Origin of the sequence: Paraburkholderia sp. MM6662-R1 (genome assembly GCF_050436245.1) — a bacterium.
In the GTDB taxonomy this organism is placed as follows: Bacteria; Pseudomonadota; Gammaproteobacteria; order Burkholderiales; family Burkholderiaceae; genus Paraburkholderia; species Paraburkholderia tuberum.
The window spans coordinates 1,827,588-1,941,547 of sequence record NZ_JBNDLV010000001.1; the positions used below are offsets into that span (position 1 = coordinate 1,827,588).

At 64.9% G+C, this 113,960-nt stretch carries 104 protein-coding genes, 1 tRNA gene, 3 pseudogenes and 1 riboswitch (1 of these 109 only partly in view); of the genes and pseudogenes, 67 read left to right on the forward strand and 41 right to left on the reverse strand.

From position 1 onward, the window contains the following. Positions 1–257: 257 nt before the first annotated feature. Entirely contained in the window at positions 258–1,091 is an 834-nt protein-coding gene (locus tag OKW39_RS08630) for an EAL domain-containing protein (protein WP_090803193.1), read from the forward strand. Between the two features lie 41 nt (positions 1,092–1,132). On the opposite strand, the gene OKW39_RS08635 is transcribed toward OKW39_RS08630, so the two are convergent. Continuing rightward, positions 1,133–1,918, reverse strand: a complete 786-nt coding sequence (locus OKW39_RS08635) for an IclR family transcriptional regulator (protein WP_184062238.1) — start codon at positions 1,916–1,918, stop codon at positions 1,133–1,135. Between the two features lie 94 nt (positions 1,919–2,012). Here OKW39_RS08635 and OKW39_RS08640 point away from each other — a divergent pair, with 94 nt between their 5' ends. After that, on the forward strand, positions 2,013–3,203 hold the full coding sequence (locus tag OKW39_RS08640; RefSeq protein WP_429335797.1) for an acyl-CoA dehydrogenase: 1,191 nt from the start codon (positions 2,013–2,015) through the stop codon (positions 3,201–3,203). Positions 3,204–3,277: 74 nt separating this feature from the next. On the opposite strand, the gene OKW39_RS08645 is transcribed toward OKW39_RS08640, so the two are convergent. Further along, entirely contained in the window at positions 3,278–3,916 is a 639-nt protein-coding gene (locus OKW39_RS08645) for a peroxiredoxin (RefSeq protein WP_184055435.1), read from the reverse strand. 348 nt (positions 3,917–4,264) lie between these two features. Here OKW39_RS08645 and OKW39_RS08650 point away from each other — a divergent pair, with 348 nt between their 5' ends. From OKW39_RS08650 to OKW39_RS08660, 3 genes and pseudogenes are all read left to right on the forward strand, one after another. Beyond that, complete coding sequence (locus OKW39_RS08650) at positions 4,265–4,567, forward strand: DUF883 family protein (protein WP_026225611.1); 303 nt, start codon at positions 4,265–4,267, stop codon at positions 4,565–4,567. 131 nt (positions 4,568–4,698) lie between these two features. Next, positions 4,699–5,088 carry a phage holin family protein gene (locus OKW39_RS08655; RefSeq protein WP_090803186.1) on the forward strand — a complete coding sequence of 130 codons (390 nt, stop codon included), beginning with the start codon at positions 4,699–4,701 and terminating at the stop codon, positions 5,086–5,088. Positions 5,089–5,145: 57 nt separating this feature from the next. Then, a pseudogene (locus OKW39_RS08660) lies at positions 5,146–5,662 on the forward strand (DUF3318 domain-containing protein). 79 nt (positions 5,663–5,741) lie between these two features. On the opposite strand, the gene OKW39_RS08665 reads toward OKW39_RS08660, so the two are convergent. The 7 genes from OKW39_RS08665 to glyA all read right to left on the reverse strand — a co-directional run bounded on the left by OKW39_RS08665 (position 5,742) and on the right by glyA (position 10,557). Next, positions 5,742–6,173, reverse strand: a complete 432-nt coding sequence (locus OKW39_RS08665; RefSeq protein ID WP_090803183.1) for a type IV pilin protein — start codon at positions 6,171–6,173, stop codon at positions 5,742–5,744. Between the two features lie 22 nt (positions 6,174–6,195). Then, positions 6,196–6,795: a pilus assembly PilX family protein gene (locus tag OKW39_RS08670; RefSeq protein ID WP_429562437.1), complete on the reverse strand. Its 600-nt coding sequence runs from the start codon at positions 6,793–6,795 to the stop codon at positions 6,196–6,198. Then, a complete protein-coding gene (locus OKW39_RS08675) occupies positions 6,795–7,601 on the reverse strand; it encodes a PilW family protein (protein ID WP_429335794.1) in 807 nt (268 codons plus the stop codon). The genes OKW39_RS08670 and OKW39_RS08675 overlap by 1 nt, the downstream gene beginning before the upstream one ends. After that, entirely contained in the window at positions 7,598–8,047 is a 450-nt protein-coding gene (locus tag OKW39_RS08680; protein ID WP_429562438.1) for a type IV pilus modification PilV family protein, read from the reverse strand. The genes OKW39_RS08675 and OKW39_RS08680 overlap by 4 nt, the downstream gene beginning before the upstream one ends. After that, on the reverse strand, positions 8,044–8,610 hold the full coding sequence (locus OKW39_RS08685; RefSeq protein WP_429562439.1) for a GspH/FimT family pseudopilin: 567 nt from the start codon (positions 8,608–8,610) through the stop codon (positions 8,044–8,046). The genes OKW39_RS08680 and OKW39_RS08685 overlap by 4 nt, the downstream gene beginning before the upstream one ends. 213 nt (positions 8,611–8,823) lie before the next feature. Further along, positions 8,824–9,306, reverse strand: a complete 483-nt coding sequence (gene nrdR / locus OKW39_RS08690) for a transcriptional regulator NrdR (RefSeq protein ID WP_008919734.1) — start codon at positions 9,304–9,306, stop codon at positions 8,824–8,826. A 3-nt stretch (positions 9,307–9,309) separates the two neighbouring features. Next, on the reverse strand, positions 9,310–10,557 hold the full coding sequence (glyA, locus tag OKW39_RS08695; protein WP_429562440.1) for a serine hydroxymethyltransferase: 1,248 nt from the start codon (positions 10,555–10,557) through the stop codon (positions 9,310–9,312). Positions 10,558–10,735: 178 nt separating this feature from the next. Then, a riboswitch (ZMP/ZTP riboswitch) is annotated at positions 10,736–10,862 on the reverse strand. Between the two features lie 247 nt (positions 10,863–11,109). Here glyA and ydfG point away from each other — a divergent pair. The 10 genes from ydfG (at position 11,110) to OKW39_RS08745 (ending at position 19,859) form a co-directional block, all read left to right on the forward strand. Further along, complete coding sequence (gene ydfG / locus OKW39_RS08700; protein WP_090803174.1) at positions 11,110–11,856, forward strand: bifunctional NADP-dependent 3-hydroxy acid dehydrogenase/3-hydroxypropionate dehydrogenase YdfG; 747 nt, start codon at positions 11,110–11,112, stop codon at positions 11,854–11,856. 103 nt (positions 11,857–11,959) lie between these two features. Further along, the gene (gene ybgC / locus OKW39_RS08705; RefSeq protein WP_429562441.1) at positions 11,960–12,424 is read left to right on the forward strand and encodes a tol-pal system-associated acyl-CoA thioesterase; all 465 of its coding nucleotides are present in this window, start codon (positions 11,960–11,962) and stop codon (positions 12,422–12,424) included. Positions 12,425–12,611: 187 nt separating this feature from the next. After that, positions 12,612–13,289 (forward strand): protein TolQ, encoded by a 678-nt coding sequence (gene tolQ, locus OKW39_RS08710; protein WP_090803171.1) that lies wholly within the window; start codon positions 12,612–12,614, stop codon positions 13,287–13,289. 10 nt (positions 13,290–13,299) lie between these two features. Next, entirely contained in the window at positions 13,300–13,746 is a 447-nt protein-coding gene (gene tolR / locus OKW39_RS08715; RefSeq protein ID WP_090803169.1) for a protein TolR, read from the forward strand. Further along, positions 13,743–14,789 (forward strand): cell envelope integrity protein TolA, encoded by a 1,047-nt coding sequence (gene tolA / locus OKW39_RS08720; RefSeq protein ID WP_429562442.1) that lies wholly within the window; start codon positions 13,743–13,745, stop codon positions 14,787–14,789. The genes tolR and tolA overlap by 4 nt, the downstream gene beginning before the upstream one ends. Before the next feature lie 138 nt (positions 14,790–14,927). Next, positions 14,928–16,220: a Tol-Pal system beta propeller repeat protein TolB gene (tolB, locus tag OKW39_RS08725; protein ID WP_429562443.1), complete on the forward strand. Its 1,293-nt coding sequence runs from the start codon at positions 14,928–14,930 to the stop codon at positions 16,218–16,220. A 32-nt stretch (positions 16,221–16,252) separates the two neighbouring features. Then, positions 16,253–16,759: a peptidoglycan-associated lipoprotein Pal gene (pal, locus tag OKW39_RS08730; RefSeq protein WP_018419502.1), complete on the forward strand. Its 507-nt coding sequence runs from the start codon at positions 16,253–16,255 to the stop codon at positions 16,757–16,759. A 20-nt stretch (positions 16,760–16,779) separates the two neighbouring features. Then, entirely contained in the window at positions 16,780–17,529 is a 750-nt protein-coding gene (ybgF, locus tag OKW39_RS08735; RefSeq protein ID WP_429562444.1) for a tol-pal system protein YbgF, read from the forward strand. A gap of 183 nt (positions 17,530–17,712) precedes the next feature. Then, positions 17,713–17,788 (forward strand) — tRNA-Lys (locus OKW39_RS08740). A gap of 328 nt (positions 17,789–18,116) precedes the next feature. Next, entirely contained in the window at positions 18,117–19,859 is a 1,743-nt protein-coding gene (locus OKW39_RS08745; protein WP_429562445.1) for a hypothetical protein, read from the forward strand. A gap of 100 nt (positions 19,860–19,959) precedes the next feature. Here the strand turns inward: OKW39_RS08745 and OKW39_RS08750 are convergent, their stop codons facing one another. From OKW39_RS08750 to OKW39_RS08760, 3 genes are all read right to left on the reverse strand, one after another. Further along, positions 19,960–21,342: a sensor histidine kinase gene (locus OKW39_RS08750; protein WP_187611098.1), complete on the reverse strand. Its 1,383-nt coding sequence runs from the start codon at positions 21,340–21,342 to the stop codon at positions 19,960–19,962. Next, on the reverse strand, positions 21,320–22,042 hold the full coding sequence (locus OKW39_RS08755; protein ID WP_187611099.1) for a response regulator transcription factor: 723 nt from the start codon (positions 22,040–22,042) through the stop codon (positions 21,320–21,322). Before OKW39_RS08755 ends, OKW39_RS08750 begins: the two co-directional genes overlap by 23 nt. A 148-nt stretch (positions 22,043–22,190) precedes the next feature. Beyond that, positions 22,191–22,658 (reverse strand): acid phosphatase, encoded by a 468-nt coding sequence (locus OKW39_RS08760; protein WP_187611100.1) that lies wholly within the window; start codon positions 22,656–22,658, stop codon positions 22,191–22,193. 287 nt (positions 22,659–22,945) lie between these two features. On the opposite strand from OKW39_RS08760, the gene OKW39_RS08765 reads away from it, so the two are divergent. The 5 genes from OKW39_RS08765 (at position 22,946) to OKW39_RS08785 (ending at position 28,117) form a co-directional block, all read left to right on the forward strand. Further along, positions 22,946–25,117, forward strand: coding sequence for a TonB-dependent receptor (locus OKW39_RS08765; RefSeq protein ID WP_429562446.1), 2,172 nt, complete (start codon positions 22,946–22,948; stop codon positions 25,115–25,117). Between the two features lie 14 nt (positions 25,118–25,131). Further along, on the forward strand, positions 25,132–25,821 hold the full coding sequence (locus OKW39_RS08770; protein WP_429335783.1) for a MotA/TolQ/ExbB proton channel family protein: 690 nt from the start codon (positions 25,132–25,134) through the stop codon (positions 25,819–25,821). Positions 25,822–25,823: 2 nt separating this feature from the next. After that, positions 25,824–26,222 carry an ExbD/TolR family protein gene (locus tag OKW39_RS08775; RefSeq protein ID WP_090803146.1) on the forward strand — a complete coding sequence of 133 codons (399 nt, stop codon included), beginning with the start codon at positions 25,824–25,826 and terminating at the stop codon, positions 26,220–26,222. A 1-nt stretch (position 26,223) separates the two neighbouring features. Beyond that, positions 26,224–26,952, forward strand: a complete 729-nt coding sequence (locus tag OKW39_RS08780) for a TonB family protein (RefSeq protein WP_429562447.1) — start codon at positions 26,224–26,226, stop codon at positions 26,950–26,952. Between the two features lie 100 nt (positions 26,953–27,052). Then, on the forward strand, positions 27,053–28,117 hold the full coding sequence (locus OKW39_RS08785; protein WP_167368621.1) for a YncE family protein: 1,065 nt from the start codon (positions 27,053–27,055) through the stop codon (positions 28,115–28,117). Positions 28,118–28,177: 60 nt separating this feature from the next. On the opposite strand, the gene OKW39_RS08790 is transcribed toward OKW39_RS08785, so the two are convergent. Further along, on the reverse strand, positions 28,178–28,501 hold the full coding sequence (locus OKW39_RS08790; RefSeq protein WP_184055405.1) for a hypothetical protein: 324 nt from the start codon (positions 28,499–28,501) through the stop codon (positions 28,178–28,180). A 732-nt stretch (positions 28,502–29,233) separates the two neighbouring features. On the opposite strand from OKW39_RS08790, the gene OKW39_RS08795 reads away from it, so the two are divergent. The 3 genes from OKW39_RS08795 (at position 29,234) to OKW39_RS08805 (ending at position 31,521) form a co-directional block, all read left to right on the forward strand. Further along, positions 29,234–29,893 (forward strand): hypothetical protein, encoded by a 660-nt coding sequence (locus tag OKW39_RS08795; protein ID WP_429362330.1) that lies wholly within the window; start codon positions 29,234–29,236, stop codon positions 29,891–29,893. A 235-nt stretch (positions 29,894–30,128) separates the two neighbouring features. Beyond that, positions 30,129–30,503 carry a hypothetical protein gene (locus OKW39_RS08800; protein ID WP_429362332.1) on the forward strand — a complete coding sequence of 125 codons (375 nt, stop codon included), beginning with the start codon at positions 30,129–30,131 and terminating at the stop codon, positions 30,501–30,503. Positions 30,504–30,696: 193 nt separating this feature from the next. Next, positions 30,697–31,521 (forward strand): mechanosensitive ion channel family protein, encoded by an 825-nt coding sequence (locus OKW39_RS08805; RefSeq protein ID WP_090803136.1) that lies wholly within the window; start codon positions 30,697–30,699, stop codon positions 31,519–31,521. Between the two features lie 118 nt (positions 31,522–31,639). Here OKW39_RS08805 and OKW39_RS08810 read toward each other — a convergent pair whose 3' ends face one another. Continuing rightward, entirely contained in the window at positions 31,640–32,311 is a 672-nt protein-coding gene (locus OKW39_RS08810) for a VTT domain-containing protein (RefSeq protein ID WP_176078921.1), read from the reverse strand. A gap of 194 nt (positions 32,312–32,505) precedes the next feature. Here OKW39_RS08810 and mutL point away from each other — a divergent pair, with 194 nt between their 5' ends. Beyond that, positions 32,506–34,611, forward strand: coding sequence for a DNA mismatch repair endonuclease MutL (mutL, locus tag OKW39_RS08815; protein WP_429562448.1), 2,106 nt, complete (start codon positions 32,506–32,508; stop codon positions 34,609–34,611). 47 nt (positions 34,612–34,658) lie between these two features. Then, entirely contained in the window at positions 34,659–35,600 is a 942-nt protein-coding gene (gene miaA, locus OKW39_RS08820; RefSeq protein WP_090803133.1) for a tRNA (adenosine(37)-N6)-dimethylallyltransferase MiaA, read from the forward strand. A 127-nt stretch (positions 35,601–35,727) separates the two neighbouring features. Here miaA and purM read toward each other — a convergent pair whose 3' ends face one another. Beyond that, entirely contained in the window at positions 35,728–36,795 is a 1,068-nt protein-coding gene (gene purM / locus OKW39_RS08825; protein ID WP_429562449.1) for a phosphoribosylformylglycinamidine cyclo-ligase, read from the reverse strand. 40 nt (positions 36,796–36,835) lie between these two features. On the opposite strand from purM, the gene OKW39_RS08830 reads away from it, so the two are divergent. From OKW39_RS08830 to panB, 7 genes and pseudogenes are all read left to right on the forward strand, one after another. Continuing rightward, positions 36,836–36,997: a hypothetical protein gene (locus OKW39_RS08830; RefSeq protein ID WP_187627320.1), complete on the forward strand. Its 162-nt coding sequence runs from the start codon at positions 36,836–36,838 to the stop codon at positions 36,995–36,997. A 74-nt stretch (positions 36,998–37,071) separates the two neighbouring features. Further along, positions 37,072–37,824 (forward strand): DnaA regulatory inactivator Hda, encoded by a 753-nt coding sequence (gene hda / locus OKW39_RS08835; RefSeq protein WP_090803130.1) that lies wholly within the window; start codon positions 37,072–37,074, stop codon positions 37,822–37,824. Next, positions 37,817–38,504, forward strand: a pseudogene (locus OKW39_RS08840) (HAD family hydrolase). Before hda ends, OKW39_RS08840 begins: the two are co-directional and overlap by 8 nt. Further along, the gene (gene pcnB, locus OKW39_RS08845; RefSeq protein WP_429407369.1) at positions 38,501–40,132 is read left to right on the forward strand and encodes a polynucleotide adenylyltransferase PcnB; all 1,632 of its coding nucleotides are present in this window, start codon (positions 38,501–38,503) and stop codon (positions 40,130–40,132) included. The pseudogene OKW39_RS08840 and the gene pcnB overlap by 4 nt, the downstream one beginning before the upstream one ends. A gap of 51 nt (positions 40,133–40,183) precedes the next feature. Continuing rightward, positions 40,184–40,726: a 2-amino-4-hydroxy-6-hydroxymethyldihydropteridine diphosphokinase gene (gene folK, locus OKW39_RS08850; RefSeq protein WP_090803125.1), complete on the forward strand. Its 543-nt coding sequence runs from the start codon at positions 40,184–40,186 to the stop codon at positions 40,724–40,726. After that, positions 40,723–41,400, forward strand: a complete 678-nt coding sequence (locus OKW39_RS08855) for a deoxynucleoside kinase (protein ID WP_429562450.1) — start codon at positions 40,723–40,725, stop codon at positions 41,398–41,400. Before folK ends, OKW39_RS08855 begins: the two co-directional genes overlap by 4 nt. A gap of 37 nt (positions 41,401–41,437) precedes the next feature. Beyond that, complete coding sequence (gene panB, locus OKW39_RS08860) at positions 41,438–42,253, forward strand: 3-methyl-2-oxobutanoate hydroxymethyltransferase (RefSeq protein WP_184034424.1); 816 nt, start codon at positions 41,438–41,440, stop codon at positions 42,251–42,253. 48 nt (positions 42,254–42,301) lie between these two features. Here panB and pabB read toward each other — a convergent pair whose 3' ends face one another. The 4 genes from pabB to grpE all read right to left on the reverse strand — a co-directional run bounded on the left by pabB (position 42,302) and on the right by grpE (position 48,488). Beyond that, positions 42,302–44,188, reverse strand: a complete 1,887-nt coding sequence (pabB, locus tag OKW39_RS08865) for an aminodeoxychorismate synthase component I (RefSeq protein ID WP_429562451.1) — start codon at positions 44,186–44,188, stop codon at positions 42,302–42,304. Positions 44,189–44,206: 18 nt separating this feature from the next. Further along, on the reverse strand, positions 44,207–45,346 hold the full coding sequence (gene dnaJ, locus OKW39_RS08870) for a molecular chaperone DnaJ (protein WP_018419484.1): 1,140 nt from the start codon (positions 45,344–45,346) through the stop codon (positions 44,207–44,209). Positions 45,347–45,615: 269 nt separating this feature from the next. Beyond that, positions 45,616–47,568 carry a molecular chaperone DnaK gene (gene dnaK, locus OKW39_RS08875; protein WP_090803118.1) on the reverse strand — a complete coding sequence of 651 codons (1,953 nt, stop codon included), beginning with the start codon at positions 47,566–47,568 and terminating at the stop codon, positions 45,616–45,618. A 332-nt stretch (positions 47,569–47,900) separates the two neighbouring features. Next, positions 47,901–48,488: a nucleotide exchange factor GrpE gene (gene grpE, locus OKW39_RS08880; RefSeq protein WP_429335774.1), complete on the reverse strand. Its 588-nt coding sequence runs from the start codon at positions 48,486–48,488 to the stop codon at positions 47,901–47,903. Positions 48,489–48,850: 362 nt separating this feature from the next. On the opposite strand from grpE, the gene OKW39_RS08885 reads away from it, so the two are divergent. Beyond that, positions 48,851–49,012 carry a hypothetical protein gene (locus tag OKW39_RS08885; protein WP_167368620.1) on the forward strand — a complete coding sequence of 54 codons (162 nt, stop codon included), beginning with the start codon at positions 48,851–48,853 and terminating at the stop codon, positions 49,010–49,012. On the opposite strand, the gene OKW39_RS08890 is transcribed toward OKW39_RS08885, so the two are convergent. The 3 genes and pseudogenes from OKW39_RS08890 to hrcA form a co-directional block, all read right to left on the reverse strand. Further along, a complete protein-coding gene (locus OKW39_RS08890; RefSeq protein ID WP_018419480.1) occupies positions 48,984–49,391 on the reverse strand; it encodes an RNA-binding S4 domain-containing protein in 408 nt (135 codons plus the stop codon). The genes OKW39_RS08885 and OKW39_RS08890 overlap by 29 nt on opposite strands. Before the next feature lie 8 nt (positions 49,392–49,399). Beyond that, a pseudogene (gene hemH, locus OKW39_RS08895) lies at positions 49,400–50,471 on the reverse strand (ferrochelatase). A 181-nt stretch (positions 50,472–50,652) separates the two neighbouring features. Next, positions 50,653–51,672 (reverse strand): heat-inducible transcriptional repressor HrcA, encoded by a 1,020-nt coding sequence (gene hrcA / locus OKW39_RS08900; protein WP_090803113.1) that lies wholly within the window; start codon positions 51,670–51,672, stop codon positions 50,653–50,655. Positions 51,673–51,882: 210 nt separating this feature from the next. Here hrcA and OKW39_RS08905 point away from each other — a divergent pair, with 210 nt between their 5' ends. Both OKW39_RS08905 and recN read left to right on the forward strand, forming a co-directional pair. Further along, complete coding sequence (locus OKW39_RS08905; protein ID WP_090803112.1) at positions 51,883–52,785, forward strand: NAD kinase; 903 nt, start codon at positions 51,883–51,885, stop codon at positions 52,783–52,785. Positions 52,786–52,851: 66 nt separating this feature from the next. After that, on the forward strand, positions 52,852–54,519 hold the full coding sequence (recN, locus tag OKW39_RS08910) for a DNA repair protein RecN (RefSeq protein WP_429562452.1): 1,668 nt from the start codon (positions 52,852–52,854) through the stop codon (positions 54,517–54,519). 105 nt (positions 54,520–54,624) lie between these two features. Here recN and glnE read toward each other — a convergent pair whose 3' ends face one another. After that, positions 54,625–57,420: a bifunctional [glutamate--ammonia ligase]-adenylyl-L-tyrosine phosphorylase/[glutamate--ammonia-ligase] adenylyltransferase gene (gene glnE / locus OKW39_RS08915; protein ID WP_429562453.1), complete on the reverse strand. Its 2,796-nt coding sequence runs from the start codon at positions 57,418–57,420 to the stop codon at positions 54,625–54,627. A 264-nt stretch (positions 57,421–57,684) separates the two neighbouring features. Here glnE and OKW39_RS08920 point away from each other — a divergent pair, with 264 nt between their 5' ends. From OKW39_RS08920 to tldD, 3 genes are all read left to right on the forward strand, one after another. Then, positions 57,685–61,935: a YhdP family protein gene (locus OKW39_RS08920; RefSeq protein ID WP_429562454.1), complete on the forward strand. Its 4,251-nt coding sequence runs from the start codon at positions 57,685–57,687 to the stop codon at positions 61,933–61,935. A gap of 153 nt (positions 61,936–62,088) precedes the next feature. Next, entirely contained in the window at positions 62,089–62,952 is an 864-nt protein-coding gene (locus tag OKW39_RS08925) for a carbon-nitrogen hydrolase family protein (RefSeq protein WP_184062298.1), read from the forward strand. A gap of 87 nt (positions 62,953–63,039) precedes the next feature. After that, complete coding sequence (tldD, locus tag OKW39_RS08930; protein WP_090803105.1) at positions 63,040–64,506, forward strand: metalloprotease TldD; 1,467 nt, start codon at positions 63,040–63,042, stop codon at positions 64,504–64,506. 106 nt (positions 64,507–64,612) lie between these two features. On the opposite strand, the gene OKW39_RS08935 is transcribed toward tldD, so the two are convergent. Continuing rightward, positions 64,613–64,864, reverse strand: coding sequence for a hypothetical protein (locus OKW39_RS08935; protein ID WP_221311849.1), 252 nt, complete (start codon positions 64,862–64,864; stop codon positions 64,613–64,615). Positions 64,865–64,922: 58 nt separating this feature from the next. Between OKW39_RS08935 and aroG the strand changes: the two genes are divergently transcribed. The 3 genes from aroG (at position 64,923) to OKW39_RS08950 (ending at position 66,873) form a co-directional block, all read left to right on the forward strand. Beyond that, entirely contained in the window at positions 64,923–65,996 is a 1,074-nt protein-coding gene (gene aroG / locus OKW39_RS08940) for a 3-deoxy-7-phosphoheptulonate synthase AroG (protein WP_090805593.1), read from the forward strand. A gap of 203 nt (positions 65,997–66,199) precedes the next feature. Beyond that, entirely contained in the window at positions 66,200–66,544 is a 345-nt protein-coding gene (locus OKW39_RS08945; protein ID WP_429562455.1) for a type II toxin-antitoxin system RelE/ParE family toxin, read from the forward strand. Next, the gene (locus OKW39_RS08950) at positions 66,541–66,873 is read left to right on the forward strand and encodes a helix-turn-helix domain-containing protein (protein WP_090803102.1); all 333 of its coding nucleotides are present in this window, start codon (positions 66,541–66,543) and stop codon (positions 66,871–66,873) included. The genes OKW39_RS08945 and OKW39_RS08950 overlap by 4 nt, the downstream gene beginning before the upstream one ends. Before the next feature lie 54 nt (positions 66,874–66,927). On the opposite strand, the gene OKW39_RS08955 is transcribed toward OKW39_RS08950, so the two are convergent. After that, positions 66,928–67,482: a cob(I)yrinic acid a,c-diamide adenosyltransferase gene (locus tag OKW39_RS08955; protein WP_090803100.1), complete on the reverse strand. Its 555-nt coding sequence runs from the start codon at positions 67,480–67,482 to the stop codon at positions 66,928–66,930. A 271-nt stretch (positions 67,483–67,753) separates the two neighbouring features. On the opposite strand from OKW39_RS08955, the gene OKW39_RS08960 reads away from it, so the two are divergent. The 6 genes from OKW39_RS08960 (at position 67,754) to proC (ending at position 74,966) form a co-directional block, all read left to right on the forward strand. Next, positions 67,754–69,172 carry an FAD-linked oxidase C-terminal domain-containing protein gene (locus tag OKW39_RS08960; protein ID WP_429562456.1) on the forward strand — a complete coding sequence of 473 codons (1,419 nt, stop codon included), beginning with the start codon at positions 67,754–67,756 and terminating at the stop codon, positions 69,170–69,172. Between the two features lie 167 nt (positions 69,173–69,339). Continuing rightward, entirely contained in the window at positions 69,340–70,833 is a 1,494-nt protein-coding gene (locus tag OKW39_RS08965) for an FAD-linked oxidase C-terminal domain-containing protein (protein WP_090803097.1), read from the forward strand. Between the two features lie 182 nt (positions 70,834–71,015). Then, positions 71,016–72,104 carry a glycolate oxidase subunit GlcE gene (gene glcE / locus OKW39_RS08970; protein ID WP_429562457.1) on the forward strand — a complete coding sequence of 363 codons (1,089 nt, stop codon included), beginning with the start codon at positions 71,016–71,018 and terminating at the stop codon, positions 72,102–72,104. Positions 72,105–72,112: 8 nt separating this feature from the next. Further along, positions 72,113–73,339, forward strand: a complete 1,227-nt coding sequence (glcF, locus tag OKW39_RS08975) for a glycolate oxidase subunit GlcF (protein WP_429562458.1) — start codon at positions 72,113–72,115, stop codon at positions 73,337–73,339. A 36-nt stretch (positions 73,340–73,375) separates the two neighbouring features. Then, positions 73,376–74,074, forward strand: coding sequence for a YggS family pyridoxal phosphate-dependent enzyme (locus tag OKW39_RS08980; protein ID WP_184055563.1), 699 nt, complete (start codon positions 73,376–73,378; stop codon positions 74,072–74,074). A 76-nt stretch (positions 74,075–74,150) separates the two neighbouring features. Then, complete coding sequence (proC, locus tag OKW39_RS08985) at positions 74,151–74,966, forward strand: pyrroline-5-carboxylate reductase (RefSeq protein ID WP_429562459.1); 816 nt, start codon at positions 74,151–74,153, stop codon at positions 74,964–74,966. Positions 74,967–75,097: 131 nt separating this feature from the next. On the opposite strand, the gene ubiA is transcribed toward proC, so the two are convergent. The 6 genes from ubiA to recG all read right to left on the reverse strand — a co-directional run bounded on the left by ubiA (position 75,098) and on the right by recG (position 82,393). Beyond that, complete coding sequence (gene ubiA, locus OKW39_RS08990) at positions 75,098–75,961, reverse strand: 4-hydroxybenzoate octaprenyltransferase (protein WP_184062310.1); 864 nt, start codon at positions 75,959–75,961, stop codon at positions 75,098–75,100. A gap of 233 nt (positions 75,962–76,194) precedes the next feature. Continuing rightward, the gene (locus OKW39_RS08995; RefSeq protein WP_184034504.1) at positions 76,195–76,692 is read right to left on the reverse strand and encodes a Dps family protein; all 498 of its coding nucleotides are present in this window, start codon (positions 76,690–76,692) and stop codon (positions 76,195–76,197) included. A gap of 152 nt (positions 76,693–76,844) precedes the next feature. After that, positions 76,845–77,021 (reverse strand): hypothetical protein, encoded by a 177-nt coding sequence (locus OKW39_RS09000; protein ID WP_167368619.1) that lies wholly within the window; start codon positions 77,019–77,021, stop codon positions 76,845–76,847. Positions 77,022–77,128: 107 nt separating this feature from the next. After that, positions 77,129–78,583, reverse strand: a complete 1,455-nt coding sequence (locus tag OKW39_RS09005; protein WP_429562460.1) for a catalase — start codon at positions 78,581–78,583, stop codon at positions 77,129–77,131. Positions 78,584–78,994: 411 nt separating this feature from the next. Then, a complete protein-coding gene (locus tag OKW39_RS09010; protein ID WP_090803085.1) occupies positions 78,995–79,954 on the reverse strand; it encodes a LysR substrate-binding domain-containing protein in 960 nt (319 codons plus the stop codon). A 102-nt stretch (positions 79,955–80,056) separates the two neighbouring features. After that, a complete protein-coding gene (recG, locus tag OKW39_RS09015) occupies positions 80,057–82,393 on the reverse strand; it encodes an ATP-dependent DNA helicase RecG (RefSeq protein WP_429562461.1) in 2,337 nt (778 codons plus the stop codon). A 189-nt stretch (positions 82,394–82,582) separates the two neighbouring features. Between recG and queA the strand changes: the two genes are divergently transcribed. The 5 genes from queA (at position 82,583) to secF (ending at position 88,656) form a co-directional block, all read left to right on the forward strand. Further along, complete coding sequence (gene queA / locus OKW39_RS09020) at positions 82,583–83,641, forward strand: tRNA preQ1(34) S-adenosylmethionine ribosyltransferase-isomerase QueA (protein ID WP_429562462.1); 1,059 nt, start codon at positions 82,583–82,585, stop codon at positions 83,639–83,641. A gap of 114 nt (positions 83,642–83,755) precedes the next feature. Further along, positions 83,756–84,946, forward strand: a complete 1,191-nt coding sequence (gene tgt / locus OKW39_RS09025; RefSeq protein ID WP_429562463.1) for a tRNA guanosine(34) transglycosylase Tgt — start codon at positions 83,756–83,758, stop codon at positions 84,944–84,946. A gap of 195 nt (positions 84,947–85,141) precedes the next feature. Further along, on the forward strand, positions 85,142–85,471 hold the full coding sequence (gene yajC / locus OKW39_RS09030) for a preprotein translocase subunit YajC (RefSeq protein WP_184034524.1): 330 nt from the start codon (positions 85,142–85,144) through the stop codon (positions 85,469–85,471). Positions 85,472–85,587: 116 nt separating this feature from the next. Beyond that, entirely contained in the window at positions 85,588–87,687 is a 2,100-nt protein-coding gene (secD, locus tag OKW39_RS09035) for a protein translocase subunit SecD (RefSeq protein WP_090803076.1), read from the forward strand. An 18-nt stretch (positions 87,688–87,705) separates the two neighbouring features. Next, positions 87,706–88,656 (forward strand): protein translocase subunit SecF, encoded by a 951-nt coding sequence (gene secF, locus OKW39_RS09040; protein ID WP_090803074.1) that lies wholly within the window; start codon positions 87,706–87,708, stop codon positions 88,654–88,656. Positions 88,657–88,752: 96 nt separating this feature from the next. Here the strand turns inward: secF and OKW39_RS09045 are convergent, their stop codons facing one another. From OKW39_RS09045 to OKW39_RS09060, 4 genes are all read right to left on the reverse strand, one after another. After that, positions 88,753–90,030, reverse strand: coding sequence for an MFS transporter (locus OKW39_RS09045; RefSeq protein WP_090803073.1), 1,278 nt, complete (start codon positions 90,028–90,030; stop codon positions 88,753–88,755). Positions 90,031–90,295: 265 nt separating this feature from the next. Further along, positions 90,296–90,865 (reverse strand): YceI family protein, encoded by a 570-nt coding sequence (locus tag OKW39_RS09050; protein WP_090805592.1) that lies wholly within the window; start codon positions 90,863–90,865, stop codon positions 90,296–90,298. 111 nt (positions 90,866–90,976) lie between these two features. Further along, positions 90,977–91,540, reverse strand: a complete 564-nt coding sequence (locus tag OKW39_RS09055) for a YceI family protein (protein WP_429356607.1) — start codon at positions 91,538–91,540, stop codon at positions 90,977–90,979. 8 nt (positions 91,541–91,548) lie between these two features. Beyond that, on the reverse strand, positions 91,549–92,109 hold the full coding sequence (locus OKW39_RS09060) for a cytochrome b (protein WP_184034542.1): 561 nt from the start codon (positions 92,107–92,109) through the stop codon (positions 91,549–91,551). 450 nt (positions 92,110–92,559) lie between these two features. On the opposite strand from OKW39_RS09060, the gene OKW39_RS09065 reads away from it, so the two are divergent. The 7 genes from OKW39_RS09065 to OKW39_RS09095 all read left to right on the forward strand — a co-directional run bounded on the left by OKW39_RS09065 (position 92,560) and on the right by OKW39_RS09095 (position 99,283). Continuing rightward, positions 92,560–93,351 (forward strand): paraquat-inducible protein A, encoded by a 792-nt coding sequence (locus OKW39_RS09065; protein WP_429562464.1) that lies wholly within the window; start codon positions 92,560–92,562, stop codon positions 93,349–93,351. Positions 93,352–93,358: 7 nt separating this feature from the next. Then, entirely contained in the window at positions 93,359–94,009 is a 651-nt protein-coding gene (locus tag OKW39_RS09070; RefSeq protein WP_429562465.1) for a paraquat-inducible protein A, read from the forward strand. Next, on the forward strand, positions 94,002–95,663 hold the full coding sequence (locus OKW39_RS09075) for an intermembrane transport protein PqiB (RefSeq protein ID WP_429562466.1): 1,662 nt from the start codon (positions 94,002–94,004) through the stop codon (positions 95,661–95,663). The genes OKW39_RS09070 and OKW39_RS09075 overlap by 8 nt, the downstream gene beginning before the upstream one ends. Continuing rightward, complete coding sequence (locus OKW39_RS09080) at positions 95,660–96,421, forward strand: PqiC family protein (protein WP_429562467.1); 762 nt, start codon at positions 95,660–95,662, stop codon at positions 96,419–96,421. Before OKW39_RS09075 ends, OKW39_RS09080 begins: the two co-directional genes overlap by 4 nt. A gap of 180 nt (positions 96,422–96,601) precedes the next feature. Beyond that, positions 96,602–97,888: a THUMP domain-containing class I SAM-dependent RNA methyltransferase gene (locus OKW39_RS09085; RefSeq protein WP_429562468.1), complete on the forward strand. Its 1,287-nt coding sequence runs from the start codon at positions 96,602–96,604 to the stop codon at positions 97,886–97,888. 227 nt (positions 97,889–98,115) lie between these two features. Further along, the gene (locus tag OKW39_RS09090) at positions 98,116–98,499 is read left to right on the forward strand and encodes a VOC family protein (RefSeq protein ID WP_184034560.1); all 384 of its coding nucleotides are present in this window, start codon (positions 98,116–98,118) and stop codon (positions 98,497–98,499) included. Between the two features lie 40 nt (positions 98,500–98,539). Next, positions 98,540–99,283: a helix-turn-helix transcriptional regulator gene (locus tag OKW39_RS09095; RefSeq protein WP_429294501.1), complete on the forward strand. Its 744-nt coding sequence runs from the start codon at positions 98,540–98,542 to the stop codon at positions 99,281–99,283. Between the two features lie 445 nt (positions 99,284–99,728). Here the strand turns inward: OKW39_RS09095 and OKW39_RS09100 are convergent, their stop codons facing one another. Genes OKW39_RS09100 through OKW39_RS09110 form a run of 3 tightly spaced genes read right to left on the reverse strand, consistent with a single transcriptional unit; the run spans position 99,729 to position 102,663 of the window. Continuing rightward, the gene (locus tag OKW39_RS09100) at positions 99,729–101,180 is read right to left on the reverse strand and encodes an NAD(P)(+) transhydrogenase (Re/Si-specific) subunit beta (RefSeq protein ID WP_090803056.1); all 1,452 of its coding nucleotides are present in this window, start codon (positions 101,178–101,180) and stop codon (positions 99,729–99,731) included. Next, positions 101,181–101,507 (reverse strand): NAD(P) transhydrogenase subunit alpha, encoded by a 327-nt coding sequence (locus tag OKW39_RS09105; protein ID WP_018419437.1) that lies wholly within the window; start codon positions 101,505–101,507, stop codon positions 101,181–101,183. Positions 101,508–101,520: 13 nt separating this feature from the next. Continuing rightward, positions 101,521–102,663, reverse strand: coding sequence for a Re/Si-specific NAD(P)(+) transhydrogenase subunit alpha (locus OKW39_RS09110; RefSeq protein WP_429562469.1), 1,143 nt, complete (start codon positions 102,661–102,663; stop codon positions 101,521–101,523). A gap of 251 nt (positions 102,664–102,914) precedes the next feature. On the opposite strand from OKW39_RS09110, the gene OKW39_RS09115 reads away from it, so the two are divergent. The 8 genes from OKW39_RS09115 (at position 102,915) to OKW39_RS09150 (ending at position 112,192) form a co-directional block, all read left to right on the forward strand. After that, positions 102,915–103,394, forward strand: a complete 480-nt coding sequence (locus OKW39_RS09115) for an NUDIX hydrolase (protein WP_429562470.1) — start codon at positions 102,915–102,917, stop codon at positions 103,392–103,394. A 60-nt stretch (positions 103,395–103,454) separates the two neighbouring features. After that, positions 103,455–104,708, forward strand: coding sequence for a tRNA 2-thiouridine(34) synthase MnmA (gene mnmA / locus OKW39_RS09120; RefSeq protein WP_429562471.1), 1,254 nt, complete (start codon positions 103,455–103,457; stop codon positions 104,706–104,708). Positions 104,709–104,972: 264 nt separating this feature from the next. Then, positions 104,973–106,583: an FMN-binding glutamate synthase family protein gene (locus OKW39_RS09125; protein ID WP_187611142.1), complete on the forward strand. Its 1,611-nt coding sequence runs from the start codon at positions 104,973–104,975 to the stop codon at positions 106,581–106,583. Positions 106,584–106,764: 181 nt separating this feature from the next. Then, positions 106,765–107,772, forward strand: a complete 1,008-nt coding sequence (gene glyQ, locus OKW39_RS09130; protein ID WP_013088411.1) for a glycine--tRNA ligase subunit alpha — start codon at positions 106,765–106,767, stop codon at positions 107,770–107,772. 15 nt (positions 107,773–107,787) lie between these two features. Continuing rightward, positions 107,788–109,887 (forward strand): glycine--tRNA ligase subunit beta, encoded by a 2,100-nt coding sequence (glyS, locus tag OKW39_RS09135; protein ID WP_429362369.1) that lies wholly within the window; start codon positions 107,788–107,790, stop codon positions 109,885–109,887. A gap of 10 nt (positions 109,888–109,897) precedes the next feature. Further along, positions 109,898–110,452: a D-glycero-beta-D-manno-heptose 1,7-bisphosphate 7-phosphatase gene (gene gmhB / locus OKW39_RS09140; protein ID WP_090803046.1), complete on the forward strand. Its 555-nt coding sequence runs from the start codon at positions 109,898–109,900 to the stop codon at positions 110,450–110,452. Between the two features lie 39 nt (positions 110,453–110,491). Next, positions 110,492–111,250: a lysophospholipid acyltransferase family protein gene (locus tag OKW39_RS09145; protein WP_090803045.1), complete on the forward strand. Its 759-nt coding sequence runs from the start codon at positions 110,492–110,494 to the stop codon at positions 111,248–111,250. Positions 111,251–111,298: 48 nt separating this feature from the next. After that, on the forward strand, positions 111,299–112,192 hold the full coding sequence (locus tag OKW39_RS09150) for a M48 family metallopeptidase (RefSeq protein WP_429562472.1): 894 nt from the start codon (positions 111,299–111,301) through the stop codon (positions 112,190–112,192). Between the two features lie 9 nt (positions 112,193–112,201). Here the strand turns inward: OKW39_RS09150 and OKW39_RS09155 are convergent, their stop codons facing one another. The 3 genes from OKW39_RS09155 to OKW39_RS09165 form a co-directional block, all read right to left on the reverse strand. Next, positions 112,202–112,951 (reverse strand): IclR family transcriptional regulator, encoded by a 750-nt coding sequence (locus tag OKW39_RS09155; protein ID WP_184067183.1) that lies wholly within the window; start codon positions 112,949–112,951, stop codon positions 112,202–112,204. 100 nt (positions 112,952–113,051) lie between these two features. Beyond that, on the reverse strand, positions 113,052–113,804 hold the full coding sequence (locus OKW39_RS09160) for an amino acid ABC transporter ATP-binding protein (RefSeq protein ID WP_429362371.1): 753 nt from the start codon (positions 113,802–113,804) through the stop codon (positions 113,052–113,054). Further along, on the reverse strand, positions 113,801–113,960 hold the 3' end of the coding sequence (locus OKW39_RS09165; protein ID WP_090803040.1) for an amino acid ABC transporter permease. The gene runs 485 nt beyond the window's last position; the window shows 160 of its 645 coding nt (coding positions 486–645); its start codon lies off the right edge, out of view; it ends in the stop codon at positions 113,801–113,803. Before OKW39_RS09165 ends, OKW39_RS09160 begins: the two co-directional genes overlap by 4 nt.

The following is a 113,960-nucleotide window of genomic DNA, read 5'->3' on the forward strand; positions in this document are numbered from 1 at the left end:
CCTCTGGCTGGCTAAAATTGTATTTTACGAATAGTAAAACGAATTACGAATAGTGAAACTAACGTATACCCTTGGAAATACGCCCGCGAACCTCGTCATTCCGCGCTCAGCCCCGGCCGATAAGCGTGAGGCCAATAACGATATGAGCATTTTGTTAATCTGCGCAGGGCGCGTACTGCTACCATCAATGAATGCGGCCATCGCGTCGCGCTGCCACGCGCCCGGTGCGCGTTCATCGTCGCCTTTCATTTGCCTTCATGATTTCGCCGACCATCCCCGATCTGATCGCCCGCGCCGCTCATCACCCGTTTCTCGGCGAGCATCTGGCAATGGGACAAGGCGGGCGCGCCGGCATCGCGCTCGCGCATTTCGATGGCATCGAGCTCACGAGTGCCTACGAGCCGATCTTCGACATCAGCGTGCACGGGCTTGCGCAGTCGCTGTCATGCGGCGCGGAAGGGGTCGACCGCTTCGGTGATGAACTCGGCTTTCAGGCGGTCACGCACCGGCTCGACGCGCCGCCATTCGAGGTGTTCGATCCGTTCGACAACATCGCCGACGATCAGCAGCTGGTCGCGCTAGACCGCATGTCGCGCGCGCTGCACGCAATCAACTTCTTCGGCCCGCAGCGGCATGGGTTGCTGTTTCTGCGGGTGCACGAGAGGCTGTTGAAGAGCGTGAAGTACGACCACGGCCGGCACTTTTCGAGCGTGCTGACCTCGTTCAATTTGAGTCCGACGCGCATCGTGATCGAGTTGCCGGCGGCGGCGGTCGCACACAAGACGTTCCTGGGCTATCTGACGCGCAGCTATCAGCACTACGGGTTCAAGGTGGCGGGCAATCTGTCGAACGCGGGGCAGATCCTGTCGGTATCCGAAACCGCGCGGCTCGACTTCATCAAGATGGATGCGGCGGCCGCATTGCGCGACGCGACCGTGAAGCCGCTCGTCGGCTACGCGGGCCGGCTGCGGGTGCCGCTGATTTTCAATCGCGTGATGGATGAGGCGCAATTCTCCGCGCTACAGCAGTACGACGTGCGGTTCGTGCAAGGGCCATTATTCAACGCGCATTATCACGACCGGGCGGCGTGACACGGTGTGGGCCCGGTTAGCCGGGGCGCCCCGGCATTACCTCAGCCCGGCTCCCCCAGCCGCGCCGCGAGCGCCTTCAGGCGCGGCGCGACATTCTCGCGAAACACTTCCTCCCCCATCGACGACGCCGGCCCGCTGCAGCTGAGCACGAGCCAGCGGTTTTCGCGCGGCTCGCGAAACGGCACCGCGACTGCGTTCACGTCGTCATGCCACGCACGAAACGAGTAGCAGCATCGCTCGGTCGCGAACGCGGCGATCTCCTGTTCGGCTTCGGCGACGAGCATCGCCCCCACTCTGCCAGCCGCTTTTTTCAGTTCCGCGAGTAACGCGGTACGCGCGTCGGGCGGCTGCACGGCGAGATAGGCGCGGCCCATCGAGCTCGTCAGCATCGACAGTTTCGAGCCGGATGCCAGGCCGAGCGTCAATGCGGTTTCGCTGCGAATCGTCTCCAGATACACCATGTCGAGCCCGTCCCGGCACCCGAGCGAGACCGCCGCGCCGACCTCGCGCGCCAGGCTGCGCAGGTGCGGGCGTGCCAGTTCGAGCATGTCGGTGCCCGACAGCAGCGCGAAACCGAGCGACAGCACGCCCGCGTCGAGCGCATATTTGCCGTGTCTTTCGTCCAGCCGCAGATAGCCAAGCACGGTCAACGTGTAGGCGAGCCGGTTCACGGTTGCCTTCGGCAGACCCGTGCGTTCGACGAAATCTCGATTGCCGAGCATCGTCTCGCCTGGCCGGAACGCGCGCAACAGGTCCAGCCCGCGAGCAAGGGCGACGACGAATTTGCGTTCGTCGAGCGAAGCGGAGAAAGTGGATGGCGGCGTCATAGGGTGATACACTCGGGCGTCATTTGCAAAACATTGTTTCGCAAAGCGGAACTCTAGTCAAGCGGGTTCTGAGCGAGAAATCAGGAGATACGTCATGGCCGTAGCCGCGCAGTTTCACTGGGAAGACCCGTTGCTGCTGGATCAGCAGCTCACCGAAGACGAACGTATGGTGCGCGATGCCGCTGCGGCTTACTCGCAGGACAAGCTGCTGCCGCGCGTGCTGGAGGCGTTCCGCCACGAAAAGACCGATATCGGGATCTTTCGCGAAATGGGCGAGCTTGGCCTGCTCGGTCCGACGATTCCCGAACAGTACGGCGGCCCCGGTCTGAACTATGTCGCGTACGGGCTGATCGCGCGTGAAGTGGAACGCGTCGACTCCGGCTATCGCTCGATGATGTCGGTGCAGTCATCACTGGTGATGGTGCCGATCTACGAATTCGGCTCGGACGCGCAGAAGGAAAAATATCTGCCGAAGCTCGCGCGCGGCGAGTGGATCGGCTGCTTCGGCCTGACCGAGCCGAACCACGGCTCCGATCCAGGCGGCATGGTCACGCGCGCGAAGAAGGTCGATGGCGGCTACTCGTTGTCGGGCTCGAAGATGTGGATCACCAATTCGCCGATCGCGGACGTGTTCGTCGTATGGGCGAAGCTCGAGGAAGACGGCCAGGACAACATCCGCGGCTTCATTCTCGAGAAGGGCTGGAAGGGTCTGTCGGCACCGGCGATCCACGGCAAGGTGGGTCTGCGCGCGTCGATCACCGGCGAAATCGTGCTCGACGAAGCGTTCGTGCCGGAAGAGAACATCATGCCGGGTGTCAGCGGCCTGCGCGGTCCGTTCACCTGTCTGAACTCGGCGCGCTACGGCATCGCCTGGGGCGCGCTCGGCGCGGCTGAAGCGTGCTGGCACATCGCGCGTCAGTACGTGCTCGATCGCAAGCAATTTGGCCGGCCGCTCGCCGCGAACCAGCTGATCCAGAAGAAGCTCGCCGACATGCAGACCGAGATCACGCTCGGGCTGCAAGGCGTACTGCGCCTCGGCCGCATGAAGGACGAAGGCACGGCCGCGGTCGAAATCACCTCGATCATGAAGCGCAATTCGTGCGGCAAAGCGCTCGACATCGCCCGCCTCGCGCGCGACATGCTCGGCGGCAACGGCATTTCGGACGAGTTCGGCGTCGCGCGTCATCTGGTGAACCTCGAGGTCGTCAACACCTACGAAGGCACCCACGACGTCCACGCACTGATCCTCGGCCGTGCGCAGACCGGTATTCAGGCGTTCTTCTGATTCCGATGCTGGTGTATCGATAATGCAAAAAAGCCGGTTCCTTCGAACCGGCTTTTTGGTTCATGCCGCGCCGCTTACCGGTTCGGCTGGGGCGTCAGGCGCAGGTACGGACGCAACGCCTTGTAGCCCTTCGGGAATTTCTGCTTGATGACTTCCTCGTCCTTCAGCGACGGCACGATCACGACGTCATCGCCCTGCTTCCAGTTGCCCGGCGTCGCGACCGAGTGACTGTCGGTCAGTTGCAGCGAATCGATCACGCGCAGCACTTCGTCGAAGTTGCGGCCGGTGCTCGCCGGGTACGTGATGATCAGACGCACCTTCCGGTTCGGATCGATGACGAACAGCGAGCGCACCGTGAACGTTTCGTTCGCGTTCGGGTGAATCATGTCGTACAGCCCGGAGACCTTGCGATCGCCGTCCGCGAGAATCGGAAAACCGACGTTGGCGGCCTGCGTCTCGTTGATGTCCTTGATCCACTCCTTGTGCGACTCCGCGCTGTCGACCGACAACGCGATCGTCTTCACGTTGCGCTTTTCGAACTCGCCCGCGAGCTTCGCGGTCAGGCCCAGCTCGGTCGTGCAGACCGGCGTGAAGTCGGCCGGATGCGAGAACAGCACGCCCCAGCTATTGCCGAGCCACTCGTGAAACCTGATGCGGCCAATGCTCGACTCCTGTTCGAAATCCGGCGCAATGTCGCCAAGACGTAGACTCATAGTGCATCTCCTGTAGGTATTGGGAAGGTATCCGGATAAGGTCGCGGGCGTGTGCCCGCCGCAGCCAGTCACGATAAAGCATAAGGCCGCGGTGGTACATGGCGAACCAACATCGCGTCAGTACTTTATGTGTTTTTGTAATTTTCTCCCGTTTGACGGAAACTTTGCGGGACAGATCAACTCAATCCAGATACCGCCTTGGAGCAGAGTGCCCTCAAACGGGTGTCTTGACGCCACGCGCTGGCGGGAACGAATCGTGCAGCGGCGGCATGCAACCGGCACTATGCTCGCCAGCGACCGTTTCTTTGGTTACGATTTACGCGTAGCGTGAGACAAAGGGAGCTGTCAATGTCGGAAGTCAACAAGGAGAGATTGATGTCGGATATCAAAACCGTCCTCGCGGACGCTGAAGACCTGCTGAAACAGGCCGCGAGCGCTACCGGCGAACGCGCGTCGGAACTGCGCGAAACCGCGCTGACGCGCCTGAAGCAGGCGAAAGAAAAGGCAGCCGACGTTCAGGTCGTGGTCGTCGAAAAAGGCAAGAAGGCCGCCCGCGCCACCGACGACTACGTGCACGAGCATCCGTGGGCGTCGATCGGCATCGCCGCGGGCATCGGCGTGGTGGTCGGTCTGCTGATCAATCGCAAGTAAAGGCCGGTGAGGCCGCCGGAGCAGGCATGTCCGGCGCACCGGCGACACGGGCGGACCGGCGCGAGCCTCGCCGGTCCCCTTCTGCTGGCGCGCACGCGCCGGCCAGGCCCTCACGCGCAACGCCCACAGCCATGACGACCGAAACACACTCGCAGCGCGCAGAACGCAGCCCGTTGCGCCGTATTCTCAGTTCCGTGTTTGCGATCCTGCAGACGCGGCTCGAACTGGTGGGCATCGAACTCGCCGAGGAAAAAGACCGCCTGCTCGGCGTGCTGTTTCTCGGTCTTGCCGCGACGATGCTCGCCACGATGGCCTTGATCGCGTTGACCGCACTCGTCGCCATTGCCTTCTGGGACACCTACCGATGGCAGGCGCTTGCCGGCATCACCGCGGTCTACGCGATTGCCGGGCTCGCCTGTGCGCTGAAGGCGCGCAGCGGTTTGCGCAACGCGCCGATGGTATTCGAAACGACCATCGCGGAGTTCGAAAAGGATCGCGAAGCGTTTCGCAGCCGCGACTGATGGGAAAGTTCGTCTGCATCCGATCCGTCGCCTCACCCTCACTGCCGCCGACACGCCATGAGCCCCTCCCGTCCTGATACCGCCTTTCGTAACAAGCGCCATCCGTCGAAGGATCTGAGCGCGCCGCATCTGCGGGCGCTGCGCAAGGAATTGCTGCTCGTGCGCGCGGACGTCGAGCGCGTCGAGCTTGCACGGGCCAGCTTCGAACTGCGCCAGGCCGTCACGCATTTCAGCTGGCTCAGGTTCGTGATCCCCGGCTTTGGCGGCGTGCGCGTCGGTAAAGGGCCAAAGGCGAGCGTGCTCAACGCGGGCACGATCGGCGCGTTGCTCAAGCAGTACCCCGTTCATCAGCTCGATCGCTTCGCTGTTGCTCGCCAAACCGCTGCGCGCGAGGGTCGTCGCGAGCGCGAAGCCCGCGCTGAAGTGGGGCAGCCTTGCGCTCGGCGCGTGGGAAGCGTTCCGGATCTGGCAACAGATGAAGAACGAGTCGGCGGCGGCGCGGGCGGCCGCGGCGGCTTCCGCTACGGCGCAGTCGCCGGCGGCGCAGGACGATTCGTTGCGAAGCGGCTATTGAGGTCGTGGCCGCTGCGAGTGGCAGCGATCTATCGGCCCTCCCGCTCGCAAGGTTGCGTGTGTCGGACTTCAATCACCCGCTAACTGGTATTCCAGCATTCGCTGCTCGTGGGCGTCGCGCCGCTCGCATCGTTTCTATTGCCTCGCTGACCCGTCGCATCTAGCGTGAACGTGCCGCACGAGTCGTCGCGCATCGGGCCCGCTTCCGCGGGCGCCGCTTCGATCGAATAGCCGCCGTTCGTGTCGTCCGCGGGCAGCACGCGCACTCGATACACCGGAGCGCCGAACTGCGGCGCCTGATCGATACCCGGTGGCAAGGCCGGCACGCCATCGCTCGCCGCGGCCTCGACGAATTGCGCAGCCCGATATAACGCCGACGCCGCATCGATGCGATGCGTGCGCGCAATGTGGCTGCGATACGAAGGGATCGCAAACGCGGCGAGCGTGGCGGCAATCGCGAGCGCGATCACGAGTTCGAGCAGCGTGAATGCGGATGTGTTCGGCCTTTTCATACGTGTCCAGTCGGTGCGTTCCTCAGAATGGTCTTGCTGCAACGCGCCGCCAATGACGTTCGATCGCGCCATCTTCGGTCACGACCTCCATCTGCAACCAGACCTGCGACTCGCTGCTTCGCCCGAAGCCGCGCGCGGTCAGCAGATAAGCGCTGGCGTTGGGTCGACTCGCGAGACGCCAAGGCTCGATCAGGCATTGCGGCGCGCGCGATGATCCCGGCCATTGCGCCACGGGCGTGATGGCGCCTGCGTCGAACGCGGTTTCAAGCCTCCATTGAGTCGGCTCGCCGGATGTGAGCGGTGCATCGCGCGCGTCGCCACTTGCCGACAGCACGTTGCGCTCGCACCAGCTCAGCGCCGAATCCGCCGCGTGGAAAGCCTGCAGATAGTCGCGCACATTGGTCGCCGCGCGAGCGGCCGCGAGCGATGTTTCGAACCATATCGCGGACGTGGCGAGCATCATGGCCGAGATCAACAGCACGATGGCTAGCACGACGCCGCGTTGATGTGCCCGTCGGGGACCGCCCTGACAATTTCGCCTACCTAAGTGTTTCCCTCTTCCACCTGGGCCGCCGCATATGTCGTACGCGCGGCCGCGTTGCGTTGCTGTGCCGCGATCCATCACGACGACGCCTCCGCGCGATTACGCAGCGCAACGCGGCGGGAAAACACCTGTCGAGGCCGCAGGTCGGTACCGAGTGTACTCACGCCATCGCAGTCGATGTACTTCGAACGCTGTCCTTGCGGCGCGCCGCGCACCAGCACGCAGACATCGACCGCAACGACGTTCGCCCATTGATCCGCCGCCACGGCCGACGCATTCACCGCATCCGCCGCGCCGTCCAGCCAGTAGCGCAACCGCACGCGCTCGACGCCTTCGATCAGCGGCTGAGCGGACCCCGCGTTGCCGCTGCCCACGCAGTAAAGCTCCGGCTCGCCGGTCGAGCCGCTGACGTTGGCGAAGTAGCGATTCACCACCGGCGCGCCCTCATCGCCAAGGACCGCGTCGCTGCTTTTGACGGCCTGTCCGACACAGTCGGTGACCTGACCGCTCGACGATGGCCATGTCGATACGACGTCTGCGACGTAACGGATCGCGACGCCATCCGAGCCGGTGCTCAAGGCGGTGCAAGCGAGGCTGTCGTCGGCGCCGGTCGGACGACCGCCCGAGCAGCCGAATAGCGCAGGCGCCGCGTTGTAGCCAATTACATCGGCAGGGACGAAGCCGGCCATCTGCAATTGCTGGCCGATCAGCATCAGCGCGGTCAAGCCCGCTTCGCGGATTCGGGTCGCGTTGCTCGCCTGCACGAACGCGTTGCGCTGCGCCGTGTAAAGGGACACGGCGCCCGCGATCACGAGCAACCCGAGCGCCATCGCGATCAGGAATTCGATTAGCGTATGACCGAGTGGGCAATGCGGCCGCTTCATTTCGCGAACGCCAACGCGACACACGACGATCCAGCCGGTGCATCGACGTCGCCGCAAGGCTCCGCCGGCTGGGCGCTCGCATCGCCCAAAGCGGGCCGGTCCCGCACGGACGCCCACGTCACGCGCGCCGCCGCGACCGCGCCGCTCTCGCCAATCGATGCGTCGCCGTGCGGCAGCAGAACGCTCGCCCAGGTGCGCCATTGATTGAGCGCGACATCGCCCGTGGAAGGCGTGCGCGTCGCTTCGGCAATCGAGTCGGCTATCCACGCGGCGCTCTCGCGCAGCGTCATCGCGCGCGCTTCGCGTGCGATCCACACCTGAACCGCGATCAAACCCAGCGCGCTCACCGCGACCAACGCGACCGCCAGCATCACCTCGATCAACAAGCTGCCATTACATGTCGATGCGTGCACACGCAAACCGGTCTTGAATGCGTGCTGTCTCATGACGTCGCTCCGCACGCGCCCTCCGAGATCCGTGCGCGACCTCCTGCCGCGACGCTGATGCAGCGCCGCCACGGGTTCCCCTGCATCGATTTCGATGGGCTTCGCGGCGCAACATCAAAACTTCGAAACGCGCCGATCAGTTGCCCAGCCGGCGGCGTGAACATCATATCCGTCTGCACGCCGGCGATGCTCACCGCCGCGAGCGCCGGCTGCGCGCGCAACAACGACGGCTTGCCGCCACGTTCGGCGAATACGGCCCAGCCGCAGGCCCAGTCGGCGATGCCGCCGGCGCAGGTTTGGCCCGACGCGAGACAGACGCGCGCTGCATCGACGCGGCACACCGTGATGCGCGCACCGCGCCGCAGCGCCTCGCTGCGCGCGTAGGCGAACGTGGACAGCAGCGCCTTCGAGCGCGCGTCGACCTGATCGCGCATATGCCATGCGGCGAACGACGGCACCGCCATCACGGCCATCAGCATCACGAGCGCTATCACCGCCAGCGTTTCGACGAGTGTGAAACCGGCGCGCGATGGCCGGTAAATCCCCTTGAATTTCATCTGCATCCCTGAGCGTTACGAACGGATGCAGCCAATCTAGCGATTTGCGAGCGCGCCGACCATCGTCCGAATGGCCAGGTGGCATTCAGACGTTAGCGCGCGCAACAATGCACGTGACGATCGATCACGGAGGCGGGAGAAGCGATGCGTGAAAAAAAGCGCGAAATGCGCGAGGCGATGGACGCGAATGACCGCAGTTCAGCTGCGACACGCGTGCGCTCAGCGCTTGCGGGAAGGCTTGGGCGGGGAAGAGGCGCGGCGGAATTCCTCGATCACGTCCTCGAATTCGGAGACGTCTTCGAAGCGCCGGTACACGGAAGCGAAACGGACGTAAGCGATCGTGTCGAGCGCGCGCAACTCGTTCATCACGAGTTCGCCGAGGCGCTCGCTACGCACCTCGCGCTCGCCGCTGCCGAGCAGCTGATACTCGATACGGGCGACAGCCGCTTCGATCGCGTCCACCGCAACCGGGCGCTTGCGCAGCGCCAGTTGCATGCTCGCGACGATCTTGCGGCGATCGAATTCCGTGCGCGTGCCGTCCTTCTTGACGACCGACGGCAACGCCAGCTCGACCCGCTCATACGTCGTGAAACGCTTGTCGCAGGCCGGGCAGCGGCGGCGCCGGCGGATCGTCGCGCCGTCTTCGGATACGCGCGAGTCGACGACTTGCGTATCGGCATGGCGGCAGAAGGGGCAATGCATGGTTTAGCCGTAAACCGGAAAGCGCTTGGTCAGATCGGCGACCTGAACCTTCACGCGCTCGATCGTCGCGGCATCTTCCGGGTTGTCCAGCACGTCGGCGATCAGGTTGCCGACCTGCTCGGCTTCCTTCACGCCGAAGCCGCGCGTCGTCATGGCCGGAGAACCGAGGCGGATACCCGAGGTCACGAACGGCTTTTCCGGATCGTTCGGGATCGCGTTCTTGTTGACCGTGATGTGTGCCGCGCCGAGTGCCGCTTCCGCAGCCTTGCCGGTGATCTTCTTCGCGCGCAGGTCGACCAGCATCACGTGGCTTTCGGTGCGACCCGACACGATGCGCAGACCGCGCTTGACCAGCGTTTCAGCAAGCACACGCGCGTTGTCGACGACCTGCTGCTGATACGCCTTGAATTCCGGCGAAAGCGCTTCCTTGAACGCGACGGCCTTCGCGGCGATCACGTGCATCAACGGACCGCCCTGGATGCCCGGGAAAATCGCCGAGTTGATCGGCTTCTCGAACTCGGCCTTCATCAGGATCACGCCGCCGCGCGGGCCGCGCAGGCTCTTGTGCGTGGTGGTGGTGACGAAATCGGCGTGCGGCACCGGGTTCGGATAAACGCCCGCGGCGACGAGACCGGCGTAGTGCGCCATGTCGACCATGAAGTACGCGCCGACCGACTTCGCGATCTTCGACATGCGTTCGAAATCGATGCGCAGCGCGAACGCGGACGCGCCCGCTACGATCAGCTTCGGCTTGTGTTCTTGCGCGAGCTTCTCGGCGGCGTCGTAGTCGATGTCTTCGGCTTCGTTCAAGCCGTAGCTGACCACATTGAACCACTTGCCCGACATGTTGACCGGCGAGCCGTGCGTGAGGTGGCCGCCGTGCGCGAGGCTCATGCCCATGATCGTGTCGCCCGGCTTGAGCATCGCGAAGAACACGCCCTGGTTCGCCTGCGAGCCCGAGTTCGGCTGCACGTTCGCGGCTTCGGCGCCGAACAGTTGCTTCACGCGGTCGATAGCCAGCTGCTCGGCAACGTCGACGTATTCACAGCCGCCGTAATAGCGCTTGCCCGGATACCCTTCGGCGTACTTGTTCGTGAGTTGCGAGCCTTGCGCGGCCATCACGGCCGGGCTCGTGTAGTTTTCCGACGCGATCAGTTCGATGTGCTCTTCCTGACGGCGGTTTTCCTGCTCGATGACCTTCCAGAGTTCAGGATCGACGTTGGCGATGGTGCTTTGGGCTCTGTCAAACATACGGGTTCCGTTGAGTGTTTTCAGGTTGACCGGATTGTGCGCCGAATCCTGCGTAGAGGGTACACAGCGGGGTACGCAGCGCTTTGGGCGGCGAGGCTTGCCCTGACGTGGCGAGTGGAGAGTCGCCGCACACGCGAGGCGAGCCAGCCACCGTCAGCGCAGATTAATGCGCGCGGTTCACGGCTGCCCAGGCGAACGGCAAAACGGCACCCTGCGCTTCACGGTGGGTTGTTCCACCTTGAACCCGATTGGTTGAATCGGCTGAGTCGGACGACTCGGTTCTATCGCCAGTCACGCAGGGTCGAGCGCGTTAGTGTATTGGAAGAGGCCCGAATAGGCAACCGACTTGCGGGTGCTCCGGCGGCCGCTGGCGGGGCCTCCGGACGGTTTGGCGGCCCCGCTGCGCAACCATCCGAGGAAAGCGCGCCGGTCGCGCCGCGCACCCGTTGCGCGCCGCCGCGGCAGCCGCCGATCCGGCTCGTGCATCCTTGCCGCAGCGTGCCATTGGAAGTAGGCTTTGGGCCTTTGTCTCTTACCGACCAGGGAACTGCAATGATCGTGTTTGTCACAGGAGCGTCGGCCGGATTCGGCGCCGCCATCGCCCGCTCGTTCGTCAAGGGCGGCCATCGTGTCGTCGCCACTGCACGCCGCAAGGACCGTCTGCAAGCACTCGCCGACGAGCTCGGCGACGCGCTGCTGCCGTACGAGCTCGACGTGCGCGATCGCGCCGCCGTCGAAGCCGTGCCCGCCTCGCTGCCGGCGGACTTCGCCGCGATCGACGTGCTCGTCAACAACGCCGGCCTCGCGCTCGGCACCGAGCCGGCTCACAAGGCAAGTCTCGATGAATGGAACACCATGATCGAGACCAATTGCACGGGCCTCGCGCAGGTCACGCATGCGCTGTTGCCCGGCATGGTCGAGCGCAACCGCGGGCATATCTTCAATCTGGGTTCGGTGGCGGGCCGCTGGCCGTACGCGGGCGGCAACGTGTACGGCGCGACCAAGGCGTTCGTGCGCCAGTTCAGCCTGAACCTGCGCGCCGACCTCGCCGGCACCGCGCTGCGCGTGACCGACATCGAGCCGGGTCTGTGCGGCGGCACCGAATTCTCGAACGTGCGTTATCGCGGCGACGACGACAAGGCCGCCAAGGTCTACGAAAATGTGCAGCCGCTGACGGCCGAAGACATCGCCGATTCCATCTACTGGATCGCCACGCGCCCAGCCCACGTCAACATCAACACGATCGAGCTGATGCCGGTCGCGCAGTCGTTCGCCGGTCTGTCCGTGCATCGCGGCTGAGTTTGAAGGCGGGCGGCCGGCAAAGCCGGCTCCCATCGCCGCCGACGCCCGCCACAAGCAACTCACACTTCGAAACAGACCCCGGGTTGTGCGTTCCGGTAGAATGCGCCGCATGAATATGTCGACCAGCCAGCCAGGCACGGAAAGCGGCTATACGTGGCCCATCCGCGTGTACTACGAAGATACCGACGCCGGCGGCATCGTGTTTTACGCCAATTACCTGAAGTTTTTCGAACGCGCTCGCACCGAATGGCTGCGCGCGTGCGGCGTCGACCAGCACCGGCTTGCGGACGAAAACGACACGATTTTCATCGTGCGCAGTACCGCGGTCGATTACCGGGCTCCGGCCCGACTCGACGACATCGTGAAAATTATCAGCCGGATCGAGCGTCTTGGCCGAGCTTCGGTAGACTTCGTGCAGGAAGCATGGCGCGAAGGCACGCTGCTTGCTACCGGTTCGGTCCGGATTGGCTGTGTGGACCGCGCGACGCTGCGGCCAGCCGCGATCCCGCCGTCGGTTCTCGCCGCGCTGCGGCACGGGCCGGGCACTAGCGAAAGCGCTGACTGAACGACGGCGGCATGTCAACGGACGATCCCTGAGCCTCGTTGTTACGGGGCCAGTGAACTCATACCGGTCAGGTAACACAAAGCATGGTTCGGCTTCGATACCGCCGAAGCTTCCGTTTTGCCCACGGCAAGCTTGAAGCGGCCTTGCAGCCGGACGCCCCCTTCCCGGGACGTTAAAACGAACCTTTATGAACACTACACAAGATCTGTCGATCGTTTCACTCGTACTCAACGCGAGCCTGCTGGCCCAGGCCGTCATGGCTCTGCTGCTGTTGCTGTCGCTACTCTCCTGGACTTTCATCTTCCGCAAGTGGTTTGCGATTCGCCGGGCGCGCGCGCAAACTGAACGCTTCGAGCGTGATTTCTGGTCGGGCGGCGACCTGCAGGCGCTGTATCAGAGCGCCGCGAACAACCGTCACAGGATCGGCGCGCTCGAGCGGATTTTCGAGTCCGGCATGCGGGAATTTCTGAAGGGCAAAGAGAAGCGCCTGAACGATTCGGGCGCGATTCTCGACGGCGCCCGGCGCGCGATGCGCGCGGCGTTCCAACGCGAAATGGACGTGCTCGAAGCGAATCTGGCGTTCCTCGCGTCGGTCGGTTCGGTCAGCCCGTATATCGGTCTGTTCGGCACGGTGTGGGGGATCATGAATGCGTTCCGCGGCCTCGCCAACGTGCAGCAGGCCACGCTCGCGAACGTCGCGCCGGGCATCGCCGAGGCCCTGACCGCCACCGCGATCGGCCTGTTCGCCGCAATTCCGGCCGTGGTCGCCTACAACCGCTACGCGCACGACATCGACCGTCTGGCGATCCGTTTCGAAACCTTCATCGAAGAGTTCTCGAACATCCTGCAGCGCCAGGCACACTGAGGAGGCCATGATGGCAGGCTCCCGTTCCTCCAGCATGCGCGGCTCGCGCTCGCGTCGCGCAATGGCCGACATCAACGTCGTGCCGTACATCGACGTGATGCTCGTGCTGCTAGTGATCTTCATGGTCACGGCGCCGCTCGTCGCGCCGTCGATCGTCAATCTGCCGACCGTCGGCGGCGCGGCGCCCCAACAGCAGACGCCGCCCGTCATCGTCAACATCCGCGCGGACGGCAATATGAGCGTCAAGTACAAGGACGACTCCGGCGCGCAGCAGCAGGAAGACATGACGAAGGCTGGCCTCAACGGTTTCATCGCCGATCGGGCACAATCGCACCCCGATCAGCCCGTCGTGATCGCTGCCGACAAAACCGTGAAATACGAAGTCGTGATGAACGTGATGTCCGAGCTGAAGGCTCGGGGCGTCAAGCGCGTCGGATTGCTCGTCAAATCGCAATGATCCGCAAGAACTCCGAATACCCGCTTCAGCCGCCGCGTGAACGCGGCACCGGGCGAGCTTTTCTGTTCGCGCTGGTGATGCATGCGCTGCTCGGATTCTTCCTGTATCGCGGCATCCAATGGCAGAACAGCACGCCCGAGGGCGAGCAGGCGGAACTGTGGACAGAGGTGCCGGATTCGGCGATTCCGCGTCCCGTCGTCACGCCGCCCCCCACGCCGGTCGCCCCTGCTCCGCCCGTGCGCGACGAACAGGCCGACATCGCGCTGCAGGAAAAGAAGCGTCAGCAGCAGGAAGCGGCTCGCGCGGCCCAACTGGCCGAACAGCAGCGCCAGCTGAAGCTGAAAGAGCAGCAGGAAGCGGAAGCGAAGCGTCAGCAACAGCTGGCGGCCGAACAGGCGGCCCAGCTCGCGGCGCAGAAGGCCGCGAAGCTCAAGCAGCAGCAGCAGCAGCAGGCGCAACAACAGCAACAGCAGCAGGCCGAGAAGCTCAAGCAACAGCAGCTCGCCGAGCAGCAGAAGCAACAGCAACTGAAAGAACAGCAGGAGCAGCAGCAAAAGCAGGCTCAGGCAGAAGCGCAGAAGAAGGCTGAGGCGGAGAAAGCGGCGAAGGCCAAGGCGCAAGCCGATGCGGCCGCGCAGGCGAAAAAGCAGCTCGACAACGAACGTCGCGCGCGGCTTGCGCAGATGCAGGGTCTGGCCGGCGGCGTGGGCGGCAGCAGTTCGAGCAGCAACGGACTGGGCAAGAGCGGAACGGGTAGCGGCTCGGGCGGCACGGCGGCATCGCCGGGTTACGCGGACAAGGTACGACGGCTGGTGCTTCAGCATGTGAACTGGGGCGGCGAGACGGAAGGTCTCGAGACCGTGGTCGCCGTGCGTTGTTCGCCGGACGGCAATCAGCTGAGCGCAAACATTACCCACAGCAGCGGCAACGCCGCGTGGGACGCCGCCGCGTTGAGGGCGGTGAAAGCCTCCGATCCGATGCCTCGGGACGTCAATGGCAAGACGCCGGACTACTTCACTATCACGCTGCGTCCGGCGGCTTGATGTGCAGGCTGACAGCCGACCGGCGGCCAATGCCGCGCCCCACCCGGCGCGGCGTTGCGCGGGAACGAAATAGCCGTTTTCCGGTCTGTCTGCTGTCTTCGAGTATTAAGTAAAACCGTTTTGAGGAACCCATACAGCATGAGTTTGATGACCAAGCTAGGCCTGCGAACACTCGTGGCAACGTGCCTGATCGCCGTCGGCGGCGCCGCCAACGCACAACTCAACGTCCTCGTGACGGGCGTCGGATCCACTCAGTTTCCGATCGCAACGGCGAATTTCGCCAATGAAGCGAACTCCCCGCAGCAGGTCAGCACGATCGTGCGTCAGGATCTGCAACGCAGCGGCAAATTCACGAATATCGACGCAGGCTCGACGCCGGTGTCCGAGACCGATTCCGTCGACCTCGGCGCATGGAAGGCGAAGGGCGCCAACGCGTTCGTCGCGGGCAGCGTGAACCGCCTGCCGAACGGCCAGTACGAAGTGCGCTTCAAGCTGTACGACACGGTCAAGGGCGAAAGCCTCGGCGGCCTCGTGCTGGTGAGCCCGGAAAGCGGTCTGCGCATGAGCGCGCACAAGGTCGCGGACTACATTTACGCCAAGCTGATGGGCAATCGCGGCGTGTTCGCCACGCGCCTGTCGTATGTGGTCAAGTCGGGCAACCGCTACCAGCTGCAGATCTCGGATTCGGACGGTCAGGACGCGCACATCGCGCTGTCGAGCCCCGAGCCGATCATCTCGCCGGCCTGGTCGCCCGACGGCACCAAGGTCGCTTACGTGTCGTTCGAGAAGAAGAAGCCGATCGTCTATATCCACGACCTGCCCACGGGCCGGCGCATCGTCGTATCGGACCAGAAGGGCAACAACAGTGCGCCGGCGTGGTCGCCGGATGGCCGCACGCTCGCCGTCGCGCTGTCGCGTACCGGCAATACGCAGATTTTCGCGGTCAACGCGGACGGCAGCGGTCTGCGTCGTCTGACGCAAGGCAGCTCGATCGACACCGAGCCGACCTACTCTCCTGACGGTCAGTGGGTCTATTTCACGAGCGACCGCGGCGGCTCACCGCAGATCTACAAGATGCCGGCGCAAGGTGAAAGCGCGGGCGGCGCGCAACGCGTCACGTTTACAGGCAGCTACAACACCAGTCCGCGTGTGAGTCCTGACGGCAAGGAGCTTGCCTACATCTCGCGCGTCGGCGGTGCATTCAAGCTGTACATCCAGGACCTGCAAAGCGGATCCGCCACGGGCCTGACGGACACGACACATGACGAATCGCCGAGCTTCGCGGCGAACGGTCAGTACATTCTTTACGCCACTCAGGTGAACGGCCGTGGCGTGTTGGCCGCAGTATCGACCGACGGTCGCACTCGGCAGGTCCTGTCCGTTCAGGGGGGCAGCGTACGCGAGCCGTCCTGGGGCCCGTTTATGCAATAACGTTGATGCAATAACACAAGGAGAGTAATCAAATGATGTCCAAACTTCGTTTCGCATTCGCCGTCGTGATGGTCGGTGCACTGGCCGCATGTCACTCGGGCGTCAAGCTCGACGAAAACGCCAACAAGGGCGCAGGCTCGGCCCAACCGAACCCGAACGACGTCGCGACGGTCAACGTCGACCCGCTGAACGATCCGAACAGCCCGCTCGCGAAGCGCAGCATCTACTTCGACTTCGACAGCTACTCGGTGAAGGATGACTATCAACCGCTGCTGCAACAACACGCGCAATATCTGAAGAGCCACCCGCAGCGTCACGTGCTGATCCAGGGCAACACCGACGAGCGCGGCACCAGCGAATACAACCTCGCACTCGGCCAGAAGCGTGCTGAAGCCGTGCGTCGTTCGCTGTCGCTGATGGGCGTGTCGGATTCGCAAATGGAGGCCGTGAGCCTCGGCAAGGAAAAGCCGCTGGCAACGGGTCATGACGAAGCGTCGTGGGCACAGAACCGCCGCGCCGACCTCGCGTATCAACAGTAAGTCAACGGGTGGTGAGCCGAATGACGCATCGTTTCTCCTGGCTGCGGTTTGCCGCAGCGGCCTGCGTTGCAGGCACGGCCCTCACGGCCGTGCCCGCCCATGCGGGCATTTTCGACGACGATCAGGCCCGCCAGGCCATTCTCGATCTGCGCTCGAAGACCGATAGTCTGTCGAGCCAGCTATCGGCGGCGCAACGCACGATCCTCGATCAGTCCAACCGTCTCGACCAGCTCAACCAGCAGGTCGCGACGCTGCGCGGACAGAACGAGGACATGGCGAACCAGCTCACGACGCTGCAAAAGCAGCAGAAGGACTACTACACCGATCTCGACACGCGCCTGAAGAAATTCGAGCCGCAGCAACAGACGGTGGACGGCGTCCAGGGCGAGGTGCAGCCGGGTGAGACCGATGCGTTCAACGCGGCTTCACAGCAATTCCGCAGCGGCGACTTCAAGAACGCGGCGGCATCGTTCCGCAGCTTCATCTCCAAATATCCGAACAGCCCCTATCAGCCGACCGCGCAATACTGGCTCGGCAACGCGCTGTATGCACTGCGCGACTACAAGGGTTCGACGACGGTCTGGCAAGGTGTCGTGAAGAACTATCCGCAGCATCCGCGTGCACCGGAAGCGCTGCTCGCGATCGCGAACAATCAGCTTGAACAAGGCCAGAAGGCCGCGGCGAAAAAGACGCTCGAGCAGATCGTCGCGCAATACGCCGGCTCGGACGTCGCGCAGTCGGCCCAGAACAAGCTGTCGCAGATCAAGTAGATCGTGATGTCGGATTGATCACGTTTTGATGTAATTGGCAGTAACGCGCAGTGTCCGAAGTGATAGCCACGCGCGCCTCTCGCTGGAAAGCCCGGGTAGTAATGCCCGGGCTTTTCATTTTGGGCGACGGTCTTGCTGAGTTGACAGGGCATTGGTGCGCCGATATAATTTCGCTTCTCTTTTGGGTCGTTAGCTCAGCTGGTAGAGCAGCGGACTTTTAATCCGTTGGTCACAGGTTCGAATCCCGTACGGCCTACCAAAAGATTCGAGGGCTGACATGCGAAAGCATGTCGGCCCTTTTCTTTTTCCTTTGCCCGCGTGTGCAAACAGGTACGCGCGCGGCAAACGAGCCGCTTCTTCCCGCCCGCCTCAGCGTAGCCTTCCGTTCAGGCACTGCCCTCCGCCCTCCAACGCCGCCAAAGAACACCAGGCATCCCGCAACGACATCGCGCCAACGCGCCAGCGCATTCTTATCTTTTTAGTAATTTTCGATTCATGTTTGTGCCACGGGTGGTTTGTAGCCTCGCGACTTGCAATACCGGCTGCAACTTTCAAAAAATTTCACCCACCCTACTCAAACACACAGAATGCAAACCACCCTGAAGGCGCTTCCGATCGCGGTTCTGATCTCCGCCATCTACGGCTGCGGCGGCAGCACCCAAAACCCGTCGAGCACGAGCGCGCCGCAAGGCACCACGAGCAGCACCCCGGCCACGACGACGACGCCCTCGACTTCCGCCAGCAACTACACGGCTGGCAACCTGCTGATCTCGCGCACGGCCTATGATCCGGCGTACGTCGTGAGCGGCACGCTGCCTTATAACGCGACGCCCACGACCACCAATGCATCGCCCGTGACGGCCGTCACGCCCGGCGGCTTTCCGAACGTGTTCACCAACGATTCGAACGACGCCAACTTCGGCGTGACGTCGGAAGCGTATCTGGATCAGTGGGCACCGAACGCGACGAGCCCGTCGCAAACGCTGGACATCACCGCGCAGGCCGCGAAAAGCAACGTGAATTTCGCCACCAGCTTCGCCTCGAAGTCGGAGCTCGCGCTGAACGTGTCGCTGGATCAGAAATCGCTGACCTTCACCGGCTACAACGCGTCGATCGACCAGCTCGATATCTCAAACACGAATACGCCAGGCGTGGTCGACACGACGAATACCGACGTCGCAACGCCTACCTACCGTACCGTCGCGCAGCTGAATTTCGCCGATAACAGCCTGTCGTTCACGAACACCAACGCGTACGCCGGCAACAACAGCCGCGCGGCCGTGCTCGCCAACGGCATGTACTACATCGTCGGCAATGCCGGCAATTCGGGCAAGAATCCGAAGCCGACGACGGCCCAGCTCGACATGCTGACGATGAACACCGGCGTCCAAAGCATCGCTCCGGGCAGCCAATGCGCGTTCACGCAAGTAATCGGCGCATTCCAGTCCGGCACGGGCACCGGCACGTACGCGGTTGCACCGGCTGGAACGGCGTGCTCGCTGGCGTCGATGGGTTCGATCACGGGCGGTAGCTCGACGGGCGACCAGTTCGGATTCTCGATCGCGAGCCTGCCGACCACGCCCGCAACGGCCGCCGACAAAACCGGCAAGGACGCCAACCTGCGCGGCCTGTTCGTCGGCCCGGACGGCACGATGTATGTCTCCAAGGGCAGCGGCGGCAACGGCGTGAACACCGTGTACCAGGTCGGCGCGACCGCTGCGCTCGCCAACGGCGGCAAGTTGCCGCAAAACGCCGCGATGACGATCGTGCCTGGTTTCCCGACGACCCTCGCGACCAACCTGACGGCGCTCACGTCGCCTAGCCAGGTGACCGGCACGGTCTATCCGTTCGGCATGTGGATCCCCGCGTCGAATCCGTCGATCATGTTCGTCGCCGACGAAGGCGACGGCACGCCGGGCGACCAGGTGAGCGGCAGCGGCGGCCTGTGGGTCTATCAGAACCAGAACGGCACGTGGAAGCCGCTCGCCAACCTGACGACCGGCCTGAACCTCGGCACGGCCTACACGGTGACGGACACGACCGGCGCGTACGGTACGAAGGGCGCGAGCTATACGACGACGCCTGACGGCTTGCGCAACATCACGGGCCAGGTCAACAGCGACGGTTCGTTCACGATCTACGCCGTGACCTCGACGATCGGCAACAGCCTCGGCACCGCGTTCGATGCGGGCGCCGACTCGAACCAGCTCGTCAAGATCACCGTGGGCATCAACGGTTCGACGGTGAGCTCGGCGCAGGGCTTCACCGTGATGCAGACCGCGCCGTATGGCCAGGCGCTGCGCGGCGTCGCACTCGTGCCGAAGTCCTGAGCGGGTTAGTGGATTCAAAAGAAACGACCTGCCATCCGGCAGGTCGTTTTTTCTTGCACGCTCCAACGTAAAATCCGTCGCGAGCAATCGCCGTCTCGCCTCAACGCGCCGGCAGTCCCGCATTGAACCGCAACACGATCCTGCAGCCTGGCGTGTTGTCGTGAATCTCCACGACGGCCTCGTGCACCCGCGCGATCGCGGCCACGAGACTCAAGCCGACGCCATGCCCCGAAGTCGCCGCCTCCTGCCCGTTTCTGCTGCGATAGAACGGACGCAGGACAGCATCGCGCTCACCTGCCTCGATACCGGGTCCAGTATCCGCAACCTGCACGACGGGCCTTCCCGCTTCAAGCGTTGCTTGCAGCGTCACCGCGCCGCCACCGGGCGTGAACTTCAGCGCGTTATCGAGCAGATTCTCGATAGCGCCGAACAGCAGATCCACGTCGCCGCGCGCGAAAACTGGTTCGGACGCCAGCACCGCGACCGACAAACGACGGTTCTCCGCGACCGGCTCGTACAACTCCGCGACGTCGCGCAGGATGGTGTCCAGCGACACGTCGCAGAAGCTCGCGCGTCTGACATCCGCTTCGACCTCCGCGATCCTCAATAGCGCGGTGAAACGGTGCAGCACGACGTCCGATTGCGCGATCGCGGTGTCGACGGCGCTCGTGTAGTCGTCGACGGTATGCGAGCGGCGCCGCGCGCGTTCGAGGCCCGCGCGCAGATGCGTCATCGGCGTGCGCAGATCGTGCGCGATGCCCGCGCACACGCCGCGCACTTCGGCCACCAGCCGCTCGATTTCATCGAGCATCAGGTTGACGATTTCCGCCAGACGGTCGAGATCGTGATGCGTGCCGCGATTCGACAGACGCCGACTCAACTGGCCCGCCATGATCTCGCGCGCCGTCAGACTCATCGAGCGGATACGCCGGTTCGACATCGCGTGAAGCGCGGCGCCGCAGCCGACGGCAAGCAGAATCGTCAGCATGAGCCCGAGGCACAGGATCTTCACGAGCGTATGGTCGAAATGAATGATCTCGTCGATCGAGTGACCGACGACCACCCGCAGACCGCTACGCGTCGGCACGATGATGCCGCGAAAATGACTGGCCAGCGACGGCGGCCCGTCGTCCATTGCTTGCGTGTAGTAGAACGGCCGGCGCTCGCGCTCGGCCGGCAACGCGTGGATATTGCCGGCGAGCCAGCGGCCTTCTTCGTCGAACACGCCATAGGGCCGGCTGCTCGCGATGTCGCGCCGGCTCAGCGCCGCGATATTGGCGATCGCCTCGGCGCGGCCGATCGAGCTGAACTCGGCCACTTCTCCGCGCAGCCGTTCATCGACCTCGTGCAGCAGATACGTGTGCATCATCCAGTAGAGCATCGCGAACAGCACGACCGCGCAACTGATGAACACCATCAGCAGCCATGTGACGTTGTTCGCCGGCAGGCGCAGCCAGCGCCTATTCGCCGGCACGGAGGACATAGCCGACATTTCGAACCGTGTGGATCATCAGCGAAAACCGTCCGTTCAGACTGATCTTGCGGCGCAGGTGACCGATATGCATGTCGATCACGTTGGTCTGCGCATTGAAGCGGTAATTCCAGACCGACTCGAACAGCATCGCGCGCGTCACAGGCTGCTCCGTATGCAGCATCAGGTATCTGAGCAACTGGTACTCGCGGGGCTTCAACTCGATCGACTCGCCCGCCCGGCTGACCTGGCGCGTGCCAATATCGAGCACGAGATCGCCGACGCTCAGCATGAGCGGCTGCTCCGAGGAAGAGCGGCGGCGCAGCAGCGCATTGAGGCGCGCGGTCAATTCCAGACTGTCGAACGGTTTGGTCAGGTAATCGTCGCCGCCGGTGCGCAGGCCGCGCACGCGTTCGTCGACCGCTGACAGCGCGCTCAATATCAGCACCGGCGTCTCTTTGCCGACGTTGCGCAACGTGGACAGAATCGACAAGCCATCCACGTCGGGCAGCATCCGGTCGAGCACGACGGCGTCGAAATCGCCGTTGAGCGCGCGCAGCAGGCCGGCATGGCCGCTCGGCACGCTTTCCACCGCGAAGTCGTAGTCCTCGAGCGCGGTGGAGACTTCGAGCCTCACACGCTCGTCATCTTCGACGATGAGAATGCGGGGTCGGCGCCCCGCGGGGTAGTTGATCGCTGCTCTGCTTTCCAAGAGGACGTCGTTTCCTGTGGTCGTGCGTCGCCGCATGAACGGCGACGTCAATAGCGGGGGCCGCCTATGCGGGCGCGGAGTATGACATGGCCATGTTGCTGCTTCATGACGCGTCCCGCGCGGAGCCGAAAACCGTTCACACGTGCAACTAGCCGAGCTTCAGTGCCGCGCGCACTTGCGCCTTCGCATCGGCAAAGTCGCGCTGAAAATCCGGATTGGCCATCAGCGCCGCCGCGACGAGCGTTCCGTCGATGCGACCCGCTTCGACATCGCTCGGATAGTGGACGACGTCGACGACGCGGTTCATGCCGAATTCGCGCCCACGCGCGAATAGCGCATCGCGCTTCCCGGGGACCATTTGTGCGAGCAGGATCGCGCACAGATAGCCGAAGGTCGCATGACCGCTCGGGTACGAGTGGTAGTCGTCGCCGGGCCGCTTCGGCACGATCGGTTGCACGTCGCGGCTCGCGATGAAGGGCCGCGCGCGGCTAAAGAAATGCTTGCCGCCTTTTGCGACCCGCTCGGCATCGTGATCGACGGCTTCGAACAGCGCAGCGGTTTTCGGCAGACCAGCTTCGTTGAAGTCCGGTCCGAGCACATCCGCGAAACGGAACACGGACTTGGTGGCGCGAGCAGCACGCCAAGCGGAATTTGACGGGCGTCGAGATAGCTCGCCTCCGCGGACGGTGCGGCGTAACTCGCCGTATGAATGCGCGGTGTCCACAAACTTACAAACCTGAGCGCGTCGCGTAGCGTCAGTGCGGATCGCGCTGTTGTGGGGCATCCGTAATAGCAACTTTAGATTCGTAAGATACCGATCACTTCGCATTAACGGACGGTTGATAGCATCCCGCCTCGTTCGACTCCCAGTTCATCGCCCCACTCGCGAAAGGATGCTGCACCATGCAACGGGTTAGTTTTCCCCTTAGAAAGAAGCCGCTGACGCAATTCGTTCTTGCCACACTGTGCGCGGCCGGCGCGCAGATCTCGCATGCCCAGACCTCGGGCGATCTCGGCTCCGTGCAAAGCACGGCCGTCTCATCATCGAACAGCGGCACGGCCACCAGCACCAACGTGCAGTCGGCACCGGCACAGGCGCCTTCGCAAGGCTCGCTCACCGCAACCCAACCGCAGTCGGTGGTCAGCCGGCACTACATCGAAAACAGTACCGCTCCGACCGCGAACTACAGCGAGATCGTGCAGATCGCGCCGAGCGTGTCGAATGTTGCTCCGAACGGCTCCGGCCTGATGGAATCGCAGAGCCTGTCCATTCGCGGCTTTCAGGACGGTCAGTACAACGTGACATTCGACGGCATCCCGTTTGGCGATACCAACGACTTCACCCATCATTCGACGTCGTTTTTCTCGAACCGGGTGCTCGGCAATATCGTCGTCGACCGCGGTCCCGGCGACGCTTCGCAGATCGGCTTCGCCACCTTCGGCGGAACGATCAGCCTGCAGTCGAGGGTTCCGTCGGCATCGCCGGCATTCTCGGTGCTCGGCTCGTACGGCAGCTTCGACACATGGCAGGCCGGCGCCGAGTTCAATACCGGCTATCTGCAGCAATGGGGCGATGCGCGCGCAATGGTCGGCTATGCGCAGAGCAGCAGCGACGGTTATCTGACCAACGCGGACCAGCGCCGTCAGAACGTCTACTTCAAGCTCGACAAGCCGATCGGCGACAACACGCTGCTCACGCTGTTCGCGACTTACAACAACATCCACCAGAACGTGCCGCTCGGCGCGACGGCCGCGCAGATCCAGCAGTTCGGTCCCAACTTCGGTCTTGGCGCCGACCCGACGAGTCAGGCCTATGCCGGCTACAACTTCGACAGGATCAACACGGACTTCGAATACATCGGCGTGAAAACGAAGGTCGCCGAGTGGGTGATCGACAACAAGCTCTATACGTACGGTTACTACCACAACGGCTTCAACGGACTCGACCCGAACGGTGAAACGCCAAACGGCACGATCTTCGGCCCGAACAACGTGCCGGGCCAGGAAATGAACAACAACTACCGCGCGTTTGGCGACGTCCTCGCGCTCGAGCGGCAGCTCGGTCCCGGCAAGCTGCAGACCGGCATGTGGATCGCGCACCAGTCCAACTTCCGCGACAACTTCAATGTCGATTCGTCGCTGAACTTCGCGTTCATCTCGCAGAACTTCACGATGAACGACACGATGCTGACGTTTCAGCCGTATCTGCAATACGCCTGGCAACTGCAGAACGGTTTGACGATTACGCCGGGACTCAAGTACGTGTCGTTCAACCGCAGCATCGATACGCCGATGAACCAGAAGACCGGTGAGCCGCTCGATTTCAGCCACACGTGGGACAAGGTACTGCCGTCGTTGACGCTGCACCAGCAGATCACCCCGCAATGGAGCGCGTATGCGCAGTACGCGCAGGGCTTTCTCGCACCGAACCTGAATGTGTTCTATGTCAACGATCCGACCGTTTCGGGACAACCCGATCCGGAACAGACCGACAACTACCAGATCGGCACGACGTACAAAACGGGGGGTCTGACCGTCGCCGCCGATCTGTACTACATCAACTTCCGCAACGCGGTGACGAGCCGCACGGTCGGCAACAACGTGATCTTCTCGAATGCGGGTGGTGCGACCTACAAGGGCGTCGAAACCGAAGCGACCTTGTCGGTCGGCGACGGCTTCAGCCTGTACGGCAATCTGACCTTCAATTCGGCCAAACAGAAGAGCACCAATACGTGGATGCCCAACGCGCCGCAATCGACGGCCGCCGCCGGCGTGCTCTACGAACGCGGGCCGCTCAACGGTTCGTTGCTGATGAAGTTCGTCGGCCATCAGTATGGCGATACCGGCAACACCCAGCCGATCGGCGGCTATGCGATCACCAACTTCGCCAGCTCGTACACGTTTGCCCGACTCGCACCGTGGACGCATGACACGCGCCTCGGCTTCCAGATCGACAACCTTTTCAACCGCACCAGCATCAATGCGCTGGCCGGCTACACCGCCGCGGACAACACACCGCTTTACTGGACCATCCCGGGCCGCGCGTTCGTCGCGACGCTGTCCACCGATTTCTGAACGGAGCTTCTTTCATGACTGTCGATAACCTGCTGCACCTCGCGAACAATTCCGGTGGCGTGTTGTATGTGATTGCCGCCATGCTGTTCGTTGCCCTGACGATCATCATCGAGCGCTCGTGGTTCCTGCAGCGCGCATCGAGCGGCAGCCGCGCGGTGCTCGACCAGGTCGACCGCCTCGAACAACTGAACGCCGCCTCGCTGACGGCATGCGCCGAACAGTTTCAGGCGCTGCCGATGGCGAGCCTGCTGAAGGTCGCCGGCCGGCTTGCCGGTCAGACGTCGCGCGATGAGCTCGATGCGTGTCTCGACGAAGCGATCATGCGCGAAGCACCGAACATCGACCGCTTCCTGTGGGTGCTCGACACGATCGTCACGCTCGCGCCGTTGCTCGGTCTGTTCGGCACGATCGTCGGTATGTTCAACGCGTTCCAGGTGCTGTCGAATCCGGGCAACGCACCGACCCAGGTTACGGGCGGCGTGGCCGAGGCACTCATCGCGACGGCGTCGGGTCTGTTCGTCGCGATGATCGGCCTCGTGTTCTTCAACGGCCTGCACAACCGCGTAAGAGGCGTCGTCCATCAGCTCGAAACCGTGAAGGCGGTGCTCGTGAACCGGCTTGCGGCCAGAGCGCATGAGTCGGTCAAGCCGGTGCATGAAGTGCCGCGCCCGGTGGTCGGCAAATTCGCCTCGCAGGGAGTCTGACGATGAAGTATTTCGAGGCGCGAAAGGCGCGCATCGAGATCATCCCGATGATCGACATCATGTTCTTTCTACTGGTGTTCTTCATCATGATCACGCTGCACATGATCCCGAACGCGGGGCTGCGCTCGCAGCTGCCGTCGAGCGCCACGGCGCAAGCGCTGCCGCCGCCGCAGGTCACGGTAACGCTCGCGACCGACGGCAGTCTGTCGGTCGACGGCCGCACGCTGAGCCTTGCGCAATTGACCACCCTGCTCGCCGCCCGCACGGACGTCGCGCATACGGTCGTGACGATTGCCGGCTCGAAGCAGGCGCAGATCCAGCACCTCGTCTCGGTGATGGACGCGTGCCGCGCCGCGGGCGTATCGCAAATCGCGCTCGCCGCGCAGCCTGTGGCGAACTGATATGGCAACCGTACCCGCCTGCGGGATCGTGCAGCAACGAACGCGCCTATTGCCGGCCGCCGCCATCGCGCTCGTCGCAGAAGCGCTGGTGCTCGGCGCGACGATTGCGCTGCTCACGCATACGACCCGGGTGTCTTCCGTATCGTATGAAGCGCCGCCAACGCTGCTGACGCTGGCGGCACCGGCTCCCGCGCCGCAACCGCCGCAGCCGCCTGCGAAGCCCGTGCCGCCTCCCGCGCGGCCGGTCGTACCCGTGCGCCATGCTGCGCACACGCCCGCGAAGCCCGTGACGGCCGCGGTGCCGAAGCGCGTGCCGACTCCGGTGCCGGTGCAGCCCGCGGCGACACCGACCGAGCCGCCATCCGCGCCCGCGCCGCAACCGCCAGCCGAGCCCGCGCGGCAACCGCCCGCACCCGCTGCGGTGCCGGTTGCAGCCGCGCCTACGCCAAGCTTCGAGGGTGCGCTGCGCGCGGCGATTCAGGCCGCGCTGCGCTATCCCGAGTCGGCCCGCATGGCTGGCATGACGGGCCGCACACGCGTCGCGTTCCGGTATCGCGACGGCGTCGTGTCCGACCTCAGCGTCGTGGTGTCGAGCGGTATCGGACTGCTGGACCGCGCAGCGCTCGCAGCCGTGCGCGACGCCGCTTATCCGAAACCCGAGTCCGCATTCGTGGGCAAAACGCTCTCGGAGCAATTGTGGGTCGACTTCAAACTCGACGACCACGAATGATGATCCGCTAACGCCCAACCGCACGAGGGACGTCATCCGCCCACCGGAATGGCGTCCCTCTTCCCAATCCATCCGCAGTACCAGTAAGAATCTACTCAACGTGAAACTGAAAAATATCCTGTCCGCCTTGATCGCCGGCGGCGTCGCTTCCCTGCTCGCGCCGTCGAACGTCCATGCGGCGACGGGCCCCAACGCCGATCAATTCGAAATCGCGAAACGCTATGGCCTCGAAGGCGGAGAGCGTTGGGATTACGTGGCGTACGACGCTGTTCGCCAGCACCTCTTCATCAGCCGCGACACGCACGTGCAGGTGATCGATACGCGCACCGGCAAACCGGTCGGCGAGATCGCCAACACCGACGGCGTGCACGGCTTCGCGTTCGTGGAGGACCTCAAGCTCGGCTTCGTCACCAACGGCCGCGCCAATACGGTGAGCGTCGTCGATCTCGACACACTCAAGGTCGTCGACAGCATCAAGGCCGCGGGCCCCGACCCGGACGGCATCCTCTACGTGCCGGCCTTGCGGCGCATCTTCGTGAGCAATGGCCACGACGGCAGCGTCAGCGCAATCGACGTCGCGACGCGCAAGGTGGTCGCCACGATGAGCGTGGGCGGCAAGCCGGAGGCGCTCGCGGCGGACAGCCACGGGCACGTGTTCGTCAATGTGGAAGATCGCGCCGGGATCGTCGAGATGGACGGTCGGTCCGCGACGGTGCTGGCGCATTGGCCACTCGCACGGTGCGAGTCGCCGACCGGACTCGCGATCGATCCGGCGAGCGAGCGCCTGTTTTCGGTTTGCGCCAATCACCGCATGATGATCGTCGATGCGACGTCGGGCCGTCGCGTGGCCGAGGTGCTGATAGGGGGTCACCCCGACGCGGCGGCTTTCGATCCGGCCTTGAAGCTCGCGTTCAGTTCGAACGGCGCGGACGGCACGCTGACGATCGTGCATGAAGACGATGCGGACCATTACACGGTCGCGCAGAACATGCCAACGCTGGAAGGCGCGAAAACGATGGCGCTCGATGAACAGCAGCACCGGATCTATCTGGTATCGTCGAAGTTCGGCGCGGCCGACCCGGCCACGGCTGCCAATTCTCATCCGCGCGCGACGGTCATCCCCGGTACGTTCGAAGTGCTCGAGGCGCAGCTCAAGGCACGCTGACGCGCGGCATCGACGCACGGCCGCCCGTTGATCGCGGCGGCGCGTCAAACATCGGTTCGCCTAGATGAGGCCGTGCGCGACGCCGCTCGGCATCGCCCAGCGCTCGCTGTCGTTCGACACGCCGAAATCGGCGGCCCGTAGTGAAACGGTGGCCGAGCAGGCCGTCGCACGCTTTGCGCTGGCGCGCGCGAGGATGCGCTGCTCGTGCACATAGAAGAATTCGAGTTGGCGCGCGTCGGACGCTTTTCGTTGGAGCTCGAACACATCCTCGAGCACGCGCCGCGACACATGAAAACGCTGAAGTCCGCGGCCAAGCCGGATCTGAAAGACAACACCGTCGCTGTTATGCGGCACCGCTGCCCAGATAAGCGGAATGCTACTCATAGAGCCCCCGTAACTGGATCTTCATGTCAGGACCATTGACGATTTCATCGTCGCACGGATAAACGCACGGCGCGACTTGTCAAAATTAAACAAGGTTGATTTGACGTTTTCACCACAGTGGCAGGTGTTGCGACGCGACGCCCCAGCGAATCCTTACTCGACAGCAGTCCGTCGCTTGCGCCGCGCGGTCGTTCGTCGGGTACGATGCAATGCGGCCCGATTTAATTTGCCACGCTTCTCGCTGATTTTTCGGTGGCCGGCCATGCAGAAGAATCATTCGCTTTTGCGTCGGGAATCCACACGCAAGGAATATGCGTTGGCTCGTTTGCGTCTTGCCACGAGCCGCCTTATGCGCGCTGAGTCGGAAGCTGAAAAGACACTCGCCACCTGCTGGATGAAGGCGTGGGCAAGCGTCATCGGCGATGCGCAGTTCCCTAAGCTTCCTTACCGACCGGCCCCACCCAAAGCGAGGCGGCGCTCCTCGCCAAGGCCCCGCGATTGACATCTGCCGTCGCTCGAACTGAATGGCGACGCGGCGACATCGTCGCGCACTCCAACCCCATTCATTGACCGTATGGTTCGCCACCTCACAGACCGTCTACGCCCTCTGCTCGCATGATCGCTTCACGACGCCTTCGAGCGTTCGCGACAAACAGAGCAATAAAGAAGAGACGACAAAACGGCGAGCGCGTCCCGCAACGATCGGGTTGCCCCGCCGCTCCGGGGGTACCCATGAAAGCTGGAAAGGTAATCTGGGTAGTGGCTTTGCCGTGTCTGATCGAAACGTCGCATGCGCAGGAGGTCTATCTGCAAGGCGGCACGCTGGGCATCGGGGTTGGCGCGGCGTGGAGCGTCACGTCGTGGTTCGGCGTGCACGCGGACTTCAACGCGATCAATTTGTCGCACAACTTCGAGGTTGGCGGCAATCGCTACGAAGACGGCATACGGCTGCGTCAGGGCGGTCTCTACGGCGATTTCTTTCCGTGGGCCGGCACCGGCTTTCGCGCGACAGCAGGCCTGCGTCTGACCGACAACGAAGTCAGCGGCAACTCGGTTCCGACCAACGGCATGTACGTATTCGAGGGCAAAGCCTCGCCGGCCTTTCCTGGCGAGTACGCGACGGCGACCGCCCGATACCCGACCGCGATGCCCTACCTTGGCATCGGCTATGGCCTGCACCCGGGAGCCAAAGGCTGGGGGCTCGTGGTGGATCTCGGTGTCGCCTACGGCATTCCGAAGACCTCGTACACACTGTCGCCGGCACTGTCGCAGGCCGCGGGAGCGGAGATGAGTCAGCAGATCATCGACACCGGATTGCAGCAACTGCGCGATAAGGTCTCGCCTTATCGATGGTATCCGACGTTGCAGATCGGCATTTCTTATCGCTTCTGAGGCGCAGCGCACGGAAACCGTCGCAGTACTATAAATTTGCGAAGGACTTTTCACATTCCGATTGCATAAAAAAACAAACGAAAGAAAGCGCGATACGACCTTCGCTTTTTCTGGTTATTTATCGAGATGAAAAGATATGCAATGATCGCCGCCGAATCAGCGGAGCATGTCTGAACCTTGCGCCAGCATACGTTCCGGCAACCCCACGGCCCATTGCTTTTTCATTGAACCGATAATGACCACCTTTCTGTTCGATCTGCTGTCGAACCTCGCCTTGTTCGCCATCGTATCGATGGCCTGTCGACTGTATAACCGGTTTGGGTCGGGTGCCGCGCTGAGCGGCCCTGCGATTTTCATCGTGATCGCGCTGACCGCATGCGTGCTCGACGGCTTGTTGACGTTTGTCGTGTTCGCCGACGCGCAGAACCGCTATGGACAATTCGCCCTGCCGACGTCGTTTCTTCAGCGTGCTGGCGCGTATGCGCTCGCGATCGTGATCGCGTTCTCGTGGCATCGGATGTCGAGGCGCCGGCGCGCCGTGAAAAGCGACCCGGACAACGCGGTTGTCATCCAGACGTCACCGTACTCCGAATCGCGGCTGCGCATGTGAGCCCGGCACGCCCCGACCGGCTTTTCATGTACGCCCCGCCATGTTTCATCTCTGTATTGCCGCCGCGAGCAGGGCAGGAACGGTCCTTGCGCATGCGGGCGCCGTCGGCTATAACTCCCGAAGACCGCGCGTTGTGGGTCATGGCACCACCGTCGTTCAATCCGTTGATGGCAACCTATAACGAGGAAACATCTTGGATATCGAAACCGTACGTGCATTCGTCATGACCCGTGGCATCGACATCGGCACCAAGGTCATCGGCGCAATCGTGCTGTGGCTCGTCGGCCGCTGGATCATCGGGCTGATCTCCAACCTGTCGCGCAAGCTGCTCGCACGCAACGGCCGGGTCGACCCGACACTCGCCCACTACCTCGCGTCGATTCTCGCCGGGTTGCTGAACCTGCTGCTCGTCCTCGCGATCCTGGAAATCTTCGGTGTGCAGACGACGTCGTTCGCCGCGTTGCTCGCCGGCCTCGGCCTCGCGATCGGTACTGCGTGGGGCGGCCTGCTCGCGCATTTCGCGGCCGGCGTGTTCATGCAGGTGCTGCGGCCGTTCAAGGTCGGCGATTTCGTCATGGCCGCGGGCGTCACCGGCACCGTCACGGAGTTGGGCCTGTTCGGCACCACGATCGTGACGCCGGACAACGTGACGACCATCATCGGCAACAACAAGATCTTCTCCGACACGATCTCGAACTACAGCGTGCTGCCGTTCCGGCGCGTCGAGCTGACCGCGAAGATCGCCAATGGCGTCGATCCGACCGATGCGATCGCGCGTTTGAAAGCCGCCGTCGCGAAGATTCCGAATGTGGCCGAAAACCCCGCGCCCGATATCGAGGTCTTGAGCTTCACGCCAGAAGGACCGCTGCTGTGCGTGCGCCCTTACTCGTCCAACCAGAACTACTGGCAGGTCTACTTCGACACCAATCGCGCGATCGTTCAGACCTTCAAGGAAGCCGGCTATCCGACGCCGGAAACGCCACTCGCACCGCGCGCGATCACGCGCGATTTGATCTGATCGAACCTCCGCGCGCACCCGACACGGGGCGTCGGCATGGCGGCATGAAAAAAGGCGTCGCGAGATTCGCGACGCCTTTCGTGTTTTCAAGGCCCGAAATACCGCAAACAACTCGTCATCAACGCGTACTCGCGTTCGCGCCATTCTTGCGCAGCATCTTCCACAGCGCGCCGAGCACGATCGGTACGATCGCCGCGCCGATACCGACCAGCACGATCACGTTCAGATACTGACGGATGAACGGGATGTTGCCGAAGAAATAGCCGAGCAGTGTCAGCAGCAGCACCCACAACAGCGCGCCGACGACGTTGAACATCTGGAAGCGGCTCCACGTCATCGACGACGCGCCCGCGACGAATGGCGCAAACGTCCGCACGACAGGGATGAAACGCGCGAGCACGATCGTCTTGCCGCCGTGTTTCTCATAGAAGTTGTGAGTCTTCTGCAGCGCGGCGCGATCGAGAAAGCGCTCGAGCACCGGAATGTGCGTATTGAACACGCGCGGTCCGATCGCGCGGCCGATCAGATAGTTGGTCGTATTGCCCGAGACCGCCGCCACCAGCAGCAACAGGATCAGCAGTCCGAGATGCATCTGCCCGGTTGCGCAGAACGCGCCGCCGATGAACAGCAGCGAATCGCCCGGCAGAAACGGCAGCACCACGAGCCCCGTTTCAGCGAACACGATCGCGAACAGTACCGCGTAGACCCAGGCGCCGTACACCTGAATGAAGTCTCCGAGAAACTTGTCGATGTGCAGGACAAGATTGGCGAAATGTAGCAGCGTATCCAAGGAACGTCCTTTTAAACCAGTGTATGCGTAGAGGGAAAACGGCCGCCGCGCGACCCTGCAACAGGCGCAGCGAGCGGCGGGCCGACCGCTGCGAATTGACCGCGACATGATACCGAAAGTGCCTCGGGTCGAATGAAAATCTGCCGGTTGGGCGTCTGCGCGGGCGGCGTGCGCCGAGTCGCTATAATTTCGCCATGTCCGAATTCTCCGAAACGCCTGCGGGCACCGCGGCCACGGCCGCACCTTCCGACGCCTCCCGCGCGGCGCCCGTGCCGCGTCCGTTGCGCGCCATCCAGCCGCTCCCCGATCAATTGATCAGCCAGATCGCCGCAGGCGAAGTGGTCGAGCGGCCGGCGTCGGTAGTCAAGGAGCTGCTCGAGAATGCGCTCGACGCGGGCGCGCAGACGCTGCGCATCCTGCTCGACGAAGGCGGCGTCAAACGCATCTCGATCACCGACGACGGCTGCGGCATCCCCGAGAACGAACTCGTGCTCGCCCTGACGCGCCATGCGACCAGCAAGATCCGCTCGCTTGCCGAGCTCGAAGCGGTCGCGACGCTCGGGTTCCGCGGCGAAGCGCTGGCGTCGATCGCGTCGGTCGCGCAGATGAGCATCACGAGCCGCACCGCAGATGTGCCGCACGCGGTGCGCATCGACGCGGAAACCGGCGTGCTGAGTCCCGCCGCCGGCACCCAGGGCACGACGATCGAAGTCCGCGAGCTGTACTTCAACACCCCGGCACGCCGCAAATTCCTGAAAAGCGAACAGACCGAACTCGGCCACTGTCTTGAACAGATCCGCCGCGCCGCGCTCGCGCGGCCGGACGTCGCGATCTCGGTGCTGCACAACGGCAAGGCCGTCGAGCACTGGAACGCGAGCGAGCCGCCCGCGCGGGTTGCGAAGATTCTCGGCGAGACGTTCGCGACCGCCCATCTGCCGCTCGGCGAATCCGCCGGTCCGCTTGCGATCTGCGGCTGCGCCGGTCTGCCGACCGCGAGCCGCGGTCGCGCCGATCAACAGTATTTCTTCGTCAACGGCCGCTTCGTGCGTGACAAGCTGCTCACGCACGCGGTGCGCGCCGCGTATGAAGACGTGCTGCACGGTGAGCGTTATCCGTCGTACGTGCTGTTCCTCGATTTGCCGCCCGAAGGCGTCGACGTGAACGTACATCCGTCGAAAATCGAGGTGCGTTTCCGCGATTCGCGCTCGATCCACCAGTTCGTGTTCCATGCGGTGCAGCGCGCGCTCGCTCGGCACGCGGGCGCGTCGCCTGAAACGACGGCGGGCGGGCATGCGGCGCACCTGGAACCGTCGGCCGGCGGACCGGCTTCATCTGGTTCGACGCCGCCGGGTGTCACAAGCGGCGTAGCCGACGGCATTGGCGCGGGCGCCGGTCTTTCGAGCGGCGCGGGCTTCGGCGCGGGAAACCGCGGCGTCCTTGGCGGCGGCAGCGGCTTCAGCAGCTTCGGCGCCCCGGGCGCCTCGCAGCCTGGCAACACGTGGATGCGCCAGGCACGCATGACGCAAGGCACGCTGCCGGTCGCGCAACCGCTCGCCGGTTACGACGCGCTGTTCGGCCGCAAGGATCCGCTTGCCGGCCGGGTCGAAGGCGCGTCGCTGTTCGAAGCGCGCGACTCCGCAACCGACACGACGTCGCCATACGACGCAGCGCCGTTCGCGCCGCGCCCGGCTTCCCCCGCATTCGACGCCACCGACGACCAGCCGCTCGGCTTCGCGCTCGGCCAGATCCACGGCATCTACGTGCTCGCGCAGAACCGCCAAGGGCTCGTAATCGTCGACATGCATGCGGCACACGAGCGCATCCTGTACGAGCAGTTCAAGAGCGCGCTCGCCGACCGCGCGATCGCCGTGCAGCCGCTGCTGATCCCGCAGACGATGCAGGCCGATCCGGTCGAAATCGGCACGGTCGAGGAAGAGCGCGATACGCTCGATGCGCTCGGCTTCGACCTCGCGGTGCTGTCGCCGACCACGCTCGCGATCCGCGCGGTCCCCGCGCTTCTGAAAGACGCCGACCTGCAAGCGCTGGCGCGAGCGGTGCTGTCCGACCTGCATGCATTCGGCGGCTCGCGCGTGCTGACCGAGCGTCAGCACGAACTGCTCGGCACGCTCGCGTGCCATCACGCGGTGCGCGCGAACCGGCGTCTGACGCTCGACGAAATGAACGCGCTGTTGCGCCAGATGGAAGCGACCGAGCGCGCCGATCAGTGCAACCACGGGCGTCCAACCTGGTATCAGCTGACGCTGGCCGATCTCGATCGGCTGTTCATGCGCGGGCAGTAACGGCGCTGCGTTTCGATCACACCGTTGCGCCGCGCGCCCGCTTGCCCATGACGTCACACCCTACCCCCATCCCGTGCCTGCTCGGTCCGACCGCGTCCGGCAAGACCGCCGCCGCGCTCGCGCTCGCCGCGCGGCGGCCGGTCGAAATCATCAGCGTCGACTCGGCGCTCGTCTATCGCGAGATGGACATCGGCACCGCGAAGCCGACCGCGGAAGAACGCGCGGTCGCGCCGCATCATCTGATCGATATCGTCGATCCGGCCGACTCGTACTCGGCCGCGCAGTTTCGCGCCGATACGCTGCGGCTCGTCGGAGAAATCCATGCGCGCGGGCGGCTGCCGCTGCTGGTCGGCGGCACGATGCTTTACTACAAGGCGCTCACGCAGGGCCTCAACGACCTGCCCGCCGCCGATGCCGAAGTACGCGCGAGGCTCGACGCCGACGCCGCCCGCGACGGCTGGCCAGCGCTTCACGCGCGGCTCGCCGCGCTCGATCCGGTCACGGCCGCGCGTCTCGCGCCGAACGATTCGCAGCGCATCCAGCGCGCGCTGGAAGTGTTCATGCTGACCGGCCAGCCGATGTCGACGCTGCTCGCCGCGCCCGCGCGCACCGACGACGCCGCATCGGCACGCTTCGTGCCGGTCGCGCTGGAGCCGTCCGAGCGTGGCGAGCTGCACGCGCGCATCGAGCAGCGCTTCGATTCGATGCTCGCGCACGGTTTCGTCGATGAAGTGGTGAAGCTGCGCGCGCGCGGCGACCTGCTGCCCGAGATGCCGTCGATGCGCTGCGTCGGGTATCGGCAGGTGTGGGAATACCTCGATGGCGCGGTCGACTATCGGACCATGCGCGACAAGAGCGTCTTCGCGACGCGGCAACTCTGCAAGCGGCAACTCACGTGGCTGCGCAGCATGCCGGAAAGACAGGTGGTGGATTGCTGCGATCCGCACGCGACGGCGCGGGTGGTGGAGTTGATCGAAACGCTGGTTTGAGGCGCCGATCAGCGTGGTGGAATCGGAGGGACGTAAAGCGGGAATTTGAAGCGGGAAATGTGAAGCAAAGGATTCGAAGCCCGCGCGGCGCACCATTGCGGCACGCCACGCGAGCCCTCGTCAATCTTTAGACCACGACCGTCTGCGCTTCACCCGCTGCGCTTTCACGGACCGTGCCGATCTTCCAGACCTGCTCGCCCGCCGCGGACAGCAGACCGATCGCCGCTTCGGCATCCGCGGCCGACACGATCACCGCCATACCGATACCGCAGTTGAACACGCGGTGCATTTCCGCATCGGCGACGCCGCCGTGCTTCTGCAGCCACGAGAACAGCGGCGGCAGCGGCCACGCGCGATGGTCGAGCTCGGCCGTCAGGCCTTCGCGCAGCACGCGCGGAATGTTCTCGACCAGGCCGCCGCCCGTGATGTGCGCCATACCCTTGACCTCGATCTGCTGCATCAGCGCGAGCAGCGGCTTCACGTAGATGCGCGTCGGCGCCATCAGCGCGTCGGCGAGCGTGCGGCCGTCGAAGTCCGCGTTCAGATCGGGACTGGCACGCTCGATGATCTTGCGCACCAGCGAAAAGCCGTTCGAATGGATGCCGCTCGACGCGAGCCCGAGCACCACGTCGCCCGACGCGATCTTGCTGCCGTCGATGATCTTGCTCTTTTCCACCGCGCCGACCGCGAAACCAGCCAGGTCGTATTCGCCGTCCGGGTACATGCCCGGCATTTCCGCGGTTTCGCCGCCGATCAAGGCGCAGCCCGACAGCTCGCAGCCGTGCGCAATGCCCTTCACGACAGTCGCCGCCGTGCCGACGTCGAGCTTGCCGCAGGCGAAATAGTCGAGGAAGAACAGCGGCTCGGCGCCCTGCACGAGGATGTCGTTGACGCTCATCGCGACCAGATCCTGGCCGACCGTGTCGTGCTTGTTCAGCTGGAACGCGAGACGCAGCTTGGTGCCGACGCCGTCGGTGCCGGACACGAGCACCGGTTCCTTGTACTTCTTCGGCACTTCGAACAACGCGCCGAATCCACCGATGCCGCCCAGCACGCCGTCGCGCAGGGTCTTCTTGGCAAAGGGCTTGATGGCGTCGACGAGGGCGTCACCCGCATCGATGTCCACGCCGGCGTCGCGATACGACAAACCTTGGGCCGAATCGGTTGAATGCTCGGCGGATTTCGGTTGATTCATGGGGAAAAGCTCGAAGGTCGGTAAAATGCGATTTTACCCGATGCTGGTCGCCTGGCTGGAATTCACGCGTTCCGACGATATCCTGGAAACGACATTGCAACACGACACCCCGATTCCGGCGCCGCCGACCCGCGCAATTGCGCCAGCCGTGCTTCGCGACGCGCGGCCTCACGACCCGGCGAGCACGCTTCACGACAACTGAGCGCCTGGCAATCTTCCAGGCCCCGAGGTCCGGGCCACTCGCGGCCTGAGCCTCATTTTCGGCATTAACCTACTGTGCTTCGTCAACTGACGCTCGATCTCGGCACCCCGCCGCCATCGACATTCGACAATTTCTTCGCCGGCGCGAACGCCGAGCTGGTCACGCGCCTGCGTGAGCTCGACGACGCGCTCGCCTCCGGACCGGTCGCCGATCGCACCTTCTACATCTGGGGCGAAGCCGGCAGCGGCCGCACGCACCTGCTGCAGGCGCTCGTGCACGAAGCGCCGCCGGGGCATGCGCGCTTCGCCGGGCCGCAAAGCAGCCTCGCCGCCTTCGGCTTCGATCCGCGCGTCGCGCTCTATGCGATCGACGACTGCGACGCGCTGTCGGCCGCGCAGCAGATCGCCGTGTTCAACCTGTTCAACGAAGTGCGCGCGCATCCGACCAGCGCGCTTGTCGCCGCGGGCAACGCGGCGCCGATCGGCATGACGGTGCGCGAAGATTTGCGCACGCGCCTCGGCTGGGGACTGGTGTTTCACCTTGCGCCGTTGCCCGACGACGCGAAGGCCGCGGTGTTGAAACGCGCGGCGCGCGAGCGCGGCATCATGCTCGCCGACGACGTACCGGCCTACCTGCTCACGCACTTTCGCCGCGACATGCCGAGCCTGATGGCGCTGCTCGACGCGCTCGACCGCTTCTCGCTCGAACAGAAACGCGCGGTCACGCTGCCGCTGTTGCGAACGATGCTCGCGTCGCCCGACCCCGCCGCCGCGCCGGGTTCACACGCCGCTCTTCCCGCTTCAAGTAAAATAGGCGCCCATGGCTAACCTTGCACTCTTCGATCTCGACCACACGCTCATTCCCACCGACAGCGACCACGAATGGGGCCGCTTCATGGTGAAAAAAGGCATGGTCGACGCCGAAAATTTCGGCCCGTGAAAACGATCGCTTTTACGCCGACTACAAGGCCGGCAAGCTCGACATTCACGCTTATCTGATCGCCATGCTGACGCCGCTCGCGAAGTACACACGCGCGCAGCTCGCTGACTTTCACGCGCAGTACATGCACGAGGTCATCTCGCCGGCCATCCAGCCGGTGGCGCTCGAACTCGTGAAACAGCATCGTGAAGCGGGCGACCTGTGCTGCGTCGTCACCGCGACCAACGAGTTCATCACGCGGCCGATCGCGCAGGCGTTCGGCGTCGACACGCTGATCGCGTGCGAGGCGGAGACCGTCGGCGGGGAGCCGCACGGCGCCTACACCGGTCGCCCCACCGGCACGCCGAGCTACAAGGAAGGCAAGATCGTGCGCACCGAAACGTGGCTCGCGTCGCTCGGCAAGAGCTGGAGCGACTTCGAGCACAGCTATTTCTATAGCGATTCGCACAACGACATCCCGCTGCTCGAAAAAGTCACCGATCCCATCGCGACCAATCCGGACGACACGTTGCGCGCCCATGCGCAGGCCAAAGGCTGGCGCATCCTCGAACTCTTCCAACCCTCGTGATCAAGAAACTCATCCGCAAGCTATTCGGCCAGGACACGGCGACCGCTGACGACACGCTCTCCGCCGCCGCCAGCGTCGACGGCAATGCCAATGGCAAGCCGCCGGCGCGCGGCAAGTCCGTATCCGGCACGACCGTATCCGGCACGACCGCTTCCGGCACGGCCGCGCGGCCGCGCCGCAAGTCCGCAGGTGCCGCTGCTGCCGCGCAAGCGCCGCGCGAGCCGGACGTACCCGTCATCATTCCGCACGACGTGCACGGCATCGACCCCACGCTGATCTCGCGCAATGCGATCCGCGTGACCGAGGGCCTGCAACAGGCGGGCTTCCGTGCGTTCATCGTCGGCGGCGCGGTGCGCGACCTGCTGCTCGGCGTCAAGCCGAAAGACTTCGACGTCGCGACCGACGCGACCCCCGAACAGGTGCAGAAGCTGTTCCGCCGCGCGCGCATCATCGGCCGGCGCTTCCAGATCGTGCACGTGCAGTTCGGCCAGGAAATCATCGAGACCTCGACGTTCCGCGCGCTGGTCGATCCGCCCGCGGCCGACGCGCCGCCGCCGAAGCGTCTGAAGCGCGACGAGCTCGACCGCCGTACCCACGCGGTCGATGCGAGCGGCCGCGTGCTGCGCGACAACGTGTGGGGCGAACAGCACGAGGACGCCACGCGCCGCGACTTCACGATCAACGCGATGTACTACGATCCGGCCACGCAAACCGTGCTGGACTACCACAACGGCATGGCCGACATGCGCGCGCGCCTGTTGCGCATGATCGGCGACCCGGTCACGCGCTATCGCGAGGATCCGGTGCGCATGCTGCGCGTCGTGCGCTTCGCCGCCAAGCTCGACTTCGACATCGACGACGCCACGCGCGCGCCGATCGAGAAGATGGCCGATCTGATCAACAACGTGCCCGCCGCGCGTCTGTTCGACGAAATGCTGAAGCTGATGCTGTCGGGTCACGCGCTCGCGTGCCTGAAGTGGCTGCGCCAGGAAGGCCTGCATCACGGGCTGTTGCCGCTGCTCGACGTCGTGCTCGAGCAGCCGACCGGCGAAAAATTCATTTCTCTGGCACTCTCTAACACAGATGCACGCGTGCTCGCCGGCAAGCCGGTGTCGCCGGGCTTCCTGTTCGCGACGCTGTTGTGGCACGACGTGCAGCAGCGCTGGCAGAAGTTCGAGGCCGAAGGCGAGTATCCGGTGCCCGCGCTGCATCGCGCGATGGACGAAGTGCTCGACATGCAGACCGAAAAGCTCGCGATCCACAAGCGCTTCTCGGCCGACATGCGCGAGATCTGGGGCCTGCAGCTACGCCTCGAAAAACGCTCGGGGCGCAGCGCGCTGAAGCTGCTCGAACACCAAAGATTTAGAGCGGGGTATGATTTCCTCCTGTTGCGCTGCGCATCGGGCGAACTCGACGAGTCGGTCGGTGCATGGTGGACGGAGTTCATCGAAGGAGACGTCGCCGCGCGCGAGACATTGCTCACGCAAGGCGGGAAGGACCGGAGCCCAAGAAAACGACGGCGGCGCGGTGGCGCCAGAAGCCGCAAATCAGGTGACGGAGTGGAGGGCGGCTCGTCCGCCGAACGCACGGACAACGACGCGGGCCTCGAAGGCTCGCACGAAGACTGACGCGGCGTTCGCGGAAAAGCCGTCACAACGATAGCTGCAGGAAGTTATGCCATGACGGTTGCTTATCTCGGCCTCGGCGCGAATCTCGGGGACGCGCGCCAGACCCTGAAAGACGCGGTGGTGTGCCTCGCACAACAGCACACCATCACCGTGCTCGCCAAATCGAGCCTGTATCGTACTGCCCCGATCGACGCGGGCGGCGACGACTATTTCAACTGCGTCGTGAAGCTGGAAACGACGCTCCCCGTGCGGCATCTGCTCGCGCTGTGCCACAAGATCGAGCATCAGTTCGGCCGTGAGCGGCCGTTCCGCAATGCGCCGCGCACGCTCGATCTCGACATCCTGCTGTATGGCGATCAATCGATCGACGAAGCCGATCTGATCGTGCCGCACCCACGCCTCGTCGAGCGCGCGTTTGCGCTGGTGCCGCTCGTCGAGATCGACGCGGCGATCGTCATTCCGCTGCATGGCCGGGCCGCCGCGTTGCTCGACAGCGTGAGCGATCAGCGCATCGAGAAAGTAAAGTCGCCCTGCCAGTGCCCGATGCTCAACGCGCTGACCGGCAATTCCGCCGAGAAAGGCCGTTGCGAATGAGTTCGCCGCTCACGGTCACCGCGCCGCAGCTGCGCCCGCCGTTCGGCTATATCGCGATCGAAGGGCCGATCGGCGTCGGCAAAACCTCACTCGCGCGGCGCCTCGCGCAACGCTGGTCGATGCACGAACTGTTCGAACGCTCGCAAGACAATCCGTTTCTTGAACGCTTCTATCGCGACACCACGCGCTACGCGCTACCGGTGCAGTTGCACTTCGCGCTGCAACGCGCGCAGCAGGCGCAGGAAGTCAGCGCCGCACAGGCGAGCGGCACGCCACTGATCGCCGACTTCATCACGCGGCGAAACGACATCTTCGCGCGTCTGACCTTGCAGGAAGACGAGTGGCAGTTGTACCGCGCGCTTGCCGTGCGGCTCGACGTCAGCGCGCCGGAGCCGGACTTCGTCGTTTATCTGCAGGCGAGCCCAGAGGTGCTGTTCGCGCGCATCCAGAAGCGCGCGGTGCCGATGGAGCTGCAGATTTCCGATGCCTATCTGCGCGCGCTGTGCGACGCGTACAACGAATTCTTCTACCACTACGACCGCACGCCCGTGCTGACGGTCAACGCCGAACACCTGAATCCGCTCGACTCCGACGCGGACCTTGCGCTGCTCGCCGAACGCATCGAGACGATGCGCGGCCGCAAGGAATTCTTTGTCAAAGCCACGTCGCTGTAAGCGGCGCGGCTAGTTCATTTTCTTCACTGGATTGACCATGACTTATTTGCAGGAAGCGAGCCGGAGCGCGATCACCGTGCCGAAACTGCAGGCAATGCGCGACGCTGGCGAAAAGATCGCCATGCTCACCTGCTACGACGCGAGCTTCGCCGCGCTGCTCGATCGCGCGGGCGTCGACGTGCTGCTGATCGGCGACTCGCTCGGCAACGTCCTGCAAGGCCAGGCGACCACGCTGCCGGTGTCGCTTGCCGACATCGCGTATCACACGGCGAGCGTCGCGCGCGCGCGGCCGTCGGCGCTGATCGTCGCGGACCTGCCGTTCGGCACCTACGGCACGCGCGAAGACGCATTCAGGAGCTCGGTCGAACTGATGCGCGCGGGCGCGCAGATGGTCAAGCTCGAAGGCGGCGAATGGCTCGCCGACACGGTGCGGTTTCTGGTCGAGCGCTCGATTCCGGTGTGCGCGCATGTGGGTCTTACGCCGCAGTCGGTGCATGCGTTCGGCGGCTTCAAGGTGCAGGCCAAGACCGAAGCGGGCGCGAGCCAGCTGCTGCGCGATTCGCTCGCCGTGCAGGAAGCCGGCGCGCAATTGATCGTGATGGAAGCGATCCCGTCGCAACTCGCGGGCGAAGTCACGCAGCAGCTGCGCATTCCGACGATTGGTATCGGCGCGGGCCTCGGCTGCTCGGGTCAGGTGCTGGTGCTGCACGACATGCTCGGGATTTTTCCTGGCAAGCGACCGCGCTTCGTGAAGGATTTCATGCAGGGACAGCCGAATATTCAGGCGGCCGTCGAGGCGTATGTGCGGGCGGTAAAGGACGGCACGTTTCCCGGCGCCGAGCACACGTTCTGATGCTTCATTGCCGCGCGAGCGCGCGGCATTCCCGTATTTTTCAGTGGTCTAACCAACAAGCCGTGCCGGCACCGCGCCGCGCAACGCGTTGCACACGAGCAGCGCTTCGGCGTTCAGCACATCCGCCCGCGTCAGCACTTTTTCACCTGCCCGCAAGCCCGAGGCCTCGTCGAGCAACACGCTTCGCATTACACCCGGCAGCACGCCTGACGCGAGCGGCGGCGTCCACCATTGTCCCGCGAGCTTCACGAACACGTTCGACCTGCCGCCTTCGGTCAGTTCGCCCCGTTCGTTGAAAAACAGCGTATCGAAGGCGCCCTTCGCTTCGGCTTCGCGCCAGCCGCGGTCGTAGTCTGCCCGGCGCGTGGTCTTGTGGCGCAGCAGCGGATCGGCGGCGTGGGTCGGCGCGAACTGCGCTTCGGGGCCGAGCAGAACTCCAAGGATCGCATCCGCCAACGGCGCAAGGATCGCGGCCGAGAGCTGGGTCACCCCGCTCTTGCTCAAAGCAAGCCGCATTCGATGCGGCATCTGCGCCGGGAGCGTGGCGCACCGCGCTGAAATCTCCCCACGAATGCGCGCTTCGTCGAACCCGAAGCCAAGCGTCGCGGCGCTCGACGACAAGCGCCGCAGATGCCGCTCGACGTGCCGCACGCCGTCTTCCCGCGTCGCGTACATCGTTTCGAACAGTTCGAAACCCGGCTCGGCGCCCATCAGAAAACGTGCTTTCAATCGACACTCCTCGTGCTCGTCGGCGGCCACGCTGTCGAGCACGATGCCCGCGCCGATGCCCATGCTGCCGCGCAGACCATCCGTGCCGCCGGCTTGCGCGGTCGACGCAGTCAACGTCAACGTGCGAATCGCGACCGACATGCAAAAGTCGCCGCAATCGTGATCATCGCCCGGCGCATCGAGCCAGCCGATCGCGCCGGTATAGAGCCCGCGCGGCGTGCTTTCCAGTTCGTCGATCAACTGCATCGTGCGATGCTTCGGCGCACCGGTAATCGAGCCGCAGGGAAACAGCGCGCGCAGGATCGTCGCGAACGAGGTGCCGTCGAGCAACGTCGCCTCGACAGTCGACGTCATCTGCCACACCGACGCATATGGCTCGACCGAAAACAACGCCGGCACGCTGACCGAGCCGATACGCGCGACTCGCGACAGATCGTTGCGCAACAGATCGACGATCATGACGTTCTCGGCGCGGTTCTTCGGATCGGTCGCGAGGAACTCGGCGTTACCCCGGTCGACGGCAGGATCTTGCGAGCGCGGCGCCGTGCCCTTCATCGGCCGCGCGCGCAACGTCGGGCCGTGCTTTTCGACGAATAGTTCGGGCGAACACGACAGCACCCACGCATCGTCCGGCAACGCGATCAGCGCGCCGAACGACACGGGCTGGCGCGCGCGCAACCGCCGATAGAACGCGAGCGGCGAGCCGAACACGTCGAAGCCGAGGCGGTACGTGTAGTTGACCTGATAGGAATCGCCCGCGCGCAGGGCGGCGTGAATCGCGTCGATCGCCGCGTGGAACTCGGCGCGATCGACGCTCTCGCGCACGTTCGCGGTGCCCGCGACCGACGGCTCGAAAGCGCCGTTGTCCCGCGCCGTTAGCCACGCGTCGACCTCGTCGCGCGAAAGCTTCGCACAACGTTCGAACAATAAAAAACGCAGCGTGGCATTGCCACGCTGCGTTTCAGAACACCGGCGCGCATCGAAACGCATCAGCGCGCGGCCAAATTCATAATCGGCGAGCACAACGGCGTGCAAACCGCTCCGGGTATCCGCCGCGACGCCGTCGCACACGGCTTCGAGCTGCGCCGCCTCCGTGCAGACCCGCTCGCGCACGAAACCCGTGTACAAGCGGCTCGACGGAAGCGCCGCCGTTGCACCGCAATCGTCGAGCAGCGCGAACGCCGCGCCGCGACTGACCACCGTCATACTGACCGCCGAATCAAATCAATCGAAAAAGCTCTTTACGCGATCGAACCAGCTCTTGCTTTGCGGACTATGCCGCGAACCGCCTTCCACGAGCGCCTTTTCGAACTGCTTGAGCAGATCGCGCTGCGCTTCGGTGAGCTTGACCGGCGTTTCAACCTGCACGTGTACGTACAGATCGCCGGCGATGCTCGAACGCAGCCCCTTGATGCCCTTGCCGCGCAAACGGAACGTCTTGCCGGACTGCGTGCCTTCCGGCACCGTGAAGCTGGCGCGACCGGCGAGCGTCGGCACCTCGATATCGCCGCCGAGCGCCGCGGTAGTGAACGGGATCGGCATCTGGCAATGCAGATCGTCGCCGTCACGCTCGAACACCGAGTGCTGCTTGATATGAATCTCGACGTACAGATCGCCCGACGGACCGCCGTTGATGCCCGGCTCGCCGTTGCCGGCCGAGCGGATGCGCATGCCGTCGTCGATACCGGCCGGGATCTTCACTTCGAGCGTCTTGGTTTCCTTCACCTTACCCGCGCCGTGGCAGTGATTGCACGGCTCGGGGATGTAGGTGCCGGTGCCGTGGCACTTCGGGCAAGTCTGCTGGATGCTGAAGAAGCCCTGCGACATGCGCACCGAACCCGAGCCGCTACAGGTCGGGCAGGTTTCCGGCTTGGTGCCCGGCTTCGCGCCCGAGCCATGGCAGACTTCGCACGAAACCCAGCTCGGCACGCGAATCTGCGTGTCGTAGCCGTGTGCGGCCTGCTCGAGCGTGATTTCCATGCTGTAGCGCAGATCGGCGCCGCGATACACCTGCGGGCCCGCGCGGCCGCCTCCGCGTGCGCCGCCGCCGGCCGCCTGGCCGAAGATGTCGCCGAAGATGTCGCCGAATGCATCGGCAAAGCCGCCGAAACCTTGCGCGCCGGCCCCACCCATGTTCGGATCGACGCCCGCGTGACCGTACTGATCGTACGCGGCGCGCTTTTGCGAATCCGACAGCATTTCATAGGCTTCCTTCACTTCCTTGAAATGCTCTTCCGCATCCTTGTGACCCGGATTGCGGTCGGGGTGGTGCTTCATCGCGAGCTTGCGATAAGCCTTCTTGATTTCGTCGTCGCTCGCGTTCTTTGCGACGCCCAGAACCTCGTAGTAATCCCGTTTCGCCATATCGGTTCAACGCCGCCGCGCAAAGCGACGCGGTAGCTCCTTGTGAATGCTGTGGAGTCTCACGACTCGTCCGGCCGCTGTCTGCGCCGCGCCAGGGCACGGTTCAAAACAACGCCCTCCATAAAACGAACGTGCCCGGAGAGCCCCAAAAAGGCTCGCCAGGCGCGAAAACCGCTCTTGCACTTTGGGCGCCCCGGGGGCGCCGTTCTCGTGCAGCCGGGCCGTGCACATCGCTGTGCACGGCTTTACGGTCGGATGCCGACCTGGCTTTAGTCTTTCTTCACTTCCTTGAACTCAGCGTCGACCACATCGTCGGCCTGCTGGCTCGCACCCGCCGATGCACCGGCACCGCCGCCCGCCGCGCCCGCCGCCGCTTCGGCACCTTGCGCAGCCTGCATGTCGGCGTACATCTTCTCGCCCATCTTCTGCGAGGCCGTGGCCACCGCTTCGATCTTCGCTTCGATCGCGGCTTTGTCGCTCGAGTTGCTCTTCAGCGTGTCTTCGAGGTCCTTCAACGCGGCTTCGATCTTGTCCTTCTCGCCAGCTTCGAGCTTGTCGCCGTACTCGGTCAGCGCCTTCTTCGTGCTGTGGACGAGCGCGTCACCCTGGTTGCGGGCGTCGGCCAGCTCACGCAGCTTGTGATCTTCTTCCGCGTTCGCTTCGGCGTCCTTCACCATCTTCTCGATTTCGGCTTCGGACAGACCCGAGTTCGCCTTGATCGTGATGCGGTTCTCCTTGCCGGTCGCCTTGTCCTTCGCGCCGACGTGCAGAATGCCGTTCGCGTCGATGTCGAAGCTCACTTCGATCTGCGGCACGCCGCGCGGTGCCGGCGGAATGCCTTCGAGGTTGAACTCGCCGAGCAGCTTGTTGCCCGCTGCCATTTCGCGTTCGCCCTGGAACACCTTGATCGTCACGGCGCCTTGATTATCATCAGCCGTCGAGTAGACCTGCGCGTGCTTGGTCGGGATCGTCGTGTTCTTGTTGATCATCTTCGTCATCACGCCGCCGAGCGTTTCGATGCCGAGCGACAACGGGGTCACGTCGAGCAGCAGCACGTCCTTGCGGTCGCCCGACAGAACCTGGCCCTGGATCGCGGCACCAACGGCCACGGCTTCGTCCGGGTTCACGTCACGGCGCGGATCCTTGCCGAAGAACTCCTTCACCTTTTCCTGCACCTTCGGCATACGGGTCATACCGCCGACCAGGATCACGTCGTCGACTTCGCCGACCTTCACGCCCGCGTCCTTGATCGCGACGCGGCACGGTTCGATGGTGCGTTCGATCAGGTCTTCGACCAGCGCTTCCAGCTTGGCGCGCGTGATCTTCAGGTTCAGGTGCTTCGGACCCGATGCGTCCGCCGTGATGTACGGCAGGTTGATTTCGGTCTGCTGGCTCGACGACAGCTCGATCTTGGCCTTTTCAGCCGATTCCTTCAGGCGCTGCAGCGCGAGCACGTCTTTCGACAGATCGACGCCCTGCTCCTTCTTGAACTCGCCGATGATGTAGTCGATGATGCGCTGGTCGAAGTCTTCGCCGCCGAGGAACGTATCGCCGTTCGTGGACAGCACTTCGAACTGCATTTCACCGTCGACGTCCGCGATTTCGATGATCGACACGTCGAACGTACCGCCGCCCAGGTCGTACACCGCGATCTTGCGATCGCCCTTTTCAGCTTTGTCCAGACCGAACGCGAGAGCCGCGGCGGTCGGTTCGTTGATGATCCGCTTGACTTCCAGACCGGCGATGCGGCCGGCGTCCTTGGTTGCCTGACGCTGGCTGTCGTTGAAGTACGCCGGCACCGTGATCACGGCTTCCGTGACGGTCTCGCCAAGGTAGTCCTCAGCGGTCTTCTTCATCTTGCGCAGGACTTCGGCGGAGATTTGCGGCGGCGCGAGCTTCTGGTCGCGCACTTCGACCCACGCGTCACCGTTGTCGGCCTTGATGATCTTGTAGGGCATCAGGCCGATGTCCTTCTGCACTTCCTTCTCTTCGAAGCGTCGGCCGATCAGGCGCTTGACCGCGAACAGCGTGTTCTTCGGGTTCGTGACCGACTGACGCTTGGCCGGCGCGCCGACCAGGATCTCGCTGTCATCCATGTAAGCGATGATCGACGGCGTGGTGCGCGCGCCTTCCGAGTTCTCGATGACCTTGACCGAGTTGCCTTCCATGATCGCCACGCACGAGTTGGTCGTGCCGAGGTCGATACCGATGATTTTGCCCATTTTTACAAATCTCCTGACTTTGATCGCTGCGGAAAGCGCCCGGTTGACCCATTTGGCGGCGGGACGATCCGCTCTCAATTCATACCTGCACTCAAAATAAGTGCGGCCACATCGTTTTCAAGACCTCTTTTGCGATGCGGTCTTTAATTTTTTTCAATCACGGGGCGAGGCGCCTGAATCTTCGCTGCGAGCCCGCTCCGTCAGTCTGCGCGGCGCCCCCGGCGTGGTTCGCCGGAAGTGCCTGAATCGATGGGATCTTTGCGGCACGTAGCGATGCGAAGCGACGCAGCAGACGCCACCGGCGCAAACGCCCGGAGCGAGTGTCGACGTGATTACTTCGGCGCCGCGACGGTCACGAGCGCGGGACGCAGTACGCGATCCGCGATCACAAAGCCCTTTTGCAGCACCGCGACGACGGTGTTCGGCTCCTGGTCGGCCGGCACCATCGAAATGGCCTGATGGCGGTGCGGATCGAACTTTTCGCCGACCGGATTGATCGCCACGACGCGACCCTTCTCGAGCGCGCCGTTCAACTGCCGCAGCGTGAGCTCGACGCCTTCGCGGACCTTCTGCAAGTCGTCGGACGAATGGGCGACGGCCGCCTCGAGACTGTCGACCACCGGCAGCAGATGCTCGGCGAAGCTCTCGATCGCAAACTTGTGCGCCTTGGCGACGTCTTCCTGAGCGCGCCGGCGCACGTTTTCGGTTTCGGCCTTCGCGCGCAGGAAGCTTTCCTGCAACTCGGCGATCTTCGCCTGAGCGTCGGCCAGCGCCTGCTCGGCGGCACCCTGGGCCGGTTCCGCGGGGGCGCCGGTGTCCGGCTGTTGAGCAGCGGCCCCAGCCGCCTCGGCGGCCTGGCGCGCGGCTTCGTCGGCGGGCGTGGGATTCTGGCTCGTCGGGTTCTCTTGCGTGTTTTCCATGTCGCTGAAAGTCGTTAAAAAGTAAAAGCCAAAGGCGGTGCAAGCCGTTCCGACACAGTACGATTCATGCTTTGCAAAATCGCGACACGCGTCTTCGCGCCGATCCGCCAGACCGGACCCCAGATGGGGCCTGAAAAAGCCGTTTCAAGCGGGTCGAGGGTTTTCGCACCACCGACGTGCAGGCGAAATGCGCCGTAACAAGCCTCAACGTGGCGCAATCAGATAGAGATTGAGTGCAGCCCGCAACTGACCTATTCTCCAGTCATGGAGCGGCAACGCCACGTTAACCCTAATCTGACGTAAGCGTTACCGACACCTGACAGTCGTTCCGATAGCCTGTTTCAGCCCATCAAGGGAGTACCGTGAAACTGACCTTTGCAATCGGGGTGGTCGCACTGGTACTGATCGCGGGCACCACGACCATCTGCATGTCCGGTGCGGTCAACGACCACACCACCGAGTACGGCGGCGCACACGCCACCGTGGAGCAGTTTCTCAATCCCCACCTGAAAATCTGTCGATAGTGCGCCGGTCGCGTTTGGTCGGTCGGCCGTGCAGCGCGGCGGCCGGCTCGTGGTAGACCTTGCGCCGTTCCTGCTCGACCTGCCGCTTCGCCTTGCTCTGCGCGGTTTCCACATAAAGCGTCTGCGCGACGCTCGCCGGACCGCGTACGTCGCATACGCCCAGCACCTCCACCTGCCACACGTAGCGCTCGATCTCGATTTCGACCAGATCGCCGACACGCACGTCCTTCGCCGGCTTCACGGCGACGCCGCCGATACGCACCCGCCCCTTGTCGACCGCCTCCGCGGCCAGCGAACGCGTCTTGAAGAAGCGCGCGGCCCACAGCCATTTGTCGATGCGCAGTTTCGCGCCCGGTTCGGTTGAAATGCGGTAGTTCATCTGCGTATTCAAGCTCCTGTCGTGTGCGGCACCGGCACCGCCTGCACGGGCCAGCCCTGCAGATGCTGCGCAACGATTTCGCCAAGCGCGGCAACCCACGGCTGCGACGCGTTCAGACAGGCGATCCGGTGAAACTCCTTGCCACCCGCCTGCAGAAATTCGCCGCGCCCTTCCATGCCGATTTCCTCGATCGTTTCGAGGCAGTCGGCGGTGAAACCCGGGCAAAACACGTCAGCACGCCGCACGCCTGCCGCGCCGAGTTCCTTCAACGTCGGCGCCGTGTAGGGCTGCAGCCATTCGGCATTGCCGAAGCGCGACTGGAACGTGATGCGGCATTCGACCGACGTCAAATCGAGCGCCTGCATCAGCAGCGCGCCGGTCTGCTGGCATTGCTCGTGGTACGGGTCGCCGAGATCGAGCGTGCGCTTGGGCACGCCGTGGAAACTGAGCACGAGCTTGTCGCCCGCCGCGAAATCGGGGCGGCCGTGCAGATGCCAGTAGTGGTGCACCTGTGCGGCGAGCGCCGCGATGTACGCCGGGGTGATCGGCGTACTGGCGCACGGTGCGGATTTCCGGCTGGTTGCGCATGCGCTTGAGCGCGGAAAAGGCTTCGTCGAACGCGGTCGCAGTGGTCGACGCCGAATACTGCGGATACATCGGCATCAGCAACACGCGCTCGGCGCCCGCGAGCTTCAGCTGGTTCAGCATTGCCGGAATGCCGGGCGTGCCGTAGCGCATTGCGTAGTCGACCAGCACCGTGTAGTCGTTCAGTTGCAGCAGATGGCGCAGGCCCTCGACCTGCTTTTCGGTGTGGACGCGCAGCGGTGAGCCCTCGGGCATCCACACCGCCGCATACTTCTTCGCAGAGCTGCGGCCGCGCAACGGCAGAATCAGCAGACGCAGAATGAGCTGCCACAGCAGCGCCGGAATTTCGACCACGCGAGGATCGGACAGGAACTGCGCAAGGTAGCGGCGCACCGCGCGCGGCGTCGGCGCGTCGGGCGTGCCGAGATTGATCAGCAACACGGCGACGCGATGCGACGTGGCGTTCTGTGAAGGCCGCTCGAGGTCGAAGCGCATAGGTAGCAGAAATCACCGCATTTTGCGGCGAGTCGATTCAATGGAGATTCATTATAGCGGCGCAGGTTCTGCCCGGCGCCGCCAGAGACCCCTGGCCATTCGGACGATTGGCAGACACCGCGCGTTCGCGCATCATGATCGCCACGGACTGCGATGACGACAGTTCCGCGGAGCCCGAGGACTACTGCTGGCTGAGCGTCATGGACAACAGCCGCGCGGTTATGTCCACGATCGGAATCACGCGGTTGTAGGCCATGCGGGTCGGTCCGATCACACCGAGCGTGCCGACGATCTTGCCGTTCACCTCGTACGGCGCGGTGACGACGCTCATTTCCTCGATCGGTACCAGATTCGATTCGCCGCCAATGAATATTTGCACGCCCGCCGCGTGACTCGACACGTCGAGCAACTGAAGGAGGCTGGTCTTCTGGTCGAACACATCGAACAGCTTGCGCAGGCGCGCCATGTCCGACGAAAGATCGGCGACTTCGAGCAGATTGCGCTCGCCCGAGATCAACACGGTCTCGCCGGTGTCGGATTCGTCGGTGCTGGCGGTGACGGCCGCGTGCATCAGCGAGGTCATGTCGCCACGCAGCTCGTCGATTTCCTCGCGCAGGCGGCGGCGCACCTCGTCGAACGAGAGGCCAGCGAAGTGCGCGTTGATGTAATTGGAGGCTTCCACCAGCTGCGAAGGCGAAAAGTCGCGCTGGGTGGCGAGGATGCGGTTTTGCACGTCGCCTTCGGGCGTCACGATGATCAGCAGAATGCGCTGGTCGGACAGGCGCATGAATTCGATCTGCTTGAACACGTGGCTGCGACGCGGCGTGAGCACGACGCCGGCGAACTGCGACAGATTTGAGAGCACGCTCGCCGCCGCGGCGACGATCTTCTGCGGCTCGCCCACCTGCAGCGTGGTCTTGACGGTGCGCGTCACCGCCTCCTCGTCGGCGGCGGATTCGACGGTCAGCATCGTGTCGACGAACAGGCGGTAGCCGCGTGGCGTCGGAATGCGCCCTGCCGACGTATGCGGACTGATCACGAGCCCCAGATCCTCGAGGTCCGACATCACGTTGCGGATCGTGGCCGGACTCAGTTCGAGGCCCGAATAACGTGACAGCGTGCGCGAGCCGACCGGCTGACCTTCGGCGATGTAGCGCTCAATCAGCGTTTTGAGGAGGGTTTGTGCGCGAGGATCTAGCATGACGAAAAATTTTAGCTCAATGGCATCGCAGCCGTGAGCGCCCGCGGCGCCCGCTCCCGGCGAATGCACCGCCGTCGGCGGGCTCGCATGTCATCGGGTCTTCACCATTCTAACGATAATCGCGACATACGCAGACGCCCTGCGTGCGCCGCCCCACAACCGGGTCGGTCTGCGGTTCTTTTCAGGCCCTACCTATGGTGTAATGCCGGCATGCAAGTGACCAGCCAGTTCAAGACCGTCGCGCTCGTCGGGCGCAGCAATACGCCAGGCATCGGCGAGCCGCTGACCGCGCTCGCCGCCTGCATCGCGAAGCTCGGCCTCGAAGTCGTGTTCGAAGCAGACACCGCCGCCGAAATCGGCGTGACCGACTATCCGGCGCTGCGTCTCGCCGAGATCGGCGCGCGCGCCGACGTCGCCGTGGTGCTCGGCGGCGACGGCACGATGCTCGGCATCGGCCGCCAGCTCGCGCCGTATCGCACGCCCTTGATCGGCATCAACCACGGGCGGCTCGGCTTCATCACGGACATTCCGATCTCCGACATGCGCGAGATCGTGCCGCAGATGCTGTCCGGCAATTTCGAGCGCGAGGAGCGCGTGCTGCTCGAAGCGCGCATCGTGCGCGACGGCACGCCGATCTACCACGCGCTCGCGTTCAACGACGTGGTGGTCAACCGCAGCGGCTTCTCGGGCATGGCGGAGTTGCGCGTGTCGGTCGACGGCCGCTTCATGTACAACCAGCGCTCGGACGGCCTGATCGTCGCGACGCCGACCGGCTCGACCGCGTATTCGCTGTCCTCGCAGGGGCCGATCCTGCATCCGCAACTACAGGGCATCGTGCTCGTGCCGATCGCGCCGCACGCGCTGTCGAACCGGCCGATCGTGCTGCCGGACGAATCGAAGGTCAGCATCCAGATCGTTTCCGGGCGCGAGGTGAACGTCAATTTCGACATGCAGTCGTTCACGTCGCTGGAGCTCGGCGACACGATCGAGGTGCGCCGTTCGCGCCACACGGTGCCGATGCTGCATCCGGTCGGCTACAGCTACTATGCGACGTTACGCCAGAAGCTGCACTGGCACGAGTACCCGTCGCACGAAGAAGACCCGAGGCCGTAAGCGGCACTTTGATTTCGCACGCCGCCGCGGCCGCCACCCGAATCCCAAGCTCACCCGACCACCTCCATGCTTCGCCACCTCTCGATACGCGACTTCGTCATCGTCGCCGCGCTCGACCTCGAATTCGACAGCGGCTTTACCGTTTTCTCGGGCGAAACCGGCGCCGGCAAATCGATCCTGATCGACGCGCTCGCGCTGGCACTAGGCGCGCGCGCCGAGGCGAGCGTCGTGCGCACCGGCGAGAGCCGCGCCGACATCACCGCGGAGTTCGAGACGCAAGCACAGGTCGATCAATGGCTCGACACGCAGGCGCTCGGCGCGGCCGACGACGGCCAGCACGGCGGCACCGTGATGCTGCGGCGGGTGGTCGACGCGAACGGCCGCTCGCGCGCGTTCATCAACGGTACGGCGGCCACGCTCGCGCAGCTGCGCGAGGTCGGCGAGATGCTCGTCGATATTCACGGCCAGCACGCGCACCAGTTGCTGATGCGCCCGGACGCGCAGCGCGAGCTGTTCGACACGCACGCGGGCCTGTCCGACCTGGCCGCCGCCGTCACCCGCGCGTGGCGCACGTGGCGCGACAAGGCGCAGGCCGTCGAGCAAGCGCAAACGCGCGATCGCGAGTTGCAACTCGAACGCGAGCGACTCGCGTGGCAACTCACCGAACTCGACAAGCTCGCGCCACAGCCGGGCGAATGGGAAGAAGTCAACACCGAGCATCGGCGGCTGTCGCATTCCGCGAATCTGATCGACGGCGTGCAGGGAGCGCTCGGCGCGCTGTCCGAATCGGACGACGCGATGATCACGCATCTCGGCTCGATCGTGTCGAAGGTGCGCGACCTCGCGGAGATCGACCCCGCGCTGAACGACGTGCTCGCCGCGCTCGAACCGGCCGAAATCCAGTTGCAGGAAGCCGCGTATTCGCTGAGCCACTACGCGCAGAAGCTCGAGCTCGATCCGGAGCGGCTCGCGCAGGTCGAAAAGCGCCTCGACGCGCTGCACTCGGCCGCGCGCAAATTCCGCCTGCGGCCCGAGACGCTGCCGGAAGAACACGCAGAGCGGCGCAAGCAACTGGCCGCGCTCGACGCCGCCGCCGACCTCGACGGCCTGCGCGCCGCCGAGGCGCAAGCGAAGGAAGTGTTCGTCGCCGAGGCGAAAAAGCTGTCGAAGGCACGCGCGAAAGCAGGCAAGGCACTCGGCGAGGCGGTCACGACCGGCATGCAGGAACTGTCGATGAAAGGCGGCAGCTTCGAGGTCGCGCTGGTGCCGCTGCCCGAAGGCGGCGCGCACGGGCTCGAGCAGATCGAGTTCCGCGTCGCCGGTCATGCCGGCGTGCCGCTGCGGCCGCTCGCGAAGGTTGCGTCAGGCGGCGAACTCGCGCGTATCAGTCTCGCGCTCGCAGTGATCGCGAGCGCGGCCAGCCCGACACCGACCCTGATCTTCGACGAAGTGGATACGGGCATCGGCGGCGGCGTGGCCGAAGTGGTCGGACGGCTATTGCATCAGCTCGGCGAGGCGCGCCAGGTGCTGTGCGTGACCCATCTGCCGCAGGTCGCCGCGCGCGGCGATCATCATTTCCAGGTCGCAAAGATGAGCAACGGCACCGGCGGCACGCTCAGCAGCGTGAGCTCGCTCGACAAGGCGAGCCGCATCGAGGAAGTCGCGCGCATGCTCGGTGGCCTCGAAATCACGGCGACCACGCGCAAGCACGCGAAGGAAATGCTGGCCGCCTGAAATTGCGCCGCGCATAGGCGGCCGCACACGGCTGAGTCGGCCTGGCCGGGACGTCACACCGATCCCGGCCGCGCATGATGCGCGACGCGAAGTGCGTGAGCGCCCTTACCCAAACACCCTCTTCCACAACGCCAGCACCGCCTCGCGCTCGGCCGCGACCAGCGCCGGATCGACCCGCGCCTTCTCCATCCCATCGAGCCGCAGCGTGTGCTGCAGCTTGCGATAGCGCCGATAGGCGGCGCCGACCGTCTCCGCTTCCGCTTCGCTCATCAGCCCGAAACGCGACACCTCACGCAGCAGCGCGATATTGCCGGTATTGCGGATCAGCTCGGGATCGCGCGCCGCATGCAGCAGCACCCAGTACTGCACGGTGAACTCGATATCGACCATGCCGCCGCGGTCGTGCTTCAGGTCGAACAGCGCCGGCGTATGGTTCGGGTGTCCCGCCTCGACACGCGCGCGCATCTCGACGATCTCTTTCGCGAGCGGCGCCGCTTCGCGCGGCGTCGTCAGCACCTGTTCGCGGATCGCCTCGAACTTCGCGCCGATCTCCGGATCGCCCCCGCAGTAGCGCGCACGCGTCAGCGCCTGATGCTCCCACACCCACGCGGTATTCGCCGCGTCGCCCTCGCGCAGCTGGTAGCGGCGGAACGCATCGAGGTCGGTGACGAGCAGGCCCGACTCGCCGTTGGGCCGCAGCCGCAGGTCGATGTCGAACAATGTGCCGGCGCCGGTCGCGGTGGTCAGCCATGTGATCAGACGCCGTGTGTAGGTTGCGTAGACGTCGGCGGCGGCATCGCCGGGATCGTCGTACAGGAAGATCACGTCGAGGTCCGACGCGTAGCCGAGCTCCTTGCCGCCGAGCTTGCCGTAGGCGATCACCGCGAAGCGCGGCACGTCGCGATGACGTTTGGCCAACTGCTTCCACACGGCTTCGATCGCCACGTCGAGCACTGCGTCGGCGAGCTCGGACAGCCGGTCGCTGACGTGCTCGACGGACAGCTTGCCGGCAAGATCGATCAGCAGAATGCGGAACACCTCGGCCTGATGCGCGTGACGCAGCAGATCCATCTGCTGCTCGACGCCATCGGCGGCGGCGAGCCGCAAACGCAACGTACGCTTGAATTCAGCCCAGTCGAACGGACTGTTGATCGCCTCGACGTCGAGCAGCTCGTCGAGCAGCTGCGGATGGCGGATCAGATAGCCGGCCGCCCAGCGCGAGCCGCCCAGCACCGACAGCACCTGGTGCAGCGCCTGCGGATACTCGGTCAGAAGCGCCAGATACGCGCCGCGCCGGCTCACCGCTTCGAGCAGATCGAACAGGCGCGCGACCGTATCGCCGCGCCGCCCGGCCGGCTCCAGCGTGCGCGCGGCTTCGAGCGCGCGCTGCGCGACGATGTCGAAACGCTGCCGGCTGCGCTCGTTCAGGCCCGTGTAGCGCGACGAGCGCCACACCGCCTGCAGGCGGGCGAGCAGCTCCCCGGGCTCGGCCACCCCCAGTTCGACGAGGCGCGCGCGCAGTGCGTCGTCGGCGCTATCGTCGGCGAGCGCGCTGCTCCACACCCACGCGGCCGCGCCGTCCTCGGGCGCGCCGCAACCGTCGCGGCCGCCCACCTTGTCGGCGAAAATCTGGTCGAACTGCTGTTCGACGAACTCGCGATGCGCGTCGAGCTTCGTCATCAATTGCGGGTAGTCGTCGCAGCCCATCACGCGCGCGAGCGCCATGCGGTCTTCGGCATCGACGGGCATCGCGTGGGTCTGCGCGTCGTTGCGATATTGCAAACGATGCTCGAGCTCCCGCAGAAAGCGATACGCCTGCGACAGCTTCACGCACACCGACGGATCCATCAACCCATTCGTGGCCGCGTGGCGCAGCACGGCGAGCGTCGGCCGCACGCGAAAGCCGGCGTCCTGGCCGCCGCGGATCAGCTGGAACACCTGCGCGCTGAATTCGATTTCACGGATGCCGCCACGGCCTAGCTTGATGTCGTCGGCCTTGTCGGGGCGCATCGACGCGCGGCGCTGCGCCTCCTGGCGGATCTGCAGATGCAGCGCGCGAATCGCGCTGATCACGCCGAAATCCAGATAGCGTCGATAGACGAACGGCGTGACGATCGCCCCGAGCTGCTTCTGCAGCCGCTGCGCCGAGGCGCTCGCGCCCTCGGACACGAGCCGGCCCTTGATCCACGCGTAGCGCTCCCACTCGCGGCCCTGCACATAGAAATACTCTTCGAGCATGCCGAGGCTGCATACGAGCGGCCCCGAATCGCCGTTCGGCCGCAGACGCATATCGACGCGAAACACGTAGCCGTCGGCGGTGACTTCGGCGAGCGCGCCGATCAGCCGCTTGCCGAGCCGCGTGAAGAACTCCTGGGTCGCGAGCGGCGAGCGCTGGCCGCCGGCGGTCTCGCCGTCGTCCTCATAGACGAAGATCAGGTCGATATCCGACGACACGTTCAGCTCGCGCCCGCCGAGCTTGCCCATACCGACCACGCCAAGCGTGAGCCGTTCGCCCTGCTGGTCGCGCGGCTCGCCATACAGCGCTTCGAGCTCGGCGCTCAGCACCGTCAGCGCGCGCTGGATCGTCGTTTCCGCGAGATCGGTCATCGCGCCGGTGACTTCGGCGATATCGGCCTCGCCGGCCAGGTCGCGCTCCATCACCGCGCAGAATACTTCGGTGCGCAGCTGGCGCAGCGCGCGCTTCAGCGCATCTTCGTCGACCGGCGCACCGGCTGGGCCCGCCGCCTCGGCGCACAGTTCGTCGAGACGCGCGTCGATGCGCTCGCGCGTCAGCGGTTCGTCGGCCAGCGCGCCGACATGCGCGACCAGTTGCGGGCGGGCCGCAGCGGCGCGCGCGGCATAGTGCGAATAGCTGGAACTCAGGAGGGTGGCGTCAGTCATCAAAAATCTGGCTCGCTCGTTGCTTGATCGAATTTGTCCGGCGGTATTCTGACGGTGTCCGGGTGTCGTTCCGGGGTCGTTGTCGTGTCGTTCCGTCGTGCCATCGGCATGCGGCGACAAGCGTGCCGGCCCCCGTGCCGGACGGCCTCGCCAATCGCCGTCACGGGCCGTCGGACAGGGTTTGCAGGAGGTCCGCCGACGCTTTCCCGTGTGATACATTTCGTCGTTAACACGCAAAACTACCATACGCCCAGCCGCCGCAGCATGTCCGAGCGAAACGAATCCGCCGACCCGCAAACCCCACCGCAGGTCCGGCATGTGAGCGGAAGCGACCACATCGTGCTGCGTCGGACGTTGCGCGTGCTCGCCGCGCTCGCGCTCGTCCTCTATTTCATCGCGGGCGGACTGTTTCTGGGTTTGCGCTACGTGGTGCTGCCGCGCGCCGACATGTTCCGGCCGCGCATCGAAGCCGCGGTCTCCGACAAGCTGCGCACCCAATTCACGATCGGCCGGCTCGCGCCGCACTGGAGCGGCTTCCAGCCAGGGCTCGATGTCACGAATCTCGTCATCCGCGATCACGACGGCCAACCCGCGCTGACGATTCCGCACGCCACCGCGTCGGTGTCCTGGCGCTCGCTGTGGGAGTTTCATCTGGCGCTGTCGAGCCTGATCGTCGATCAGCCGGACGTGCTGGTGTCGCGCAGCGAGGACGGCGTGCTGTCGGTCGCGGGCGTGCCGGTGCCGACGCGCCACAGCGGCAACGACACGCTGTCCACCTGGTTGTTGCGTCAGCAGGCGATCGTCGTGCGCGGCGGCGTGCTGCGCTGGCGCGACGCGACGCGCAACGAATCCGAACTGGCGCTGCGCGACATCCGCATCGCGATCCTCAATGACGGCCGCGACCACCGCATGGCGCTGCAGGCGCCACCCGACGGCCAGGTGCTGAAAGGCCCGCTCGACTTCCGCACGCACTTCCGCCACGCGCCGCTCTCGGCGCTCGGCAAGCCGATCAACTGGAGCGGGCAGGTGTACATGTCGACGGGCCCGGTCGATCTGCCGACGCTCGCGCGCTACATCCAGTTCCCGATCGAGACGTTCGCCGGCCGCATCGACAATGCAATCTGGATCGACTTCAGCGAAGGCCGCGTGACCCAGGCGACCGGCCAGTTGAGCGGTTACGACGTCGCGATGCGCGTGCGCCCGACCCAGCCAAGGCTGCTCGTGCCGATCACCCACTTTCTGTGGCGCGTCGAGGCAAACGAAGGCGAGTACCGGCTGCAGCTGTCGGACCTGCGTGCCGAGCTCGGCCAGCCGCCGCTCGAAGACGGCACGCCGCTCACGCGCATCCTGCGCTTCCGGACCCTCGACAGCCGCTACCGGATGGCGTCGCAGCAGCATGGGCAGCTTTTGAGCGTCAGCGGCGATCGTGTCGATCTCGGCATCCTCGCCGAATTCAGCCGCGCGCTGCCGCTGCCGCGGCACTTTCTCAATGAACTCGTGCGCATCAATCCGCGCGGGCTCGTCGCGAACTACGTGATCGACCTCGAGCGCGGCAAGCCGGAATCCGGAGAAGTGGGCAGCGACCGTCGGCCGACGGGTGTTGAACCGATCGAGCGTTATCGCTTCAAGGGCGATTTGCAGGGCATCAGCTTTGCCGCCCAGGAGCCGGGGCCGGGCCTGACGCCGCGCGGCCACCCGCGCGCCGGCGTTCCCGGCATCGAAAACCTGTGGGGCAACGTCGACGCCGATGAAAAAGGCGGCCACGCGAACTTCGATACGACCAACGTGGCGATCACGCTGCCGGGCGTGTTCGACGATCCGCGTCTCACGCTTGCGCGTCTGCACGGCCGCGCCGACTGGACGATGGGCACGAAGGCACCGGGCGACACGCGTCCCGCGTTCGCGGTCAAGCTCAACGATTTCAGCGTATCGAACCCTGACGTCGAGGCGAGCGCGACTGCGAGCTACAGCAATCCCGGCCACGGCCGCGGCTCGCTCGACCTGAAAGCCGACTTCCAGCGCGCGCAGGTGACGCACATCGCCCGCTATCTGCCGACCGCGGTCAGCGAAAAGCTGCGCATTTACCTCGGCCACGGCTTGCAGGCTGGCGTGTCGCGTGGCGGCACGATCGAAGTGCACGGCGACCTGACCAAGTTCCCCTACGCGCGCGACCCCGACGCCGGCATCTTCCACATCGTCGCGCCGTTCACCGGCGGCAAGTTCGATCCGACACCGTTCCCGCCGCGCAACATGCGCAACGGCACGCCAAACGTTTGGCCGCCGCTCGACGGCATCGACGGCGTGTTCGAGCTCAAGCAGAACGTGCTGCGCTTCGACATCGACCGCGGCCGTTACAAGCGCGTCACGCTGACCGGCGTGAACGGCCGCATCGACGACCTCGGCACCAAAGGCTCGAACCTCACCATAGAGGGCAACGGCCGCGGCCCGCTCGCCGATATGCTCGACTACGTGAACGGCAGCTCGCTCGGCATCATGGCGCGGCACCAGACCGAAAAGATTCGCGCGGAAGGGCCCGCGTCGCTCGCGCTGAAGCTGACGATCCCGCGTACGCCGAAGCCGCATATCGGCGTGGAAGGTGCGCTCGGCTTCCAGAACAATCGCCTGAGCGTGAGCAATGCGCCGTCGCTGTCGCAGCTGAACGGCCGGGTGCGCTTCACCGAACGAACGGCCGAAGTCGAGCGGCTCTCCGGCCAGTTCCTCGGCGGTGACGTGCATGCGAACGGCGGCTTGCGGCAAGACGGCACGTACGCGCTCGCGCTCAACGGCCACATCGCCGTCGATGCCGCGCGCGAACTGCATCTGCATGGCCCGGCCGCACAGGTGCTCACGCATATGAGCGGCAGCGCGCCTTATGCATTGCGCGTCACCGGCGCGAAGGGCCGCCTGCCGGAGGTCAGCGCCAACTCTGATCTGAGCGGCCTCGGGCTCGATTTTCCAGCGCCGTTCAAAAAGACTGCCGGCACGCCGATGCCGCTGCACTTCTCGGTCAATCCGTCGACGCTGCCGGGCGAAGCCGGCCTCGAACGCGCCGACCTGACGTTGGGGCCGGTCGCCGCCGCGTATCTGCTGCGCTATCGGCCGAACGCGCAGCCGCGTACGTCACCGACCGTCGTGCGCGGCGCGATCGGCGTGAACCGGCCGGTCGACCTGCCGTCCGAGGGCGTGGTCGCCGCGGCGGACATCAAGGAGATCGATGCCGACGCCTGGCGCGCGCTCGCCGCGCAGCTGCGCGCGGGCGTGAGCGCGGGCGGGGCGAATGGCGTGAACGGCGCTGCGAACGGCGGCAATACCGCCAGCAGCGCGGCCACACCCGCGGCCGTGCCGAATCCCATGCTCACGCAGTTCCTGCCGAACCGCTTCGCGCTGCACATCGACATGCTTACGCTGCTCAAGCGTCACTGGGACAACGTGATCGTCGGCGCGTCGCACGCGGACCGTACGTGGCAGGCGAACATCGCGTCGAATCAGGTGTCAGGCCACGTGTCGTGGCTGCCGGGAGCGACCCGCGAATCGCCTGGCGAACTGCAGGCGCGCTTCGCGCGCGTCGTGATTCCGTCGGTCGCGGACAAGGACCTGCTCGGTCCGGCGATGTCGGCGCCCGCGCTGAACATGCCGTCGATCGATCTGGTCGTCGACGAACTGATCGTGCACGATCGCAACGTCGGCCGGCTCGAGGTCGACGCGCACAACTTCGAAGAAAACGGCGTGCCGGTCTGGCAGCTCGACAAGCTCGACGTGACGAACCCCACCGCGACGCTGAGCGCGACCGCGAACTGGCGCACCTCGACCGAACTGCCCATCTCGGCCGACGAAGCCATGCCGCGCCGCACCGTGTTCGATTTCAAGCTCGACATCAAGGATGCCGGCGCGATGCTCGAGCGCTTCGGTCTGCCGAGGACGCTCAGGGGCGGCACCGGCTCGATTCAGGGCAAGGCCGTGTGGCAGGGCGGCCCGACCACGATCGACTATTCGACGCTGAACGGCAACCTCGCGCTGGATCTACGCCACGGTCAGATCCTGAAGGTCGATCCGGGCGTCGCGACACTGCTCGGCGTGCTGAGCCTGCAAAGCCTCGCGCGCATCGCCACACTCAATTTCCACGATGTGATCGGCGAGGGCCTGCCGTTCTCGAGCGTGACGGGTACCGCGCAGATTCATGACGGCATCGCCCGCACCGACAACTTCAGGATGGTGACCGCGCCGGCCCGCGCCGAGATGGTGGGCTCGGTCGACATCGCGCAGAAGAGCCAGGACCTGCACCTGCACGTAGTGCCGACCGTCAGCGCCGGCTCCGCGGTGATCGCCGCGACGGTCATCAATCCGCTGATCGGCCTCGGCGCGCTGATCGCCGATATCGCGTTCACGCATGGGGTGTCGCACGTATTCGCGCGCGACTACGCGATCACCGGCTCGTGGTCGAAACCGCACGTCGAGCGGGTGACGGGCGAACGGGGTAAGATTGACGCTCCGGCTTCGACCGTGCAAGCGCACTGAGCTCCGGTTTCCCTGGCGCCGCCGTCTCGAACCACGCGGCCGCTCGTGCCGCTCTATCGACTCAATGCGCCAACGGGGCCGAGCCAGCCCAGAACCATGCATGCGGCGCCCGCGCTTCACACCGCCGCCCGCCGGGAGTCTTTCGACACGCTCATGAGCGAAACACACGTCACTTCATCCGCATCCGCCGCAACCTCCAGCGGCCTTGTAGCCAGCCCCTTCCGGGTCGCCGCGCTGCAGATGGTCAGCTCGCCGGATCGCGATCGCAATCTCGCCGACGCAGAGCGCCTGATCGCCGAAGCCGCCGCCGACGGCGCGCAACTCGTGCTGCTCCCCGAGTATTTCTGTTTCATGGGCTTCAAGGACACCGACAAGCTCGCCGTGCGCGAGCCACATCAGGACGGCCCGATCCAACGCTTTCTCGCCGACGCCGCGCGCCGCCACCAGATCTGGGTGATCGGCGGCACCCTGCCGCTGAACGCACCGGAGCCGTCGCGCGTACTGAACACGACGCTGGTGTTCGACCCGAACGGCAACGAGGCCGCGCGCTACGACAAGATCCACCTGTTCAACTTCGAAAAGGGCGAAGAATCGTTCGACGAAGCGCGCACGATTCGACCCGGCACCTCGGTGCAAAGCTTCGAGGCGCCATTCGGCCGGGTCGGCCTGTCGGTCTGCTACGATCTGCGCTTTCCCGAGCTGTACCGGCGCATGGGCGACTGCGCGCTGATCGTGGTGCCGTCGGCGTTTACCTACACGACCGGCCGCGCGCATTGGGAGCTGCTGCTGCGCACTCGCGCGATCGAAAACCAGTGCTATGTGCTCGCCGCGGCGCAAGGCGGCAAACATGAAAACGGCCGCCGCACCTGGGGCCACAGCATGCTGATCGACCCGTGGGGCGAGATCGTCGCGGTGCGCGACGAGGGCGCCGGCGTGGTCGCGGGCAACCTCGAACGCGCGCGCATCGACGAAGTGCGGCAGAGCCTGCCGGCATGGCGTCATCGCGTGCTGACCTGAAACCGACATTGAAACTGCGGCGCCTGCCACGCATATAGCGACGCAGGCGCTCCCCGACCCCTTCGTATCGAGCAGAACATACTTCGCATGAACATCATCGAACCCGGTATCCGTAATCTCGCCGCCGCCAAGGACATCCTCCTCACGCCCTATGGTCTCGACGAATCGCTGCTCACGCGCACGCTCGCCGAAATCTTCACGCACCGCGTCGACTACGCGGACCTGTACTTCCAGACCACCCGCAGCGAAGCGTGGAGTCTCGAGGAAGGCATCGTGAAGTCGGGCAGCTTCAGCATCGATCAGGGTGTCGGCGTGCGCGCCGTGTCGGGCGAGCGCACCGCGTTCGCCTACTCGGACGATCTGTCGCCCGAAGCGATCCGCCAGGCGGCCATCGCCACGCGCGCGATCGCCAAGGCAGGCGGCGGCAAGCAGAAGATCCAGGTGGCGTCGTCGCTGACCGGCATCGCCGGGCGCGATCTGTATCTGCCGTCCGACCCGCTGCATTCGCTCGACGCCACCGCCAAGGTCAAACTGCTCGAGCGCATCGAGCAGATGGCGCGCGGCCGCGACCCGCGCATCCAGCAGGTGATGGCGGGCCTCGCCGGCGAATACGACGTGGTGCTGGTCGCGCGCAGCGACGGCGGCTTCGCGGCCGACATCCGGCCGCTCGTGCGTGTCTCGGTGACGGTGATCGCCGAGCAGAACGGCCGCCGCGAAATCGGCAGCGGCGGCGGCGGCGGGCGTTTCGACTACGGCTATTTCACCGATGAAGTGCTGTCGCGCTATGTCGACGACGCGGTGCACGCCGCTCTCGTCAATCTCGACGCGCGTCCGGCGCCGGCCGGTGCGATGACCGTCGTGCTCGGGCCGGGCTGGCCCGGCGTGCTGCTGCACGAGGCGATCGGCCACGGGCTCGAGGGCGACTTCAACCGCAAAGGGTCGTCGGCATTCGCGGGACGCATCGGCGAGCAGGTCGCCGCGAAGGGCGTCACCGTGGTCGACGACGGCACGCTGCCGAATCGTCGCGGCTCGCTCAATATCGACGACGAAGGTAATCCGACCCAGTGCACGACGCTGATCGAGGACGGCATCCTGAAGGGCTACATCCAGGACACCCTGAACGCGCGTCTGATGAAGATGCCGGTCACCGGCAACGCACGGCGCGAATCGTACGCGGCGCTGCCGATGCCGCGCATGACCAACACGTACATGCTGAACGGCGACAAGGACCCGCAAGAAATCCTCGCGTCCGTGAAGAACGGCCTGTATGCGGTGAACTTCGGTGGCGGTCAGGTCGACATCACGAACGGCAAATTCGTGTTCTCGGCCTCCGAGGCGTACATGATCGAGAACGGCAAGATCACGTATCCGGTCAAGGGCGCGACGCTGATCGGCAGCGGACCGGAATCGCTGAAGTACGTCACGATGATCGGCAACGACATGAAGCTCGATTCGGGCGTGGGCGTGTGCGGCAAGGAAGGCCAGAGCGTGCCGGTGGGCGTCGGTCAACCGACGCTGCGCATCGAGCGGATGACGGTCGGCGGCACGGCCTGATTTCGTCACGGATGCACGCTTCGCGCACGCAAGGCGCGAAGCGTGCGGGTTTTCCGCATTTTTCGACGCCCCAGCTTGTCAGCCGAGCCTGTACCGGGTTATAAACTCACTCACCCTTTTTGACCAGCGACGCATTCACTTCGCCATGTCCGCCAAGTTTTATTTTTACTTTTTTTGGTATCTCAGACCGCTGGCGGATCGAGAGGGGTGTTAGTGCACGCAGGACACCGAGAATTCCCGAAAAACCGCCAGCTAGCCTGGCGGTTTTTTTTCGTCTCACGCTTTTCGATACCTGACTGACATTTTGTCGTTGACCATTTTTTGATCGTCGTCCGCTCTGGCCTCGCTGTTTGATCACTGACTGATCGCCCCCGTTGCCCGCGCGAACACGCTACGAACCGATTCAGGAGAACAACATGCCCCCGCACAATACCGATGATGTCCGCATTCGCGAATTGAAGGAACTCACGCCGCCCGCTCACCTGATCCGCGAATTTGCCTGCGACGAGACGGTTTCCAACGTGATCTACGACTCGCGCACCGCGATGCATCGCATTCTGCACGGCATGGACGATCGTCTGATCGTCGTGATCGGCCCGTGCTCGATTCACGATCCGAAGGCCGCGATCGAATACGCGGGGCGTCTGATCGAGCAGCGCAAGCGCTTTGCCGGCGAACTCGAAGTCGTGATGCGCGTGTACTTCGAAAAGCCGCGTACGACGGTGGGCTGGAAGGGTCTCATCAACGACCCGCATATGGACAACAGCTTCAAGATCAACGAAGGTCTGCGCACCGCGCGCGAACTGCTTCTGCGCATCAACGAACTCGGCCTGCCGGCCGGCACCGAGTACCTCGACATGATCAGCCCGCAGTACATCGCGGATCTGATCTCCTGGGGTGCCATCGGCGCGCGCACGACCGAATCGCAGGTGCACCGGGAGCTGGCTTCGGGACTGTCGTGCCCGGTCGGCTTCAAGAACGGCACGGACGGCAACGTGAAGATCGCCGTCGACGCGATCAAGGCCGCCTCGCAGCCGCACCATTTCCTGTCGGTCACGAAGGGCGGCCACTCGGCGATCGTATCGACCGCGGGCAACGAGGACTGCCACGTGATTCTGCGCGGCGGCAAAACGCCGAACTACGACGCCGACAACGTCAACGCGGCCTGCGCGGACATCGGCAAGGCGGGTCTCGCCGCGCGTCTGATGATCGATGCGAGCCACGCGAACAGTTCGAAGAAGCACGAGAACCAGATTCCGGTGTGCGCGGACATCGGCCGTCAGATCGCCGCGGGTGACGAGCGGATCGTCGGCGTGATGGTGGAGTCGCACCTCGTCGCGGGTCGCCAGGATCTGCAGGAAGGCTGCGAGCTCACGTACGGCCAGAGCATTACCGATGCGTGTATCGGCTGGGACGAAAGCGTCGCGGTGCTCGAAGGCCTTGCCGAAGCGGTCAGGCAGCGCCGCGTCGCGCGCGGCAGCGGCAACTGAACACCTGCCCCGCCGCCACTGCGGGGGCTTGTCGGCAGTCCGTAGAAGAAACCCGGTTCAATATCGAACCGGGTTTTTTTATTGGCCATTCGGACGAATGGTACTCAGCCTGCTGCCTCGATATCGTCATAGCTCGTTGCCTGGTCGCTTACACGCTTGACCAGGCCGGAGAATGCGTATAAGATTTTATACATGAGGTGGCGATGGAGCAGGAAAAAGAAATTCGCTGGTTAGGCTCCAGCTACCGTGATTTGCTCGCTTTTCCCAACGAAGCGCGTCGTCTCGCAGGGTTTCAGCTTCACAAGATTCAGTCAGGACTCGACCCTGACGACTGGAAACCGTTCGAGTCTATCGGCGCCGGAACGCGCGAAATTCGCATCAGAGACGAGGACGGCATTTTTCGCGTGATGTACGTCACGAAATACGCCGAAGCGCTGTACGTGCTGCATTGCTTTCAGAAGAAAACGCGGAGGCTCGGACCGCACGACAGAAGAATTGCCGAAACGCGCTACCGCGCCATCACCCATTACAGGACCACCCAGCCATGACGATCGACACCAACATTCGTCACGTAACGCGAGCCGGCGCGAACGTGTTCCTCGAACTCGGTTTTTCCGCCGATGAAGCGAAGCGCCTTCACGCGGCGTCGCAAAAGCAGATCAACGACACGCGGCTGCTCAAGGAACAGCTGATGACCGAGCTGTCCACGTGGATCGAACAGCATCATCTGAAGCAGGCCGAGGCGGCCGAAATCCTGATGGTGTCGCGCCCGCGCGTGTCCGACGTCGTCAACAAGAAAACCACCAAGTTCACGATCGACACGCTCGTGGAAATGCTGAGCCGCATCGGCAAGCCGGTCACGCTCGCCGTCGGTTGAGCCTCGGCTCGTGCGACGCACCGTGCGTGTCCATGCGCACATGTGCGTCGCCATTCAAGGCGCGCCGCGATCGTGCTGCCACAGCACGTCGGTGCCGCCGTCCGCGCGATTGAGCACGCGCGCCAGCACGAACAGCAGATCGGACAGCCGGTTCACGTACTGACGTGGCGCCGCGTTCAGCGCCTCGTGTTCGCCAAGCGCGACGATCGCCCGCTCCGCGCGGCGGCAAACGGTACGGCACACATGCGCGAGCGCGGCCGCGCGCGAACCGCCCGGCAGAATGAATTCCTTCAGCGGCGGCAGCGTGGCGTTGTAGTCGGCGAGCCAGCCGTCGAGCTGCGCGAGATGCTGTTCGGTAATCATCGTGTGACCGGGAATGCACAGCTCGCCGCCCAGATCGAACAGGTCGTGCTGGATTGCGACCAGCGCCGCGCGTACGTTCTCGGGCAGGTTCTCGCACAACAGCACGCCGAGATTCGAATTGAGTTCGTCGACGTCGCCAATCGCGGCGATACGCGCGCTGTCCTTGCGCACGCGGCGACCGTCGCCGAGACCGGTGGTGCCGTCGTCGCCGGTGCGAGTGGCGATCTTGCTGAGGCGATTGCCCATGACGTCTCCCATGTATTAGTGACGATGCTGCCAGCTGGTTTGTCCATATTGCACGCATCGCGAAATCGCCGCCATTATATGAGCGGAAGCCGACCCAGCGCTGCCTGGCGGGCGAACGGCGTAAAATGAAACACTTGCTGCAAACAGACCGTTATTTAAAGAAACTTTCATGGGACCGGAGCAAGCGTTGAAGCGCCAACTCCGATCGAGCTAAAGCATGGGACCGGAGTAAGCGCTGTAGCGCTAACTCCGGTCGACACAGGAGACATGCGTGAACCATCCCGTGCCGCCGGCGCCGCTACGCCGGCCGTTTCCAGCCGAATTGCTGAACCAGCTAAAAGCCGCTTTCGGCAATCGCGTTTCCGTTGCCGAAGCCGTGCGTGCGCACCACGGCCGCGACGAATCACCGTTCGATCCGCAACTGCCTGACGCCGTCGTGTTCGCGCGTACAAGCGAAGACGTGCAAACCGCCGTCAAGCTGTGCGGCCAGTACGACGTGCCGATCATTCCGTACGGCAATGGCTCGTCGCTCGAAGGACATCTGCTTGCCGTGCAAGGCGGCGTGTCGATCGATCTGTCGGAAATGAACCGGGTGTTGTCGATCAACGCCGAAGACCTGACCGTCACCGTCGAGCCCGGCATCTCGCGCAAGCAACTGAACGAAGCGCTGCGCGACACCGGCCTGTTCTTCCCGATCGACCCCGGCGCGGACGCGAGCATCGGCGGGATGTCGGCAACCCGCGCGTCGGGTACCAACGCCGTGCGCTACGGCACGATGCGCGAGAACGTGCTCGGCCTGACGGTCGTGCTCGCCGATGGCCGCGTGATCAAGACCGGCTCGCGCGCGCGCAAATCGTCGGCGGGGTACGACCTCACGCGCCTGTTCGTCGGCTCGGAAGGCACGCTCGGCGTGATTACCGAAATCACGCTGCGCCTCTATCCGCAGCCGGAGGCGGTGTCGGCCGCGGTGTGCACGTTCCCGTCGATGGGCGATGCGGTGCGCGCGGTCATCGAGACGATCCAGATCGGCGTGCCGATCGCGCGTGTCGAGTTCGTCGATTCACTTGCGATCCGCTCGATCAATCGCCATTCGAATCTGACACTGCGCGAAGCGCCCACATTGTTCTTCGAATTTCACGGCACCGAGGCCGGCGTCAAGGAACAGGCCGAACTCGTGCAGGAAATCGCCGCACAGAATGCCGGTGAAGGCTTCGAATGGGCGACGCGCCCCGAAGACCGCAGCCGTCTGTGGAACGCGCGTCACAACGCCTATTTCGCGATGCTGCAACTGAAGCCCGGCTCGCGCGCGGTCACCACCGACGTCTGCGTGCCGATCTCGCGTCTCGCGCAGTGTGTGGTCGAAACGGAGCAGGATCTGTTGGCGTCGCCGCTGCCCTGCCCGATCGTCGGCCATGTCGGCGACGGAAACTTCCACGTCGCGATCCTGATCGATCCGGACAAGCCCGAAGAGCTCGAGGAAGCCGAGCGCCTGAACCATCGCATCGTGCAGCGCGCGCTGCGGATGGACGGCACCTGCACCGGCGAGCATGGCATCGGCCTGCACAAGATGGGCTTTCTGCTCGAGGAGCACGGCGACGTCGCGGTCGACACGATGCGCTCCATCAAGCACGCGCTAGACCCTCGCAATCTGATGAACCCGGGCAAGATTTTCGCCTGGGCGGCGGCCTGATCGACACTGCGCATGCCGGCCGCGGCAAACCGCTGACACGCCCGGCGGCAACCGCGCCAAGCTGAACACGCAAGTGATGCGAAGCAGGCAGCACGAAACAGGCAGCACGAAACGGCCGGCTCGAACCAGCAAGCCGGACCGGCGCAAGCCACGAGGAGACAACTCACATGAACGCACCCGCTGAACTGTCGGCCGAAGTCCTCGCGCAGCGTCAGCGCGAAGTCGTGCAGGCGCTGATGGCCGTGTTGCCGACCCACTGTCTGCTGTATCGCGAAGAAGACACCGTCGCGTACGAATGCGACGGGCTCGCCGCGTACCGGCGTCTGCCGCTCGCGGTCGTGTTGCCGGAAACCGAATCGCAGGTGCAGCGCATCGTGCAGATCTGCCATCGCCTCGAGGTGCCCATCGTGCCGCGCGGCGCGGGCACCGGGCTGTCCGGCGGCGCGATGCCGATTCGGCACGGCGTGGTGGTATCGCTCGCGCGCTTTCGCAAGATCGTCGAAGTCGACTCGTACGCGCGCATCGCGACCGTGCAGCCGGGCGTGCGCAATCTGGCGATCTCCGAAGCCGCGGCGCCGTATGGTCTTTACTATGCGCCGGATCCGTCGTCGCAGATTGCCTGCACGATCGGCGGCAACGTGTCGGAGAATTCGGGCGGCGTGCATTGCCTGAAGTACGGCCTCACCGTGCACAACGTGCTGCGCGTGCGCGCGGTCACGATGGAAGGCGAGATCGTCGAATTCGGCTCGCTCGCGCCCGACGCGCCGGGGCTCGATCTGCTCGCGGTGCTGATTGGCAGCGAGGGCATGTTCGCGATCGTCACCGAGGTCACCGTCAAGCTGATCCCGAAGCCGCAAACCGCGCAGGTCATCATGGCCAGCTTCGACGACGTCGTCAAAGGCGGCGACGCCGTTGCGGGCATCATCGCGGCGGGCATCATTCCGGCCGGCCTCGAGATGATGGACAAGCCCGCCACGCGCGCGGTCGAGGAGTTCGTCAACGCCGGCTACGACCTCGACGCGGCGGCGATCCTGCTGTGCGAATCGGACGGCACGCCCGAGGAAGTCGCGGCCGAGATCGTGCGCATGACCGCGGTGCTGCGCGAGCACGGCGCGACCCGTATCCAGATTTCACGCACGGAAGCCGAGCGCCTGCGCTTCTGGTCCGGGCGCAAGAACGCGTTTCCGGCCGCCGGCCGCATTTCGCCGGACTACTACTGCATGGACGGTACCGTGCCGCGCCGCAGTATCGGGCCGCTGCTCGCGCGCATCGAGGAGATGGAGAAGACCTACCAGTTGCGCTGCATCAACGTATTCCATGCCGGCGACGGCAACATGCACCCGCTGATCCTGTTCAACGGCAACGACCAGGACGAGTGGCATCGCGCCGAGTTGTTCGGTTGCGACATCCTCGAAGCTTGCGTCGAGCTGGGCGGCACGGTGACGGGCGAGCATGGCGTCGGCATCGAGAAGATCAATTCGATGTGCGTGCAGTTCTCGCCCGAAGAGCGCGACACGTTCCACGCGGTCAAGCGAGCATTCGACGCGCCCGGCCTATTGAACCCCGACAAGGGCATCCCGACGCGGGCGCGCTGTGCCGAATACGGCAAGATGCACGTGCGCGGCGGCCTGCTGCCTCATCCCGAGCTGCCGCGCTTCTAGCGGCTGGCGTTTGCAGCGCGCATCCACCGTTGGCCCCGCCCGCGCTGATGCTGGCGCGGCCTGCGCGGCGCTTTGCGCCCTCCCCTCCAGACCGATGCCGCGCCCCGTCATGCGGGTGCGCTCCGGCTTGCCAGCGAGCCGCCGCCCGGTACAATCAAACGAAACACAACGAGCAGGCCACCATGGAAGAGGACGACATCGTCGCCGTATGGTCCGAACGCGTGCGTTTGGCCAGCGCCGAGGGACGCGCGCTGCGCATCCGCGGCGGCGGCACCAAAGACTGGTATGGCCAGACGCTGGAAGGTGAGATCCTCGACACGCGCGCTTATCGCGGCATCATCGCGTACGATCCGGCCGAGCTCGTGATCACCGCGCGCGCGGGGACACCGCTGCTGGAAATCGAAGCCGCGCTCGCCGAGCACAACCAGATGCTGCCGTTCGAGCCGCCGCACTTCGGGCCGCAGGCCACCTTCGGCGGCTGCATCGCCGCTGGCATTTCGGGGCCGCGCAGGCCGGCCGTCGGCGCCGCGCGCGACTTCGTGCTCGGCGCCGTCGTGATGAACGGCCAGGGGCAGGTGCTGCACTTCGGCGGCCAGGTCGTCAAGAACGTCGCGGGTTACGACGTGTCGCGGCTGCTCGCGGGCTCGCTCGGCACGCTCGGGCTGATCCTCGAGCTGTCGGTCAAAGTGCTGCCGCGGCCGCAGGTCGAAGCCACGCTGAAGTTCGACATGAACGGCACCGATGCGGTACGCAAGCTCAACGAATGGGGCGGCCGGCCCCTGCCGATCACCGCGAGCGCATGGCGCAACGGCACGCTCGCGGTGCGCCTGGGCGGCGCGGAAGCCGCGGTCAAGGCAGCGCGCACCGGGCTCGGCGGCGAAGTCGTCGATGCGGTCGAAGCTGAACGCTTCTGGGCCGGCCTGCGCGAACAGACCGATTCGTTTTTCGCGGGCATTCCACCGAAGGCCGCGCTGTGGCGTCTCGCGCTACCGTCGATCACCGAGCCGCTGCAGCTGCCCGGCGCGCAACTGATGGAATGGGGCGGCGGCCAGCGCTGGTGGATCACCGACACCGACGCGCAAACCGTGCGCATCAGCGCGAAACAGGCCGGCGGCCACGCGACCATCTTCCGCAGCGGCCACGGCTACGACCGTGGCGCCGGCGTATTCACACCGCTGCCCGCGCCGCTGATGAAAATCCATCGCGGCCTCAAACATGCATTCGACCCGGCCCGCATCTTCAACCGCGGCCGTCTCTACTCCGACTTCTGAGCGACGCGATGCAAACCAACCTCGCGGACTTCATTCGTAATACGCCCGATGGCAACGAAGCGGACGCCATCCTGCGCAAATGCGTGCATTGCGGTTTTTGCACCGCCACCTGCCCAACCTACCAACTGCTTGGCGACGAGCTCGACGGCCCGCGCGGGCGCATCTATCTGATCAAGCAGATGGTCGAAGGCGCGCCGGTCACGCGCAGCACGCAGGTTCACCTCGACCGCTGCCTGACCTGCCGCAATTGCGAATCGACCTGCCCGTCGGGCGTGCAATATGGGCGGCTCGTCGAAATCGGCCGCAAGCTCACCGAAGAGAAAGTCACGCGTCCGCTCAATCAGCGGCTGATGCGGCGCCTGCTCGCGAGCGTGCTGCCGAACAGCGCGATCTTCACGCCGGCGATGCGGCTGGGTCAGCACGTGCGCGGCCTGCTGCCGAAGAAGCTGCGCGACAAGGTGCCCGCGCGCCAGCACCCGCTCGAATGGCCGAGCGCAAAACACGAACGCAAGGTGCTGATGCTGGCGGGCTGCGTGCAACCGTCGATGATGCCGAACGTCAACATCGCGACCGCGCGCGTGTTCGATGCGCTCGGCATCGAAACGCTGATCGCGCCCGACGCCGGCTGCTGCGGCGCGATCCGCCTGCACCTCGGCTACCACGACGAAGCGCTCGACGACCTGCGCGCGAACATCGACGCATGGTGGCCCTACGTCGAACAGGGCGTTGAAGCGATCGTGATGAACGCGTCGGGCTGCGGCGCGACGGTCAAGGAATACGCGCACCTGCTGCGCCTCGATCCGAACTATGCCGAGAAGGCGCGCCGCATCGTCGAATTGACGCGCGACGTCTCCGAGATCCTGCTCGAGTTCGAGGAACAGCTCGTCGCCATCACGCGCCGCCGCTCGGTACACACGGTCGCGTTTCATCCACCCTGCACGCTGCAGCATGGCCAGCAGATCCGCGGCAAGGTCGAGCAACTGCTCGGCGCGCTCGGCGTCGAAGTGCGCCTGCCCGCCGACAGCCATCTGTGCTGCGGCTCGGCCGGCACCTACTCGCTGCTGCAGCCGCGCATGTCGTACGCGCTGCGCGACCAGAAGCTCGCGCGTTTGCAGGCGCAGGAGCCGCAGGTGATCGTGTCGGCGAACGTCGGTTGCATCGCGCATCTGCAAAGCGGTACGTCGACGCCGGTCGCGCACTGGATCGAATTGGTCGAGCACATGCTGTCCGTATAATCGGGGCATCGTCTTCGCTGAACACCGGTTCGTTCCATGTCCGATCTGCCTCACAATCTCGCCGACGTGCACGAGCGCATCGCCAGGGCCGCGCAAGCGGCCCACCGCGACGCGCAGTCCGTGACGCTGCTCGCGGTCTCCAAAACGTTTCCCGCCGATGCCGTGCGCGCCGCTCATGCGGCCGGTCAACGCGCCTTCGGCGAGAACTACGTGCAGGAAGCGCTCGACAAGATCCAGACACTTGCCGATCTGCGCGCGTCGCTCGAATGGCATTTCATCGGGCCGCTGCAATCGAACAAGACGCGGCCCGTCGCCGAGCATTTCGACTGGGTACATTCGGTCGATCGGCTGAAGATCGCGCAGCGGCTGTCGGAGCAGCGCCCGGACAACCTGCCGCCGCTCAACGTGTGCCTGCAGGTCAACGTCAGCGGTGAGGCGTCGAAGAGTGGCGTCGCCATCGCCGAGGCGGCCGCTATCGCGCAGCAGATCGCCGCGCTGCCGAAGCTGAAGCTGCGCGGACTGATGTCGATTCCCGAACCGGGCGGCGATCTCGCAGAACAACGCGCGCCGCATCGCCAATTGCGCGAGCTATTCGAGCGCTTGCGTAACGACGGGCTCGCGCTCGATACGCTGTCGATGGGCATGTCTGCCGATCTCGAAGCAGCCGTGCTCGAAGGCGCGACGATCGTGCGCGTCGGCACCGCGATCTTCGGCGCACGCGATTATTCGCGCTGAGCATTTCCACGGGCCTTGCGCGAACCTGGCTGCGCGAAGCCCTCACCGCATCTCATCTGAACCTACCCGGACCATCATGAAAATTGCGTTTATCGGCGGCGGCAACATGGCCGCGGCGTTGATCGGCGGCCTCATCAAGCGGGGCGTCGCGCCCGCGGACCTGTACGCGGTCGATCCGAACGAAGACGCGCGCCAGCGCAACGAGCAGCAATTTGGCATCCGCACCGGCGCGGCCGCCGACGTCTCGCTCGCCGACTACGACGCGGTCGTGCTCGCGGTGAAGCCGCAGATCCTGAAGAGCGTCGCCGGGACGCTGGCGCCGCATCTGCGCGCGTCGCAACTCGTCGTCAGCATCGTCGCGGGCATTCGGATCGGCGACATGTCGCGCTGGCTCGCTGGCCACAACCGCATCGTGCGCGTGATGCCGAATACGCCGGCGCTGATCGGCAGGGGCGTCACGGGTCTCGTCGCCAGCGGCAGCGTCGACGAAGCGGGCCGCGCGCTCGCGTCGCAGGTGCTCGGCGCGGTCGGCGAAACCGTCTGGTTCGACGACGAAGCGAAGATCGACGCGGTCACCGCGATCTCGGGCAGCGGGCCGGCCTACGTGTTCTATTTCATCGAAGCGCTGCAGGAAGCCGCGCGCCAGCTCGGTATGGACGAAGCGCAGGGCCGCGCGCTGGCGGTCGCGACCTTCACGGGCGCCGCGCAACTCGCGGCCAATTCCGACGAGCCGCCGAGCGTGCTGCGCGAGCGCGTGACATCCAAAGGCGGCACGACCGCGGCAGCGCTCGCCTCGTTCGAAGCGAGCGGCATCAAGGACGCGATCGTGCGCGGCGCACTGGCCGCCGACGCGCGGGCGCGCGAGATGGGCGACGAATTCGGCAAGCAGTAACGCGAACCGGCGTCGAAAAGAAACAGCGGAAACAGACACGCCGTAGCGCGACTGTCCTTCTTCTCATCAGGGCAGGCGCCTACGGCGTGTAGAAACGCAGCGGTCTGAAGCCAGAAAAGCGCTGACGCGAATTAAAACGAAGCCACCACGTAATGCGCGGCGATCCCCGCGAACAACGCGCCGCCGAGCCAGTTGTTGTGACGGAACGCGGCAAAGCACGGCATGCGCTCGCGATGGCGGATCAGCGTGTAGTGATAGATCGCGCAACCCACCGCGACCGCCCAGCCGATCCAGTACAGCGGACCAAACCCGAGCGTCACGCCGATGCCGACGTAAATCCCGAGCGTCACCGCATAGCACAGCATGACCGCGGCCACGTCGAAACGGCCGAACGTCAGCGCCGACGTCCGGATGCCGATCTTGATGTCGTCGTCGCGATCGACCATCGCGTATTCGGTGTCGTACGCAACGGCCCAGAAGATATTCGCGACCAGCATCGCCCACGCGAGCAGCGGCACGTGATCCTGCACAGCGGCGAACGCCATCGGAATACCGAAGCCGAACGCGATGCCCAGATACGCCTGCGGAATCGCGAAGAAGCGCTTCACGAACGGATACGTGCCCGCGACGAACAGCGCGACCACCGACAACTCCTTGGTCAATGCATTGAGCGGCTGAATCAGTAGAAACGCGACCAGCGACAGCACGGTTGCCAACACGACCGCTTCCCACGCATTGATCTTGCCGGACGTGATCGGCCGGTTCTCGGTGCGCTTCACGTGACGGTCGAAATCGCGGTCCGCGTAGTCGTTGATCGCGCAGCCGGCCGAGCGCATCAGCACCGTGCCGAGCGTGAAGATCACCAGCAATTGCCACGACGGATGACCGCCGGACGCGATCCACAGTGCGTTGAGCGTCGGCCACAGCAGCAGCAGGCTGCCGATCGGCTTGTCCATGCGCACGAGGCGCAGATACAGGGGAAGTCGGGCGAACATGGGACGAATTCGGTGAAGTGCGAACACGGTGCGCCTATTTTACGGGAAGCGCACGGCGGCCCAGGATTCGCGCGGCCGCGTATCGAAGTGCCACGCGCTCGAATCTGTGCGTCGTGCGGCAGCGGCGCAAAAAACAAAGCCTCCCGTGCAGGGAGGCTTGTGCGTTTTTAGCACGGCGCGCGCGATGCCGACGCCGGCATCGGACTCGACTCGACCGGCTCAGCTGCGCCAAATCAGGCGAGCAGCGAGCGCAGCATCCATGCGGTCTTTTCGTGTGTCTGCATGCGTTGCGTGAGCAGGTCGGCGGTCGGCTCGTCGTTGGCGGCTTCCGTCGACGGGAAAATCGCGCGCGCGGTGCGCACCACGGCTTCCTGACCTTCGACCAGCTGACGGATCATGTCTTCCGCGGCCGGCACGCCGTCCGCTTCGGGGATCGATGACAGCTTCGCGAAATCCTTGTAGCTGCCCGGCGCATGCACGCCCAATGCACGGATGCGTTCGGCGATCGAGTCGACCGCGAGCGCGAGTTCGTTGTACTGCGTTTCGAACATCAGGTGCAGCGTATTGAACATCGGACCCGTGACGTTCCAGTGGAAGTTGTGGGTCTTCAGGTACAGCGTGTAGGTGTCGGCGAGCAGACGCGACAGCCCTTCGGCGATCTTCTTGCGATCCTTGTCGCTGATCCCGATGTTGACGTGCTGTACTGCTGCGGCGGCTTCTTTCTTGGCCATGATGACTCCTTTGAAGAGTGATACGAACCGGTCGGCAGATGACGGTCAGCGAAACACGAATAAAACGTTCGACAGTGTAGCGTGAATGCCGCAAGGTTTGCGCAACGCGTGCCCGAGAGCCTTGCTGCGCAGCCATTCTGGCGGTACGGCGCTCAGCCGCCCAGCGCGTGTTGCAACGCCTGCGCGGCGATTACCGCAAAGCCGCTCGCGACGATCGCAAAGCCCAGCGCCTTGCGAAACATCAACGCCTGCCATTGCGCCTGCCATTGCGCCTGCATGCTCGGCGCGGCGGCCCGACCGCCAATGCTCGCCATCATCATCCGAATCATGATCGTACTCCGGGTTCGTCTCGTGACGGACCGCAGCAATGCGCCGCGCCGTCGATGACTTTGCCAATGCTTTGCCACTGCTTTACCATCCGCCGCGTCTATGACGCCTAGCGGTTCCTGCCTTCCCGCAACGCGGCGAGCGCCGCGATCACACCTTCCGCGTAAGCCGGATCGGCGCGGCGGAAATGCTCGATCTGACGCGCGACGATCTCCTGCGGCACGCCGTCGATATGTCGCGCGATATTGCCGAACAGACGCTCACGTTGCGCGTCGTCGAACAGCGCGAACAACATGCGCGGCTGCGTGTAGTAGTCGTCGTCCTCGCGATGCTCGTAACGCGCGACCGCGCCCGCCGCGAGCGGCGGCTCGGACGCGTTCGCGTCCTGCACGAAGTCGCCGAAGCGATTCGGCTCGTAATTCACGTTGCCGCCGCGATTGCCGTCGGTGCGCAGCGCGCCATCGCGATGAAACGAATGCGGGTTCGGCACGCGCGGCGCATTCACCGGGATCTGGTGATGATTGATGCCGAGCCGGTAACGCTGCGTATCGCCGTACGAGAACAGCCGCCCCTGCAACAGACGGTCCGGCGAAAATCCTATGCCCGGCACCACGTTCGCCGGCGTGAACGCCGCCTGCTCGACGTCCGCGAAATAGTTCGCCGCGTTGCGATTCAGTTCGAGCGTGCCGACGTCGATCAACGGATAGTCCTTCTGCGACCACACCTTCGTGATGTCGAACGGATTGAAGCGGTAGTTCGCCGCATCCGCTTCCGGCATCACCTGAATTGCGAAGCGCCACTTCGGAAAGTTGCCCGCGTCGATGCTGTTCACCAGATCGCGCTGCGCGCTTTCGCGGTCATTGGCGACTACCTGCGCGGCATCGGCGTCGGTGAAGTTGTCGATGCCTTGCAGCGACTTGAAGTGGAACTTGACCCAGAAACGCTCGTCGCTCGCGTTGATGAACGAGTACGTGTGCGAGCCGAAGCCGTGCATCTGCCGGTAGTTCTTCGGAATGCCGCGATCGCTCATCAGAATCGTCACCTGATGCAGCGACTCCGGATGACTCGACCAGAAGTCCCACGCGGCGACGTTGCTGCGCAGATTCGTGTACGGATCACGCTTCTGCGTATGAATGAAGTCCGGAAACTTGAGCGGATCGCGAATGAAGAACACCGGCGTGTTGTTGCCGACCACGTCCCAGTTGCCTTCTTCGGTGTAGAACTTGATCGAGAAGCCGCGCACGTCGCGCTCGGCGTCGGCCGCGCCACGCTCGCCGGCCACCGTCGAAAAGCGCATGAAAAGCGGCGTTTCCTCGCCGACCTGCGCGAATACCTTCGCCTTTGTGTAGCGCGAAATGTCGTGCGTCACCGTCAGCGTGCCGAACGCGCCCGAACCCTTCGCGTGAACGCGCCGCTCGGGAATCACTTCGCGATCGAAGTGCGCGAGCTTTTCGAGCAGCCAGACGTCCTGCAGCACCACGGGGCCACGCGGGCCGGCGGTCATCGAGTTCTGGTGATCGGCGACGGGCGCGCCGGCGGCATTGGTGAGCTTACGTTCGGACATGGGCACTCCTGCGTGGTTTCTATCGAATCGGGGGCAAAGCATGCGGCATCCGTGCGCGACGGACGCCGTCACGGGTAGGCACGTCAGGCGGCCAGCACCCGGTCGGCCAGCAACGACACGGCGACCGTACGGATACTCGGCGCGACGGCCGTCGTGGCCGGTTGCGCGGGAAAAGCGTGGATGGGCTGTGAAAGCGCGTGCATGGTGTTTTCCTCCTGGCTTGTCTCGCGCCCCGACTCGGAGTCCGGGCGCTGAGCCTTATCGAATCAAGGGATCGGGCGATCCGTGGAGGAAACTATAGCAACACCTATCGAATATTCGTATTTGATTAATTTAATCTATTCGATAGGGCTTGGGCCCTTTTTGCGGCAGGCCGCACCGGTGTCCGGCGCGGCTGCGGATGCTGGCGAGTCAGTTGACGGCGGCGGGCAGATCGAGCTTTTTGACGCCCGGCAGGTCGCACGCGGCGATTGCGTCACAGATCGCGTCGATCGCGGGCATGCGCGTGAAGCTCTTGCGCCATGCCAGCACGACGCGGCGATCGGGCACCGGCTCGTCGAACGCGACATAGCTGAGCAGGCCCGCGTCGATACCGCCCGCATGTGGCTTGACCTCGTACACCGACATGCGCGGCAGCACGGTAATGCCGACGCCGCTGGCGACCATATGACGAATCGTTTCGAGCGACGAGCCCTCGAAGGTCTTCTGGATGCCGTCGGCGTTCTGCGAAAAGCGCATCAGCTCGGGACACACGCCGAGCACGTGATCGCGGAAGCAGTGCCCGCTGCCGAGCAGCAGCATGGTTTCCTGCTTCAGGTCGTCGGGGTCGATCTTCGGGCGGCTTTCCCATGCGTGGCCGGACGGCAGCGCGACGACGAACGGCTCGTCGTACAGCGGACGCAGCATCAGCCCGGTTTCGGGAAACGGCAGCGCCATGATCGCCACGTCGATTTCGCCCTGCTTGAGCAGCTCGATCAGCTTCAGCGTGTAGTTTTCCTGCAGCATCAGCGGCATTTGCGGCACGCGCCGGATCATCTGCTTGACGAGCGTCGGCAGCAGGTACGGTCCGATGGTGTAGATCACGCCGAGGCGCAGCGGACCGAGCAGCGGGTCCTTGCCCTGCTTGGCGATTTCCTTGATCGCGAGCGTCTGCTCGAGCACGCGTTGCGCCTGCGTAACGATCTGTTCGCCGATCGGCGTCACGCTGACCTCGCTGGTTCCGCGCTCGAAAATCTGCACGTTCAGCTCGTCTTCGAGCTTCTTGATGGCGACGGACAGCGTGGGCTGGCTGACGAAACACGCTTCGGCGGCACGGCCGAAGTGCCGCTCGCGGGCCACCGCCACGATGTATTTCAATTCGGTGAGCGTCATTCGGGGATCAATCAGTCCGATGGATTCGATAGGTTCTAGTTATACACCTATAGGGTCGGTTCGCCAACTTTTTAGCCGTTGTGCTTGCGGCGGGGACGGCGCTCAGGCCTTCAGATACTGCTCGCGCGCGCCGAGCCAGCGCGCCAGATGCTGAATGACCACGTCCGGATATTGGTCGAGCAGCGTCGCGGCGGCTTCGCGCGCCGGCTCGATGAGGTGCTGATCGTTCTGCAGGTCGGCGAAACGCAGCATCGCGGCGCCTGACTGCCGCGCGCCGAGGAACTCGCCAGGCCCGCGGATTTCGAGGTCGCGGCGGGCGATCTCGAAGCCGTCGGTGGTTTCGCGCATCGTTTGCAGGCGCGCGCGGGCGGTCATCGACAGCGGTCCGGTGTAGAGCAGCACGCAGACCGACGCGGCGCTGCCGCGCCCCACGCGTCCGCGCAACTGATGCAGCTGCGCGAGACCGAAGCGCTCCGCATGCTCGATCACCATCAACGATGCGTTCGGCACGTCGACGCCGACTTCGATCACCGTGGTCGCGACCAGCAGCTGGATCTCGTTGCGCGAGAACGCGTCCATCACCGTGGCCTTTTCGGCGGGCGCGAGGCGCCCGTGCACCAGCCCGACCTTCAGCTCGGGCAGCGCGGCCACCAGTGTCTCGTAGGTCTCGACCGCGGTTTGCAACTGCAGGGTCTCGCTTTCCTCGATCAGCGGACACACCCAGTACACCTGGCGCCCCGTCAACGCCGCCTCGCGCACGCGGCCCATCACCTCTTCGCGGCGCGCGTCGGACACGAGCTTCGTGAGGATCGGGGTGCGGCCGGGCGGCAGTTCGTCGATCGTGGAGACGTCGAGGTCCGCGTAGTAGGTCATGGCGAGCGTGCGCGGAATCGGCGTCGCGGACATCATGAGTTGATGCGGCTGGAAGTCGGCCGCGCCGTCGGCGGCGCCCTGCGCCTTCGCGCGCAACGCGAGCCGTTGCGCGACGCCGAAGCGATGCTGCTCGTCGACGATCACGAGTCCGAGGCGCGCGAACTCGACCGCGTCCTGAATGATCGCGTGCGTGCCGATCACGAGCTGCGCGGTGCCGAGCGCGGCCGCTTCGATCGCGGCGCGCTTCTCCTTCGTCTTCAGACTGCCCGCGAGCCACGCGACACTCACGCCGAGCGGCTCGAGCCAGCCGCGCAATTTGCGCGCGTGCTGCTCGGCGAGAATTTCGGTCGGCGCCATCAGCGCGGCCTGGTAGCCGGCGTCGATCGCCTGCGCGGCGGCGAGCGCCGCAACGATCGTCTTGCCGCTGCCGACGTCGCCCTGCAACAGCCGCTGCATCGGATGCGGCTGCGTCAGGTCGAGCGCGATCTCGCCGCCGACGCGCTGCTGCGCGGCCGTCAGTGTAAATGGCAGCGCCTTCAGCAGCCGCGCGACCAGCGCCGATTCGTCGCCGAGCTTGCGGCGCGGCATGGCCGGCGCGGCGCGCGTGCGCCGCTCGTCGTGCGCGCGCTTCAGCGACATCTGCTGCGCGAGCAGCTCCTCGAACTTGATACGCACCCAGGCCGGATGCGTGCCGTCGATCAGCGCCGTTTCGTCCGACTGCGGGCCCGGATGATGCAGCGTGCGCACCGCGTCCATCAGCGCCGGCACGCCGAGCGGTTCGAGAAACGCGCGCGCGACCGGCGCGGGCAGCAACTCCGGCAGCGACGTGCGCGCGAGCGCGTTGTCGATCGCCTTGCGCAGATACGCCTGCGACACGCCCGCGGTGCTCGGATAGACCGGCGTCAGCGCCTGCGGCAGCGGCGCGTCTTCATCGACGACGCGCACGCTCGGATGCACCATCTCCATGCCGAAGAAGCCGCCGCGCACGTCGCCGCGCACGCGCAGGCGCGCGCCGGGCGCCATCTGCTTGACCTGCGAGCCGTAGAAATTCAGAAAGCGCAGCACGAGTTCGTCGCCGTCGGCGTCGCGCAGCTTCACGAGCAGCTGCCGGCGCGGGCGATAGGCGATCTCATTGTCGAACACCACGCCTTCGGTTTGCGCGATGCCGCCGGGCAGCAAGTGACCGATCGGCGTCAGCGAGGTTTCGTCTTCGTAGCGCATCGGCAGATGCAGCACGAGGTCGATGTCGCGTGTGAGGCCGAGTTTGGCGAGCTTGTCGGCGGTTTTGACCGGGGCTTTGGCGGCGGCTTTTGCCGCGCCTTTGGTTTTGGCGGCGGGTTTGTCGTCGCTCGCGTGGTCGGCGGCGAATTGATCCGGCGGGTCGCCCGCGTGGCCGCCGGGCTTGTCACCGTCGCGCCCGAGATCGTGGCCAGCGGCCGTCATGCCGCCTTGTGCGCCCGCTTGCGCCGCATCCCGCTCCCCCGCCTCCGCCCGCGCACCGCGGCGCCGCGGTTCGGCGCCCGCTTCGAGGGTGGCAACGGACGATCGGCGGTCGGACAAAGGCATAGGCTGCTTCGCAAGTACAATATCGGGTGCTGTCGAAAAGAAGTCGTGCCGCCCTTCGCGCGTCCAGCGTAGGCAGGATGCGGCACAAAGCGCGCGGGCCGCTTCGGCGTCCCGCCATCATAGCCGCCCGGCTCCGGCTTCGGCTCAATTCAGTCCCAAATCAGTCCCAACCCGCTTCCAGTCGTTCGCATGTTTACGCTTTCCGATTTCGATTTCGATCTGCCGCCCGAGCTGATCGCGCAAGTCGCGCTGCCCGAGCGCAGCGCAAGCCGTCTGCTCGACGTGGACGCCGCAGGCGCCGCCGACGGCGCCGCGCGCCTGATCGACCGCCGCTTCACCGAACTGCCCGAGTGCCTCGCGCCGGGCGATCTGCTCGTCTTCAACGATACCAAAGTGCTGAAGGCGCGCTTCTTCGGCCAGAAGTCGAGCGGCGGCAAGATCGAAGTGCTGGTCGAGCGCCTGACCGGCGAGCGCAGCGCGCTCGCGCAGATCCGGGCGAGCAAGAGCCCGCAGGCGGGCACGACGATCCGTCTCGCGGATGCGTTCGACGTCACCGTCGGCGAGCGCGTCGATCAGTTCTACACGCTGCATTTCCCCGACGACTGCCTGACGCTGATCGAGCAGTACGGCCGCCTGCCGCTGCCGCCGTACATCGAGCACGACCCCGACGCGACCGACGAAACCCGCTATCAGACCGTATTCGCGCAGAACCCGGGCGCGGTCGCCGCGCCGACCGCCGGCCTGCACTTCGACGACACGCTGCTCGCCCGCCTCGACGCCCTCGGCATCGACCGCGCGACGCTGACGCTGCACGTCGGCGCGGGCACGTTTCAGCCGGTGCGCGTCGAAAACATCGCCGAGCACAAGATGCACAGCGAGTGGTATCACCTGCCGCAAGCGCTCGCGGACAAGATCGCCGCGACCAAAGCGCGCGGCAACCGGGTGATCGCGGTCGGCACGACGTCGATGCGCGCGCTCGAAGCCGCCGCGCGCGACGCCGAAGCCGCCGGCCATCCGCTCGGCGCGGCGAGCGCGGAAACCGACATCTTCATCACGCCGGGCTACCGGTTCCGCGTGGTCGACCAGCTGGTCACGAACTTCCATTTGCCGAAATCTACGCTGCTGATGCTGGTGTCGGCGTTTGCGGGCGTCGAGACGATTCGCGCCGCGTACCGTCATGCGATCGACGAGCGCTATCGTTTTTTCAGCTACGGTGACGCGATGCTGCTTACGCGGCGCGATGCATGAGCCGGTTCGAGCACTGCTTCAGCGTATTGGCAGTATTCCTAGCCGCCGCGATCCCTCGTGGCGGTTTTCATTGATTGCGCCGGACTGTTTTCCGGTCGCCCAGGAGTGATCCCCATGACCCTTGGTCATCCCTTGCAACAGCCTGCCCATGAGCGCCCGCAGAACGGCCTCAGATTCGAACTGCTCGGCACCGACGGCCTCGCGCGCCGCGGCCGCGTCACGCTCAATCACGGCGTGGTGGAGACGCCGATCTTCATGCCGGTCGGCACCTACGGCACCGTGAAGGCGGTCCAGCCGCGCGAGCTCGACGAAATGCACGCGCAGATCATCCTCGGCAATACGTTTCACCTGTGGCTGCGACCCGGCCTCGAAACCATCGAGGCGCACGGCGGCCTGCACCGCTTCATGGGCTGGAAGAAGCCGATCCTGACCGACTCGGGCGGCTTCCAGGTGTTCTCGCTCGGCGATCTGCGCAAGATCACCGAGGACGGCGTCACGTTCGCGTCGCCGATCAACGGCGACCGGCTGTTCCTGTCGCCGGAAGTGTCGATGCAGATCCAGAAGGTGCTGAACTCGGACATCGTGATGCAGTTCGACGAATGCACGCCGTACGCGACCAACAACATCCCGACCTCGCACAAGGAAGCCGCCGAATCGATGCGCATGTCGATGCGCTGGGCGCAACGCTCGATCGACGAATTCAAGCGCCTCGGCAATCCGAATGCGCTGTTCGGCATCGTGCAGGGCGGCATGTTCGAGGATCTGCGCGACGAGTCGCTCGCCGGCCTCGCGCAGAAGAACTTCCACGGCCTCGCGATCGGCGGTCTGTCGGTTGGCGAGCCGAAGGAAGACATGATGCGGATCCTGAACCACATCGGCCCCAAGCTGCCGGCCGACAAGCCGCACTACCTGATGGGCGTCGGCACGCCGGAAGACCTGGTGGCCGGCGTCGCGGCCGGCGTCGACATGTTCGACTGCGTGATGCCCACGCGCAACGCGCGCAACGGCTGGCTCTTCACGCGTTTCGGCGACATCAAGATCCGCAACGCGACGCACAGGAACTCGCTGCGCCCGCTCGACGAGCAATGCGGCTGCTACACCTGCCGCAACTTCACGCGCGGCTATCTGCACCACCTGCATCGCGTCGGCGAAATTCTCGGCGCGCAGCTGAACACGATCCACAACCTGCATTACTACCTGGAACTGATGCAGGAAATGCGCGATGCGATCGAGGCGAAACTGTTCGAGACATTCCGCAAGCGTTTCCACGAAGACCGCGCGCGCGGCGTCGAACCGTCGTCCTGACGGCCCGCCACATGGATTGCGCATGCCGCACGCGGACAACTTACAATTTACTTTCGCCGGCCGCTGAATTTGCCCCGAATCGGACCTTTAAACGGTTGATCGCAAAGCCAATTCGCCGCGCCGGCGCGCGTGTGGCCGGTGGTAGAATAATCGGCTGATTTTTTTGATCGTTTGACTGATAACGGAGAGACCAACGTGTCGTTCATTTCCAATGCCTTCGCGCAAGGCGCAGCAGCAGGTGGTATCGAATCGAACCTGATGAGCTTCCTGCCGCTGATCCTGATGTTCGGCGTACTGTACTTCATCATGATTCGCCCGCAAATGAAGCGTCAGAAGGAACATCGCAACATGCTCGCAGCGATGGCCAGGGGCGATGAAGTCGTGACGAACGGCGGTATCGTCGGCAAGGTGACGAAGGTGGGCGAAGCCTACGTCGGCATCGAAATCTCGGAAGGCACGGAAGTCACCGTGCAAAAGGCGTCGGTCACGACAATTCTCCCGAAGGGCACGATCAAGTCGCTGTAAGGCCTGCACTCCCCGCGTCCGGTGCGGCCTCGCCGGCGGTTCAGGCAGTTCGCTGAACGGCCCGCGCTCATCGCCGGACGCATCGCATCCAAGCCAACCTTCCCGTTGGACCACTCATGAATCGCTACCCCCTCTGGAAATACGCCGTGATGCTGGTGGCTCTGGTCATCGGCCTCGTGTACACGCTGCCCAATCTGTACGGCGAAGCGCCGGCGGTGCAGGTGTCGAGCGGCAAGGCCACGGTCAGACTCGACGCCGCCACGCTAGCGTCGATCGAAGCCGCGCTCGCGGCCAATCACATCAAGCCGACCGCAATCACGTTCGACAACTCGCAGAACAACGCGAACATCCGCGTGCGCCTGACGAACACGGACACGCAGTTGCGCGTGAAAGACCTGCTGCAGAAGTCGCTCAATAGCGACCCGAACGATCCGCAGTACGTCGTCGCACTGAACCTGCAAAGCGCGTCGCCGACCTGGATGACCGCGCTGCGCGCGCTGCCGATGTACCTCGGTCTCGACCTGCGCGGCGGTGTGCACTTCCTGCTGCAGGTCGACATGGCCGGCGCGCTGAACAAGAAGCTCGACTCGGACGCCTCGGACGTGCGCACGCTCCTGCGCGACAACAACGTGCGCGACGGCGGCGTGAATCGCGTGAACCAGTCGGTGGTGGTGAATCTGGCCGACCAGGCCACGGCGGACGCGGCACTCAAGCTGCTCAGCCGCAGCGTCAGCGAACTTCAGTGGGCGTCGCAGCCGAACACCGGGGCGGACGGCGGCGTGCAGCTCGTCGGCACCTTTACGCCGGCCGTGCAGCGCGAGGTGCAGGAGGCCGCGCTCAAGCAGAACATCACGACGCTGCATAACCGCGTGAACGAACTCGGCGTGGCCGAGCCGGTGATCCAGCAACAGGGCACGGACCGCATCGTCGTCGAGCTGCCGGGCGTGCAGGACACCGCGAAGGCGAAGGACATCATCGGCCGTACGGCGACGCTCGAAGCGCGCCTCGCCGATCCGGTCAACACGCATCCGAACCCGAACGAGCCGGTGCCGCCGGGCGATGAACTCTTCACGCAAGGCAACCAGACGCCGGTGCTGCTGCGCAAGCAGGTGATCTTCACCGGCGACCGCATCATCGACGCGTCGGCGGGCTTCGACGAGCATCAGCGTCCGACGGTCAATATCCGTCTCGACTCGGCCGGCGGCCGCGCGGTGCGCGCGGTATCGCGTGACAACATCGGCAAGCCAATGGCGATGGTGCTGTTCGAGCACGGCAAGGGCGAAGTGCTGACCGTCGCGACGATTCAGTCGGAACTGGGCGACCGCTTCCAGATCACCGGCCAGCCGACCCCGCAAGCGGCCGCCGACCTCGCGCTGCTGCTGCGCGCCGGTTCGCTCGCCGCGCCGATGGAAATCATCGAGGAACGCACGATCGGCCCGAGCCTCGGCGCCGACAACATCAAGAAGGGCTTCCACTCGGTCGTGTGGGGCTTCGCGGCCATCGCCGTATTCATGAGCGCGTACTACATGCTGTTCGGCGTGATCTCGATGATCGGCCTGTCCGTGAACCTGCTGCTGCTGGTCGCGGTCCTGTCGATGCTGCAGGCCACGCTCACGCTGCCGGGTATCGCCGCTATCGCGCTCGCGCTCGGTATGGCGATCGACGCGAACGTGCTGATCAACGAGCGCGTGCGCGAGGAACTGCGCCACGGCGCGCCGCCGCAACTGGCCATCCAGAACGGCTACGCGCATGCATGGGCGACGATTCTCGACTCGAACGTGACCACGCTGATCGCCGGCCTCGCGCTGCTCGCGTTCGGCTCCGGTCCGGTGCGCGGCTTCGCGATCGTCCACTGTATCGGCATTCTGACGTCGATGTTCTCGGCGGTGTTCTTCTCGCGCGGCCTGGTCAACTTCTGGTACGGCGGCAAGAAGAAGCTGAAGTCGCTGTCGATCGGCCAGGTGTGGCGTCCGCAAACGGCGGCGGCAGGCTCGGCCGCGTATGCCGGCAACACCCTCGGCGGCAGCGACGCCGCGACCGACACCGCGCAGGCCATCGCCACGGCGAAGGCGAAGGCGAAAGCGAAGGCAAGCTCGAAGGCACCGGCCGCGGCCGGCGCGCAGGGTCGCTCGAAACCGACCGTGCGTCGCCGCAATGCGCCGGGCACGCCGACGTCGAATGACTCGACGCGGCAAAAACCGGGTTCATCCCGCTGAGTCCCGGAGAACAAGACCATGGAATTTTTCCGTTTCCGTAAAGACATTCCGTTCATGCAGCGCGCGTTGATCTTCAACGCGATCTCGCTGATCACCTTCCTCGCCGCCGTGTTCTTCCTCGTGCATCGCGGGCTGCATCTGTCGGTGGAATTCACCGGCGGTACCGTGATCGAAGTGCAGTATCCGGGCGCGGTGCCGCTCGACCCGGTGCGTAACACACTCGGCAAGCTCGGCTATGCCGACGCGCAGGTGCAGAACTTCGGCACCTCGCGCGACGTACTGATCCGTCTGCCGCTGAAGACGGGCTACACGTCCGCGCAGCAGAGCGACCAGGTGATGGGCGCGCTGAAGGCCGACACGCCGGAAGTGCAGTTGCAGCGCGTCGAGTTCGTCGGTCCGCAGGTCGGCAAGGAGCTCGCCACCGACGGTCTGCTTGCACTCGCCTGCGTGGTGGCCGGCATCGTGATCTACCTGTCGTTCCGCTTCGAATGGAAGTACGCGATCGCCGGCGTGATCGCCAACCTGCACGACGTCGTCATCATTCTCGGCTTCTTCGCGTTCTTCCAGTGGGAGTTCTCGCTGTCGGTGCTGGCCGCGGTGCTCGCGGTGCTCGGCTATTCGGTCAACGAGTCGGTCGTTATCTTCGACCGGATTCGCGAAACCTTCCGCCGCGAACGCAAGATGACCGTGATCGAAGTGATCAACCACGCAATCACCAGCACGATGTCGCGAACCGTCATCACGCACGGCTGTACGCAGATGATGGTGCTGTCGATGTTCCTGTTCGGCGGCCCGACGCTGCACTACTTCGCGCTCGCGCTGACGGTCGGTATTCTGTTCGGTATCTACTCGTCGGTGTTCGTCGCCGCGGCTCTTGCCATGTGGTTCGGCGTCAAGCGCGAAGACCTGATCAAGGACAAGAAGGAACGCGTCGATCCGGACGATCCGAACGCGGGCGCCCAGGTTTGATGCGCGCGTAACCGCTGAGGATGCGCACAATAAAAAAGGCCGGTTCTGTCGAACCGGCCTTTTGCGTTTACGTACGCCGTCGTTACCGCCTCGTTCCTAGCGGAACCCCAGCTTGCGCCGTGCGCCGATCAGCGCCGCGATGCTCAGCAGCGCGGCAAACATCACGTAGTAGCTCGGCGCTGCCTTCGAACCGGTCGCGCTGATCAGCCACGCGATGATGAACGGCCCGAAGCCGCCGAAGATCGTCACCGCGATGTTATACGCGAGCGACATGCCGGTCGTGCGCGTCTGCACCGGGAATATCTCCGACAGCAGTCCCGGCGTCGCGCCGAAGTAGCCGCTGACGAGAAAACCGAACACGATCTGCCAGACGATCAGCGTGCCGAAGCTCGGATGCGCGATCAGGAACGCGAACGCCGGATAGACGAGCACGAACAGCAGCACGGCCGCGCCCAGCATGATGCGTGTGCGTCCATGCAGGTCCGACCAATGCCCGGCCACCGGCGAGAACACCATCTGGATCAGACCCGTCACCGCGATCGCCGAGAACGCGACCGACGGCGCGAGCCCCAGTTGCCGCACGCCATAGGTCGGCATGAACAGCATCAGATACGCGGACACGGTCCCGAGGATCACCACGCCCATCGCGATCACGAGCCGCAGCTTCTGCGTCGCGAACGTATCGCGCAGCGGCGTCTGCGTCGTTTCGGCGGCGAGGAATTCGGGCGTCTCGTCGAGCCTGGTGCGGATGTAGAACGCAACGGGCCCGATCAGCAGACCGAAGAAGAACGGCACGCGCCAGCCCCACGATGCCATCTGTTCCGGCGACAGCTGGCCGGTCAGCAACGCGCCGAAACCGGCCGCGAGCAGCGTCGTCAGACCCTGGCTCGCCATCTGCCAGCTCGCGTAGAAGCCGCGCCGGCCCGGCACGTGCTCGGCGAGAAACGCAGTCGCGCTGCCGAATTCGCCGCCGGCCGAGAAGCCTTGCATCAGCCGCGCGAGCACGAGGATCAGCGGCGCGGCGAGACCGATGCTCTGGTAGGTCGGCAAAATTGCGATGATCAGCGTGCCGCTCATCATCAGCAGGATGGAAAGCGTGAGCGCCCCCTTGCGCCCGGCGCGGTCCGAGTACGCGCCGATCACGATCGCGCCGAGCGGCCGCATGAAGAATGACACGCCGAACGTGCCGAGCGTGAGCAGCAGCGATACGGTCTCGTTGCCGACCGGAAAAAACAGCTTGGAGATGGTCACGGCGAAAAAGCCGTACACCACGAGATCGAACCATTCGAGCGCGTTGCCGATCGAGGCGGCCACCACCGCGCGCCACGAATTCTGCCGGCCTCCCGCGACGCTTGCTGCTGTCGTTGCATTCATCCAGATCTCCTGTACTGCGCGAAATATTTATCGACACGAACGCATAACGTCCGCCCAGGCCATCCCGGCAACGCGCAGCACCGGCATGACTGCTTGCGCTCTATTTAACTGAAAAAATAAAGGCGATGCGAGCGACAAATGGCCGAGGCGCGCCACCATGGCCGAGGCGTTTGCAACGGGCGACAAAAAACCGCTTCGTCGGTGAACGACCAAAGCGGTTTTCGTATTGCAGCGCAGCGCGGATCGAATCGCAACAGCGGCGCGCCTACTGCTGCTTAATACCTTCCGACTGGATATGCAGGCGCGTCTGCATGCTGAAGCCGTACTTCGCGCCGAAGTCCATGCCGTAATCGGCGCGATTGAATTCGGTGCTCGCCTCGACGCCGCAGACTTCGCGCTTGAGGACCGGGTGCTGCATGCACTTGAACGAATCGATCTTCAGATTCACCGGCTTCGTGATGCCGCGAATCGTCAGCGTGCCGATCACCTCGACGGGCTTGTCGCCGTCGAACTTGATCTCGGTGCCCTTGTAGGTCACGGTCGGATACTTCTCGACGTCGAAGAACTCGGCGGCCCTCAGGTGATCGTCGAGCTTCGGGTTACCGGTCTGAACCGAAGCGGGATCGACGGTGACGTCGACGGTGCCGGTTTTGGCCGCGCGATCGAGCGTCACCGTTCCCGTGGTCTTCGTGAATTTGCCGCGCCAGATCGACAGACCGCCAAAGTGGTCGGCCTCGAAGCTCGGAAACGTATGCATCGGATCAAGCAGATAGGTATCGGCGGCGAAGGCGCCGAGCGATAGCGACGAAGCCAGCGCGCCAACAGCGATCAATATGGACGATTTCAATTCGTGCTCCTGTATTGCGTTGAAAATCGCGGTGCAACCTGCGGTGGGAAAGCGGCCGCGCCCCATGTGGCGCGGCGGACCTCGCGAGCGCCGAGCGCGTTACTTGCGCGCGGCGACGATATGAAACTTGATCACGACCTCGTCGGCGACGACCGATGTGTCCTTCCATTCGCCGGTGCCGATGTCGAACTGCGAGCGCTTGATCGGCAGCGCGCCGTCGAAGGTCTGCATCGCGCCCTGCTGGCCGACCGTGACCGGCACCACGACCGTCTCCGACTTGCCCTTGATGGTCAGCTTACCGGTCACCTTGAACTGGTTGCCGCCGGCCGGCGCGATCGCGCTCGACACGAACGTCGCGCTCGGAAAGGTCTTCGCGTCGAACCATTCCTTGCCGCGCACCTGCTCGTTGTAGCTCTCGTCGCCGAGATCGTAGCTGGCGACGTCGATGTTGAGCTGCGCGCTGCCGGCCGTCGGTTTGGCCGGATCGAAGCTGACCTGCGCGGTGAACTTGTTGAACTTGCCTTCGACCGGCACGTTCATCTGCTTCGAGGTAGCCGTCACCGAACTCTTCGCGACGTCGACCTGCGCGAGCGCCGCGCCCGCGGCGCTCAGCGACGCCGCTGCGAACGCGGCCAGCATGTAGCGATAAAACGAACCCTTCATGGTTGTCCTTATTTGAGGAAAGGGAGCATGCGCGACAGCAGGCCGTCGCGATCGAGCCATTGATGCTTGAGCGCCGCCGCGGTGTGTAGCGCGACCAGCACGAGCAACGTGTAATTCAACGCGATGTGCAGGTTCTTCAGCACTTCCTTCAGGTGCGGATCGGGCGCGATGATCCGCGGCAGCGGAATCAGCCCGAGGTAGACGACCGGCACGTTCGCCGCCGAGCTATACAGATAGCCGGACACGGGAATCACGATCATCAGCACGTACAGCAACAGATGTGTGAGATGCGCGGCGCCACGCTGCCAGGTAGGCATGCGGCGCGGCATCGGCGGCGAGGCGTGGGTCGCGCGCCACAGGATGCGCACGATCGCGAGCGCGAACACGGTCACGCCGATCCATTTGTGCCACGAGAAATAGCGCAGCTTGGTGGGCGTGAAGCCCGGGATGTCGGTCATCACCCAGCCGAGCGCAAAGCCGCAGACGATCAGCAGTGCGATCAGCCAGTGAAACGCGATGGCGGTCCGCGTGTACGACTCCCGGGTACCGAACGATGGATTGAGTGTCATGACAGATCAACGCAGGCTAATAGAAGTTAACGGCGCGCCGCGGCCAGCTATTCCGCGATCGCCGCCGCGCATCGGCGCGGCGTGCGCGGCCGATGCGGCGGACATCATCGCCACAAAAGGCCGCCGGGCATGCCACGGGCGCCATGCTACCCCAAGCGCGAAAAGCTGGCTGGAGCGCGTCGGCGGAACAGGCCCGAATTTTGCGCTGCAATGGCCCCAGGGCGCCGCGTCACCGCCCTTGCGTTGAACGATTCGGGGACGGAAAGCCCCGAAGCGACGCCATCTCAGGCCCGGACCAGCGCGCGGCGGGGACGGCGCCACGCCCCGCGCCGCGCGCGGCTCGCCTCGGTCGCGAGGCCGCGTTTGGTACTATTGCTGCTCACCGCCGCCCGACCCCTCGTAACGAGCAGGCCTTGCACGCCGCTACTACGTCGTTAGCCCATCTGCCGCATGGAACATGACAACCTGATCGCGTGCCATGAATGCGATACGCTGTTCCGCAAGCCACGGCTTGTCGGGCGCGTCGCCGCGCGTTGTCCGCGCTGCGGCGCGACGCTCTATCGCGGCGTCTCGCGCAAGCTCGACGCGATCTGCGCACTGACGCTCGCCGCGCTGATCACGTTCGTGATCGCGCAGGGCTTTCCGATCGTCGAACTCGAAACCAACGGCATCACATCACAGACTACGCTGTTCGGCGCGCTCGTCGCGCTGTGGGGCGAGAACATGCAGATCGTCGCCGTGATGGTGTTCTGCTCGACGATCCTCTTTCCGTTCACCGAACTCGTCGCGCTGCTGTACGTGCTGGTGCCGCTACGCGCCGGCTACGTGCCCGCGCACTTCAATCGCGTGCTGCGCGCGATCCAGTTCGTGCGGCCGTGGGGCATGATCGAAGTGTTCATGCTCGGCGTGCTGATCACGATCGTGAAGATGGTGAGCCTCGCGCGCGTGATTCCCGAGGCGGCGCTGTTCGCGTTCGGCGCGCTGACGCTGATGTTCGCGGTCGTCGTCACATTCGATCCGCGCGTGCTGTGGGATGTCGCCGACGAGATCGACGCGAGCGGCGAGCGGCCGTTGCCGCGCACGTCGGCCGACAGCGCGGCGGTCGCGGTCGGCTCGCTCGCCGGTCCGCCGTCGCCGTCCGCGCGCGTCGCGGGCTCGACCAGCGGCAGCGCTGGTGGCGCAACCAACAGCACGGCGGACGGCACCCCGCCCGGCTTGCCGCCCACGCCGCGCGAAGGATGAGCCCGCGATGAAATACGTCACCGCGAAACGCGCGGGCCTGCTGTCCTGCCATTCGTGCGGGCGCGTCGAACCGTGCATCCGCTCGGTCACGCCGCAGCACTGCGGCCGCTGCGGCGCGCATCTGCACTCGCGCAACCCCGACAGCCTGATGCGCACATGGGCACTGCTGATCGCCGCGGCGCTGCTGTATATCCCGGCGAACCTGCTGCCGGTGATGCACACGTCGTCGCTGCTCGGCTCCGAGGACGACACCATCATGAGCGGCGTCGTCTATTTCTGGACCTCCGGCGACTGGCCGCTCGCGATGATCGTATTCATCGCCAGCATCCTGGTGCCGATGCTGAAGCTCTCGGTGCTCGTGCTGCTCACCGCCACCGCGCAGCGCCGCTCGCGCTGGCGTCCGCAACAGCGCACGACGCTGTACCGGATGGTCGAGCGGATCGGCCGCTGGTCGATGCTCGACGTGTTCGTCGTCACGCTCACCGTGGCGCTCGTGCGTTTCAAATCGTTGGCCGAGATCACGGCCGGGCCGGGCGCGATCGCGTTCGGCTCGGTCGTGATCCTGACGATGCTGGCCTCCCTGCAATTCGATCCACGCCTCATCTGGGACCCCGTGGAAAGCCGTACCCCAACACCTCAGGATCTCGACCATGACTAGCCCGCAAGGACCGACGCCCGCCTCCGATGACGCGCCGCGCAACGATTCGAACGGACCCAGACTGCCGCCCCAACTGCCCGACCCCGAGATCGAGCCACGCAGCCGCTGGCTGCCGTCGCTCGTCTGGGTGATTCCGCTGATCGCCGCGCTGATCGGCATCGCGCTCGTGATCAGGTCGGTGACCGAGCGCGGACCCGTGATCACGATCAGCTTCATCAGCGCGGAAGGCCTCGAGCCGGGCAAGACCAAGGTCAAGTACAAGGACGTCGACGTGGGCGCGGTGAAGACGATCACGCTGTCGCCGGATCTGTCGCACGTGCTCGTGCAGGTGCAGCTCACCAAGGAAGGCGGAAAGTTCGCGGTCAAGGACTCGCGCTTCTGGGTGGTGCGTCCGCGCATCGGCGCGAGCGGCGTGTCGGGTCTGACCACGCTGCTGTCGGGCTCGTACATCGGCGCCGACGCGGGCCGCTCGACCGAAAGCGAGAGCAACTTCGTCGGCCTCGAAACGCCGCCGCCCATCACCGGCGACCAGAAAGGCCACCAGTACACGCTGCACGGCGATTCGCTCGGCTCGATCGACATCGGCTCGCCGATCTTCTACCGGCGCGTGCAGGTCGGTCAGGTGGTCGGCTTCTCGCTCGACAGGGACGGCACCGGCGTGACGATGCGGGTGTTCGTGTCGGCGCCGTTCGACCAGTACGTCGGCACCAATACGCGCTGGTGGCATGCGAGCGGCGTCGATCTGCGGCTCGATTCGAGCGGCTTCAAGCTGAATACGCAGTCGCTCGCGACGGTGATCGTCGGCGGTCTGTCTTTCCAGTCGCCGCCCGGCCAGAACATGGGCCCGCAGGCGCCGAACAACCAGACCTTCCGCCTCGGCTCGGACGAAGCGGACGCGATGCGCGAACCGGACGGCGTGGCCTTGCGCGTCGTGATGAACTTCAACCAGTCGCTGCGCGGGCTGTCGATCGGCGCGCCGGTCGATTTCCGCGGCATCGTGCTCGGCCAGGTGACCAATATCGGCATCGACTACGATCCGAAGACGCAGAGCTTCACGATGCCGGTCACGATGAACGTGTACCCGGACCGCCTCGGCAAGCGCTTCCGCGAGAGCTCGCCGCAGCCGGGCACGCTCGCCGGCGAGAACCTGATGCAGGAACTCGTCAGGCACGGCCTGCGCGGCCAGTTGCGCACCGGCAACCTGATCACGAGCCAGCTGTACGTGGCGCTCGATATCTTCCCGAAAGCGGCGCCGGCCAAGGTCGACGTGACGACCGATCCGCTCGAGCTGCCGACCATTCCGAACACGCTCGACGAATTGCAGCTGCAGGTCGCCGACATCGCGAAGAAGCTCGACAAGGTGCCGTTCGACCAGATCGGCGCGAATCTGAACACCGCGCTGAAGAACGCCGACCAGCTGTTCTCGCGTCTCGACAAGGAAGTCGTGCCGCAGGCGCGCGACACGCTGACGGCCGCGAAGCAGACCTTCAGTTCGGCCCAGGCAACCTTGCAGCAGGATTCGCCGATGCAGTCCGACGTTCATCAGGCGTTGCAGGAACTGACGCGCACGTTGCAGTCGCTGAACGCGCTGTCGGACTACCTCGAGCGTCATCCCGAATCGCTGTTGCGCGGTAAATCAGGAGATAAACCATGATGTTTGCCCGGCTCCCCCGTCCGCCGCGCGCGCTCGTACGCGGCGTCGCGTACGGCACCGCACTGGCTGCGGCTCTCGCCATCGCGGCGTGCTCGTCGCCGTCGAGCCGTTTCTATACGCTGGGTGGCGCGGATAGCGCAAGCACCGCCGCGAACGGCGCCGCGCCGGCCGTCGCGCGCACGAGCGCCGCGCCTGCCTGGCTGATCGAAGTCGCGCCGGTCAACGTGCCGCCGCAGGTGGCCAGAAATCAGCTGGTCGTGCAGACCGGGCCGACTCAGGTGCAGTTGCTCGAACAGGAGCGTTGGGCGTCGCTGCCCGGCGATGAAATCCGCCGCGCGCTGTCGACGAATCTGACCCAGCAGCTCGGCACCATCGATACGTTCGGCACCGCGCACCCCGACGACGCGGCCGTCTACCGGATCGCCATGAACGTGCAGCGCTTCGAGTCGTGGCCCGGCTCGCATGTGTTGATCGATGCGGTGTGGAGCGTGCGGGCCGTGCGCAGCAATGCGGTGATGACGTGTCGCAGCGTGGTCCGCGAGACGGTTGGCGGCGGGTACGACGCGCTCGTCGATGGACATCGGCGCGCGCTCGCGGAAGTGTCGACACAGATCGCGATGGGCGTGCGCGCGATGGCGGCAACTGCCGTCGCTTCCACGAACACGACGGGCCGGCCTTCGTCTTCGGCCAGACCCGCCGCGGCGCCGGCCGTGCCGCCCTGTCCTTCGGCGGGAACGGCCGCGGGAGCCGGCGCCTGACAGGCCCGGCTGGCGCGGCGAGCTCAACGGTGTCCGCATGCCGGCGGGCGTCGCCGGCCAAAGCGGGACGCGAGGCGAGATGACGCGACGACAGACGACGGCCCGGCGCGCCGATCGTGCCGGCCCGTCGATCTCGACCGCGTACAATAGCGCCTTATCCAACGCCTTGCGGCAACCTCAATGTCCTTCGATTTCTTCCTTCCTTGCCCGCGCGGGCTCGAAGCTCCGCTCGCGGCCGAACTCGCCGAAATTGCCGTCAAACATCTGAACGGCGCCGCCTTCACGGCCGGCGCCCAGGTACCGGGCGGCGTGCATTTTCGCGGCGGCTGGGCCGCCGGCATGGCCGCCAATCTGCACTCGCGTCTCGCGAGCCGCGTGCTGCTGAAAATCGCGGAGCGGCCTTACCGCAGCGAGCAGGACATCTATGCGCTCGCGCTCGAGCAGCGCTGGGAGCAGTGGTTCTCCGCGCACGAGACGCTGCGCGTCGACGTCACCGCGATCAAGTCGCCGCTGCGCAGTCTCGAGTTCACGACGCTGCGCGTGAAGGACGCGATCTGCGATCGTCTGCGCGAAAAAAGCGGCGCGCGGCCGAGCGTCGACACCGCGATGCCCGACGTGCGCGTGTTCGCGTTCCTGAGCGCGACCGACTGCACGCTGTACCTCGACACTTCCGGCGATCCGCTATTCAAGCGCGGCTGGCGTCTCGACAAGGGCGCGGCGCCGCTGCGCGAAAACCTCGCGGCTGGCATTTTGCGTCTGACTGGCTGGCAGGCCGACACGCCGCTCTACGATCCGATGTGCGGCAGCGGCACGTTCCTCGCGGAAGCGGCGCAGGTCGCGTTGAACATCGCGCCGGGCGTCGAGCGGCGCTTCGGCTTCGAGAAGCTCAAACAGTTCGACGCGCGGAGCTGGCAAGCGCTGAAGGGCGCCGCGCTCGAGGCGAAAAATGCGGCGCGCGGCTCGCGCGGCGCGGATCTGGAGATTTTCGGCAGCGACATCTCCGGCGACATGCTCGAAAAAGCGCGCGCGAACTTCGAGCGCGCCGGCTTGCCGCCCATTTCGCTCAAGCAGCTCGATGCGCGCGACATGACGCCGCCTGGCTCGGCGCCGGGCATCCTCGTCGCGAATCCGCCGTATGGCGAGCGGATCGAAGTGCGCGGCCGCAATGCGCGCGGCGAGCTTCGCGAAGGCCGCGGCAATCGCGACGACGACGGCTTCCGCCGCATTCAGGAAGAAGCGCCGGACAGCGAGTTTTTCCAGTTGCTCGGCAATGCGCTGAAGCAGCGCTTTGCCGGATGGCATGCGTTCATCCTGACATCGGATCGCAAGCTTCCGGGGCAACTGCGGCTGCGCGAATCGACGAAGACGCCGCTGTTCAACGGTGCGCTCGAATGCCGGCTGTTCCGCTTCGATCTGATCGCGGGCAGCGTGCGGCAGCGTCCGCAGGGCGATACGCAGGCGGGCTGAGGCTGCGTCGGTCGGGCGGCGCGCTGTCGTCGCCCTGTCGTCATCGCGTCGCTCGAAAAGCAGGCCACGCGCATGAGCGATGTGGTGGGGATGTTTCAGTTGCCGGTGGAGTGAGGCTGCCGCCTTTCCCCACCCTACTGCCACCACGCTGTCAGCAGCACCCCCGCACACTCCTTCTCACGCCATCCGGCGCTTGAACGGCCTACTGCCAACCGAAGGAGAGTGTCATGTCCGCATTGCCCAAACTCGTTGCCTGGTTCGAAATCCCGTCGGTCGATTTCGATCGCGCGGTGCGCTTTTACGAAGCCGCGCTCGACGCCCCGTTGAATCGACAGGAGATCGGCGGCCAGCCGATCGCCGTGTTCAGCTACGAGGAGCCCGCGACCGGCGGCGCGATCGTCCACAATCCGTCGATGACACCCGGCGTCGACGGCGTCACCGTCTACCTGAACGCGCTGCCCACCGTCGACGCGGCGCTTGCGCGCATCGAACGGGCGGGCGGCAAGACCGACGGCCCGGTGATCAAGCTGCCGCAGGACATCGGCTATATCGCGTTCTTCACCGATACCGAAGGCAACCGCCTCGGCCTGCATTCGCGCACCAACGGCTAAGCGCGCACCTGAAGTCGCCGCGCCCCGACCGAAGGCCGCCATGCGGCGCTATCATCGCGGGACCGTCCCCTTCCTCCTCTACCCGACGCCCACGATGACGCGCCGCGCCGACCGCCTGTTCCAGATCGCCGAGCTGCTGCGCGGCCGGCGCCTGACCACCGCGCAGCAACTAGCCGACTGGCTGAACATCTCGCCGCGCACGGTCTATCGCGACGTGCGCGATCTGCAATTGTCAGGGGTGCCGATCGAAGGCGAAGCGGGCATCGGTTATCGACTGTCGCGCTCGGCAAGTCTGCCGCCGCTGACCTTCACCGCCGACGAACTCGCCGCGCTCGCCGCCGGCGCGCGCATGCTCGAATCATGGGGTGGCGCGGGCTTCGCGAGCGGCGCGCGGGGCGCGCTGGCCAAAATCGCATCGGCGATGCCCGCCGACAAGCGCGCGACGCTCGAACGGCTCGCGATCTTCGCGCCGTCGTTTCACATCAAGGGGGATTTTTCGACGCAGCTCGACTCGCTGCATCGCGCGATCGATGCGCGCCAGGTGGTGCGCTTCGCGTACACCGACGCCAACGGCGCCGACACCGAGCGCCGCGTCTGGCCGCTCGCGCTCGCGTACTGGGGCGCGCGCTGGACGCTCGGCGCATGGTGCGAGCTGCGTGCTGATTTCCGCAACTTCGGACTGGAGAAGATGCGCGATCTCGAAGTGCTCGAGACGTATCCGGATCAGGAAGGCAGGCGGCTCGCGGATCTGCTGCGGCACGTAAACGCGAGGCCGAAAATATGAAAAGGATCGCGGCGCGACGCACCGCGATCTCATGGTCTGTTTACCGCTAACGAGCTACTCGACCGACTTCACCATATCCTCGATCACCTTGTTCGCGTCGCCGAACACCATCATCGTCTTGTCCATGTAGATGCGTTGATGGTCATTGGGTCAAGCTCACTATGAAAGCCCGCCGCATCAGGCTTACGGCCGGGGTGCCTGGCGATCCAGGCGGTTATCGCAGGTAAAACGCATTCCGGTAAGTCCAGTTACCGGCATTGACCCGACGCGAAATTTTTCGCGTCCGCGAAAAATCCCCCGACAGCGGCTCACTTATGCTCGCTCTCCTTATCGAGAGCGAGCAACGCAAGGTGGTCCTCCAGCTCGAGTCGCAAGAGCTGGAGCGTATCCAATTTCTTCACTTGCTCAGTGAAAAGCGTGTAAAGCGTCGTTCACCGCTAGCGATCTAGTCGACCGCCTTCACCATATCCTCGATCACCTTCTTCGCGTCGCCGAACACCATCATCGTCTTGTCCATGTAGAACAGGTCGTTGTCGAGCCCGGCGTAGCCCGCCGCCATCGAGCGCTTGTTGACGATCACGGTGCGCGCCTTGTACGCCTCGATGATCGGCATGCCCGCGATCGGCGACTTCGGATCGTTCTTCGCGGCCGGATTCACCACGTCGTTCGCGCCGAGCACGAGCACCACGTCGACCTGGCCGAACTCGCCGTTGATGTCCTCCATCTCGTACACCATGTCGTACGGCACTTCGGCCTCGGCGAGCAGCACGTTCATGTGACCCGGCATGCGGCCGGCCACCGGGTGAATGGCGTACTTCACCTCGATGCCCTTCTCGACCAGCTTGTCGGTCAGCTCCTTCAACGCATGCTGCGCGCGCGCGACGGCCAGCCCGTAGCCCGGCACGATCACGACCGTTTCCGCGTTACCCATCATGAACGACGCGTCATCGGCCGAACCCGATTTCACCGGACGCTGCTCCGCCGCGCCGCCCGCGGCCGCGCCCGGCTCGTTGCCGAAGCCACCGAGGATCACGTTGAAGAACGAGCGGTTCATCGCGCGGCACATGATGTACGACAGGATCGCACCCGACGACCCCACCAGCGACCCGGCGATGATCAGCATCGGATTGTTCAGCGAAAAGCCGATGCCCGCCGCCGCCCAGCCCGAGTACGAGTTCAGCATCGACACGACGACCGGCATGTCCGCGCCGCCGATCGGAATGATGATCAGCACGCCGAGCACGAACGCGATGATCGTCATGATGATGAACGGCAGCCACGACTGCGTGAGGAAGAAGAGGACGCCGAAGCCGAGCATCGCGAGCGCGAGCATCAGGTTGATCAGATGCTGGCCGCCGTAGACGACCGGCGCACCCTGAAACAACCGGAACTTGTACTTGCCCGACAGCTTGCCGAACGCGATCACCGAGCCGCTAAAAGTAATCGCGCCGACGAACGTGCCGATGAACAGTTCGATGCGGTTGCCGTAAGGCAGGAAGCCCTCGATCGGCACGTCGGGATCGACGAGGCCGAACGCGGCGGGCTCCGACACCACCCCATACGCGATGCACACGGCCGCGAGACCGATCAGCGAGTGCATCGCCGCGACAAGTTCAGGCATCTTGGTCATCTCGACGCGCGCGGCGACGAACGCGCCGATCGCGCCGCCGATCACGAGCCCGAACAGCAGCAGGCCGAGCCCGAGACCGAGATTGGAGCCAAGTACTTCGGCCTGCCGCGAGATCAGCGCGATGGTCGTCAGAATCGCGATCGCCATGCCGACCATGCCGAAGGTATTGCCGACGCGCGCGGTCTTCGGATTGGACAGCCCCTTGAGCGCCTGGATGAAGCAGACCGACGCGACCAGATACAGCAGCGTGACGACGTTCAGGCTCATTTACGTACCCTCCTTGCCGCCAGCCGGTAGTTTCCTGGGTTCTTTCTTCTTGAACATCTCGAGCATTCGCCGTGTGACGAGGAATCCGCCGAACACGTTGACGGCCGCGAGCGCCACCGCGATCGTGCCGAAGAACTTGCCGGCGCTGCCGACGGTGAGACCCGCCGCGAGCATCGCGCCGACGATCACGATCGCCGAGATCGCATTGGTCACCGCCATCAGCGGCGTATGCAGCGCGGGCGTGACGTTCCAGACCACGTGATAGCCGACGTAGATCGCCAGCACGAAGATGATCAGGTTGATCACCGTGTGATTGATGACTTCCATCTTCGGCTTCCCCCTATGCGTTGCGCGCGACCTGGCCGTCGCGAGCCAGCAGCGTGGCCGCGACGATGTCGTCCGCGAGATCGATGTTCAGCGTGCCTTCCTTGGCGATAATCAGCTTCAGGAAGTCGAGCACGTTGCGCGCGTACAGCGACGACGCGTCGGCGGGCACCATCGCGGCGAGATTCGTGTAGCCGACGATCTGCACGCCATAGCGCACCACCACCTGGTCCGCCTCGGTCAGCGGACAATTGCCGCCGCGCCGGCCGTCGACTTCGGGGCCGCGGCCGGCCGCGAGGTCGACGAGCACCGAGCCCGGTTTCATCGCCTGCACGGTTTCGACCGACAGCAGCGTCGGCGCGGGGCGGCCTGGAATCAGCGCGGTCGAAATGACGATGTCGGCCTGCTTTGCGCGCTCGTGCACCAGCGCCGACTGGCGCGCGAGCCACGACGGCGGCATCGGCCGTGCATAGCCGCCCACACCTTGCGCGGCCTCGCGCTCCTCGTCGGTCTCGTAGGGCACGTCGAGGAACTTCGCGCCGAGCGACTCGATCTGCTCCTTGACGGCCGGGCGCACGTCGGACGCCTCCAGCACGGCGCCGAGGCGCTTCGCGGTGGCGATCGCCTGCAGGCCAGCCACGCCCGCGCCGAGAATCAGCACGCGCGCGGCCTTCACGGTGCCGGCCGCGGTCATCAGCATCGGCATGAAGCGCGGATAGAGCGTCGCCGCGAGCAGCACCGCCTTGTAGCCGGCGATGTTCGCCTGCGACGACAGCACGTCGAGGCTCTGCGCGCGCGTGGTGCGCGGCGCGGCTTCGAGCGCGAACGCGGTGACGCCGGCCGCGGCGAGCTTGCCCGCGTTGTCGGCGTTGAACGGATCGAGCATGCCGACCAGCGTCGCGCCGCGCTTGAGCAGCGGCAGTTCGGAATCGGTGGGGGATTGGACTTTGAGGACGAGATCTGCGCCGAATGCAGTGGCGGCATCGACGATTTCCGCGCCCACGGCCGTATAGGCGTCATCGGGAAAGCTCGCGCCGGCGCCGGCGCCGCTCTGGAGCGTGACCCGGTGGCCTTGCGCCACGTACTTCTTGACCGTCTCGGGCGTCGCGGCAACGCGGGTTTCATGCGCGCGCGTCTCGGCTGGCACTCCGATGTGCATCGTTGTTCCTCCTCGACTTCCTGTTTGACGACAGACCTGCCGACGAGGCTCGCCGGCTTGCACATGCAACGGCTAACGCAGGCCCCACTTTAACCGGAAACCGCCACATCACAAATATCGGGGTCGATGCGAATGCGCGACAGACCGCCAAACTGTTACGAATCGGTCGCGATGCCACCTCGAACACGCTGCGAACCGGCTGCCAGCGGTCACCAGGCAGCCGGCGCGCATAACCGGTAAAATGCGCACCCATGAAATCGGAAACCTGGCGGCCGCACGTGACCGTCGCGGCGATCGTCGAGCGTGACGGGCGCTTCCTGCTAGTCGAGGAACACACTGCCGCCGGCCTGCGCCTGAACCAGCCCGCCGGCCACCTCGAGGCGGGCGAAACGCTGCTGGAAGCGGTGATCCGCGAAACGTTCGAGGAAACCGCGCATCCGTTCGCGCCCGAGGCGCTCGTCGGCATGTACATGACCCACTTCGAGCTGCCGGACCGCGCGGGCACCACGTACCTGCGCTTCACCTATTGCGGCGCGGGCGGCGAACCGGACCCGGCGAGTTCGCTCGATCCCGACATCGTCCGCACGCTGTGGATGAGCGCCGATGAGTTGCGCGCGTGCCCCGAGCGGCATCGCACGCCGCTCGTGATGCAGTGCATCGACGATTACCTGGCCGGCCGGCGTTTCCCGCTCGACGTCGTCCATACGCATTCGGTTGCGCCGAAGCAATAGGGCCGTCACGAGCGGCCCCATAGATCCATGCGCAGTCATGCAGCACCCAGTGAGTACCTTATGAGCAAGCGCAAAGTCGTAGTAGGCATGTCGGGCGGCGTCGATTCGTCGGTCACCGCGTGGCTGCTAAAGGAACAGGGCTATGACGTGGTCGGCCTGTTCATGAAGAACTGGGAAGACGACGACGACAGCGAATACTGCTCGACGCGCCAGGACTGGATCGACGTGGTGTCGGTGGCGGACCTGATCGGCATCGACGTCGAGGCGGTCAACTTCGCGGCCGAGTACAAGGACCGCGTGTTCGCCGAATTCCTGCGCGAATATTCGGCCGGCCGCACGCCGAACCCGGACGTGCTGTGCAACGCCGAGATCAAGTTCAAGGCCTTCCTCGATCACGCGATGTCGCTCGGCGCGCAAACGATCGCGACCGGCCACTACGCGCGCGTGCGCGAGAACGATGGCCGCTTCGAGCTGCTGAAGGCGCTCGACCATACCAAGGACCAGTCGTACTTCCTGCATCGGCTGAACCAGGCGCAGCTGTCGAAAACACTGTTCCCGCTCGGCGAAATTCCCAAGACGAAGGTCCGCGAGATCGCCGCGCAGATCGGCCTGCCGAACGCGAAGAAGAAGGATTCGACCGGCATCTGCTTCATCGGCGAGCGGCCTTTCCGCGACTTCCTGAACCGCTATCTGCCGACCAGGCCGGGCCCGATGAAGACCACCGACGGCAAGATCGTCGGCGAGCACATCGGCCTCGCGTTCTACACGTTCGGCCAGCGCAAGGGCATCGGTCTCGGCGGCAGCAAGGACGGCAGCGGCGAGCCCTGGTTCGCCGCCGGCAAGGATATTCCGACGAATACGCTGTACGTCGCGCAGGGACACGACCATCCGTGGCTGCTGTGCCATACGCTGTCGGCGGGCAACACGAGCTGGGTCGCGGGCGAGCCGCCGGCCGACGGCTTCGCGTGCGGCGCGAAGACGCGCTACCGGCAGGCCGACGCGGCGTGCACGTTCAACGCCTCGGCGGGAGGCGGTTCGGGCGAAGGCCTCTTCGAACTGACCTTCGACGCCGCGCAATGGGCCGTCACGCCGGGCCAATCGGCGGTGCTGTATGACGGCGACGTGTGCCTCGGCGGCGGCATCATCGAACGCGCGATGACCGGGCAACCGGCCGAGCTGCCGCAGGATCAGGCGCCGAAGCAAACCCGCGCGCAGCGTCGCAAGCAGGCGCACAAGCCAAAGCAGCCGCAAGGCCAGCCGCGGGACGAGCCGCAAACCCCGCGGCAAAAAGCGGCTCTGCTCGGCGCGCGTTGAGCGATGCATAACGGCGGGCGCGGTGGGTCGTACCATTCCGGCAGGTTCGCGCCGTTCACCATGTTTGCCCCGCCTGGCGCGCATTCACACACACTTCACCTTCGCGTGCGACGCTTGGCTTCCATTCGCAGGCCTTATCTTCGGGCTTCGCCGGTCCGCGTCGCACCGTGACCCGCAACCGCCAGCTTTCCTTCGCGACCGATACCGCCCGCGCTCCCGTGCGGACGATGCCGCCGCAATGATCTTCACTGCACTGGAGTCCCCATGTTTTCTCAACGCTATCTGGCCATGTGGTGCGCAATCGCCCTCACCGCGGTATGTGCCGCGCTCGCCGCGACGCATCACCTGTCGTGGTTCTGGATCCTCGTGCCGGCCGCGCTCGTCGCGCTCGGCGTGTTCGACCTGAGCCAACAGCGCCATGCAATCCTGCGCAATTACCCGCTGTGGGGCCACCTGCGTTTCATTTTCGAATCCATCCGCCCGGAAATCCGTCAGTATTTCGTCGAAGACGATACCGACGAGAAGCCGTTCTCGCGCGCGCAACGCAGCATCGTCTATCAGCGCTCGAAGAACGATGTCGACAGCCGCCCATACGGCACGCGGATCGACGTGAAGGCGGTCGCGCACGAATGGATCAGCCACTCGCTCGCGCCGACCACGCTCGACGGTCACGACTTTCGCATCGTCGTCGGCCCCGATCGCGGGCAGCCGTATTCGATGTCGATCTTCAACGTGTCGGCGATGAGCTTCGGCTCGCTATCGGCCAATGCGATCATGGCGCTGAACCTCGGCGCGAAGAAAGGCAACTTCGCGCACGACACCGGCGAAGGTTCGATGTCGAAATATCATCGCGAACATGGCGGCGACATCATCTGGGAAATCGCGTCCGGCTATTTTGGATGCCGTAACGACGACGGCACCTTCAACGCGGAGAAGTTCGCGAAGCAGGCCGCCGAACCGCAGGTGAAGATGATCGAGGTGAAGCTGTCGCAAGGCGCGAAGCCCGGTCACGGCGGCGTGCTGCCGGGCGCGAAGATCACGCCCGAAATCGCCGAGACGCGCGGCGTGCCGATGGGCCGCGACTGCATCTCGCCGGCGACGCACTCCGAGTTCTCGACGCCGCGCGAGCTGCTCGAATTCGTCGAGCGGCTGCGCACGCTGTCGGGCGGCAAGCCGACCGGCTTCAAGCTGTGCATCGGGCATCCGTGGGAATTCTTCGGTATCGCGAAGGCGATGCTGGAAACGGGCATTCTGCCGGACTTCATCGTCGTGGACGGCGCGGAAGGCGGCACCGGCGCGGCACCGCTCGAATTCACCGATCACGTCGGCGTGCCGTTGCAGGAGGGGCTGCTGCTCGTGCACAACACGCTGGTCGGCATCGGTCTGCGGCAACGCATCCGCATCGGCGCGAGCGGCAAGATGATCACCGCGTTCGATATCGCGAAGACGCTCGCGATCGGCGCGGACTGGGTCAACGCGGCGCGCGGCTTCATGTTCGCGGTCGGCTGCATCCAGGCGCAGACCTGCCATACCGGCCGCTGCCCGACCGGCGTCGCGACCCAGGACCCGGTGCGCCAGCGTGCGCTGGTGGTGCCGGACAAGGCCGATCGCGTGTTCAACTTCCACCACAACACGCTGCACGCGTTGCAGGAAATCATCCAGGCCGCCGGGCTCCGGCATCCGGCTGAGTTGCGCGCGCATCACATCGTGCGGCGCGTGTCCTCGCATGAGGTGCGGCTGATGTCGGATCTGCTCAAATATCTCGAACCGAACGACCTGCTCAACGGCAACTATCGCTATACACTGTTCGAGACGTACTGGCCGATCGCGCAAAGCGATTCGTTCTCGCCGAAGGCGGAGCTGGCGGCGAGCTGAACGTGCGCGCGGCCCTTGCCGCGTCGCCTGTCGCCCAAAAACCGCATCGCGGCCCGTCCGACCCCGCAAAACGGGCCGCCCCCCTTCCTTTCCGTTAAAATCTCCGGTTTAGCACTTCGCTCCACGACCCCCTCGCGCGCTTAGGCGCGCGCGGCATGGCCCCATGCCCGAAAGGCACTTCATGCTCACGTTTCAGCAAATCATCCTGACCTTGCAGTCCTACTGGGACAAGCAGGGCTGCGCGTTGCTCCAGCCGATCGACATGGAAGTCGGCGCGGGCACGTCCCACGTCCATACGTTCCTGCGCGCGATCGGCCCCGAGCCGTGGCGCGCCGCCTACGTGCAGCCGTCGCGCCGCCCGAAAGATGGCCGCTACGGCGAGAACCCGAACCGTCTGCAGCACTACTACCAGTATCAGGTGGTGCTCAAGCCCGCGCCGGAAAACATTCTCGACCTGTACCTCGGCTCGCTCGAAGCGCTCGGCTTCGACCTGAAGCAGAACGACGTGCGTTTCGTCGAGGACGACTGGGAAAACCCGACGCTCGGCGCATGGGGGCTGGGCTGGGAAGTGTGGCTGAACGGCATGGAAGTGACGCAGTTCACGTACTTCCAGCAGGTCGGCGGTCTAGACTGCAAGCCGGTGCTCGGCGAAATCACCTACGGTCTCGAGCGCCTCGCGATGTATCTGCAGAAGGTCGAGAACGTCTACGACCTCGTCTGGACCGAGTGGGAAGAACAAGGCCCGAACGGCCCCGAACTGCGCCGCCTGACCTACGGCGACGTGTATCACCAGAACGAGGTCGAGCAGTCCACCTACAACTTCGAGCACGCGAACGTCGATCTGCTGTTCACTTTCTTCAACAGCTACGAAGCGGAAGCGAAGCGCATGATCGATGCGCAGATCGCGCTGCCCGCCTATGAGCTCGTGCTGAAGGCCGGCCACACGTTCAACCTGCTCGACGCGCGCGGCGCGATTTCGGTCACGGAACGCGCGGCGTACATCGGCCGGATTCGCGCGCTGTCGCGTCTGGTCGCGCAGGCCTACTACGACTCGCGCGAAAAGCTCGGCTTCCCGATGCTCGGCAATCCGGTGCACGGCGTGCCCGGCCTCACCACCGACGAGCAGGACGCCGCGATGCCCGCGTGGGCGCCGCCGCTGAAAGTCGAACGCAAGATCGACCAGGACTGACGAGAACTTCAATCAATGACTCAATCTCAACACGCTACCCTGCTCGTCGAGCTGCTGACCGAAGAACTGCCGCCGAAGGCGCTCGCCCGTCTCGGCGACGCCTTCGCCGAAGGTATTGCGCAGCGCCTCGCAGCGCGCGACCTGATCGACGGCGAGCCGTCGTTCGAACGCTTTGCCACGCCGCGTCGTCTCGCGGTGACGATTCACAACGTGCGCGCGCTCGCGCCGGAAAAACACGTGCGCGAAAAAGTGCTGCCGGTTTCCGTCGCGCTCGATAAAGACGGCCAGCCCACCGCGCCGCTCGCGAAGAAACTCGCCGCGCTCGGCTTCCCCGACTTCACGGTGAACGATCTCGAACGCGCCCAGGACGGTAAAGCCGAAGCGTTCTTCCTGCGCTACGCGGCGCCGGGCGCGACGCTCGCCGACGGCCTGCAAGGCGCGCTCGACGAAACGCTCGCGAAGCTGCCGATCGCAAAGCCGATGACGTATCAGCGCCCGGACGGTTCGAGCGTGCAGTTCGTGCGCCCGGTGCATCGACTGACCACGCTGCACGGCGAAGAGGTCGTGCCGGTCAGCGTGCTCGGCATCGACGCCGACGACACCACGCTCGGCCACCGCTTCCTGTCCGAAGGCTTCGTGCAGATCCAGCACGCGCAGTCGTATGCCGAAACGCTCGAACACAGAGGCCGCGTGATCGCGAGCTTCGCGAAGCGCAAGGAAGCGATCCGCTCGCAACTGCTCGCGCAAGCCGGTGACGACAAGGTCGTGATGCCCGAAGCGCTGCTCGACGAAGTGACGTCGCTGGTCGAATGGCCGGTCGTCTATGAGTGCCGCTTCGAGGACGAATTCCTGCAAGTGCCGCAGGAATGCCTGATCCTGACGATGCAGACGAACCAGAAGTACTTCGCGCTGACCGATGCGAACGGCAAGCTGCGCTCGCGCTTCCTGATCGTGTCGAACATCGAGACGGCGACGCCGGTCGAGATCGTCGAAGGCAATGAGCGCGTGGTGCGTCCGCGTCTCGCCGATGCGAAGTTCTTCTTCACGCAAGACAAGAAGAAGCCGCTCGCGGATCGCGTGCCACTGCTCGCGAACGTCGTTTATCACAACAAGCTCGGCTCGGCGCTGCAACGCGTGGAGCGGCTCGAAGGGCTGGCCGGCGCGATCGCCGCACTGACCGGCGCCAACGTCGCGCTCGCGACGCGCGCCGCGCGCCTCGCGAAAGCCGACCTGATCACCGACATGGTCGGCGAATTCCCCGAGCTGCAAGGCACGATGGGCACGTACTACGCGCGCCACGACGGCGAGCCGGAAGAAGTCGCGCTCGCATGCTCGGAACACTACCAGCCGCGCTTCTCGGGCGACGCCTTGCCCACCACCGCGACCGGCACCGTCGTCGCGCTCGCCGACAAGCTCGAAACGCTGGTCGGCATCTGGGGCATCGGCCTGCAGCCCACCGGCGAGAAAGACCCGTTCGCGCTGCGCCGTCATGCGCTCGGCGTGCTGCGCATTCTGGTCGAGAAACAGTTGAACGTCGACTTCGTCGAGCTGCTGCGCATCGCTTATGCGCAATTCGCCGGCGTGCCGAACGTCGCCGATTCGACCGACGCGATCTACGAGTTCAGCATGGACCGCCTGCGCGGCCTGCTGCGCGAACGCGGCTACGCGGCCGGCGAAATCGACGCGGTGCTCGCGCTGAACCCGACGCGGCTCGACGACCTCGTCGCGCGCCTCGACGCGGTGCGCGAATTCGCGTCACTGGCCGAAGCGGCGTCGCTCGCGGCGGCCAACAAGCGTATCTCGAACATCCTGAAGAAGTCGGAAGGCGTGACGAACGGCAGCGTGCAGCCCAGCTTGCTCACCGAGGCAGCGGAGAAGGCGCTCAACGCGCAGCTCGAACAGGTCACGCCGCGCGTGCAATCGCAACTGGCCGTGCGCGACTACACCGGCGCGCTGACGGCGCTGGCCGCGCTGCGCGAACCGGTGGACACGTTCTTCAACGACGTGATGGTCAACGCCGAAGACCCCGCGTTGCGCGCGAACCGTCTGGCTCTGCTCGGCGCGCTGCATCAGCAGATGAACTGCGTCGCCGATATTTCCCGACTCGCCGCCTGAGCACTGCGCCATGCCGATCAAGAAAGTGGTGATCCTCGACCGCGACGGTGTGATCAACGTCGACTCCGACGCGTTCATCAAGTCGCCGGACGAATGGGTCGCGCTGCCCGGCTCGCTGGAAGCGATCGCACGCCTGAACCACGCCGGCTATCGCGTCGCAGTCGCGACGAACCAGTCGGGCATCGGCCGCGGTCTGTTCGACATGGATGCGTTGAACGCGATGCATCTGAAGATGCACCGGATGGCGGCAGCGGTCGGCGCGCGCATCGAAGCGGTGTTCTTCTGCCCACACACGGCGGAAGATCACTGCGAATGCCGCAAGCCGAAGCCGGGCATGCTGAAGATGATCACCGAGCGTTTCGAGGTCGATCCGGCGCATACGCCGACGGTCGGCGATTCTCTGCGCGATCTGCAGGCGGGCGCTGCGCTCGGTCACCCGGTTCATCTGGTGCTGACCGGCAAGGGCCGCAAGACCCTCGCCGCGGGCGGCTTGCCCGAAGGCACGATCGTGCACGACGACCTGCGCGCGTTCGCGCTCGACTTTCTCGCCGACGCTCAGGAATAAACGCGCGCACCGCGCTCCCACCCCCCACCGACCACGCCGATGCGCTTTATCCGTTCCCTGCTGCTGCTGATTTATTTCGTTGTGTTCACGGTGCCGTACGCGACCGCGTGCTTCATCGCGTTTCCGTTCCTGCGCGCGGAAAACCGCTACTGGATGGCGGCCGGCTGGTGTCGTCTGACGCTGTGGACGGTGCGCTACCTGAACGGCATCCGCTACCGCATCGAAGGTTTCGAGAATCTGCCCAACGGCCCGGCCGTGCTGCTGTCGAAGCACCAGTCGGCGTGGGAAACGCTCGCGTTTCCGGCGATCATGCCGCGCCCGCTGTGCTACGTGTTCAAGCGCGAGCTCTTGTATGTGCCGTTCTTCGGCTGGGCGCTCGGCATGCTGAAGATGGTTCACATCAACCGCAAGGAAGGCAAATACGCGTTCGTATCGGTCACGAACCAGGGCAAGGCCCGCATGGCCGAAGGCGCATGGGTCATCATGTTTCCGGAAGGCACGCGCACGCCGACCGGCAAGCAGGGCAAGTACAAGACCGGCGGCGCGCGCTTCGCGATCGCGAGCGGTGCCCCCGTCGTGCCGATCGCGCACAACGCGGGCCGCGTATGGCCGCGCAACTCGTTTCTTAAATATCCGGGTATAGTCACGGTGTCGATTGGCAAGCCGATCGACACGACGGGGCTCACGCCCGACGAAGTGAACACGCGCGTCGAGCAGTGGATCGAAGCCGAGATGCGCCGCATCGATCCGACTGCCTACAGCGCGGCGGCTAACGATTCCGCCGCCGCGCCCATCTGACGCGCCACGCCCTCGAACTCCGAAGGCGTATTGCGCGAAGCGAAGCCGATGCAGAAGTCTCTTACGCCGCAGCCCGCCGCGGCGCTCGAAAACCGGCAGCTCGATCTCCCGCTCTTCGCCGAGCCGGGGTCGACGTCGTCGTCTCCTTCACCTTCCGCGCCGGGTTCATTGGGCTCAGCACCGGCCCGGCCGCCCGTCGCGCCGCTCGCGCCGGACGGCAGCAAGCTGCGCAGTCTCGCCATCGGTTCACGCACGCTGCATTACGCGCTCAAGCGTTCCGCGCGCCGCTCGATCGGCTTTGCGATCGACAGCACCGGCCTCACGATCACCGCGCCGCGCTGGGTCACGCTCGCCGATATCGAAACCGCGATCACCGAAAAACAGCGTTGGATTTTTACGAAGCTGATCGAATGGCAAACGCGCGTCGAGCAGCGTGCATTGCCGAAGATCGACTGGCAAGACGGCGCCGAAGTGCCCTACCTCGGTCAGCCGGTGCGCGTGACGCTCGGCGCGCCGCAAGGCATGCTCGCGTTCAGCGCCGAGCACGGCGCGCTGCAATTGCCGCTGCCGTTGCAAGCCGACCCGCAGCAGATCAAGGATCGCGTGCAGGGCTGGCTGCAAGGAGAAGCGAAGCGGCTGTTCGGCGAGCGTCTGGCGATCTACGCGCAGAAGCTGGGCGTCAACTATCGCGCGTATGCCTTGTCTTCGGCGGCGACGCGCTGGGGCAGTTGTTCGAGCGACGGCAAAATCCGCCTGAACTGGCGGCTCATCCACTTTCCGCTGTCGATCATCGACTACGTCGTCGCGCATGAGCTGTCGCATCTGCGCGAGATGAATCACAGTCCGCGCTTCTGGCAGACGGTCGAATCGATTTTTCCGGAATTTCGCGAGGCGCGGCAGACACTGAAGTCGCATCCGCCGGAGCTGTTGCCGACGCTTTGAGGCCGGGCGCTATCTATGCGAGAGCGCTTTCGCGGACTGCAACAGATCGTCGAGCATCACGCCGCGCCTGTCCGGGCTCGTGTCGCGACCGGTCATGAAACACAGCGCCGCAATCGGCAGTCCCGCACGGTCGCGAATCGGCGCTGCCATACAAAGCCTGAACGCATTCGAGAGTCCTTCGGTGCAGCAGTAGCCTCGTTCTTTTGCGGCCTGCACGTCGTTCAGGAATTCGTCGAATTCGATATTCACCCCGTTGTCGAGGATGAAATCTTCGGCCGGAATGAGCGCGCGAATCTCGTCGGCATTCAGGTGACCTAGCAGCAGACGTCCCGTGGCGGTCCACGGAATCGGCACTCTCACGCCGATGTCCGAACTGATGTTGAATGGCCGGGCACTGTTCTCGGATAACACGACCGTGTACTTGTTGCCTTCCAGCATGCACAGCTGCGTGGTCTCGTCGTACTTCCGTACCAATGCCAGAATGGATTGATGCGCGCGGCTAATCAGATCGTTGTGCGTTGCATAGTCGGACCCGTAGTAGTGCATCTCGCGCCCGAAGAACACGCTCCCATCCGCGGCCGTCTCGAGCCAGCCCACTTCCGCGAGAATCGCGACCAGCTCGTAAATGCTCGAACGCGGCGCGCCGGTCGCCTCGATTAATTCGCGCATGGTCAGCGGGCGTTGGGCGACGTGCAATTGCCGGAACATCGCGATGACGCGATCCACGCCTCTCGCCCGAGACGATTCGGTTACAGCCATGCGTTCACTCCGTAAAGCGTTCATCCGACCGGTTGTCTTTCAAGCGACGTGAGTTTATCGCGCGGCAGACCCGCGAAAGCGACTTGCAGGCCGCGACAGGTCAATGGTCGAGGACTCTGTGCAGAAATTGCCGCGTGCGTTCGTTCGCGGGATTGACGAAGATCTGTTCCGGATCGCCCTGCTCGGCGATGACGCCCTTGTCCATGAAGACGACGCGGTCGGCGGTCTTGCGGGCAAAGCCCATTTCATGCGTGACGACGACCATCGTCATGCCGTCACGCGCGAGCCCACGCATCACCTCGGTGACCTCGCCGACCAGCTCCGGATCCAGCGCGGACGTCGCCTCGTCGAAGAACATGATGCCGGGCTCGACCGCGAGCGCTCGCGCAATTGCCACGCGTTGCTGCTGACCGCCCGACAACTGGCTTGGATAGTGTGCCGCGCGGTCCGCGAGCCCGACACGCTCGAGTGTGTCCATGGCGCGCTTGCGCGCGTCGTCCGGACTCATGCGGCGTGCCTTGATAAGCGCGAGCGTGACATTGCCGAGCGCGGTCTTGTGAGGAAACAGATTGAACTGCTGGAAGACCATGCCGACATGGCCACGAATCTCTCGCGCTCGGCGCGGATCATGCATGGGCACATCGTTGACCCAGACCTCGCCGGAATCGGTGGTCTCCAATCCCGCCATGATTCGCAAGACCGTGCTCTTACCCGAGCCGGACGCGCCAATGAGCACCAGCACTTCGCCCGAGCGAACCTCGAGATTGATTTCGTTCAACACCCGAGTCGAACCGAATGCTTTGCTGACGCCCGTCAGTGAAATGATGGGTCTGGTTTGGCTTTGGTTACTCACGACAATCTCCTGCGGTCATGGTGGCGCACCCATTGCGAGAGCGGGAAGCACACGGCGAAGTAAATGAGTGCGACGAGTCCGTAGATTTCCACGGGCTTTCCGACCCGGTCGACGATGGCCTGGCCACCATGCATCAACTCGGACATTCCGATCATG

What these genes read in the sequence shown, in the direction of transcription:
- OKW39_RS09155 (WP_184067183.1), bottom strand. Translation starts at nt 112,951, where the DNA reads ATGGCTGTAACCGAATCGTCTCGGGCGAGAGGCGTGGATCGCGTCATC.
- OKW39_RS08905 (WP_090803112.1), top strand. Translation starts at nt 51,883, where the DNA reads ATGCAAGTGACCAGCCAGTTCAAGACCGTCGCGCTCGTCGGGCGCAGC.
- OKW39_RS09095 (WP_429294501.1), top strand. Translation starts at nt 98,540, where the DNA reads ATGCGGCGCTATCATCGCGGGACCGTCCCCTTCCTCCTCTACCCGACG.
- OKW39_RS09065 (WP_429562464.1), top strand. Translation starts at nt 92,560, where the DNA reads ATGGAACATGACAACCTGATCGCGTGCCATGAATGCGATACGCTGTTC.
- queA (WP_429562462.1), top strand. Translation starts at nt 82,583, where the DNA reads ATGTTTACGCTTTCCGATTTCGATTTCGATCTGCCGCCCGAGCTGATC.
- OKW39_RS08770 (WP_429335783.1), top strand. Translation starts at nt 25,132, where the DNA reads ATGACTGTCGATAACCTGCTGCACCTCGCGAACAATTCCGGTGGCGTG.
- OKW39_RS08890 (WP_018419480.1), bottom strand. Translation starts at nt 49,391, where the DNA reads ATGAACTACCGCATTTCAACCGAACCGGGCGCGAAACTGCGCATCGAC.
- tolB (WP_429562443.1), top strand. Translation starts at nt 14,928, where the DNA reads ATGAGTTTGATGACCAAGCTAGGCCTGCGAACACTCGTGGCAACGTGC.
- tolR (WP_090803169.1), top strand. Translation starts at nt 13,300, where the DNA reads ATGGCAGGCTCCCGTTCCTCCAGCATGCGCGGCTCGCGCTCGCGTCGC.
- OKW39_RS08680 (WP_429562438.1), bottom strand. Translation starts at nt 8,047, where the DNA reads ATGAGACAGCACGCATTCAAGACCGGTTTGCGTGTGCACGCATCGACA.
- OKW39_RS08650 (WP_026225611.1), top strand. Translation starts at nt 4,265, where the DNA reads ATGTCGGAAGTCAACAAGGAGAGATTGATGTCGGATATCAAAACCGTC.
- recG (WP_429562461.1), bottom strand. Translation starts at nt 82,393, where the DNA reads ATGCCTTTGTCCGACCGCCGATCGTCCGTTGCCACCCTCGAAGCGGGC.
- OKW39_RS09055 (WP_429356607.1), bottom strand. Translation starts at nt 91,540, where the DNA reads ATGAAGGGTTCGTTTTATCGCTACATGCTGGCCGCGTTCGCAGCGGCG.
- tolA (WP_429562442.1), top strand. Translation starts at nt 13,743, where the DNA reads ATGATCCGCAAGAACTCCGAATACCCGCTTCAGCCGCCGCGTGAACGC.
- OKW39_RS08790 (WP_184055405.1), bottom strand. Translation starts at nt 28,501, where the DNA reads ATGAGTAGCATTCCGCTTATCTGGGCAGCGGTGCCGCATAACAGCGAC.
- folK (WP_090803125.1), top strand. Translation starts at nt 40,184, where the DNA reads ATGACGGTTGCTTATCTCGGCCTCGGCGCGAATCTCGGGGACGCGCGC.
- glyS (WP_429362369.1), top strand. Translation starts at nt 107,788, where the DNA reads ATGACTCAATCTCAACACGCTACCCTGCTCGTCGAGCTGCTGACCGAA.
- OKW39_RS09110 (WP_429562469.1), bottom strand. Translation starts at nt 102,663, where the DNA reads ATGCACATCGGAGTGCCAGCCGAGACGCGCGCGCATGAAACCCGCGTT.
- OKW39_RS09005 (WP_429562460.1), bottom strand. Translation starts at nt 78,583, where the DNA reads ATGTCCGAACGTAAGCTCACCAATGCCGCCGGCGCGCCCGTCGCCGAT.
- OKW39_RS08830 (WP_187627320.1), top strand. Translation starts at nt 36,836, where the DNA reads ATGCTGGTCGCCTGGCTGGAATTCACGCGTTCCGACGATATCCTGGAA.
- glcE (WP_429562457.1), top strand. Translation starts at nt 71,016, where the DNA reads ATGGAAGAGGACGACATCGTCGCCGTATGGTCCGAACGCGTGCGTTTG.
- recN (WP_429562452.1), top strand. Translation starts at nt 52,852, where the DNA reads ATGCTTCGCCACCTCTCGATACGCGACTTCGTCATCGTCGCCGCGCTC.
- mutL (WP_429562448.1), top strand. Translation starts at nt 32,506, where the DNA reads ATGTCCGAATTCTCCGAAACGCCTGCGGGCACCGCGGCCACGGCCGCA.
- glyA (WP_429562440.1), bottom strand. Translation starts at nt 10,557, where the DNA reads ATGTTTGACAGAGCCCAAAGCACCATCGCCAACGTCGATCCTGAACTC.
- glnE (WP_429562453.1), bottom strand. Translation starts at nt 57,420, where the DNA reads ATGACTGACGCCACCCTCCTGAGTTCCAGCTATTCGCACTATGCCGCG.
- OKW39_RS08780 (WP_429562447.1), top strand. Translation starts at nt 26,224, where the DNA reads ATGGCAACCGTACCCGCCTGCGGGATCGTGCAGCAACGAACGCGCCTA.
- OKW39_RS08855 (WP_429562450.1), top strand. Translation starts at nt 40,723, where the DNA reads ATGAGTTCGCCGCTCACGGTCACCGCGCCGCAGCTGCGCCCGCCGTTC.
- OKW39_RS09115 (WP_429562470.1), top strand. Translation starts at nt 102,915, where the DNA reads ATGAAATCGGAAACCTGGCGGCCGCACGTGACCGTCGCGGCGATCGTC.
- OKW39_RS08675 (WP_429335794.1), bottom strand. Translation starts at nt 7,601, where the DNA reads ATGAAGCGGCCGCATTGCCCACTCGGTCATACGCTAATCGAATTCCTG.
- miaA (WP_090803133.1), top strand. Translation starts at nt 34,659, where the DNA reads ATGACGTCACACCCTACCCCCATCCCGTGCCTGCTCGGTCCGACCGCG.
- OKW39_RS09000 (WP_167368619.1), bottom strand. Translation starts at nt 77,021, where the DNA reads ATGATTCGGATGATGATGGCGAGCATTGGCGGTCGGGCCGCCGCGCCG.
- OKW39_RS08635 (WP_184062238.1), bottom strand. Translation starts at nt 1,918, where the DNA reads ATGACGCCGCCATCCACTTTCTCCGCTTCGCTCGACGAACGCAAATTC.
- OKW39_RS08965 (WP_090803097.1), top strand. Translation starts at nt 69,340, where the DNA reads ATGAACGCACCCGCTGAACTGTCGGCCGAAGTCCTCGCGCAGCGTCAG.
- glyQ (WP_013088411.1), top strand. Translation starts at nt 106,765, where the DNA reads ATGCTCACGTTTCAGCAAATCATCCTGACCTTGCAGTCCTACTGGGAC.
- dnaK (WP_090803118.1), bottom strand. Translation starts at nt 47,568, where the DNA reads ATGGGCAAAATCATCGGTATCGACCTCGGCACGACCAACTCGTGCGTG.
- grpE (WP_429335774.1), bottom strand. Translation starts at nt 48,488, where the DNA reads ATGGAAAACACGCAAGAGAACCCGACGAGCCAGAATCCCACGCCCGCC.
- OKW39_RS08800 (WP_429362332.1), top strand. Translation starts at nt 30,129, where the DNA reads ATGACCACCTTTCTGTTCGATCTGCTGTCGAACCTCGCCTTGTTCGCC.
- OKW39_RS09085 (WP_429562468.1), top strand. Translation starts at nt 96,602, where the DNA reads ATGTCCTTCGATTTCTTCCTTCCTTGCCCGCGCGGGCTCGAAGCTCCG.
- ubiA (WP_184062310.1), bottom strand. Translation starts at nt 75,961, where the DNA reads ATGTTCGCCCGACTTCCCCTGTATCTGCGCCTCGTGCGCATGGACAAG.
- OKW39_RS09060 (WP_184034542.1), bottom strand. Translation starts at nt 92,109, where the DNA reads ATGACACTCAATCCATCGTTCGGTACCCGGGAGTCGTACACGCGGACC.
- tolQ (WP_090803171.1), top strand. Translation starts at nt 12,612, where the DNA reads ATGAACACTACACAAGATCTGTCGATCGTTTCACTCGTACTCAACGCG.
- pabB (WP_429562451.1), bottom strand. Translation starts at nt 44,188, where the DNA reads ATGACGGTGGTCAGTCGCGGCGCGGCGTTCGCGCTGCTCGACGATTGC.
- OKW39_RS08950 (WP_090803102.1), top strand. Translation starts at nt 66,541, where the DNA reads ATGACGATCGACACCAACATTCGTCACGTAACGCGAGCCGGCGCGAAC.
- panB (WP_184034424.1), top strand. Translation starts at nt 41,438, where the DNA reads ATGACTTATTTGCAGGAAGCGAGCCGGAGCGCGATCACCGTGCCGAAA.
- OKW39_RS09070 (WP_429562465.1), top strand. Translation starts at nt 93,359, where the DNA reads ATGAAATACGTCACCGCGAAACGCGCGGGCCTGCTGTCCTGCCATTCG.
- purM (WP_429562449.1), bottom strand. Translation starts at nt 36,795, where the DNA reads ATGAATCAACCGAAATCCGCCGAGCATTCAACCGATTCGGCCCAAGGT.
- OKW39_RS09105 (WP_018419437.1), bottom strand. Translation starts at nt 101,507, where the DNA reads ATGGAAGTCATCAATCACACGGTGATCAACCTGATCATCTTCGTGCTG.
- secF (WP_090803074.1), top strand. Translation starts at nt 87,706, where the DNA reads ATGGAATTTTTCCGTTTCCGTAAAGACATTCCGTTCATGCAGCGCGCG.
- OKW39_RS09150 (WP_429562472.1), top strand. Translation starts at nt 111,299, where the DNA reads ATGCAGAAGTCTCTTACGCCGCAGCCCGCCGCGGCGCTCGAAAACCGG.
- OKW39_RS08645 (WP_184055435.1), bottom strand. Translation starts at nt 3,916, where the DNA reads ATGAGTCTACGTCTTGGCGACATTGCGCCGGATTTCGAACAGGAGTCG.
- OKW39_RS09075 (WP_429562466.1), top strand. Translation starts at nt 94,002, where the DNA reads ATGACTAGCCCGCAAGGACCGACGCCCGCCTCCGATGACGCGCCGCGC.
- dnaJ (WP_018419484.1), bottom strand. Translation starts at nt 45,346, where the DNA reads ATGGCGAAACGGGATTACTACGAGGTTCTGGGCGTCGCAAAGAACGCG.
- OKW39_RS08670 (WP_429562437.1), bottom strand. Translation starts at nt 6,795, where the DNA reads ATGGATCGCGGCACAGCAACGCAACGCGGCCGCGCGTACGACATATGC.
- OKW39_RS08630 (WP_090803193.1), top strand. Translation starts at nt 258, where the DNA reads ATGATTTCGCCGACCATCCCCGATCTGATCGCCCGCGCCGCTCATCAC.
- ybgF (WP_429562444.1), top strand. Translation starts at nt 16,780, where the DNA reads ATGACGCATCGTTTCTCCTGGCTGCGGTTTGCCGCAGCGGCCTGCGTT.
- secD (WP_090803076.1), top strand. Translation starts at nt 85,588, where the DNA reads ATGAATCGCTACCCCCTCTGGAAATACGCCGTGATGCTGGTGGCTCTG.
- OKW39_RS08945 (WP_429562455.1), top strand. Translation starts at nt 66,200, where the DNA reads ATGGAGCAGGAAAAAGAAATTCGCTGGTTAGGCTCCAGCTACCGTGAT.
- OKW39_RS09090 (WP_184034560.1), top strand. Translation starts at nt 98,116, where the DNA reads ATGTCCGCATTGCCCAAACTCGTTGCCTGGTTCGAAATCCCGTCGGTC.
- OKW39_RS08750 (WP_187611098.1), bottom strand. Translation starts at nt 21,342, where the DNA reads ATGTCCTCCGTGCCGGCGAATAGGCGCTGGCTGCGCCTGCCGGCGAAC.
- OKW39_RS09125 (WP_187611142.1), top strand. Translation starts at nt 104,973, where the DNA reads ATGTTTTCTCAACGCTATCTGGCCATGTGGTGCGCAATCGCCCTCACC.
- OKW39_RS08665 (WP_090803183.1), bottom strand. Translation starts at nt 6,173, where the DNA reads ATGAAAAGGCCGAACACATCCGCATTCACGCTGCTCGAACTCGTGATC.
- OKW39_RS08980 (WP_184055563.1), top strand. Translation starts at nt 73,376, where the DNA reads ATGTCCGATCTGCCTCACAATCTCGCCGACGTGCACGAGCGCATCGCC.
- OKW39_RS08775 (WP_090803146.1), top strand. Translation starts at nt 25,824, where the DNA reads ATGAAGTATTTCGAGGCGCGAAAGGCGCGCATCGAGATCATCCCGATG.
- ybgC (WP_429562441.1), top strand. Translation starts at nt 11,960, where the DNA reads ATGCGCCGCATGAATATGTCGACCAGCCAGCCAGGCACGGAAAGCGGC.
- gmhB (WP_090803046.1), top strand. Translation starts at nt 109,898, where the DNA reads ATGCCGATCAAGAAAGTGGTGATCCTCGACCGCGACGGTGTGATCAAC.
- OKW39_RS08685 (WP_429562439.1), bottom strand. Translation starts at nt 8,610, where the DNA reads ATGCAGATGAAATTCAAGGGGATTTACCGGCCATCGCGCGCCGGTTTC.
- glcF (WP_429562458.1), top strand. Translation starts at nt 72,113, where the DNA reads ATGCAAACCAACCTCGCGGACTTCATTCGTAATACGCCCGATGGCAAC.
- OKW39_RS08795 (WP_429362330.1), top strand. Translation starts at nt 29,234, where the DNA reads ATGAAAGCTGGAAAGGTAATCTGGGTAGTGGCTTTGCCGTGTCTGATC.
- OKW39_RS09080 (WP_429562467.1), top strand. Translation starts at nt 95,660, where the DNA reads ATGATGTTTGCCCGGCTCCCCCGTCCGCCGCGCGCGCTCGTACGCGGC.
- OKW39_RS08765 (WP_429562446.1), top strand. Translation starts at nt 22,946, where the DNA reads ATGCAACGGGTTAGTTTTCCCCTTAGAAAGAAGCCGCTGACGCAATTC.
- proC (WP_429562459.1), top strand. Translation starts at nt 74,151, where the DNA reads ATGAAAATTGCGTTTATCGGCGGCGGCAACATGGCCGCGGCGTTGATC.
- OKW39_RS08925 (WP_184062298.1), top strand. Translation starts at nt 62,089, where the DNA reads ATGAGCGAAACACACGTCACTTCATCCGCATCCGCCGCAACCTCCAGC.
- aroG (WP_090805593.1), top strand. Translation starts at nt 64,923, where the DNA reads ATGCCCCCGCACAATACCGATGATGTCCGCATTCGCGAATTGAAGGAA.
- OKW39_RS08920 (WP_429562454.1), top strand. Translation starts at nt 57,685, where the DNA reads ATGTCCGAGCGAAACGAATCCGCCGACCCGCAAACCCCACCGCAGGTC.
- OKW39_RS08640 (WP_429335797.1), top strand. Translation starts at nt 2,013, where the DNA reads ATGGCCGTAGCCGCGCAGTTTCACTGGGAAGACCCGTTGCTGCTGGAT.
- OKW39_RS08655 (WP_090803186.1), top strand. Translation starts at nt 4,699, where the DNA reads ATGACGACCGAAACACACTCGCAGCGCGCAGAACGCAGCCCGTTGCGC.
- OKW39_RS08995 (WP_184034504.1), bottom strand. Translation starts at nt 76,692, where the DNA reads ATGGCCAAGAAAGAAGCCGCCGCAGCAGTACAGCACGTCAACATCGGG.
- tgt (WP_429562463.1), top strand. Translation starts at nt 83,756, where the DNA reads ATGACCCTTGGTCATCCCTTGCAACAGCCTGCCCATGAGCGCCCGCAG.
- OKW39_RS08955 (WP_090803100.1), bottom strand. Translation starts at nt 67,482, where the DNA reads ATGGGCAATCGCCTCAGCAAGATCGCCACTCGCACCGGCGACGACGGC.
- OKW39_RS09010 (WP_090803085.1), bottom strand. Translation starts at nt 79,954, where the DNA reads ATGACGCTCACCGAATTGAAATACATCGTGGCGGTGGCCCGCGAGCGG.
- nrdR (WP_008919734.1), bottom strand. Translation starts at nt 9,306, where the DNA reads ATGCATTGCCCCTTCTGCCGCCATGCCGATACGCAAGTCGTCGACTCG.
- pal (WP_018419502.1), top strand. Translation starts at nt 16,253, where the DNA reads ATGATGTCCAAACTTCGTTTCGCATTCGCCGTCGTGATGGTCGGTGCA.
- OKW39_RS08745 (WP_429562445.1), top strand. Translation starts at nt 18,117, where the DNA reads ATGCAAACCACCCTGAAGGCGCTTCCGATCGCGGTTCTGATCTCCGCC.
- hrcA (WP_090803113.1), bottom strand. Translation starts at nt 51,672, where the DNA reads ATGCTAGATCCTCGCGCACAAACCCTCCTCAAAACGCTGATTGAGCGC.
- OKW39_RS09145 (WP_090803045.1), top strand. Translation starts at nt 110,492, where the DNA reads ATGCGCTTTATCCGTTCCCTGCTGCTGCTGATTTATTTCGTTGTGTTC.
- OKW39_RS09045 (WP_090803073.1), bottom strand. Translation starts at nt 90,030, where the DNA reads ATGAATGCAACGACAGCAGCAAGCGTCGCGGGAGGCCGGCAGAATTCG.
- ydfG (WP_090803174.1), top strand. Translation starts at nt 11,110, where the DNA reads ATGATCGTGTTTGTCACAGGAGCGTCGGCCGGATTCGGCGCCGCCATC.
- mnmA (WP_429562471.1), top strand. Translation starts at nt 103,455, where the DNA reads ATGAGCAAGCGCAAAGTCGTAGTAGGCATGTCGGGCGGCGTCGATTCG.
- OKW39_RS09100 (WP_090803056.1), bottom strand. Translation starts at nt 101,180, where the DNA reads ATGAGCCTGAACGTCGTCACGCTGCTGTATCTGGTCGCGTCGGTCTGC.
- tldD (WP_090803105.1), top strand. Translation starts at nt 63,040, where the DNA reads ATGAACATCATCGAACCCGGTATCCGTAATCTCGCCGCCGCCAAGGAC.